The organism is Streptomyces silvisoli, from assembly GCF_029269905.1.
GTDB classification, from domain to species: domain Bacteria; phylum Actinomycetota; class Actinomycetes; order Streptomycetales; family Streptomycetaceae; genus Streptantibioticus_A; species Streptantibioticus_A silvisoli_A.
In genome coordinates this window covers 1-112,154 of the sequence record NZ_JARJBC010000022.1, presented here as the reverse complement: position 1 = coordinate 112,154, position 112,154 = coordinate 1, and the positions used below count along the sequence as shown (strand labels likewise).

Sequence of the window (112,154 nt, the reverse complement as noted above, 5' to 3'; positions counted from 1 at the left end):
CCGTCGCGGGCTTCGGCATCGCGGTGTTCGGCGAGCTGCACGCCGCGATCCACCGCGACATCCCCCGCGTCGTGAACGTCGGCTACCTCGTTGAGGAGCGCCTCTACCACCCCGGCGACGCCTACCACGTCCCGTCCGCTCCGATTGACACGCTGCTGCTGCCCACCAGCGGGCCGTGGACCAAGCTGGGCGAGGCGGCGGACTATGTGCGCGAAGTCGCGCCCAAACGGCTCATCCAGATCCACGAGATCATGCTCAGCCAAATCGGACAGCAGTCGATGGCACGATTCCTGAGTCCCGAAATGCTGACCGAGGTGCCGCTCACCATCGTTCCGGCGGGAGACATGATCACAGTGTGAGCCGGTCTACCAGGCCTGTGGGTGCCCCGGTCGCGGCAGGCACATTGCGCCGCAATCCGCCGGGCGGTCATCCAAGTTGAGGCCTTTCACTGATGCGCTGACTGCACCGCGAGCATCCGAGTGGTGGTCCCGTTCGACTATGGGCGGGACGGATCTTTGTTGCGCAGGCTCGACGCCCGGCTGTAGCACAACGCCTCCGATGGCGTGACGGTCGCGTGGCCGGCGGAAGCCAAACGCCCAGCCGGCGGACTGCTCCTCGCGTATTCGCGCCCAGCCCTCAGCCGAACCTCGCCGCGGATCACCGTGATCCACGGCGAGCGGCAGGTGTCCAGTCCAGCGCGTCCGCAGTTCCACGCGACGGCCCGGAGGCCGCGCCGGAGGTGAACGAGCGCTTCAAGTCGGCTGCTGGGTGCAATGCCTGGCCAGTTAGATAGGGAATAATTCGGTTGCCGATGGGTCGTTGGCGGGCGCAACATGGCGACTCGTGCCCGATGGTGATCAATCGCGCTCGCGTGCGTTCCTCCCCGACCTCGCGCCTTGGCGTTCCTCGCGTGACTTCCGGCTGCTGTGGTGCTCGGGTGTCGTCACGCTTTTCGGCAGCTTCCTGACGTTTGTCGCCCTGCCCGTCCAGGTCAAGGAGTTGACGGGAACGGCTTTGGCGGTCGGGGCGGTCGGAGCGGTGGAGCTCGTGCCGCTGATCATCTTCGGGCTCTACGGCGGCGCGCTCGCCGATGCCGCGGACCGGCGGAAGCTGATCGTCTACTGCGAGGGCGCGCTCGGACTGCTCTCCGCCGCGCTACTCGTCAACGCACTGCTCCCACACCCCGCCGTGTGGCCGCTGTACGTCGTAGCGGCGCTGTCAAGTGCGTTGACCGGGCTGCAGCGACCGGCCATCGACGCGATCGTGCCGCGCATCGTCCCGCACGAGCAACTCACCGCGGCCGCCGCGCTCAACTCCCTGCGCTGGCAGCTAGGGGCGATCGCTGGGCCGTCGCTCGCGGGGGTGCTCATCGCGTGCTCGGGGACTGCGTGGGCGTACGGGATCGATGTCGCGTCGTTCGTCGTCTCGGTCGCTCTGAGTCTGGGGCTGCGGCCCTCGCCCGCTGCGCATGACGCCGAGCGGCCGTCCTGGCGCGGCCTCGCGGAGGGCGCGCACTACGCTTGGCGCCGCAAGGAACTGCTCGGTACGTACGTCGTCGATAGCGTGGCGATGTTCTTCGCGTTCCCGACGGCCGTCTTCCCCTTCCTGGCCGATGAGTTGAGGGCGCCGTGGTCGCTGGGGCTGATGTATGCGGCGCTGCCCGCGGGAGCTCTGGCGGTGAGCGTGACCAGCGGCTGGTCGTCGCGGGTGCATCGGCACGGGCGGATGGTGGTCGGGGCGGCGGCCGCGTGGGGTGTGGCGATGGCGGCGGCTGGAGGGATACACAATGTCTGGCTCGTGTTGCTGTCACTGGCGTTCGCGGGCGGTTGCGACCAGGTGAGCGGAATCTTCCGTTCGGCGATGTGGAATCAGACGATCCCGGATGAGCTGCGCGGCCGTCTCGCCGGGATCGAGCTGCTGTCGTATTCCGTTGGTCCGCAGTTGGGCCAGGTCCGCGCGGGCTCCATGGCGGCGTGGACGTCCGTACGGACGTCGGTGTGGTCCGGGGGCGTGGCCTGCGTGGCCGCCGTCGGGCTGCTGGCCGCGGTGTTACCCAAGCTGATGTCGTACGACGCACGGACCGACGGGCACGTGGTGCTGATGCGGCAGGCGGCGGCGGACTCCCACTGATCAAGGCCGCGAGTGATGAGGCGCTGGACGCCGGGCGACCGGGGTGTGACTGAGCACTTCGGTCGGCGGCGTTCGCCAAATGGAATGCACTCGCCTGAACCCGTCCAGAGTGGCTCCGGCCGCCGAGACGGCTTCTGGGGGCTGGTATGTCTCACGGGCGGTCAAAGGCGAGGAGTCCGGCGGCCGGAGTGCCTTGGAGGCTCCTTCTCGGACGACCGGCCCTTTGTGGTCGAAGCCGAAGTGGGTTGTGCCGCCCTCAGTGGCGTTGCAACCATCCCACCTGGCGCAGGGAAGCCGGTAGGCCGGGACCCACCCACTTCTTGTCCGGCTCGGTGCCTCACGCCGCAGGTGAGGATGCGGGCGCGATGTCGGCGACCACGGGTGCCCGGGTCGGGCAGCGGCTTCTGCCGGGAGCCCTTGCATCGCCCTTGGCCGTAGTGGTCGGCGGCGTAGGGGGAGTGGCGGGCGGCCGTGGTGCCCTCCTCGGCCAGCTCTGTGGGGCTGGTGACAGTACGGGTAGCGCAAGCGCAGGATGAGCAAAAGCTGTTGGAAGTAGGGCCGCTGACCATCGGCTTGCCGGGAGCGTCGGGGAAGCGGCCCGGCCTGGCGAGATATGCGTAGGCGACCGGTCTGCGTCACTCGACGGGCACAAGACGGCCCCCGGAATTTCCCATCAACACCTGAGTCTCAGTGGGGAGTGAGATGCGAACCGGTCTTCTTTTGGTCCAGCCAGCTCCTGGACCACTGCATCGCAACTACTTGTGATGACTTGCGTGCACCGCCGTGAACGCTGCGTAGTCCGACCAGACAGCGTGGACCAGCAGACGTCTGGCCACCAACGCTTGTCCTGCAAGGTCCTGCCGCCGCACGGCCGCGCGCGGCGGCACGCGAGGGTGGATGCAGCCCATCGGCGTCTGTGGTGTGGTGGTGCGGCCATCCTTGAGGAAGGTGCGGGTCCCGGAGCGATACGCCGCGACCGGCAGTACGCGCAGCGCGCCGCCGCTTACATGGCCGGGCAACTGGCGAGCCGCAGTTCGCGGCCTCACGAGGTGCTCATGTCTTGGTGGCCGAAGCATGGTCGGTGGCACTCGATGACCTGGTGACGTGCGTCGCCGAGGATCTGCGAGGCGGACCGCTGGACCCTGTGAACGGCCGTGCGTTAAAGCGCTTGCTGCGTGATCCGGTTGAGGAACTCGGTGTTTCCCGCAGTGCGCCGCAGGTGGTCCAGGAGCAGTTCGGTGGACTGATGGGGGCCCCGGGCCGTCAGTACTCGACGCAGCCTGCGCCGTGCGGCCAGTTCGTCGGCCGGGACGAGCAACTCCTCGCGGCGGGTGCCCGAAGGGGCTACGTCGACGGCGGGGAACATCCGACTGTCGGCGAGGTCGCGGCTGAGCCGCAACTCCATGTTGCCCGTACTCTTGAGCTCTTCGAAGTAGTAGTCGTCGGCACGTGATCCGGTTTCGACCAGGGCTGTGGCCAGGATCGTCAACGACCCACCCGCCTCGATGTTGCGAGCGGCTCCGAAGAGCCGCTTGGGGCCGAGAAGGGCCGCCGCGTCAACGCCACCGCTCAGTGTCCGGCCTTTGCCCCCGGCCCTGTTGTTGAACGCACGGCACAGGCGGGTGATCGAGTCCAGCAGGATCAGCACGTCTCGGCCCTGCTCCACCAGTCGCTTGCCGCGCTCGACGGCCAACTCGGCGGTGGCGGTGTGGTCTGCGGCCGGTCGGTCGAAGGTTGAGGAGATCACCTCGCCGCGTACGGAACGCCGCATGTCGGTGACCTCTTCTGGCCGTTCGTCGAGGAGGACGACCATGAGGTGGCATTCCGGATGGTTTTCGGCCACGGCCTCGGCGAGTGTCTTGAGGAGTACTGTCTTCCCGGCTTTCGGCGGCGCCACGATCAACCCCCGGGTGCCCTTACCTACCGGCGCGATCAGGTCCACGACACGGCTGGCCAGAACGTTCGGGGTGGTCTCCAGGCGCAGCCGCTCGGTCGGGAAGACGGGCATCAGATCGGCGAAGTGCGGCCGACGTGAAGCCTCTTGCGCGCTGAGGCCGTTGACGCGGTCCACCTGGACGAGCCCGCGCGTTCCGAGGCGTTGCCCGTTGCCGGTGGCGTGACTTTGGGTGTCGCGGGTCCCTTCTACGAAGTCACCTTTGCGTAGGCCCAGTTGGCCCTCAAGGGACGCGGTCACGGGCACGTCATGTGGTCCGGCCAGGTAGCCGTCCACTCGGAGAAAGCCATGTTTGCCGGACCGGTCGAAGACCCCGGCGACCGGGACGAGCGTGCTGTCATGCCTGTGTTCGGCATGTGATGCGGTGGTGGTCATGAACGCCCTTTGCTGGCAGGGGTAGTGGGGTAGTGGAGGAGTGAGGTGTTGACAGGGGAGCGGCGGCGCCCCGTGCGAAGGCAGCGGTGTGAGGCGAACGCTGTTGGTTGTGGGCTGCCGAAACTGCCTGGCGCGGAGGCGGGTGCGCCCACCGACGGCCGTTGAGGAAGATCTGCGGCATTCCCGCGAGCCGGTCGAGAAGGACGGGCGGCAGAATGCGCTGATGGGTGAAGCGAAAGGGCACTGGCGCCACTGTCGGCGAACTCACGTGCTGAAGACAGGTTAGCACCATGGTTCGGAAGGCACACCAGTCCAGTGCAGGACACCGCTTGCGGCGGGATTGGAAGGCACGGCGGCGCAGGCGGTGTGGATGAGGGACGTATCCCCGCCTCACCTGGGAGAACTGTCCTGGGGATCCAGGCGAGTTTCCCTTCCACTTCGCGTTGCCCGGCGCGGATGCCGAGGAGGTCATCGGCTGCTGGAACGCTCTCGGCGCGGGCGCGACCGTCGAGGAACTCCTCGACCCCCGCCCTGTTCTCCCCTCTGCGGCACGCTGACCGACCGTTTCCGCGTCACCTGGATGATCGACGTCATCCGGCAGTAGATGGCTGAAGCCGACGCTGACGGGGGTTCAGCCCACCGGCTCGTGCTCGGGTGAGGATGACGGCGCGCCGGTCCATCGGTGCAGGGCGGCTTCGAGGCCGGTGACGGCGGTGATGTCCGTGGTGTCGGAGGCCCAGGCGACCACCCCGTCCGGGCGTACCAACACCCCGGTCGGCGTCGCGTGGCCGTCGACCACGCTGCTCACTCGCCCGGCCCAGGCCGCGGTGAGGCGGGCGAACGCGCCGTCCGGAGTGCGGTCGAGCAGTAGGAACCCTCCGCCGTGACCGTGGTCGACCAGACGGGAGCCGTCCCTCAGCCACAGGTCGGGGACGAACCGGCCGACCAGCGGATGGTCGCCGGGCAGGTCGATGTGCTGCGTGACGCCGGAGATCTTCTTGACCGCGTAGGTCGTGCCCGCCCGAGTGCTCAGCAAATCGGCGACGACCTCCCGGAGCGCGGCCGACTTGGCGTCCCCACGCATCACCGCGATCTGGGCCCGTGTCCAGTCCAGCACCCAGGCGCCAAGGGGACGACGCTCGGTGTCGTAGGTGTCGAGCAGCCCTTCGGGCGCCCAACCGGCTACCACAGCACCGAGTTTCCAACCGAGGTTCATCGCGTCGCCGACTCCGAGATTGAGTCCCTGCCCGCCGAACGGCGAGTGCACGTGCGCGGCGTCGCCAGCCAGTAGCACCCGCCCCGACCAGTAGGTCGCGGCCTGACGGGCGTTGTCGGTCCAGCGGGTCGCGGCGCCGCGCAACGCGGTCAGCGTGACGTCGGTGCCCGAGACCCGGCGCAGACTGGTCTGCAACTCCTCAAGGGTGACCGGCGCCGAGCGGTCGACAGGAGCGCCGTCGAACTCCACGGTGACCACCCGCCCGGGCTGCGGCCCATAGCGGTACGCCCCGCGGGTCGACCACGCCCATCCGTTCGCGAGCTTCTCCGGGTCGGCGATGTCGACGACCGCCAGGTGTCCGGTGAGCTCGGGGCCGGTGCCGGGGAAGTCTATGCCCGCGAGGCGGCGCACGGTGCTGCGTCCGCCGTCGCACCCGACGAGCCACCCGGTGCGCACCGTGTCGGCAGTGGTGCCGACGAGCACGCCGTCGCCGGTGTCTTCGAGCGCGGTGACCTCCACTCCGCGACGTACCGGTACGCCGAGTCGCGCGACGTGGTCGGTCAGCAGTTCCTCCAGCTCACGTTGCGGCACCAATCTTGCTCCGGCGACCGCGGCGTGCGCGGCAAGGTCGGCATCGGACCAGTCCACGAGGTCGGGGTCGAGGACCATTCCGGCGAAATGCCCGGTGAACCGCGACTCGCGCACTGCCTGGCCGCCACCGGGCGGTTGGTCGTCGACCATGCGCGCGAACGACCCCACCCGCTCGAGCATCTCTCGCTGCACCTGTTCAGCGGCAGGCAGCAGGCCGCGGCGGTCGAGTGCCTCGGCCGTCGGCACGTTGATCGCCCCCGCCTTCATCGCCTTGTCCGGTGCGGCCCGTCGCTCGAGTACCTGCACCGTCGCTCCGGAGAGCGCCAGCTCTGCGGCGAGCACGAGTCCCACCGGCCCGGCTCCAACCACGGTCACGTCCACAGTCTGGTTCACATCCATTGTCACGAACGCTGTTCTATGTGCGAACGGCGTTCGTGTCAAGTTTGTGGTTGGTGGGTGAACCCGAGAGAGCGAGCGCGGTGCGCCACCAGCCACCGGACCCCGAGGTCGAAGCCGCATGCCTCGCAACAGCGGGGGCAGGCACCTCCTTGCAGGAGGCCGTAGTCCGCGGTCGCCGGATTTCCGTCGCACCCCGAGCCCTGGTCGAACAGCCCACCACAGGGCCCGGCGGCCGTCAGAAGACGGCGAGTGGGTTGACGGGCACCCCGGTCAGTCCGTGGATACGTCCGTCGCGCGGGATGTGCCCCAGCGCGTCCAGATGTGTTGAGCGCGGGTGGTGATTGGTGACCACCATTACGTCCGCTGTCGCCATGGCTGGAGAACCGGTGTACACCATCACCTGCTGCACCGGCGAAGCGTCCTCGGTGGAGGGCGCGAACGGGCCGCTGATCAGCGGTGTCGGCTGGATCGGCAGCGCCAGCGACACCGCCCGTCCCGTACGGACCTCAGCGGCAGCCCTGGCCCGGGTCTCCTGAGTGATCAGGTTGAGTGTGCCTCGCTGGTCGTCCTGGCCCCACCGGCCCCAGTTGCTCGGCAGGTTCTCCGCGCCGTCTGTGGCGGTGTCTACGTGTCGTGCTTCCATACCAGTGACCGTACAGAGTTGGGCAGTTGGGCGTACACGAGTCAAGCTTCGTCGCTCCCGCCCTGAACCAGCCTCACCCCGAACTGGGAGACCTATCGGCTCGTCAGCCATCGTGCATCGTGGTGGGTGGCTGAGGCGGGGGCCGGGAGCCTGTGGCGTGCAGTCCCTCGCGCGTGCCCTGGACGAATGAGGACGTGGCCTTGGGGCCGGATTTGCCTTGGAGTGGACTCCAGCCTTCACACTGATCACGACAGGATCCGTGCTGCGCGCGGACAGAAAGGGAGCAGTTGATGGAGACGACGAGCCGGGCGGGGCACCCTTTGCCGTACGACACCTACCGGCAGGCGGTCGAGCAGGAGACCCTGCGCTTCGCCGAGGTGGTCCAAGGGGCGGATCCCGCGACCGCCGTGCCCTCCTGCCCTGGGTGGACGCTGGCCGAGCTCACCCGGCACGTGGGATCGCTGCAGCGTTGGTTTTGCACGCTGCTGAGCGGGCTGGTGCAGGAGCGGCCGCGCAGCCGTGATGTCGAGTTGGGGCTGCCGGAACGCGTGCAGGAGTATGCCGACTGGGTGGCCACCGGCGTCCCAGCGGTGGCCGCCGTGTTGCGGGCCACGGATCCGCATGCGGCGATGTGGGCCTGGGGTGAGGACCAGCATGCAAGGTTCTGGGCCCGTCGGATGCTGTTCGAGACGTTGGTGCACCGGGTGGACGCGGAGCGTGCCGTCGGCCGTGAGTCGGAGATCGACCCCGTGCTGGCGGCGGACGGAGTGGACGAATTCCTCGTCAACTTGCCCTACGCGGGTGTCTTCGCCCCCGCCGTGGCCGAGCTGCGCGGCACTGGCGAGACCATCGCCTTCCAGTGCGCGGACGCCGCCGAAGGCATCGGCGAGGCGTGGCTGGTGCGGCTGGAGACGGACGGTCTTCGTCTGGTGCCGCGGGCGGGAGCCGACGGCACACCACCCGAGGCACAGGCGGTGGTGCGAGGGCGGGCGGCGGATCTCCTGCTGCTGCTCTACGGGCGACGGTCGTACAAGGAGAGCGCCTTCGACGTCTCCGGCGAGCCGCCGCTACTCGACACTTGGTTCACCCACACGGCCTTTTGACCCATGCCGGAGAGAGCGCATGGGAACCTGTTGGCCCTGCGTTGAAGTGTTCGCTTCGCCAATCCGTTCCTCACAGTCAATGTGCAACCGGCGCGATCCCAAGGTTCCTTGACGCCCTCGGCATGGTTCGCAGGGACTCGCGGAGTGCGGCCCGGGCTTGGCGTGCCGGGGCAGGCTGCTGCTGGGGACCTGGCTGCCACACGGACTGATCGACCCGCACCGTCGACGAAGTCACCAGGCCCGACGGCGGTGCCATCTTGCGTATTGGCTGCGTGGGCAGCAGCAGGTGGGTCTATGAAGGCGCTTCGACGTTCGACCAGGCCCGGGCCCGGCAGCGCACCCGCACTCGGGCATCGGCAACCAAAAGGAGCTGTAGCGAAGTTCACCGAGGCCGCTTAGCCTGCGCCCTGTAACACACCATCGAAAAGGGAGCATTCATGACCGAGGATCGCTTCGCTGGCAGGGTCGTCATCATCACCGGTGCCGGATCGGGCATCGGTGCCGCCGCGGCGCACCGTTTCGCACGTGAGGGCGCCACCGTGATCGCGGTCGGGCGTACCGAGGAGAAGTTGCAGAGGACGGTTAGCGCGGCGCCTGCCGGTTCGACGATCGTCGCGCGCGTCGCGGACGTCTCCGACGAGTCAGCGATCACCTCCCTCATCGATGGAGTGGCCAGGGACTACGGCCGTTTGGATGTGCTGGTCAACAATGCGGCTGTCGCTGCGGTAGGCGCCGTCACGGACACGGACACGGCCAGCTGGCGCCAGGTCATGGCTGTTATTGCCGATGGCACCTTCTACGCGTCGAGAGCCGCAGTGCCGCACTTGCGTGCCGTCGGCGGCAACATCGTGAACGTCGGTTCGGTCTCCGGTCTCGGCGGGGACTGGGGCCTGGCCGCCTACAACGCGGCCAAGGGGGCAGTGGTCAACCTGACCAATGCCATGGCGCTCGACCACGCCAATGAGGGGGTGCGGGTCAACGCGGTGCATCCGAGTCTCACCGCCACTGAGATGGCCGCACCTATGCTGGAGAACGAAAAGGCTCTTGCCGCGTTCCGTCAGCGCATCCCCATGCAGCGCCCGGCCGAGCCCCAGGAAGTCGCCGACGTCATCGCGTTCCTTGCCAGTTACGACGCCCGATTCGTCAACGGGGCCCACATCCCGGTTGACGGTGGTCTCCGTGCGTCATCCGGCCAGCCCCGAATGTTTTGAGAGCGAGCTTTGGGCCGAGTTCGCTGCGTGTCACAGGCCAGCAGCGCAGTCTTCGCGCCTCCCGCTGGCAGGCCCCGTGAGCGGCTGAGAGTGCGATAAGCCTGAACGCTGCGTGGGCTGTTCGGCGTTCCCTCACCACTTGAGCGGACGGCGGCAATTTCTCGTGAGGTTTGCGCTCTCTGCGCTGTGCGGAGGATGTGGGCATGGGTGATGACGCGACCATGCATGCGGCGGATGCGGCCCGCGACTACTACAACTGCGCCGATGTCGACGGCTTCTACACGAGTGTGTGGGGCGGCGAGGACATCCACACCGGCGTCTACGAACACCCCGACGAGCCGGTCGCCCGAGCCACCCGGCGGGCCGATGCCGAGGTGGCATCCCGGGTGGCCGACCTGCTCGGGCCGGGCCGCACCGTACTGGACCTCGGTTCGGGCTACGGTGGCGCGGCGCGCTACCTCGCGCAGAGCTTCGGTTGCCGCGTCGTCGCGCTCAACATCAGCGACGTGCAGAACCGGCGGCACCGCGCGCTCAACGCCCGCCACGGGCTCGACGCGCTCATCGACGTGGTCACCGGATCCTTCGACGACATCCCTGCGCCGAACGGGAGGTTCGACGTCGTCTGGACCCAGGAAGCCCTTGTCCACAGCGGCGACCGTGCGCACATGCTCTCGGAGGCGGTGCGCGTCCTGTCCCCCGGCGGCGCCCTGGTCCTCACCGACGTCATGGCGGCCGACGACGCCCACCAGGAGGCGCTGCGCCCGGTGTGCGAGCGGCTCAACGTCACCGACCTCCCTACGCCGGACTTCGTCCGTGTCCAGCTCGCCCGCCTCGGACTGGGGCAGGTGCGCTTCGACGACCTGAGCGAGAACCTGCTCCCGCACTATGCCCGCCTCACCGAGCAGGTGCGGCGCAACGGCGAGGAACTCACCGGCGCCGTCGGCGAGGAGTACCTGGACCGGCTGCGAGCGAATCTGCCCCTGTGGGTCCACGCCTGCGAGGACGGCCTTCTGTCCTGGGGGATCTTTCACGGCCGCCGGTGATGGCGGACCGGGCAGCGGAACAGCCGCGCGCCGGCCCGTACACGCGGCGCGCACAAGGCGTGTGAGCACGTTTCGCCTCCGCTCAAAACGTCGCCTGCACCAGGAAGGCACCCGAACTGCGGTACTCGCAGCGGCGGTTCACGGCTGGAGGGGTCGGGTCCGTCCAGCACAGCAAGGGGGACGGCCACGGCGCCGTCATCAAGGGGCGGTAACCCATGGAAGCCCGCCAGGCGTTGGAGCGCGCCAGCCATGAGGCATTCACCCGTGAGCCGTCCAAGGGCCTGCAGGCTCGCATCAACTTCCCGCCCAGGCGGCTGAAGACCACCAAGGCCGTCGCCCAGGAACTCAGCGTCACCCAGCGGTCGGTGGAGCGCTACCACAAGCGTGAGCGCGAACAGCCGCCGACCAGGGATCGCGGGTACGGTCCACTGGCGGCCGAGTTCCGCAAGCGGCTCCAGAAGCTGGCCGCCACCGCCACGGCAGTCACCGTCAGTTGGTCCGTGAAGGGTCCGGATCTTGGTCCGAGGCGGCGCGTTCGCGGCGTGGGATATGGCGGGTTCGTCAGCCGTACAGGGTCGGCGCGATCTCCAGTGCCAGGCGTAGTTCCAGCAAGTTGTCGGCGTTGATCGGCGTGGGCAGCAGTTCCTGTGCGCGTTTGACTCGGTAGGTGACGGTGTTGCGCGCCACATGCAGGCGCTCGGCCGTCGTCCGCAGACCGTGTTCCTCAGCGAGGTAGATGCGCAAGGTTTCGCGCAGCTCCTGCATCCGGGCGCCCTCGGAGGCCAGCGGACCGAGGACGTCCTGCACGAACCAGCGCGCGTGTTCTGGCTCGGCGGTGGCCAGGGCCACCAGACGGACGTCCTGGTAGTCGCACAGCCAGTCGCTTCTGCCCTGGAGGGCGATCCGTTCGGCCTGCAGGGCAGCCAGATGACTGCGGCGCATGCCCTGCGGGCCGTGCGCGGCCGGACCGAGGGCCGCCCGTACCCCCGCCGGGGGGTCGAGGGTGCCCCGCAGGTGCTCGGCCTGGCCGGCGGTCTCTTCGCTGGACAGCGCGAGCCACACCCAGGCTGACGTGTCTGTGGCGGGGATGAGCAGCATTCCTGCTGCTCGCACGGCGCGGGCCATGGTGGTCGCGGTCCGCTGCAGCCGTTCCGGGGCGGGCAGGCCGATCTCGGTGTGGTCGCACCGCAGCACGGCGGCGACGTGGGTGCGGCTGATGTCGTAGCGCAGGCGCCGGATGGCGGCCTGCACGTCGACCGGGCGTCCGGCGAGCAGGTCGTCGATGATGGCGCGACGGGCGGCCTCGTTGCTTCCGCGCCAGCGGTCCCGCTCGGCGATGTACTCCTCGGCCATCTGGCTGGCGTGGGCGTCGGCGTAGGCGAACAGCAACTCGTCGACCTCGCGCAGTTCGGCCAAGCGCTGATCGAACGGGACGTGTTCCTCGATCGCGGCCGCCAGGTCACGTGCCAGCCGGGCATGTCCGAGTCGCACGCCTCGCAGGACCCGGTCGAGGGGGACGCCGCGGCGGGCGAACTCGCGGCATCCTTCAAGCGTTTCCTCGGTCGAGACGGCGTCGGGCCGTGGGTGCTCTGCCAGCAGCAGCTGCAAGGCCGCGAGGACGGCGGATTCAGTGGAGCGCCGCAGGGTGGTCATGGGGGCTTGACCGCCGCCGTGCTCGGGAACCTCGTCGAGGATCTCCGCCGCCAAGGCGGCAGCCGTTTGCACCGCCCACCGGACCGGTTCCGCCCCGAGGGTCTCTGCCGCGGCGGCCTCGGCCGCCCGCGGCATGACGGGGTCGACCGCCCGGTCGGGGGCCGGGCGAAGCGCAAGGAGCCACTCTCGCGTCACAACCCGCCTCGATATCTTGTACGGCGCGTGACCGCGCGGAGCGCGCCCGTCACCCGGCAGGGCCATCCAGGTCCGGTGATCGCGTCCCCGGCGGTCAGGTACAGCGACCGCGGGAGCGCCACCTTCGATACCAAAAATACGACCGAAGAGCACCGCACGAGCCGGGCATCTGCTCGTGCGGTGCCCGAGGTGACGGCAAGTCCCGCGGATGACGGGCGGAGAGAGGACGCGGCGGGCCCGTGCCACGTCTGTTCTGCTCGGCTCATCGGGCAGAGGCCAGCACGCTGCCCGCGGCGAGTTCGTCGCGCAGCGTGGCTACCAGGCCGGGCACGGCATCCATGCGCGCAGCGCCGCCGAAGACATAGAAGTCCGGGCGCACAAGCAGGGCCTGCTGTCCGGTGGCGGCCACGTGAGCGCGGTGCGTGCCGTCGAGGTCGACGACGTCGGCCGGGCCCTCTGCGGTGTGGTCGTCGGTGATCCGCAGCAGCCGGATCCGGAGCCGCTCGCACCAGCCGAGGGCGTCGTCGTCCAGCACCTCTCGCGGGTCCTGGTCGGCCAGCAGGGTGAATCCGATGCCGACGGCCTGGTCGAACAGGCCGGTCCTGCCATGGAAACGCACCTGGCCCTGGCGGCCGAGCTGTCCGGCCGGCTCGACGGGGACGCCGCTGGCGTCGCAGGCCAGCAGGCCACCGGTGAGGGTGCCCGGCAGCATCCTTGCCAGCTGGGCGCTGCCGGCCCGCTGGTCGGCGACCATCCGCTTGTCGCGTTCGGCGGCCGCGGCCGGGTCGTTCTCGCAGATGACCCGCCCCAGGTACACCGACGTGTCGATGGCGTGCCGCAGGTGCTGGGAGCGTTCGGCGGTGTAGGTGTCCAGCAGCGACACGTCGGCGTGGCCTGCGAGAACGAGGTCCAGTTTCCACGTCAGGTTGGTGGCGTCGCGGATGCCGGAACACATGCCCTGACCGGCGAAGGGGGGCATCTGATGGGCTGCGTCCCCAGCCAGCAGCAGGCGGCCCTGGCGCCAGGAGTCCGCCCAGCGGGCCTGGAAGGTGTAGACGGTGTGGCGCTCCAGGGTGGCGTTGTCGGGACGGATGTCCCAGGGGGCGAGCAGCTTCCATGCCGTCTCGGGAGTGTTGAGCTCGGCGATCGTCTCGCCGGGCAGCCGCATGAACTCCCAGCGGCGGCGGCCGGGGCCGCCCGAGACGGCCGTGGTCGGCCGGGCCGGGTCGCACAGCTGGAGGTTGCGCGGGGACCACACGCGATCCTGGTCATGGGGGATGACGTCGACGACCAGCCAGTCGAAATGGAAGCCCAGGTCGGTCATCGAGGTGTCCATACGGGAGCGGACGAAGCTGTTCGCGCCGTCGCAGCCGACGACGTAGGCGGCGCGCAGTGTGCGGTGTTCCCGCACGCCGTCGTCACCCGTCGGCCGGCCCCCGGCGTTCTCGGCGATGGTCAGGCGCACGGAGGTCGGCTCTTCGGCGAGGTCCACGGCCTCCCAGCCGCGAAGGATCTCCACGACGGGCAGGGCACGGGCACGCTCCTCCAAAGCCGCTTCGAGACGAGGCTGGGTGAAGATGTTCACGAACGGCCAGCCGGAGTAGCTGGTGTCCTCAAACGCCAGGCGCAACAGCGTCTGTCCCTTTCCGTTGCGCCACTCGTAGTCCTCGGCTGGCTCGCTGAAGGTGCGCAGGGCGTCGCCCAGGCCCAGGGATGCCACGATGCGGGCGATCTCGTGGTCGAGGACCACCGCGCGGGGCAGCGGGTACCGCTGCGGCCAGCGCTCGACGAGACCGACCTGCCAGCCACGCATACCCAGTTGGATGGCCGCGGTGAGCCCCACGGGCCCGGCGCCGACGACCAGTACGTCGTACTCGTCCTGCCTGTCGGCGCCCTGCTCGTTGATCGTGTGCATGGCTTTCTCCTCTCTGGCCAGCTCGTGCGGTGAGCCGGTCAGCTCGTGCTGTGAGCGCCGGTCATCAGCGCGGCGAGATCGTCGGGTCGGATGAACGACGGCGGCACCGGCGGCCCCCAGCTGTAGAGGGCACTCGCGCCCTCCCACACGCCCGGCGTCCACACCTGGTCGTCGACGATGCAGTCCATGTCGGAGAAGTACTCGGAGAAGTTGCCGGCCGGGTCCTTGAGGTACCAGAAGAAGTTCGAGCCCAGGTGGTGGCGCCCCAGGCCCCACACATGCCGCTCGGGATGTCCCTCCAGCATGCGGGTGGCGCCCCGGCCCACCTCGTCCACGTCGTCCACCTGCCACGAGGAGTGGTGCAGGAAGGGCACGGGTGCCCGCTGGACGAGGACGTTGTGGTGGTCGGTGGTGCAGCGCAGGAACGCCGCGCCCGGGACGAGGTCGCTGACCTTGAAGCCGAAGCCCTCGGTGAAGAAGCGCTGGGACGCCTCCTGGTTCGTCGAACCGAGGACGACGTGCCCCAGGCGCCGGGGCCGCACCGGCTTCTCGCGCAGCACGCCGGGGGCACGGACGTTGGCGCGCTCGATTCGCCCCGGCACGTTGTACGGCGCGGCCGCGGGAGCCTCCTGGACGATGCGCGGCTGGATCTCCACGCTGACGGTGACCTCGGTGCCGGGATCCACCGCACGCAGCGACTGTGCGTCGCGGACGAAGGGCACCTCCAGCCGCTTCAAGGCGGCGGCGATCCGGCCCAGGTCATCGGAGTCGTCGGCGCCGAGGACCATCTCGTCCAGTCGGCGACGCGGCGCGTGGACGATCTTCAATTGCTCGCCGCCGTCGGTGGTGGCGAAACGTCCGCGGCCGAGGTGGGTCAGCCCGAAGTCGGCGTAGTAGGCCGCGGTCGCCTCGACGTCGGGCACGCCCATGGTGATATGGGCGAGACGGTGCAGGGACATGACTGGCTCCTCAATGCTCCAGTGGAAGGTCGGGGGAGTGCGGATGGGGCGAAGACGCTGTGCGGCCGGTGACCGCGGGGTCGCGTTCGGGGTGTGCGGCCCTCAGACCGCTTTGGGGCCTTGGGGATAGCTGAGGCCTGCGATCAACGGGTTGCGGAGTTCGCCGATGCCCTCGATCCAACTGTGCAGCTCGTCCCCGGGGCGGAGGAAGCGCATCGGATTCCGGGCGCCACCGACGCCTGCGGGAGTGCCGGTGAACACCAGGTCGCCGGGGAGCAGCGGGCAGATCCCGGAGATCCAGGCGATCTGCTCGGACACCGAGAAGATCATGTGGCTGGTCCGGGAATCCTGCATCGTCTCGCCGCTGACCGCGCAGCCCAGTGGGAGATCGTCGGGGTCCTCCAACTCGTCGGAGGTCACCAGCACCGGGCCGATCGGGCTGAATCCCGGGAAGGACTTGCCGAGCGAGAACTGTGCCGGCGAACCCTGCAACTGGACGCGGCGCTCGGACAGGTCCTGGCCGACGGTGAGGCCGGCCACGTGCCCCCAGGCGTCCGCGGCCGCGACTTGGTGCGCGCGTGTTCCGATGACCGCCACCAGCTCGATCTCCCAGTCCACGGTCTCACTGGGCAGTGCGATCGTGTCGTAGGGGCCGGTCACGGAGGTGGGGTACTTGGTGAAAATCGTCGGCTGGGCAGGCTTGGCGGAGGCCGACTCCGCCACATGGTCGGCGTAGTTCAGGGCAACGGCGAAGACCTGCCGAGGGCGTGGCGCGGGCGGCCCGAACTGCCGCTCGTCGAACGCGGCACGCTCGTAGCCGGCCGGGGCCTCGGACCGTGCCCAGTCATGGAACTGCCGCCAGCGGTCGAAAACGGCCTGCGGGTCGGACGGGAACAGCCCGTCACTGGCTTTCTCCACGTCCACGACACCGTCGTCGTAGACGATAACCAGACGGTCATTGAGATTGGCTGTGCGCATGGCGCGCCTCCTCCATAAGGAATTCAGAGTTCGTTGATCGGTTCGGTCGGCTCCGCCGTAATATCCGTGAGCCGAAACCTTCGGCCGACGGTGGCAGGGCGCCGAGCGGAGGTGTCAGGTCACACGCCGACGCCAGCGCAGTATCGACTTGGAACCGCCCGGTGAAGTGGCCGTCAGCTCCAGACCTTCCGGGAGAAGACGCACACGGCGTTCCAGGGTCGTCCCCAGCCATGGCGCGTAGTGGCTGTACATGACGTGATGGAGCACCGCCCCGTCCGCCGCGCGCTCCCAGCGACCGGCGTACGCCACGGTCCCGTCGGCAGCTTCCGGCGCTTCGGAAGCACTCACATTCCGGGTGGGATCGGTGGTCAGCAGGGCGCTCATCCAACCGCTTGCGGTGTACGAAAGCATCCCGCCAGGCCGTTCCCCGAACGGGTGGGAGGTCACTCCTCCGCGTTCAACCGTGAAATCCTCCAGGACCCACGTTCCAACCATGTCGTCCACAATCGCCTCGCATGTCGCTCACGGAGGCCATGGGCAATGCGGCAGGCAATCGCTCGGCGGCCCCATCCACGTGACCGACCTCCGTCGGCCACGGATTCGAGTGAACCTCGCCCCTTGCCGCACCTCTCGGTCCGAGAGGCCAAAGAACCGCCTCGTCTTTGAGCCGTGGGCCCGCATGCCGTGAAGAGGACGGCCGATGCCGAGCGGCTGGATTGCACGGCACCGGTGCCGGAGTCGAGGAAGCGATGCCGTTCGGCCCACCGTTGCCCCGCGCCATCACCACTGCCCTGCCGGGTTCACCTCGCTGTGGGTAGACCCGCACCGGATCGATACCGCCAAGCAGGCGCGCGTCCACGCCATGGAGCACGTCCAGGTTCGCCGACTCCAGGCGGCAGCACGTGGAGAGTTGGATCCGCCCAGACTGCGCGGGGCGGTGCGCGAAACGCTCGGGGACGCGCCGCCACTCGACCCGCGACTGCGACAAGTGCTGGACCTCCTGGACGCCGATGCCGACATCGACGACTTGGCGGGTGCGGTCGGCATATCAGCACGACGACTGCGCCAGCTGTCCGTTCAGCAGCTCGCAGGCTCGCTGACCATGCTGCGCCGTTGGCACCGGCTCCGTGAGGCCGTGCTGCAGATCCCGTTCCACCCGGCCGCCGACATCGCCGCACGAACCGGGTTCGCCGACCAAGCGCACCTGGTGCGTACAGCAGTGGCTCTGGGCGGCCGCACGCCCGGCTCACTGCGCACCCTGCGATCTTGACCCCGGACTGGCGTAGTCGCCCCGGAAGCTGGTCGAAGGGGCGGCAGAGCACGGAAACCAGGGAGTAGCAGGCAGAAGCAAACGGTCCGTCACCCTCAACTGGCACGATGAAGCACTGACCGCCGCCCCATGGACCGGCACACTGCCGAGAGCGGGGCTTGCCCCCCGGCGCTCAGCACGTCGAGCGGCCCCACCGCGGCTCGTCACCACGACGCCCGGGCCGACGGTGTCGGTCCGGGCGTCGTGGGATGGGGTGGGGCGAGGGTGGTGGTGGGTCAGGCGTTGACCGCGGTGGGGAGTTGAGCGTTGGGGGCTGTAGCCAGGGCGGTGTGTTCGGCGGCGGCCTTGCGGGCGCGGATCCGGGTCACGTAGCGGTGGGTGAAGTACATCGGGATGGCAAGGCCGAGGACCTGACGGGCGATGTCGACCATGGTGCCGGTGTTGAGGATGTCGGCGGCGATGCCCACCATGGCGCTGGCCGCGAAGGCGGTGGTCCAGATGCTGGTGATGACCATGTTGGTGTGCACGAACCGCGGGTCGGCCGCGAGTTCGACGCTGACCTTGCGACGGGCGATGCCCTGGGTGAAGGGTCGGCGGACGAGCAGGCTGATGACGGCGATCAGGGCCAGCCACGCGGAGGCCAGCGGGCCGTCGAAGTGCTGGATGGGCGAACTGGTGTCGGCGAAGGAGAAGGCGGTCAGGCCGGCGAAGTAGGCGAGCGAGCCGAAGTCGAGGATCTGCGCGTCGAGGGCGACGCCCTTGCGGCGGTCGGCGATCAGGGAGACGACGGCGACAACGAGGGCGGCGAGGGCGCCCCACTGCCAGCCGATGGCGGAGAGGAGGGCGTAGACGATCCAGGGGGCGAAGCCGCGCACGTAGCTCATCGGAATTCGGTCCTTCCACTCGACGTTGGTGCGAATCCGGATTACTCGGTGCTGCGGATTCGATGTCTTTCGTGTTGTGGATAAAGCTATTGGCGGTGAGCAGCGGCGTCGTGCGGCGAGGACAGTATCTGGGGGTGGAGATTCTCTCCACCTCCAGGCGCGGCCGGGCGTACAACCCAGTGGCCACTCCGGCGCTTCTCGCACTCCCGGCCGTGGCCGCGCAGGCGGCCGACGTGCGCGGGCGGGTTCGTCGACTGTCGGCCGGACTGGGCGCGGTGCTCATCGGCCAAGGCTGGCCGATGAGACGCGCTCACAGCGCTGCTGGACGTCGGAAAGAGCGGCGCCGAACTCGTCTACGCCCTCAGCGACTTCAAGCGGGTGGACACACCACCGGCCGCGCGCTGCCGTTCACCGACCAGGCGTTCAACACCGTTGCCCGCGGCTGGCGGCTACAGGTAGCCATCAGGCTGGGCTTGCGTGCGCAGGTCGGTCTCCCTTTCACTCAGTGCGGACCAGCAGACGGTGGTGAGAGGCAACGCGTCGAAAGTCGAAAACGGCAACTGTGGTGCTACGCAGCGGAGTCCGGGCCTGCATTGACGCGGCCGCCTTTCACCTTGCCACCTGGCTGAGCGTCAACCCACCACCTACGCCACGATCGGCGAGGGTCGGCACGCGCACATCAGCATCGCCCACCGCATCAAGCACCCGCACGGCGAACGACGGGACGCCGACCCCGTCACCGACGGCGTAGGGTCCGGCGACATCGCCCGCGCCCGCACCTGGGCCGAGCGCCGCGCCGTCAACGCTCGGCTCTGCGGAGTGCTCGACGATTGCCGGGAACTCGTCCTGCTTGGCGGTCTGGAAGGACTCTTCGATCGCCCACCGGCTGCTGGCGATGCGGATCAGCTCATCGAGAGGCCTTCTTGCGGCACCCCATGGCGTCGTATGACACCAGATGGAGCCAGGTGGTGCCACCGGTGACCATGTGACGCCATTCCGGCTCCCGAAAGGCAAAAAGGCGCACATGGCGCCACGGGGGCGCGGCTGGCCCTCTTCCCCTTTCCCCAGGTGGGGCCACCGTCTTCAAGCTCCCCCCGCCAGGCGCCACTCGTGCTTGCGCGTGGCGCCATTGTGATGCCATGATGACGTCATGGACCTCACGCCATACGTCGACACCCTCCGCCGCGTGTTGGCGGCGGCCGCCGAAGCTGGCGGGGAAGATGCCCGCGAGCTGTCCGAGCGGCTCACCGCTCCTCTGGAGTCGGCGACCCGTCTGACCATGCTCAATGTGCTCTCCGCCGCGATGGACGAGATCACCCGCGAGCTCGCCCCAGGCTCGGTCGACCTACGGCTGCGCGGGCTGGACCCCGACTTCGTGGTGACGCTGCCGCCCACCGGCGGCGGCGCCCCCGCGGAGGCGGCCGCGCCCGTCGAACCGTTCAAGGCCACGGCCCTGGCCGACGGCGACGAGGGCGGCACCGCCCGCGTCAACCTGCGTCTGCCGGCACACCTCAAGGCCCGCGCCGAAGAGGCCGCGAGCTGTGAGGGCCTGTCGGTCAACGCGTGGTTGGTGCGCGCCGTGTCGGCCGCGGTCGACGGCGGCACCCGGCCGCGTACGACGGAGAAGACACAGGCCATCGGACAGAGCTTCACGGGTTGGGTGCGCTAGCCGCGTCCGCGCCCACACCCCTTCACCCACCCACGTCCCCGCCAGCGGGGACGACCACGAGACCCATGAGGACGGGACAGCCATGCCTTCTTTCGACACTCCCGAACCGATCTCGGCCACGGCGCACGTGGAGGCCGGTTCCATCCAGTTCACCGCAGGCGACCGCCTCGACACCGTCGTCGAGGTGCGGCCCCGCGACCCGAAGAAGGACCAGGACGTGCGGACGGCCGACCAGACCGAGGTCACGTACGCGAGCGGGGTCCTGACTGTCAGGACGCCCAAGCCCAATCTGTTCGGCCTCGGCCGCACTGGCACCGTCGATGTGACGGTCGAACTGCCCACGCGTTCGCGCATCGACATGACCGGCGCCTGGGTCCAGGTGCTCGGCGAGGGCCGGCTCGGCGAGGTCCGCGTGAAGACCTCGTCCGGCGACGTCCGCCTCGACACCACCGAGCCGCTGCAGCTGACCGCCTCCCACGGCTCGATCACCGTCGACCGGATCGAGGGCATGGCCGAGATCACCACCAGCTCCGGCAGCCTGCGCGTCGGCACTGCCGACGGTCCCGCCGTCCTGAAGAACTCGCACGGCACCACGACCGTCGGCGCCGCGACCGGCGAACTGCGGGTGAGCGGGGCCAACGGCGACATCGAGATCCGGCGCGCCGAAGGCTCTGTCGCCGCCACCACCGCCCACGGCACCCTGCGCGTGGGCGAAGTGGCCCGTGGCACCGTCCAGTTGGAGACCTCCTACGGCGCCATCGAGGTCGGCGTCCGCGAAGGCACGGCTGCCTGGCTCGACGTCAGCTCGGGTTCCGGCCAGGTGCGCAACATGCTCACCGCCTCCGAGACCCCGGAGCAGGCCGAGGAGACCGTCAAGATCCACGCCCGCACCCGGCACGGAAACATCGACGTGCGCCGTGCCAAGGCCTGAGCGCCACATCCTCAACCCGGCCGCGCCTCCCACTACTTCAGCCTTCGAACGGAGGGCCCCATGCCTTCTCCTGCCATGCCCATGCCTAGGCAGGGCGACGGTCACCCGTCGCCGACCGCCGTCTCCACTGTCGGTCTGCGCAAGTCGTACGGCGACAAGACCGTCCTCGACGGCATCGATCTGCAGATCCCGTCCGGGTCCGTGTTCGCGCTGCTCGGGCCCAACGGCGCCGGCAAGACCACCGCCGTGAAGATCCTGTCCACGCTCATCACCGCCGACGGCGGCCAGGCCCAGGTGGCGGGCCACGACGTGGCCACGTCGCCGGACGGGGTGCGTGCCGCGATCGGCGTCACCGGGCAGTTCTCAGCTGTCGACGGGCTGATCACCGGCGAGGAGAACATGCTCCTCATGGCGGACCTGCACCACCTGTCCAAGCGCGAGGGTCGCCGCACCGCAGTCGAACTGCTGGAGCGCTTCGACCTGGTGGAGGCGGCGAAGAAGCCCGCCCAGAGTTACTCCGGAGGAATGAAGCGCCGCCTCGACATCGCCATGACGCTGGTCGGCAATCCGCGGATCATCTTCCTCGACGAGCCCACCACCGGGCTTGACCCGCGCAGCCGCCACAACATGTGGCAGATCATCCGCGAGCTGGTCTCCAACGGCGTCACCGTCTTCCTCACCACGCAGTACCTGGAAGAGGCGGACCAGCTCGCCGACCGTATCGCCGTGCTCAACGATGGCAAGATCGCAGCCGAGGGCACCGCCGAGGAGCTGAAGCGGCTGATCCCCGGCGGGCACGTCCGGCTCCGCTTCTCCGACCCGTCCGCCTATCAGAGCGCCGCTGTCGCGCTGCGCGAGGGCACCCGGGACGACGAGGCGCTGGCGCTGCAGATCCCCAGTGACGGCAGCCAGCGCGAGCTGCGCTCCATCCTCGCCTGGCTGGACTCCGCCGGCATCGAGGCGGACGAGCTGACCGTGCACACCCCCGACCTCGACGACGTGTTCTTCGCCCTGACCGGCGGCACCGACCAGCCCAAGGAGGCTGTCCGATGAGCTCCCTCTCTCTCTCGCCGTGCGCGACTCGTCCACGATGCTGCGCCGCAACCTCCTGCACGCGCGGCGCTACCCGTCCCTCACCCTGAACCTGCTGCTGACGCCGATCGTCCTGCTGTTGCTCTTCGTCTACATCTTCGGTGACGTGATGAGCGCGGGCATGGGCGGTGGCACCGACCGTTCCGCGTACATCGCCTACGTCGTGCCGGGCATCCTGATGATGACCATCGGAGGCACCGTGGTCGGGACCGCGGTGTCCGTCTCCAACGACATGACCGAGGGCATCATCGCCCGCTTCCGCACGATGGCGATTCACCGCGGCTCGGTGCTCATCGGGCATGTCGTCGGCAGCGTGATGCAGTCGGTCGCCAGCGTGGTCCTCGTGGGCGCCGTCGCCGTGGCCATCGGCTTCCGGCCCACGCATGCCACGGCCCTGGACTGGCTGGCGGCGTTCGGGCTGCTCGCACTGGTCGCCCTGGCGCTCACCTGGATCGCGGTCGGAATGGGCATGGTCAGCCCGAACGCCGAGGCGGCCAGCAACAACGCGATGCCGCTGATCGTCCTACCGCTCATCTCAAGCGCCTTCGTCCCGATCCACGCGATGCCGGGCTGGTTCCAACCGATCGCCCAGTACCAGCCGTTCACGCCTGCCATCGAGACTCTGCGCGGCCTGCTGCTGGGTAGCGAGATCGGCAACAACGGGTGGCTCGCGGTCGCCTGGTGCCTGGCTCTCTCCGTGCTCGGCTACTTCTGGTCGAAGGCGGTTTTCAACCGCGATCCGAAGTAGCCGAGACGGCCGCGCGGGCTACCTCCCGCAACTCGGCCCGCCCAAGGGCGGCGTACTCCGACACGGCGTTGGGGTCCGCCGCCCGTGCGCGCGTCCGCCGACCCCGTCCCAAGCTGCGCAAGATCGGTGCGAATCTGGAGCGCGCGACTTCGTCGGGCCCGAGCCCCGGCGTGCGAACGCGGGGCAGTAGGGCCGGCGGCCGACCCGGCGGCGTCGTTGTCCGGCCGAGGCTGCCGCCGGGCATACCTTGCAAAGTCGGCCGGCGTCCGCTGGCACGATCGGCCCCTCGGAAGGCGTGCGGCAGGATCCTGGATTGGCGGGCTGGCTGGCTGACTGACGGGCGAGCGCGGGGGTGGCCGTAGGAGCGGTCACGCTAGGTCCGGTTGTTATGCCCAAACCGGGTGGATCCGTGGCTGTTGGATGAGCACAGCCCTGTGGGTTTGGAGGCCTGGCAGGAGTTTCCCTGGAAGGTGTTGTTGCTCTTAGCGGCTTCCTGGTTTACCAGATCCGCTGGGTTGTTGTTCGCCAGTTGGTTGCCGCTGATCCTGTTCCGCTCGTTCTTGGCGCCCACGTAGCTCTTGAACAGGACGATGCCGCCTGATAGCGGGGACTTTCCGGAGTTGCCGGTAATCAGGTTCTCCGTCACCACGGTGTTCTCGGCGCCGGTTAGGACGATGCCGGAACCTTGCAGGAAGGGCAGCCGGGCGATCTTTGCGCAGTACTTGTTGTTTTGTCTGACGATGTTCTTGCTGATGGCTAGGGAGCCAGCCTTGGGCTTGTTTTCGTCACTGACGACGAACATTCCCGCGCAGTTGCCGGTGAGGTAGTTGCGCGTGATGGTGAGGTTGCGTAGGCGCAGGATAGTGAGGCCTGATCGGTTTCCCATCAGGTGGTTTCGTTCGATCACTGTGCCGTGGGTGTCCGTGGCGCCCGCTTTGGACTTCGTTGTGTTGGCGAGGTACAAGCCGGCATCGCGGTTGTCGCGGGCGGTGTTGTCCCGGAATACGCCGCGCGTGGAATGTTCTTGGGAGATGCCTCGCCGCCCGTTGTCAGTGGCGGTCACCCGCTGCACGATGAGGTGATCGGTCGCCATGGACCACAGGCCGTCCTGGGAGAACCCGGTCACGGTCAGGTCGGAGATGGTGATGTTCGGGACGGGAGAGTTCCTCTGCCCGATCACGCAGATGCCTTCGCCGCTCTCAAGGCAGCCCTTCCTCCGGTGCGGTGCGGCTTTCTTCGTACTCGGCTTGATCACCGTACGGCGGCCAACGCCGCGCAGAGTGAGGCCGGGCGTCTTCACCGTGATGCTTTCGTGGAAAGTGCCGGCGAGCACGAGCACCGTGTCGCCGGGGCGGGCGGCGTTGACCGCCTTTTGGATCGACCCACCCGGATGCACCACGACGGTGTGGTGAGCGGCGGCGGCCGGGGTGGCGCTGAGCCCCGTACCCAGGAGAGCCGCCATGCACGCGAGGTATGCACTATGGCATTTCATCATATTCGGCACGCTACGACGTTGCCGTGAAGTGCGCGCGTGACACGCCGCCGAATGGAGTACCGGGCGAGCGTGACCCCAACTTCGTTCTCGCAGGTGGGGTGGCCTTGATGAAGGGTGAGTTGATGCTCCGTTCGAGTTTGCAGGTGTCGATCAACTTCATGGTGACTGGCAGTTGGCACGTCAGCTCACCGGCTGGACCGGGGCGGAGGGTCTGGACCTGACCGCAAGGGTCGGCGGTGTGGTCGTGCATGCGGCCGGGACGGATCGCACCCCGGTCTGCAGCAGTCGGCCTTTGCTGTCGCTGGTCACGGTGGGCTTCTTGGGTCGGTGTCCACCTCAGGCGCTCGGGGCACATGGACGATGACGATTGGGCGCGGATAGACAGTCCATCGGATACCGAAGATCAGTTCGGCGCCGCTGTTCCTCGACGAGTCGCTGAACCTGACGCTGGCCGACATCCGCGCCAAGTTCCCTGGCACAGTTGAACCGTGGGCCGGAGCAGCGAGCGGGCAAGCGGCCCATGGTGTCGGACCTGTGTGAGGCGGGATCCATTGAGCAGGATGCCGACATGGTCATTCTGCTGCACCGCGAGAGCGCCTACGAGAAGGGGTCCCCGCGGGCGGGCGAGGCGGACTTGATCGTCGGTAGGAACCGGCGGCGCCACCGGCACGATCACTGTGGCCTTCCAGGGCCATTATTCGAGCTACGGGGGCAGGGCGCCGGAGTGAACCGAACCAACTGATCGGAGAGACCGGATGAAGCTGATCGAGGTGGAGCGCAAGCGGCAGCTTCCCGACGGCGGGGAGCGTTTGGCGGGGCTGTTGGCCGATCTGGGCTGGGAGGCCGGGCCGCCGGTGGCGGAGGTCGACACGTATTACTCGCGCTCCGATGTGAACTACCTGGAGACGATCGAGTGTCTCAGGGTGCGGCGCCGCGGCGAGTCCGCAGAGCTGACGTACAAGCCGCCGTCAGACGAGGAGACTCACGGCGCGACGCACGTGATCTCGAAGCCGGAGACGAACGTAGTCCTCGGCCCGGGGCAGGCCGCAGCGGCGGAGCAGTTGCTGGAGTGCGTCGGGATGCGGCAACTCGTGCGGGTGGAGAAGTGCCGCACGGTCTACCGGCATGCGGCGTACCGCGAAGTCGTGGTCGCGGTCGACACCGTGGCCGGGGTCGGGTCGTTCGTGGAGGTCGAGGTCCTGAGCACCGACGCCGCCGCAGCGACTGAGCTGGTGGGGCAGGTCGAGACACAGCTCGACCTGCTGGACAGCCCTGCGGTGGACTTGCCGTACCGGGACTTGGCGCTCGGCGAGGCGAGGACTGCGTGATTCGGCAGGATGCGGACGGCCGAGAGCGCACGGAGTTACTGAAGTTTGGCAGCGATCTGGCCCGTCCGTGACCCGCCGGACAGTCCTTAGGTTAGCCCTGGTCAGCCTGGTGCTGGACGACGGGTAGCTCGGCGTAGCGGCCCGTCCGCCTGGTGTGGTCGCGTCAGACCTTCGGGTCCTCGACGGGGGTCAGTGTCACACGTAGTCCCCCGCATTCGTGCGTCCATTCGCGGCCCTGGGTGAGTGCACGGACTCCGTCGGTGCACATGTAGGCGCTCATTGGAGCCAGGCACGCCTGTGCTACTCGTGTCTGTCGCTCGGTGCCGAAGTGGGCTGCCGCTCGGTCCAGGTGGCGGGCGAGAGTGGTTACGGCGTCGTCGACGGTCGCGAATTCGGCTCCCGCGATGCCATCTGCTTCCCATGACCAGTCCATGCGCAGGTTCACACCATGAGGGTATGTCCGTAATGCTTTGTTGAAGAGCACTACCCGCCGTGACACGGATGGGAGCGCCGGATCGGCGGATCGTGTGGGGTGCGGTAGGGCGACGGTGGCACATCGGCCCGCTGTGCGGGCCGGTGCGTGTCGGGTCAGGGGCGATGCCCTGCCCGCCGGGTGATTGCTACTCCTGCGGCTATTCCGATCATTCCGATCATCCACATCTGGCAGCCGGTTTTGGGGTTCCGGCCGCGGACGTTGGCGCCTCGAACGAATGTACCGTCTTTGCGTCGGTAGCTGCGGCGGTGGTGTCGCGCCATCTTGCTCCTTCGTGTCGTTGGCATGTACGTGATCAGGATCGGGGCTTGTCGCCGGGCCGGGATAGCTGCTTTCCGGTCGCGGGGTGGCATCGGGGTGGCGAGGTGCGTCGGGTGGGTCGGTGCGCCCCTCAGTGGAGGACGCTTACTGTCGCGGCGGTCCGCTCGAAGCCGCGTTCGCTGTTTAGCTCCAACGAGGCGTTTCGCCAAACGCTCTTGTGCGTTCGGCCCCCGTCTGCCGGGACGTGAACGCACAATCGCCAGGGACTCGTATCTCGACCAGAAAGGACTTGCAGTCATGAAGGTAGCCATTCGCGCGGGACTCGCCGCTGTGGTCGCAGCGGCAGCCCTCGCTGTAGCCGTCTCGCCCGCGGGCGCCACCACTGCCAAGAGCGGCCAGGCGGCGAGGGTATTTTGCAGGCTGAACGCGCGTTCTGCCGCGTCGGACACCGTCGGCGACCACGCGACGGGCGCCCGTCTGGCGGCGAACCCGAACACGATCAGTGCGGCCGCGTACAACCAGGCCCGAAGCATCCTGGCAAGGGCTGGCAGTGAGACCGCAGCCAAGTCGCACCCCATCCACGGCACGCGCGACGTGCCGGTCAGGTACGGCACCACCCTGCTGGCCTGCTCGCGGGACGAGTTCCGGGCCAAGGACCGAAACGTTCCGGTGAAGAGGTCGGGCATGTCGACCTACCACTACGTGGCGATCCACGACGCGGCGCGGACCATGGGCATCGACCGCTGGTGACGTTGCCGACGGCTCGGCCAGACCGCCGGCCAGCCCAGCCGTGGGGAGCGATGGCCGGCCCGGTTGCGGCGGACGGCGAGTGGTGACGCTGCCGGACATGGGGGTGTGGGAGCCGAGCCGGACGGCGTGACGGGCGCGTTCTCGGGCGTGGGAGCTGTCAGCCGCGGGGCCAGAACTGGAAAGCGTGTCCCTCGACTTCGTAGGCGGCGACGTGGAGCCGGGCGTTCCAGTGGTACGGGGTTCCCCTTCGCGGGCGAAGAAGTACTGGGGCGGCAGGGGGTTTTCGAACATGCGGGAGGTGGAGGTGCCGCTGGTGTAGGCGGCGGGGTGGACGTTGGCGGTGAAGGCGAATTCTTCGGTGTGGGTCCATTCGCCGGGCAGGGGCTCAGGTTCTTCGCCGTAGACAGCGAATGTGATCTTCAAGGCGTCCCACTCGGTGGCGGCTACGATCGTTACGCTGCCGCCGGGTGTGACGGTGACCCAGCCGGGCCCTTCTGGGATGGCGACGCCGTTGTGCTCGCCGATTGGCAGGATGTAGAAGGCCTCTTGGAGGTTCGCCATGCCGGTGTACTCGTCCACGGGCGGCGGAGCCGTTGTGTGTCCCTTGATCTACACGGGGCCGGCCCCTGCCGGATGCGGACAGGCGGCCGGGTGGGCGCGTGGCTTCTTGAGGGCCCTACGTTGATGTAGAGGTTGCGATGTAGGCAAGCCCCAGGGCCTCTCTCATGTATCGATAGTCGTGCTCGATGCGCCAGCGGAGCTTCGCGAGCCGGACGAGCGTGGTCATCGGGGCGCGCAGAGGCAGACTGAAGAGCCAGAACTGGACCGGCTCGGCCATTCGGCGAGCAGCAAGGCACAGTTGAGCCAGCCCGAGCAGGGTGTCGTGGCCGCCACCAAGGTAGTGCTGCGGCAGGCCCACGCCGGGGGGAGGCTCCCACGAACTGGCGTTCAAAATTGGGGCTATCCGGCCGCTCGCAAGCCTTTGGAGCACATGGCGGTGCCGTGCGTCTGAAGTTCGCCCCGGCACAGCGTCTCCCACCGTGGTTTATTCCCGTACGGGGTGTTGGCTTCGCCGATGCGGGGCGGTCGCAGGGAATTCACGCCCCGGAGTCTGCCCGCGTAGCCCCTTCGAGTGTGTCATGTGCACAACTTCCGGCGCCGAGGTCGGAACCTTCGTGGAAGAGATCCCCCCACATGACACGAATACATCAACTCGCCCTGTTCGCCTGCGCCTTGACGCTGGTATCCGCGGGTGTCGGTTACGGTGCCCGCCCCGCGCAGGCCTCCACTGCGTCCTGCTCACAGTCCTACCTGCCGCTGCCTGATCCGTCCTGTACGCCGGGCGCATACAATCCCGACGTCACGCAGGACACCATCGACTCCACCATATGCGTGTCGGGCTGGACGTCCACAGTTCGGCCGCCCGCCTCGTACACCAACAGGCTCAAGGTGCAGCAGATCGCGGCTTACGGGTACAGCGACACCTCCACCGCCGACTACGAGGAGGACCACCTCGTCCCGCTGGAACTCGGCGGCGCGCCCAAGGACCCGAACAACTTGTGGCCCGAGCCTCGGTACGACGCAGGAGGGGGCACTTCGGCCGACAAGGACAAGGTGGAGAACGATTTGAAGAGGGCGGTCTGCAACGACACAGTCACGTTGGACGAAGCCCGGCAGGCGATCGCCAACGACTGGACGACCGCCGAGTCCAGCCTGGGGCTGAACTGATCGACCTCGGGTGACCGGTGCGGTGTCTGTCACGGCCCCGCATTTCCGTTCACCCTGTGAGCCGTGCGAAGTCCTTGTCGTGGTGAGTTCGTCGGCCGCAGAACTCACCACGGCACCCGAGCAGTTGTCGATGCGTCGGAGCGGTACGGAACCGGCTGCTGTCCTGGTAGCCGCGTTAGCCGATGGCGACGACTGCGAAACGCACCCCGGCCGTTGTCGTGAAGGAGAAGTCGACCGGCTGGTCGCCCGAAGGCTGGGTGACTTCATCGACCGAGATCTGCCCGGTGACGCATTGGACGTTCCAGGGCGGGCTGCCGGTGGCGGTTGCTGTCACGCTGCCGTTGCCAACGCAGGAGGTGCGCAGAGTGTAGTGGCCGGAGGGGAAGTGGACCTTGGTGATGGACCAGTGGGTGTCGCCGGAGCGGGTGGCGTGGGCGAACGTGGCGTGATGGGCGCTCAAGCGTGCTGCGGTTAACAGGTCTGCTTCGCTTGCGGACTTCGATGCTCCGGGGGCGGTGGTGGGGGATGTCGGTGTCGGCTGGGTGGGGTGGGGGCTGGATGCCCAGGCGGACAGGCAGGCGGCAAGTGTGACGGTGGCAGCGGCGGCGGAGAGGGGGTGGGTGGTGCGGCACATGGTGGCGGCTCCCTGGGGTTGGTAGGGACGATGCGCTGGCAACGCCCCGCCGCCTTTGTGCTCGTGTGAGCGCGGGACGGTGGGGCGAGGACGTTGACAAGCTAGGCACAGCATGCGCGCGCTGACCTCCAGATGCCGCCTCATCCGGACCTACGAAAGCGAAGGATTCGATCCCATGGCCCTCTTCCGCACCGTCGCCGCGGTGACGGCGATGACCGCCGTCGTTCTTTCCCTCGCCGCGGCCAGCCCCTTATCCGCGCCCGTCGCAACCTTGCCTTCGGCGTCGCCGACCGACCTCGACTACCCCTATCTCTGGCCTGAAGAAGGCACCGTCCAGCCACGCGAAACACGCCCCGGCGACACGCTGTTGGTATCCACCAACGACGGCGTCGTACACCAGGACGACACTGTCCGCTCCCCGGCCTTCACCGAACCGGTGACCCTCCACAACGCCAAGACCAGCTATGCCGCAGCAGCCACGGTGCGCTGCGACATCCAGCCGGGGACCTACCCCGTCTATCTGCTCGGGGAGCATCGCGACTCAGCCGTGTGGGCCAAGGTGCGGATACAGCCGGGCGATCGCAACGCGGCCTGCGAGCACCCTTCCCCCTACACCGCCGAAGGCCTCTGGCCGCTGCTGCGTCCCATGGAGCCGGTACGACCAGGCGGTCGCGCCCATATCGCGCTGGGCGTCAACGCCACCGCGGCGGTCGGAGATGTGATCACTTCCCCCGCGTTCAGTGCGCGGACCGCCTTGACCGAGGCAACTCCGCACACCCGGCGAGAGGCCGAACACCCCTCCCTGGAGCAGCTGACACACTCCTTCACCGCGGACGTGACCGTACTGTGCGGCACGAAACCAGGCCTGTACCCCGTGCACTTCGGCTTTGGCACCGACCAAGGCACGAGTGGGGGCTACCGCTTCGAAGCGCAGCTGAGGGTACTGCCGGACGACGACCAGTCGCGGTCAAACTGTGTGCGATGAGATCTCTGTGGGGGTGGCGGTGGCAGTCCGCGCCAACTCCGGTGCAAATGCGGGGCGTTCATCTTGACCCAACCGCAGCGGACTGCCACCCAGTAACTCGGCTACGACGTCACCACCGCCCCACATCCCGCAGCCTGACGATCACCGGCGGGAGCTTTCACCTCAGCGCCGGAAATCCGGTAGGGCTCCGCGTGCCTGATCCCGCTACCGGGCGTCGGCCGGGCCACCGCCCTTGTCGCCGCGGTTGTCGGTCGACCCCAGCGGCCCGGCCTGCGCGGCCTGGGCCTGCGCGCGGTCCACCTCGGCGCTGTACTGCGCCTGCACCACGGCGGTCTGCCGGGCGTACTCCGCCTGGTTGCGCGCCACCTCCTGCTGCGCCTCGACCGACTGCTGCGTGGCCTGTGCCTGGGCGATCTGGGCCTGCCGCTGAATGTCCGCCTTGTGCGGAGCGGACATCGCCTCGATGTAGCCGGTGTCGCCGTCGTCAATCGACTGGATCTGCAACGAGTCGACGATCAGACCGATCTTCGCCATCTCCGCCATTGAGGTCTCCAGCACCTCGATGGCGAGCTTCTGCCGCTCGGTGACGATCTCCTCGACCGTCATTGAGCCGATGATGGAGCGTAGGTGACCCGCGAAGATCCGGCCGGTCAGCACCGACATCTGGTCCTGGTCGGAGAGGAACCGCTGGCCCACGTTGACGATGCTCTCGGTGTCGTTGCCGACCTTGAAGGCGATCACGGCGCGCACGGTCAGCGCGATGCCCTGCCGGGTCACGCAGGTCTCGGCGACCTCCGCCTCGCGCAACGCCAGCGTCAGGAAGCGGGTCTTACGGAAGATCGGGAGCACGAACTTGCCGTGCCCGGCGTCGGCATCGCCGACGAACGCGTCCAACGGATCGGCCCACTCGATGACGTCGACCTGGCGCGTGCCACGGGACTCGACTACGAGCACGGTCGCCCCCTTCGGCAGGGGCTCGGCGGACCAGGCGAGGAAGGTCTCGGTGCCGCCTCTGACCCGCGCCAGCACCTCTCCAGGGCCGGCCCCCGCCGGTCCGCGGGTACCGATAAGCAGCACACCTGTACAGCCGACTACGGCCTCGTCCGACGCCATTGACGGCCGCCTACCCTAGGTCGGCTGCCCAGCGCCCTGGTGCGTGTCGACGGCCTGGGGTTCCAGGTTCCCCACGCCGCTCACAGCACGCCGATCACGGCGTTCTCCCCAACCATCGCCGTCCTCGAAACGGCTCCCGATGCAGCGGAGTTGACGACCCGTCCGCCTGCTTGGCTACGACCCTGCGGTCACCCGCCAACTCATGCGCCAAGTCGCGAACGACAGCGGGCAGGACGACCGAGCCGCCACCGCGCGGGCCCGCCTGGCACCACTGACCGAACGCGAGCGGGAAGTGGCCCGGGCGATCGGACAAGGGCACTCCAACGCACAGATCTCCCAGAAGCTGCACATGGCACTTCCCACAGTGAAGGCACACGTGTCCCGGATTCTCGCCCAGCTCGGTCTCAACAACCGCGTCCAGATCGCGTTGCTCGTCCACGACGCCAATGACCCGGAAGACACCTGAGCGGCTGTCCCGTGACCTGCTGCCGCCTGTTCCCGCCCCTTGAACTCGCCCCAGGCGGGCTGGAATCCGCGCACGGATCCGTTCCCTTCCGCATCGCGGCGGTGCCAGACCTTCGCTTTCCTGCCGTCTGACACCGCCTGGCGGCCACCGGGCATCACCGGTGGCGGGCTGGCGGAGAGAGGGACGCCGTATCGCGGTCCAAGGGGCCGCGGCGGCGATCTCCCGCTGTGCGTCAGACTTCCAACTCGCCCTCGTAGCCCTTCAGTTGGTGTCGGGCCATCGCCAGGTTGGCACGTGCCTTGTCCAGGGCCAGGTACAGGAACATGCCCTGGCCCTGCCGCTTGTTCAGCAGCCGGATGAGGTGGTACTGGGTGCCCAGGGTGATGAGGATGTCCTCGATCTCGTCCTTGAGGCCGAGCATCTCCATCGTGCGGACCTTGGCTCGGACCACGTCCGTGTTGCCGGCGGCGGCGACGGTCAGGTCCAGGTCCTTGCCGCCGCCGATGGTGCCCAGCGCCATACCGCTTGTGTAGTCCACGAGCGCCACGCCGATTGCGCCCTCGATGGAGGTCATCGCGTCCTTCAGAATGGGTTCGATGTTACTGGCCATGTTGCGGGATCTTCCTTTCGTTGGCAGATGCCCCTGATACTTCCGAGGCAGCCGCGTTGACTGCCGCGAGCCCCCGGTGGGTTGACGGCGCATCAGGGCTTGTCTGACTGGGCGAGTGCGGCGTCGACCAGTTCCGCCACGCGGACGGTGGAGCGGCGCGCCTCCAGATGGAGTCGGCCGACGTTGACGCTTGCTTGCGCCAGTACCGTCACCACGGCCGAGGCTCCGGCCGCGTAGGTGGCGACGTAGCCCTGCTCACCTCGCACCAGCAGTTCACGGAAGCCGCCTTGCCCTGTCACCTCGGCGAGTCGTATCCCCACCCCGAGGGCGACAGCGGTCAGCGCGGCGATGCCCTCCGCCTCGGAGGTGGCCGCGTCACGGGCCAGTACGAACCCGTCGACGCTCGCTACCAGCGCCCCGGTGAGGTGCGGTACCCGCGCTCTCAGGCTGCGCAGCTCGTCGCTCACTGCTGCTGGCACCGTCAAGTGCTGCTTCCCTTCGGCGCTTTGACGCGACAGGCGCCTCATGACGCCGCGGACATCGAACGGACGCAACCACGTTTCACAGTCTTGCCTCCAAGGCGTCGCGGACCCGGCGCAGCAACTCCACATCGGGATCGACCGGGGTATCGGCGGTCCAGGGCCCCACAGGGGCGACGGGACGCGGCGGTGTGGCGGACGGCGTGTCGACCAGCCCCATGGCGGCCAGCCGCCGTACGTCGACCAGGACGTGGAACGCGGGGCGGCCCAGTAGTTGAGCGATGCGGCTGGCGGTGAGCTCGCCGTTCGCGAGGTCGAGCACTTGACGTGAACGGTGGCTGAGCGCGGGAGACTCGGCGACCCGGCGTGGCATCACGGGTTCGGTGTCCACCTGCGGAAAGGGCCACAGGTTCTCCAGCAGTTGTCTGCAGCGCCGGCTCTCCCGTTCGACCAGGCTCGCGCGCACGGGACGTAGTGGACCGAACCAGTGCTCGGCGCCGTGGCGGAAGCGTGTGGCGCCCTTATCGCTCAGAACGAAGTAGCTGGCGTCGAAGAGTGCGGATAAGTGGCATATCTCCAGCTCGCCGACGGCCAGTAGACCGCTGTCCGCCAGGAAGCGGCCGACGCTGCGACGTGCCCCGGCCTGATCGACCGCGGCTTGCCAGCTGTCATAGGCGAGCCGCCCGCCGGTGGTCAGCAGGACGTCGACTCCGGTGGCGGCCGGGCTCTCGGCGTGCACCACCGCGCCGTCCACGAGAAACAGCGTTCCAGCCCTACCCATCAGGGCGCCGGTGGCGCGTTCTGCCGCGAGCCGTAACAGGCTCGCAGTCGTACTGGACGTCATACCAGCACCAACTCCGTCGCCAGGCTCCGAAGGCGTAAGCGGGCCAGGGCCAGGTTGCCCTCGTGGCGGTCAAGCCACAGGTGCAGGAAGACACTGCCGTCAAAGCTGGTCTCGATGAACCGCAGTACGTGGAAGTCCGTACGTGTTGTGACGATGACGTCCTCCACGAAGGGGCTGGCGCAGCGCACCTCCGCTGCGGCGTCCACCGGTGGTCGAAAGGCCGTCTGCTCGGTGGCCAACCGGGCAAGTTCCGCCGCTTCCACGGCGGTTACCTCGTGTTCGCCACCTGGCGCGTCCCCGGCGGTGCCGAGGGCGAGTCCGCTGCTCCAGTCGACGATGGCGGCGCCGCGCGCGCCCGGCAGCGTCATCGCGTCGGACAGGCACTCTTCGATTCCGGGCACGAGTCTTCCCTGTGTCTATCGCGGATTGGTGGTCGAAGCATCCGATGCCGCGCGGGCCGTCAGGGCGCGCTAGCGCAGTCGGGTGAGCAGGGCGTGTTCCATGAGGGCGATGAGTGTGTTCTTGGCTTCCTGGCGCTGGCGTGCGTCGGTGCTCATGACGGGTGCCTCGTGGCTGATCTGCAGCGCCTCTCGTACCTCGTCAGGGGCGTAGGGTTGGTGGCCGTCGAACCCGTTGAGCGCGATGACGAAGGGCAGTCCGGAGTTCTCGAAGTAGTCGATGGCCGGGAAGCAGTCGGCCAGCCGCCGGGTGTCCACCAGGACCACCGCGCCGATCGCGCCGCGCATCAGGTCGTCCCACATGAACCAGAAGCGGTCCTGGCCGGGCGTACCGAACAGGTACAGCACCAGGTCGTCGTCGAGGGTGAGGCGGCCGAAGTCCATCGCCACGGTCGTCGTGGTCTTCTCCGGCGCGTGGGTCAGGTCGTCGATCCCCGCCGAGGCGGAGGTCAGCACGGCCTCACTGCGCAGCGGGCTGATCTCCGAGACGGATCCGACGAACGTGGTCTTGCCCACCCCGAAGCCACCGGCCACCACGATCTTCGCCGAGGTGGTGGAGCGGGGCACCACAGCACTGGAGGGTGCGAAGTCCGCTGAGCGCCTTTCGAGCAGTGTCATGTCTGGTCAGCCGCCTCTGGTGAAGCCGAAGGACGGCATGCCTCGGTGTGGCGCCAGCGAATCGTCCCGCTGATCTCGCTCACCGCCCTTGATCGTTGGTATGCGAACGTAAGTGCGCAGCACGTGTGACCGATGTCGTGCGTCAGGGCAGTAGTCGTACCAACCCTCCGCCGGTCATCCACAGAGGATTCACAATGTGACGGGAAGTGTGAACTGGCGGCCGTCTCGGTGTCATTCCTTCTCTGATTGTTGATCGCCCTGCCATCGAATCTGCGCGGTTTTGTTCGCTGGCATGGGCTCGTGTCGCGGCGCTGCTGCCTTGGCGGACGTTTGGAACGCCGACCGCCAGGGTTCGCCTTTGGCGGCTTCACAGGGATAGGCCGCGATTCCGTGGGGAGGAGTGAGCCACAAGATCGGCTATGAACGCCGGCCCGGACGAAGGACGGAGGAAGCCGTGAAGAGGCCTGTTATCCGCCATCCTGTCACTGTGACGACCGCGGTTCTCGTGGTGGCCGTCGCCCTGTTTTTCGCATGGCTTGTTGCGGAGTTGGCTGTTCCCATGTTCGGACATACCCCCCACCGCTAGGGGTAGCGGCACGGCACTTGGCGGAGCAGGCCTGGTCGGGCGAACCCTGCCAGGCCCAGGGCCGTGCCTCCGCCACCGCCGTGGGCGGTCTCCCGCCGCCCGCGGCCGTCACCGCAGTCGAAGGGACTTCGGCTTGGCGGCCCTGCGCCACAGCTTGGGCAGCCGCGCCAACTGCTTTTCCGCCTCGCGCAGTTGATGGCAGTGGAGCACCCCGAACAGGAACGTGCCGCGACCCGCGCCGTGCTCCTGATCGGCGAGGCCGGGCAGCGCGGCCCGGGCGACGACGGCGTCCTGGTACGCGCCCAGCACGTTCTGAACCGCCTTGGCCCGCTTGGCGAGTCGCTTGGCGGACTTGCCGAACACCGGTCGGGCGGTCTCCGCGCTGTAGCGCAGCCGCCGCGCCGCCTTTCGAGCGCCGTGCAGGGCCTTCTCGCGTTCCGGCCCGTCCGGCATGGACAGTGCCTTGCGGGTACGCGAGACGAACCTGCGGTGGTCGCGGCGGACTGCCTTCTTCAGCTGTCCCCGAGCGCTCTTTCCGGCCCTCCGCGTGAAGGGGGGATCGGCCAGCCACTTCTCCAGTGCGTCGAGCAGCGCGAAGTAGCGCTCGCGGTCCAGCTTCTCGCAGGCCTGCCGCCAGGCGCGTCGGTACGCAGCGGCCTCGTATCCCGCGATCCGGCCCGCCAGCCCGTTCGCCGACGGCATCCGCGGATCACGCGCCACGTCCGCCGCGGCTCGTCGCAGAAGTCCGGCCAGCACCTCGTGATCCCTGGCTCGCCCCAACTGTGCGCCGAGCCAACGCAGTTCACGTTCAAGCGCTCGCGTGCTCCCCGGCTTGAACAGGCGCCGGTGTGACTTGAGAACGGCACGCAGCCTACGCACAGCCACTCGCATTCGGTGTACCGCGTCGGGCGCGTCGGCACGCACGGCCGGGTCCGTGGCGAGCAGCACCTCCACCTGCTGGCACAGCCGCGTCATGACCGCCTCCCCGGCCGAGCCAGGTGCCGTACGTGCTGCGCGTGTGCCGGGGGACAGGTCGGCCGCGGACAGGGCGCGGCGGAGCTCGCAGGGCTGGGCGGCGGTACGGAGCCCGGCCGATCGCAGCCGCTTGCGGATCTCGGGCGTCAGCGACGGGGCACCCTCGCGCAGTTCGACCGCGACCTCGGACCAACTCGTCAACTGCGCGACGGCTCCACGGCCCGCGGCGGCGGTGTCCGGTCGCATCAGCCCGGCGAGGGCTGCGCGGATCCGCTCACCGCCGAGCACCTGGGCGGCGATGTCATCCCTCGCCACCTCGGCCAGCACCCGGTCCTCCTCGTCCAGAAGCGACCACCGCGCACGGTGTGTGCGCAGATGGGCGACGGGTGTCAGCAGGCGCCCCCGAACCCGGGCCCGGAGGTGGCGCGCCAGCTCCTCCGGCGGCTCGTCCGACCCGTGGGAGTCAACGGGCGCCTTCAACTCGCTGTGGCCGCCACCCGGCGCGGGCGCCTTCAGCTGCCAACCGGCGTCGTCCCCGCCGCTCCTGCGCGACAGCGTGCAGTCCGCCGAGAGCAGGGCGAGGTCCGCTGTGTCGTAGTAGACCGCGTCGAACTCCTCCGCCGGTGCCGGTGCCACTCGCGCCACGCCTGGAAGCCGGGTGAGGCGGTCCGCCAGATCGGCCAGTCGGGAGGGTACGACCTCCTCGAACTTGGTTTCCCTTTCGATGCTTGTGTGTCCCATGTGGGGCGCCTGCCCGCAGCCTGGGGGACGACACCGGACACCGCTCCGCTCGGCAGCCCCATGGACGTGCGCACGTCATCAACGCCGTCGGGTGAAGGCGGTCATGTCCCGCCACGCGGCGGGTAAGCGTGCGACGCAAGAAGTCTTCCTTGACGCGTCGGGCGTTGAGTGGGACGTGTCCAGTAACGCGAAAGGCGGTTGCGGCCGTGGCCGAGTTCCTCACCGACATCGAGACCATCCGCGAGCGGGCTCGCAGGGAGATCGACAAGGGCCCCGTGACGGATGCCTACGGAGCCGACCTGGAGCGCGTTCTGCGTGTGCTGAACGAGGCGCTGGCCACGGAGATCGTTTGTACGCTGCGGTACAAGCGGCACTACTACACCGCCAGCGGCCTGCTGGCGGAGCCGGTGGCGGCGGAGTTCCTGGAGCACGCCAACGAGGAGCAGCAGCACGCGGACAAGCTGGCGCAGCGCATCGTGCAGCTCGGAGGCGAGCCCGACTTCAACCCGGACACGCTCACCAAGCGTTCTCACGCCGAGTACGACGCCAGCATGGATCTGGTCGACATGCTCAGGGAGGACCTGGTGGCGGAACGCGTGGCCGTGGCCTCGTACACCGAGATCATCCAGTGGCTTGGCACTGGCGACCCGACAACCCGACGGGTCTTCGAAGAACTGCTGGCTCAGGAGGAAGAACACGCCGATGACCTGCGCGGCTTGCTGGAGCGGGTTCCCCGGCAGGCGAAGGAGGCCTAGCCTTCGGCGCGGCCCGTCACAGACGACGGGAGCCGTCGCTACGCACCTGGTGGCCGCGAGCGCTTTGGGAGTTGGGCCGTTACGAAACGCCAGGCGCGCGGTCAGCCGCGTGGCCCGCCGAGAGACACCTCGGCGGGCCACCGCTTCCGTGGGTGCTCCGCAAGTAAGTTGACGGAGCGTCAGCAAATGCCGGTCATACGTGCGGACTCCTCCCAAAGCCGGTCGGCGTTCGCCGGGTCGAGGGCGTAGGCGGCCACACCGTTCATGAACTCGGCGGTGACCGGCGCCATGGATGGCCGCCGGGGGACCGGCAGGGCCTCGGCGCAGTCCGCGAAGTACCGTCCGCTCACGCCCTCCAGCAGGTGCGACACGGCCAGTAGGACGGAGGTGGCCGCGCCCTGCTCCACTGTCTTTCGCAGCCCGTCCTCCAGGGTGACGCCGGACGGCCTGCCCAGGTGCCGGACCAGGTTCGTCGGGACGGAACCGGGAGCGATGGCGTTGACTGCAATGCCGTCGTCGGCCCAGCGTGCGGCCGCGCCGACGGCGAAGAGGATGTTGGCGGTCTTGGACTGGCCGTACGCCAGCCACGGGTCGTACGGACGGAAGCCGAAGTGGATGTCGTCGAAGACGACCGGCGAGAACAGGTGGCCGGAGGAGCTGACCGAGACGACCCGGGCGCCCCCGGCCGCCGACAGCGCCCTGTGCAGGCCCACTGCGAGGGCGAAGTGCCCCAGGTGGTTGACGGCGAACTGGGTCTCCCAGCCTTCGGGCGTGAGCCGCAGCTCCGGTAGCGCCATCACGCCCGCGTTGTTGACCAGTACGTGCAGCGGCCCCTCCCAGGCGCTGGCGAAGGCGGCGACCGACGACTGGTCGGCCAGTTCCAGGTGCGCTACGCGAACCTCCTTGTTGCCCGTGGCCTCGGTGATATCGGCGGCCACCGCCGCACCGGCGACCAGATCGCGTACCGCGAGGGTGACCTCGGCCCCGGTCGCGGCCAGCGCGCGGGCGGTTTCCACGCCGATCCCGGAGGACGCGCCGGTGACGATCGCCCGTTTCCCGGACATGTCAGTACCGGCGGCGACCTCGGCAGCGGTTGATCGGGGTCCGAAAGGTGTCCTGATGAGTGTCATACGGCAACGGTGCGCCAGCGCCCGAGGGGTACCCAGAGCTCCGCTGGTCCTGGTAGTGACAGGACCAGGCTCACGACCGCCCGGCGGTCGTACGGTGGGCGCATGGTGAGTGACAACGGGACGGGCACCCCGCTCGGCGACTACCTGCGGGCCCGCCGTGAGCTGATCCGCCCGGAGGACGTGGGCCTGCCCGCGGCCGGGCGGCGCCGCGTCCCCGGCCTGCGGCGGGAGGAGCTGGCCCTGCTGGCCGGGATCAGCGCCGACTACTACCTGCGCTTGGAGCAGGGGCGCGATCGACGTCCCTCCGCCCAGGTCCTCGACGCCCTGGCCAGGGCCCTCCGCCTCGACGAGGACGCCACCGCCCACCTGCACCGCCTCGCCGTGCCGGACCGCCCCCGTCGCCGTTCGCGCCCCCGCCGTCCTGAACACGTCCCGGAGGGCGTACGGCAGCTCATCACGACCTGGCCGCACACGCCCGCGTTCGTCCAAGGGCGCCTCTTGGACGTCCTGGCCGCCAACCCGCTCGCCCAGGCCCTCTCCCCGCTTTTCACGCCCGGCACGAACATGATCCGCGCTCTCTTCCTCGACCCCGACTCCGGCGCCGCCCATGGGCGCTGGGAGGCCAGCACCGAGGGCTCGGTCGCCGCCCTGCGCGCCCTCGTCGGCCCTGATGTCGACGACCCCGCGCTGGTCGAACTCGTCGGGGAACTGTCCGTGCGCAGCGAACGCTTCCGACGGCTGTGGGCCCGGCACGACGTCCGCCCCAAACGCAGCGGCATCAGTACGATCACGAATCCGCAGGTCGGCCCCCTGGAGCTGCGCCACGAGAAGCTGCCGATCCCCGACGCCGACCGCCAGATCCTGGTCATCTACCACGCCGAGCCCGGCACCCCGAGCGCCGAACGCCTCGCCCTCCTGGCTTCCCTCGCCGTCGACCCCGCCGAGCCGGGCCAGAGTACGGCCCGCGGCAGCGTCCCAACAGGGCGTACACGGGGCTGACTTCAGCGGGAGCGGCGGGGTGCTCCGCCCGCGGGAAGTCGTAGGCCGGGGCGACGCGCACGTGTCGTCGCTGTCGGGGCCGCCTTCACACCAACCGCTGCTCGGCCCATAGGACCTTGCCCTGCGCGGTGTAACGGGTTCCCCAGCGGTTTGGCGACCCGGTCGGGCGGCAGGCGGCGCGTGCGGGCGACGAGCAGGGCGGTGTCGTCGCTCTGCTGGGAAAGCGACAGCGCCGAGAGCACCTTCTCGCAAGTCTCCTGCGGACCGCGCCCAGGGCGCGCGAGCAGGGTGCGCAGCGTGTCCAGGCCTTCGTCAACGATCTCCCTGTGGCCACGCGCGGTGGCGAGGCCGCGACGCCACGTCTCCACCAGGGTCAGGGCGCCGTTGCGGCGGCCAGCCGTGCACCAGCTCTGGCGGACTCGTGAGTCGTTGGTGGTCAGTGTTACGGTGCTGCCGTTCACGGGCTCCGCACCTGACGCCATAGCGGCCGCGTTCGCAACGCCTGGGGAAGTAAGGCCATTTCCACGGCCATCAGCGCCGCAGGGGTCGCGGCACGACGCTTGGCCGAATTCACGATCATCCTTTCAGTCTCGGATACGCTCACTCTAAGTTCGGGGGGGGCTGGTCGCCCTCCCCCGATCGGTTGATCGAGCGGGTGACAACCAACCCGCCAATCGGCCCCTTTGGACAACACCCCGCCGTCATGCGCAGTGGGGCACGTATGACGGCGGGTCCCGAGCCCGCTTCCCATGGCTGGCACCTTGGCCGCGTCGGGGCTGATGTTCCTGCCGGCGCGGCTGACCGGGAGTGCCCTGACCAGCCCCCGAGGAGGGCCAACGGGCCATCGGATACCGGAGGATCTGGCTCCGCCGGGGCTTCGGGTGCGAGAGCCCGGCCGTTCACTGGAAGGGGCCGTTGCTGGCGAACGCGTGGGCGGCGAAGCGTTCGCCGATTCGACGGTATGCGGCCGCGGTGGGGTGTAGGCCGTCGGCCAGGTCGTCCACCTCGTCAGGGCCGAGGAGCTCGCGTCCGTCCAGATAGTGCAGGTGGGGATCGGATGCCCGCCGGGCCGTCACGATCCGGGTGAGCTCCGCACGAACCACCGTCAGTGACAGTGCCCCGTGGGCCACATCGGCCGGGTCGCCGAGGGCTGTAACTTCACCGTTCGGGCCCGTCGTGGCCGGGCCGGGGGTGTCCTCGAAGGCTGGGCAGCTCAGGGGGGATATCACCAGCAGTGGGGTGTGCGGATGCCCGTCGCGGATGGTGTCGAGGAAGCCGTGGACCGCCGGGCCGAACGTCCGTCGCCGGAAGGCGGCCAGGCCGACGATGTTGATGCCGATCTTGAGGCTGATCAGGTCGGCCGGCATGTCGCGGATGGTTCGGGCGACGTAGGGGTCCAGCATCGCATTGCCTGCCTGGCTGAGGTTGATCACCTCAACACCGCCGAGCGACGCCGCCACCACCGGCCAGGTGCCGGTCGGGCCGTCGGCCCCGAGGCAGTGGCTGATGGAACTGCCGTGGTGCACCCACCGGCGTCGGCTGTCCGGCAGTGGCGCCAGCACCTCGCCGTCGGCGCGCAGCGCCACCAGTTCCGTGGGGGTCTGCTGCGGCAGCCACAACTCGACGTTCTTCATGCCCGTCGGCAGCCCCGTGAACCGCACCGTAGCGGGTTCGCCCGGGATCAGTAGCTGCTCGGCCCCGGGGCCTGCCATACGCAGGACGTTGCCCAACGGCGCCTGTTGGCGTCCGGCCGGTGCGCCGTCCACCAGCAGTTCCAGCGTCCCGGTCGGCTGTGGCTGCGGCTCGCTGTCCAACTGCCCTGTGGTGGTGAGGACATCGAACTCCACTTCCCGCGCATCGGTGCGGAACACAAGTCGCACGCCCGAGGGCATGACGGTCACCCCGTACTCCGTCGGGTCCTGATGCTGGTCCTTGGTCCATGCGGGCAGACGACGCGGCATCACCCCCCACGGCGTGGTCACCAGGTCCAGCGCACCCCGTATCTCCACCGGACCGCCCACCAGCGGAACCGACCGCATCGTCACTGCCACTGCTCCTGCCTTCCGACTGCCCCTGATGGGGCGTCAACTCCACCGATTCCCTCATGCGAATGGCATTTGAGTATCCTTGATCACTGCGTCCTGGAGCGGGGGATGGGACTCGGCCCCGCGATTCGAGCTGGGGAAATACCGCGTGGTGCTGGGAGCTTGAGGCGCTGACCTGGAGTTGAGCAGCGACGCGGGACCGCGAACTGCCCTCGCCCCGTGTGGACGCCAGCTGTTCTGGTTCGTGCGGCCAGATCCCGTGCTGGCTGTCCTAACCTGAGGCCAGTGCCAACCCAGCCACGCCTGACCGCCCAGCGGCCCTCCACCAGCGCCGCGCCGCCTATGGCATCTCGTACGCGTCGATCACCGGGCCGGGAACACAGCGTTGTTCCCGCTCCCCAGCGATCGAGCGGCGTCACGAGCGAGGCTTGTAAATCCAAGGCTAAGGACACCGCAAATCGAAGGGTAATTCCTGGTAGGTTGGGGGGCGGAGGTGGAGCATGGCGAGCCAGGAAGAGCTGTTCGCGGCCGTGGACGCCCTACTGGAGGGTGAGCCGCAACTCCCGCCACCCGAGGAGCGAAAGCGGCTGCGGGAGGCCGCTGGTGTCACGCAGGCGCGTCTGGCCCAGGTCCTGCAAACAACGACCCAGACCGTGAAGAACTGGGACACCGGCCGCAGTGAACCCAGACCACCACGGCGCCAGGCCTACCTGCGCCTGTTGGAGGGCTGGGCCGCGAAGTACCCCAACACCACCCCCGACGCGTCACCGGCGTCGCCGCCCGAGCCGGAGCCAGTGCCGCGGACCTCCACCACGAACACTCCACGACGTCCGGCTGACGTCCCTCAACAAACCACCCCGGCGCCCCCTGCGGTGAGCCCTCCTTCGGCAGGCGCAAGGCGCGTGGTGAGCGCCAAGCAGGCGTCCACGTCGCATCGCCCGGCTGCGAAGAAGGTCGCGCAGCCGGCCCTCGACCAGCGGTTCCCCCATGGCCCGCTCGGTGTGTTGGGCGGGGATGGCATGGTCTACTGCCCCGGTGGTGTGGTGCTGGACTGCCCGGCGACCACGATTGCGCAGTTGGTCGAGTGGACTTTGCAGGACTCCGGGATCGGCGCAGCGCGGCTGAACCGCAACGGCAAGGACGCCGATCCGCTGGTCGTGTTGACCGCGTCGGCGGCCGTGAAGCTCGGTCTGCCGGAGCGCCTGGAGGGCCCAGAGGCACGCCGTAGCCTGCGCCTGCCGGAGGACCACCCAGTGGTCAGACAAATCGCGCGTGCGAAGTGGAAGTTGACGCAGCGTGGGTTCGGGCCGTGGCCCAGGATCTATCGTCCCGCCAAGGGCAGCGAGCGGCAGTGCGTGCAGCTGGCGATCTTGTCGTGGGACGCGCTGGACGCCAGGGCCTGGGGTGAGGCGGCCGACCTGCACCCTGCTGAACTCGCCAGGGTACTGGGCGAGTTCGCCATTCGCGTGATCACCCCGCGCGGCTCGACCGCGGTGTGCGGTTTGGAGTTGATGACCGCGTTGCGGCCGCCGACGCGTGCCGCGAAGGACGCGTCCGGTGCGTGGGTCTCAGCGCCGAACCCGGGTGCGCTGACTGCCGTGGTGGACCCGGCGCCGCCGGAGGCCCCGGCCGAGCATCCGGTCGCCCAGGGCTGGACGGGTGGGTTCCTCGACGAGGAGGCCTACCAGTGGGTCCGCGACGTGGACCTCCTCAGTGACCAGGAGTGCCTGCTGCCCTTCGCGGTGGGTATCGACATCAACACCGCGTTCCTTGCTGCCGCGGCGCGGTTGACGGTCGGGCTCGGATCACCCGTCCACGTTGACCGCCCCTCTTTCGACAAGAAGGTCCCCGGTTCCTGGTACGTGGACCTCTCCCACGTCGAGCTGGATCCACGCCTGCCCAGCCCCTTCACCTCCACAGGCGAGCGCCCCTCGGGACCTGCCTGGTACCAGACCAACACTGTCGCCTACGCGCAGGAGTTGGGCTACGAGGTGACCCCCGTCGAGGCGTTCCTGCGGTACGAGACGGGTGCCTACCTGGATCCGTGGCACGACCGCCTCAGGGCCGCCTACGTGGCCACGATGGGCGACCTCGGTGTCCCTGTGGGAGGCGATGTCGGTGAACGCGCCTTCCTGGAGGCGATGGAGCAGCACAAGCAGACCGATCCGGGCCTGGTGTGCGTGTTGTCAGCGATCAAGTCGACGGTCAAGGGCGGTATCGGGAAACTCCGGGAGCGCCCTCAGGGCCGCCACTACCGTGACGGTGAGCGATGGCCGGCACTGGAGCGGCCGACGTGGCGGCCGGACATTCGGGCCGCGGTGATCGCCAAGGCACGGGTGAACATGCACCGCAAGATGCTCAACGTCGCGAAGGCGACCGGGCGTTACCCGCTGGCGGTGCTGTCGGACTGCGTCGTCTACCCAAGCCCGGGCCCGTCACCGCTGGACTTCCTGCCGCTCACCGAGGACGGTCGCATCCTGCCGGGTACGTTCCGTCTTGGCGCCAGCCCGGGCATGGCGAAGCTGGAGGGTGTTCAGGAAATGGCGTGGGCGGTGGACCTGATGGAGCAGGGCTACAACCCCGCCCGCCACATCAAGGGCGGCGACGCCGTCATGGACGCGGGGGAGTAGGACCGTGACCGAGATCCACAGAGCCCTGGAGCGCGCCGAGCGGGAGACGTTCACCCGCTCCATCCCGGCCACGACATACGGCCAGGTCAAGTACCTGCTGGAACAGGCAGAGGCAGCCGACCGCAAGGCGATCCGGGGCACCGACCTGAAGCCTGCCAGCAGGGCGGAACTCGCCCGTCGCGTCGCCGTACAGATCGGCGTCAGCCAGCGCACGGTAGAGCGCTACCGCGACAAGAAAATCAAACACGCCACCAAAGACCACGCCACCCGACTGCGGGCCCAGGTCCTCGCCATGTGGCAGCCCCGCGTCCGAGCGCAAGCCCGCAACAAGGCCGCCAGCACCGCCGGCATCACCATCGAGACCCGCGCCCGCTTCGGCTACACCGCACCCATCGGCACCACCGACGACGGCCGCATGCGCCGCCTCACCGTACATCTGCCCGCGCCGTACGCACGACGCCTCTTCGACGCCCGCGAACAAGGCGCCACCGACCAGCAGATGCGCGGCATCGTCGCCGAGGGGCTCCAAGAGATCTACTTCAAAGACGAAGGACGCCGCGCTGTGGACCTCGAAGTGGAGTTCACCGACATCGACTACATCGACGTCGCCTTCTGAAGAAAGAGGGAAGCGAATGGCGAGCATCAACGTGTGAATGAGCAAAGGCAGCTCGGCAGTGCGTAACTCATGGCTGGGAGCGTTGTGGGGCCTCGTGGGTTCCGGCCGCGCGCAGCCGCGCGCGGAGGTCCTGGAGGGGAGCACCGGGGGATCGGTCTGCGGGGCCTCTCAGGGCGGGGCGTGGCTTCCGGTACAGATCGGATGCACCCACTACGAGCCGCGCTACTTCGCGAACGCGCTGAGCAGGCGCTGAGCCGGTCGACATACCCGAAGACGCGCCGCCCGGGCGGCGGCGTCGCCAGGGCGACCACCCGCGTGACCGCCTGGTCCGTGGCGAGGCCTCTCGGTACCCGCCTGCCGCGCGCTGGGCGCTCGCGGCTTCATGCCGGCTGCATCACCGCCCGAGGTCGGTTACGTTGATAAAGCACCTGGTCAGAGGGGGGCAACAAGCCGCAACCTACCGGGGACGCTCCATGACCGGTCTGACCGTCATCCTGCTGCTCGTGGTCCTGGCCACAGCGGTGGCGACCGGTGCCCGGCGCTGGAGCCTGCCCGCCCCCTCGCTCCTGGTGATTGCCGGTCTGGTGGTTGGGCTGATGCCCTGGGTTCCCGAGGTTCGTCTGCCGCCTCACGTGATCAACGTGCTGGTGCTGCCGCCACTGCTGTTCGCTTCGGCCGGGGAGATCTCCGTCCGTGACCTGCGTACCGTGTGGAGGCCTGTGACCGGACTGGTCTTCGGGCTGGTCCTAGCCTCAGCCATCGCCGTCGGGTACGTCGCCCGAGCGCTCACCCCGCTCACCGCCGCGACCGCGTTCATCCTCGGCTCCGTCCTGGCCAGCACCGACCCCGTGGCCGTTACCGCGCTCGGTCGGCGCCTGGCTCTGCCACCGCGCGTTCAGGCCATGGTGCAGGCGGAAAGCCTGTTCAACGATGCCACGTCCCTGGTCCTGTACAAGGTCGCTGTGGCCACTGCGGTTTCCAGCAGCGCCATCACCGTGCGCGGGACCGTCGAGCAGTTCTTGATCCTCGCAGGCGGAGGAGCCCTCATCGGCGCGGCGGTCGCCGCAGTGGTGACCCTCATCCGCAGACGGACCGAGGACCCCATACTGGAGACCGTCATCGCCCTGGTCACCCCGTATGCCTCGTACGTCATCGCGGAGCAGTCGCACACCTCCGGCGTGACCGCCGTCATCGTCTCCGGGGTTGCCCTCAGCAGCACCGGCCACAAGCTGAGCAGCGCGCCCATCCGCCTCCAGATCCACGCCGTCTACGAGACTGTGACTTTCCTGCTGGAGAGCGTCGTCTTCGCCCTCATCGGCCTTGAGCTCCCCTCCGCTGTCCGTCAGCTCGCGCATGACGAGCACGGCTGGCCGCTGTGGGTACCGGTGATCGCACTCACCGTGCTGGCGATCCGCCTGCTGTGGGTCTTCCCGCTGTCCGCCCTTATCCACCACCGGCACAGGGAGGGCGACAGTCGCCTCTCCTGGCGCGTTCCGGCCGTCTTGTCCTGGGCAGGCACCCGAGGCGTCATGCCGCTGGCCGCCGCGCTCTCCATCCCCCTGACCACCCACACTGGGGCGCCGCTGCCGCACCGGGCGCTCATCCTCACGCTCACCACCGGGACCATCGCGCTCACTCTGGTCTTCCAGGGTTTCACCCTCGCCCCTGTCGTCCGCCGCTCCGGCATCGCCCTGGAACCAGAGCACACCGCCCGCGAAGAGGCACGCACCCGCCGGCGCATTGCCCACGCCGCTCTCGAAGAGCTCAAACAGCTTGGCGATCTGGATCAGCTCGCCGATCTGGGTGCCGCCGCCGAGGCCGCACTGAAACAGGTCCGTCGCCAACTGGAAGCGCGTATCCACCAGACCGAAGATGCCCACTACAGCGACCCGGACGCCCGCCCTGCCGACGCCTACCGCGAGATACGCCGGACACTCATCGCCATCGAGGCGGCCGAGCTTCAGCGCCTCTACGAAGCGAACAAGATCAGCTACGCGACCCGGCGGCGGATCCAGCGCGAACTCGATCTCGAAGAAGCCAGCCTCCGCGCCCGCGGCTGACGGCCAGTCCCGCTCACACAACGCGATGGCTTCGGCGAGCGGCCACTGGGGAGGGGCGGCTGTGGACACGGGCAGGCAAGCCAACTCTGGAACTCCACAACCCCGCAGGTGAGTTGCTCACTGGAGTTCTTCAGGACTTCTCGGGGGCCGGGGCGGGGGCCTCTCCGTTCATGCTTGGTGCTGGGGTCGAGTTCCGCAGCGCCTCCAGGATCGCCAAACCCTGTGCGACGATTCCCGATGCGACCTCGTTGACCCCCTCGGTGCCGTTGAGGACAGTCAGGCGTGCCCCGGCGATGCCCTGGGCGGCGGCCTCGGTGAGTGCCGGCAGATTTTCCACTACGCGGTTCGCGGCGATGAGTTCCTGGTTGCCGTCCCTGAGCGACGCCGCCCGGGCGCTGTTGGCGTCGGCTTGAGCCTGCGCGACGGTCCGCTCGGTATAGGCCCGACCATCCGCCTCGAACTTCGCCTGGTCACGTTGGGCCTCGGCCAGGGTGCGCTGCCGGTACGCTTCCGCGTCCGCGGGGCGGCGTACCTCTGCTTCCAACCGCTGTGCCGCCAGGGCAGCCTGACGCTGCGCCAAGGAGGTTTGTTCTTCGATGACTTCTTGGGAGGCCTTGGCTTCGGCCAAGGGACCGGCCTGCGCAGCACGGGCGTTGGACTGCTCGGTCTCGGCCAGGAATCCCGCCCGCTTGATCGCCGTGTCGCGTTCGTACTCGGCTTTGAGAGCGGCTGCCTGCTGTTCGCGCTCGGCAGCCTCCTGGTCGGCCTTCGCCTGCGCGATCCGGGCCTGGCTGGCGACGGCTGCCGCATGCGGGGCCGCCAGGTTGTTGATGTATCCCGTTGCGTCCGCGATCTCCTGGATCTGCAGGGCGTCGACGACGATGCCCAGCTTTTCCATCTCGGTGTGACTGGCCTCCTTGACCTCCTGCGCTACCCTGTCCCGCTCCCGGATGATCTGCTCGACCGTCAAACCGCCAACTATCGAGCGCAGATGACCTGCGAAGATACGACCGGAGAGTTCCTCCATACGGTCCTGTTCTGTGAGGAAGCGACGGGCTGCGTTGGCGATGGACGTCGAGTCGTCGCCCACCTTGAACACCGCGACGGCGCGCACATTCAGCCGGATACCCTGCTGTGTGACGCACTCCTCTACGATCTCCGCCTCCCGAAGCGCGAGAGACAACATGCGGGCCTTCTGCTTGATGGGAAGGACGAAGCTGCCGTGTCCGGTGACGATCCGGAACTGCGTCTCCTGCGCCTGGCGCTTGGACCCGGAGATGAGCATGGCCTCGTTGGGTGCGGGAACGTGCCAGAACAACATATGAGGCCTCCTGTCGTGTCGAGGGAGGTGAGTCGGTTGGCAGCTACGGGAAGGGCGCGACAATCACCGAGCGGGCCGACGTACGGTCCACGACGATCACGAGGGTGTGCTTGCCGATCGGCTTCTCGGACCAGGCCGCGAACGCCTCGCTCCCGCCGCGCACCGCGACCAGCACTTCGCCCGGCCCGTCCGGTGGGATGGAAACGGTCACCCGCCCGATGGCTCCGATCGGACTTTCGTCTGCCTCCTCCAGTGGCTCCATACATTCATCATCCCGCCTCTGACCCGACGGACCTTCGGCCTGCCCGGTCAGAACCACGACACTCCGCGCGCTCAGTCGCCGCCCCGGATACGTCTCGCAGGCGGCTGCCGCCTGGTCCCCGTTATGCGAGACGTCCTGGACAGTTCCACAGCTCCACCGCCACTCGTTGAATGCTCAATAACTTTGAGTGTCGCCGGACCGTCCGCCGAGCGCGCCGCGTCTGTGACCGGTCCCCGAGGGACGAACGGCGCAGCGCGTCAGAGCCCGGCAGGTAGGACAGTGGAGACAGGAGAGGAAGTGACGAGCATGAGCAGCATCGCGCGTCGCATCACCGCGTTGTTCCGGACCAAGGCCAACAAGCTCCTGGACCGGGCCGAAGATCCCAGAGAGATGCTGGACTACTCCTACGAGAAGCAGCTGGAGCTGCTGCAGAACGTGCGACGCGGGGTGGCGGACGTGGCGACCAGCCGCAAGCGCGTCGAACTGCAGATGACCCAGTTGCGGCAGTCCGACGAGAAGCTCTGGGGCCAGGCGCAGCAGGCGCTGGCCGTCGGCCGGGAGGATCTCGCTCGCGAGGCCCTCACGCGGCGTGCTGCCCTCGCCACGCAGGTCGAAGACCTGCAGGGGCAGGAGGCCTCACTCCAGGCGGAGGAGGAGAAGCTCACCCTGGCATCCCAGCGGTTGCAGACGAAGGTAGACGCTTTCCGTACCCGCAAGGAGACCATCAAAGCCAGCTATACCGCAGCCGAGGCCGAGACTCGCATCGGCGAGGCCGTTACCGGCATCTCAGAGGAGATGGGCGACATCGGCATAGCGATGCGTCGGGCCCAGGACAAGACCGAGCAGTTGCAAGCCCGCGCCGGAGCCCTCGACGAGCTGCTCGCCTCCGGCGCGTTGGAGGACGCCACTGTCCCGGCGGGCCGCGACGACATCCAGGCCGAACTCGAAGCGGCCACCGCGGGTCACGATGTCGACGCGGAACTCGCCCGGTTGAAGGCAGAGCTCCCAGCGGCCTCCGCCCCGCCTGCCCTGGGCAGTGTCGGCGAGAAGCCGTCGGGCCCTGAGGAATCGAGCCGGGAGGCGACATCGTGATCGTGCGGATCCTCGGCGAAGGTCAATGCGAGATCGCCGGAACACACCTGGAGAAGCCCGACGAACTGGAATCCGGCGTGCGGTCGGCCGCCGAGTCCGGCGACGAACTCGAGTTCGCCAACGCGTTGCGCGCGCTGCTGAACGCGGCACGCAACCTGGGCGTGTCGCTGCCGAATGACACGCGCACGCCGTCTGACCTGGCACTGCCCGACGAGGCCACCGGCCACTCGCGGGTGCTGGCCGGGCTGGCCGACAGGGGACTGAGTCCCAGATGAGCGCGATGCGCAGCCGCTTCCGCCCCGACCGGCAGCTGAGCGTACGCATGGTGATCACCATGTTCCTGCTCGGCCTGCTCTACGTTGCCTTCATCGCGGCGCTGGTCGCCTTGCTGAAGTCCTGGATCCTGGTGGTGGTCGTCGCAGCCGGACTGCTGGCCGCTCAGTACTGGTACTCGGACAAGATCGCCCTGTTCGCCATGCACGCCCACGAGGTCAGCGCACGGGAGCAGCCCCACCTGCACGGCGTCGTCGACCGCCTGTGCGCCACCGCCGACATGCCCAAACCACGGGTGGCCATTTCGCAGATGGGCATGCCCAACGCGTTCGCCACCGGCCGCAACCCCGACCACGCGGTGCTGTGCGTCACTACCGGCCTGCTGCGACGCCTGGAGACCGAGGAACTGGAAGGCGTGATCGCCCACGAGCTCTCCCACGTCGCCCACCGCGACGTGGCGGTGATCACGATTGCCTCGTTCCTCGGCGTCCTGGCCGGACTGCTGGTGCGGTTCGCCTTCTACTCGGAACTGTTCGGCGGGCGCCGCAACGACCAGAACACCGCGCTCCTGCTCGCCCTGATCATGGCCGTCTCCGCCGTCGTGTACACGATCAGTTTCCTGCTGATCAGAGCCCTGTCCCGGTACCGGGAGCTTGCCGCCGACCGCGCAGCGGCGATGCTCACCGCACGCCCCTCGGCACTTGCCTCTGCGCTGACCAAGGTCAGCGGCGACATCGCCCGCATCCCGTCGGAGGATCTGCGCACCGCGCAGCCGTTCAACGCGTTCTTCTTCACCCCTGCCCTCGGCGACGGAGCCACCTTGTTCAACCTCTTCTCCACCCACCCCAGCCTTGAGCGCCGCCTCGAACAGCTCGCGAAGATCTCCACCGAGCTGAACCAACCCCGCTGACCGCGCGGTGCCGTCGTCCTGTCCGATTGAGCAGACCATCTCGCACCGCAGCCGCTTCGGCCGCCTCGCGTATGGCGCATGCCGCGGTCTCCACTCCGCTGATGTCGAGGGCCCGCGCGCCTACGCGGAGAACGGGGGTCGCTCGCCCGACCACGGAGCGGCTTGTTCGAGCTGGGATGCCAACCGGATCAGCACGTCCTCCCGCCCGTAGGCCGCGACGAGTTGCACTCCGATCGGCAGTCCGTCGGCGTTGCGGTACAGGGGCAGGGAGACGGCGGGCTGACCGGTGACGTTGAACGGAAGGGTGAAGGCGATGCCTTTGGTGACCCCGGCCACCAGCTCCATCGGATCCTTCGCCGTCGGCGCGAGCTCCCCGAGCGGCAGCGGCGGCGTGGGCAGCGTTGGCGTGAGCAGCACGTCGACGTCGGTCTCCCACAGGCCTGCCACGCCGCGCGCCCACTGCTGCCACGCCTGTACACCGGAGAGCCACTGCGCGGCCGTGACCGAGCGGCCGGCCTCTGCGAGCAGCCCGTTCATCGGTTCCAGGTCGGCGGGTTCGAGCCGCTCACCGAGGCGTTCCGACCATTCTTCGAGCTCCCAGGCGAGAATCGCCGAGAACAACGTCGGCAGCGCCTCGAACAGGGCGGGAGAATCCAGGGCAGCCGCCGGTGTCGGCTCGACGCGGTGGCCAAGCGCGTCGAGCAGCCGCGCAGTGTGCTCTACGGCCGCCACGCAGTCCTCGTGGGCTGGGGTGGTCGCGCCCGGTGGCGTCGAACGGAACCCGATCCGCAGGGTGCCGGGATCGGCGCCGACCTCCTCGCGGTAGGGCCGCAACGGAAGCGGGGCGGTGTACGGGTCACCGACCGCCATGCCGGCCGTCACGTCCAGCACGGCGGCGGTGTCACGGACCGAGCGGGTCAGCACGTGTTCATGTGTCCCCGCTCCCCAGTACTCGCCGTACCGCGGCCCCAATGTGGTACGGGCCCGGGTGGGCTTGAGGCCGACGACTCCGCAGGCGCTCGCGGGCATCCGGATCGAGCCGGCCATGTCGTTGCCGTGCGCCACGGGGACCATGCCCGCAGCGACCGCCGCTGCCGAACCACCGCTCGAACCGCCCGGGGAACGGGTGAGGTCCCATGGATTTCGAGTCGCCCCGTGCGCGAGCGGTTCCGTGGTGACGCTGGTGGCCAGTTCAGGAAGGTTCGTCTTGCCGCAGAACACGAATCCGGCCGATCGGAACCGCGCCGCCAAAGTGGAGTCCTGCGGAGCCCGCCAGTCCCGGTCTCGCAACGCGCGCATCCCGCCGTAGGTCGGGTCGCCCGCGGAATGGCACAGTATGTCCTTCAGCAGCATGGGCACGCCGCGGAACGGGCCGTCGGGCAGCCTGGCTGCCCCGGCCTCGGCGAGCGCTTTCTCGAACAGGGGCGTGATCACCGCGTTGAGCTTGTCGTTGAGCAGTTCGATCCGCTCGATCGCCGCCTCGACGAGCTCCGTCGGCGACAGCACGCTACGGCGCACCAGGTCGGCCTGCGCCGTAGCGTCCAACCATGCGAGCTCCTCGCCGGGCCCCGAACTCGCTGTCATATCCGCCTCTTTCCTCGCAGTTGAGCTCTTGCCATCCGTCAGTCCGTCCGCTGCGCGCCGGGCCTGGCCCGTCTGCTGGGCACCGCGGGGAGTGTGCACCGATCGGACCGGGGCGTCACGGATAGAACCTCATCCGCGTCGGCCGCGGCCACAACTGCTCGCAGCTGTAAAGCTGTTGACACCGTAAACGTGCGAGGTCCACTCGGTGGTGTGGGGGCCTGGTTCTGCGCGCTCTATGCCATTGGCACCGTATGTGCGGCGGCGACTGTCACCGGACCCAGAAGCAACAGGCCACCTTGCCTCCCGAGGATTCCTGGCCGGGAGCCCTGCCCCTGCGCGTGTTGTGGGAGCAGGGCTCTCGGCGGTGGTGTTCGTTCCTAGGCGCGGCGGGCCTCGGTGATCTGGGCGGGGATCGTGTCGAGCCACCAGGTGGGGTTGGCGGTGCCGTCGGTGGTGCGGCCGTCGCGGTGGACGTAGTGGCGCACGTCGCGGCCGGGCTCGGCGAGTTCGCCGTTCAGGGCACGCTCGACCCACTCGGCGCCGAAGCGGAAGATCTCGGCCGCGACGCCGCCCAGGGGGTGGAACTCGTTCTCGTAGACGCGTATCTCCTTCGGGGCGCGCACCCGCTCGTAGTTGGCCAGGGCCTGTTCCAACTGGGTGAGTTCGTCGAACTCGCCGATGCCGTACAGGACCGGGCAGGTGATGTCGGCGACGAGATCACCCAGTGGCATGCGGGCGACCAGTTCTCGGTCGAAGGCCTCCTCGTCGCTGTAGCCGGACATGAACATGTAGTTGTTCTTGAAGGTCGGCTGGGCCCGCTCGAAGATGGTGGCGAAGTCGCCGGTAACGGCCTCGAAGGCAGCCAGGGCCGCGAGGCGGCGGTCGGTGGCGGCGGCGCGCGAGCCCCAGTAGCCGCTCATGCTTATGCCGAACATGCCGATCCGGTCCGGGTCGACCTCGGGCAGGGATGCCAGGTGGCCGATGTAGCGGCTGATGGCACGCTCGTAGTTGGTGAGGTCGACGGTCAGCCCGTTGGCCCGGGACTCGCCCTGCCCGGGGCCCTCGATCGACAGGGCGACCATGCCGCGCGAGGTGTAGTACCGCTCGGCGGCGTAGATGTAGTCCTCCTTGATCATGTCCATCCCCGGGCCGAGGATCACCGCGGGCGCGTTGCGGACCTCGCCGGCCGGCAGGTGAAGCAGGGCGTAGATGTGCTGGCCCTCGAAGTCCAGGACCACCCGGCGGACCCGGCCGCCGCGCAGCGCGCCCAGGCGCTCGACGCAGTGGTTGGCGTGCTCGCGGAAGGCGAGCTTGCGCGGGTCGGCGGCGTCGAAGATGGAGTACTGGGCGCGGCCCCACATCACCGCGGCCCGCGCGTACAGGTCGGCGGCGGTCTGCGTGAAGCCGCCCTGCTCGTGGTGGGCGGCCCGCTCCTCGGCCTGCCCGGCGACGGTGGCCCACGCCTTGGGCAGCATCGCCCCGCTGCGGACCAGCTCGAAGACCTTGTCGAAGTCGGTGTGGTCGTGTCCGAGCTGCTCCAGGGTGCCCTTGGCGCCGGGGTGCAGCGCGTCGAAGCCGCCCTGGGCGAGTGCGATGTCCAGAGCCCAGGTCTGGCCGGTGGAACGTGTGGTCATGACGGATGTCCTTTCGGGGGATTCAGCGGCGCACCGTCCGGCACGTCGCTAAGTACTTAACTATTAAGTACTTACGATAGTGTGGATGTCAACCGCACGACTTCGCCACGACCGCAGAACCGGAGACCCCTCCCATGACCGAACAAGCCCAGGTCACCCCGGCTGACAGCCCTCGAGACCACGCCCTGGACCGGCTCGCCCGCGCCGCCTACAGCCTCAGCGCCGCCGACGCCCGGCTACGCGGTCGCGCCACCCGCACCGCGGGCGCTCTCTCCCTCACCCACGCCCGCGCCATGCGCGCTCTGGCCGACCAGGGCCCCCTCACCGTCACCCAGCTCGCCACCGCCACCGAGACGACCAACGCCGCCGCCACGCAGCTCGTCAACGGCCTGGTCAACGCCGACTACGTCACCCGCGAACGCTCCGCCGGCGACAAGCGCACCGCCGTCGTCACCCTCACCCCCACCGGCACGCAGCGGCATCGCGAGCGCCAAGCGGTCCTCACTCAGGCCCTGCACGCCGCACTCAGCCACCACGACACCGCCGCCCTCGATGCCGCCACCGACGTCCTGCGACATCTGGCCGCCATCTACGACCAGCTCTGACATCCCGCCACAGCGAAGTCCGCGACGGTTGCTGCGGCGCCTCGCGCCGGAGCGCAACTGCGCGCCCAGGGCGCCGTTTCCAGTCGGGCCGACCGCTGAGCGCCACCCGGGGCCACGCTTGGAGGAGGGTCGCGGGCTTATCCCTGCGCGCGCCATCCGCGCGTGGCGCGCGTCCCGGTCCCCACGCCCGCCGTGCGACTGCACCGCGCGGCAGATCAGCTCATACGAGACAGCGAGTGAAGAGGACCAGATCAACTGCCAGCGCGCCGGACGACCACGTCGGGCGCGCATGTGGGCGGCATATCGGCGATGGCGGCTCACTTTGGATACTCCGTTGACTCCGGCTGAATGGCCGTGCGACGGTGAGGGCGCGCTCCTCTTGAGAACCGCTGGGAACTGGAGGCAGACCGCTGTGACCTTCGGAAACGATAACTCCCGCCAGGCCATGGATCGCAGTTTGACCCCGGATCAGATTGAGTTCTTCGAGAAGGAGTTCGCCGCCCGGCCGGTGAACCGGCTGATGCAGAACGCCGTCACCCAGACGCCGGTGGACGATGTCGCCCTGGATCGGCGGGTCCTCACCGGCATCGACCACTCGGTCTCCCACCACCTGGACGACTGGAAGGTCACCAACCAGAAGCAGAGCGGGCGCTGTTGGATGTTCGCCGGGCTCAACCTGCTCCGGGTCGGCGCTGCGCGGAAGCTGGGCGTGAATGACTTCGAGTTCTCCCAGAACTACCTGCTGTGGTGGGACAAGTTCGAGCGGGCGAACCACTTCCTTGAGGCGATCATCGAAACCTCGGACCGGGAGGTGGACGACCGAACGGTGGCGCATCTGCTGGCGGACCCGATCGGTGACGGTGGGCAGTGGAACATGTTTGTGGCGCTGGTCGCCAAGCACGGCCTGGTACCGAAGTCGGCCATGCCGGAGACCGACAGCTCCTCCGCGACCCGGGCGATGAACCGGGCCCTGAAGACCCTGCTCCGCCAGGGCGCCCGCGACCTGCGTGGGCAGGCCGACGAGGGAGTCGAAGCGCAGCGGGAGCGCAAGCGGGAGGTGCTGGCTGCCGTCCACCGGGTGCTCAGCATCCACCTCGGCACGCCACCGCAGCGGTTCCTGTGGCAGTGGGAGGACAAGGACAAGCAGTTCCACCGCGATGGCTGGCTCACACCAGCAGAGTTCGCCGCCTCGTATGTGGAGCTGCCGCTGGACGAGTACGTCTGCCTGGTGCACGACCCGCGGGAGTCGAGCCCGGTCGGCCGCACCTTCACCGTTGAGTACCTGGGCAACATCGTGGGCGCCCCGCCGGTGGTCTATCTCAACGCGCAGATGGAGCTGCTGAAGCGGCTGGCCGTGGAGGCGATCGTCGGTGGTGAGCCCGTGTGGTTCGGCTGCGACGTGGCCAAGATGATGCGTGCGGACGTCGGCGTCTGGGACGCCGGGCTCTTCGACTACGCGGCCGTCTACGACGCCCCTTTCACCATGGGCAAGGCCGCTCGGCTGCTGCACCACGACACGAAGATGACCCACGCGATGCTGTTCACCGGCGTCGACGTGGTGGAAGGGAGCCCGCGCCGCTGGCGAGTGGAGAACAGTTGGGGTGAGGAGAAGGCCGACAAGGGCTTTTGGACCATGAACGACTCATGGTTCGGTGAGCATGTCTTCGAAATCGCGGTCCGGCGCTCCGCGCTGCCGTCGCAGCTGGCTGCCGCCCTCGACCAACCGCCGATCGTCCTGCCTGCCTGGGACCCCATGGGCGCACTCGCTGACTGACGATGGGAAGGGCGCGGCCCGCACCACGCGAGTCCCACAAACTCGTTGATACTCCAGGGGCCTTCATCCCACACTCGCGGTCCGGGTGAGTTGCCGTGTCCGACGGACACCACATCGGCGTGACTCGATGACTCTGGCGTGGGCGTTGGCCGTCAGCGACGCTGCTTGGTGATTCAGGTGGCGCTGGCCCCCACCAGACCGCCGGTGGTGCGGGGTGGGGCGGCCGCCGTTTCGGTATGCGGCCGCCCCTTCGTGTTGCGAATCGCTGACTTCCCTCAAGACCGCCCCGCCAGCAACAGGTGGAGGAACAAAGGGGGGGAGCAGGCTGGGTGGTGGTCTCCGGCAAGCCGCACCTGCGCGGATGGCGCCACCTGAGATCTCGACGCGTACCAACGTGCCGCCTGAACAGGCCCGGATGGTTGATCGGCACCCGCAGTGTCTCCAGACGGTCAGCAGGAGTGCGGCCTGGACGACTACCGAGCCCCCCGTTAACCCGGCTGGCACCGTCGCATGACGCTGGCCAATGGCAGCCCACGCCTGCCTGACGTCCTGCGTGGCCGGGAACTCTGCGCGCCGGATCCCGGAAGCCGCTGGAAACCGTAGCCCGACCTTGCGGCCGACTGCGGTTCGTTAAGGCCTCGTTGGCCGTCCCCAGCGAAAGAATCCCATCCACGCAGGTGACTCCATCGTCTCCGGCGCAACGGCGTACCCACCCGGTCCGTCGGTGGTCTGCCGACGCCCTGCGGGCTCCGGCGCGCCGGGCCGACAACCCGCTCGACCCCACAGGGCGCATCATGCGCGGCGCAGCGGGTAGGCAGCCAGCTACCCTGCGCCGCGATCCCGCTGGCCAGGCAGCACCACCGGAAGAATCTTGGTGAAGGGTAAGACATGGTTCTGCGCTTGCTGACACGCCTGCCGACAGCGGGACTTGACCTTGCGCTGACCGCTCCTGTTCAGGTCGCATGCCGCGCTATCCCCATGGCCGGCGCTGCGGCCCGTTCGGCGATCGACATCGCGGAAGCGGGGGTGCGTGCCACGGCGGAGGTCTCCGTCACGGCGGTAAGGGCTGGCCGGGTCGTCCGTAATGCCGTGCTGCCCGGGGCAGTTGAATGGCGGGCGGGTTCCCGGATGCATGTGGCGCTGCGGCGAAGCCCGGACTTTACCGGGCGCGGCGGGCTGGAGGTGGCAGCCAAGCGCATGGCCGTCGCGCTGGCAGAGCACCCGGAGGTGGTGACCGCCTACTGGGACGGCGGGCTGGCACGGCTGGTGATACAGGTCAGCGAGGGCGCGCTCACCGATCGGGTTGTGCGTAAGGCGGAGAGGCTGGCGGCCCGGTACGGACTTGAGCGGCCGGAAGTACCGGTGCTGGAACGGGCACACCCGGGGAGCACCGGTGGGGTGCGGTCGGGTGCGTTGGCCCTGGCGTGTGATGCGGTGGGGATCACAACTGCGGTGACCGCGCGGACGATGCGGCTGAGGAGTTCTCCCCGGCTGGTCACCGCCGCGGTGACGCTGGTACGGGAAGACTCCCGGGTGCGGGCCGTGCTGCACCGTCGGCTGGGGACCTCGGGTGCCGAGGTGGTGCTGGCTGCGGCCAACGCGACGGCCCACGGCTTCGGGAAGTCGCCTGGCTCTTTGGTGCTGGATGCCGCTTTGCGGACCGGGCAGTTGGTGGAGGCTCTTGCCCGCGGTGCCGCGTTCGATGCCGCGCACGATTCGCTGTGTGCCCCGGACCGTCGAAGTGTGTCGGGGCAGCGGACCCCTCGCCCGGCGATCGGCCGGTCCGCAGGGCAGGAGTACGCGGATCAGGCCGTGACCGGGAGTCTGGTCGGCGCCGCCGCGACGCTGTTGTTCACCCGTGACGCGGGGCAGGCTGCTGAGGCGATACTGGCGGGCTCACCGAAGGCTGCCCGCTACGGGCCGGTGGCTTTCACGTCGGCACTGGCCGCCGTTCTGACTCGCCAGGACGTGTTGGTTCGCGACACCGACCGGCTACGGCAACTGGAGCGCGTGGATACCGTGGTGCTCCATCCGGAAGCGTTGCGCAGCACCCGGCGCACCGTACTCGAGGTGCATCCGAACGCCGCGCAGTGGGACCATGAGCGGCTCTGGCATGCCGCCACCGCGGCATTGCAGCAGCCCGAGGTTCCAAGCACACCTTGGGAGGACACGGCGGTCGCGCTGCGTCCGGTTCCCGACCAAGGGCCGTCCGAGACCGATGGCTTGATGATCGCCTCCGCGCACGGTGAGGACATCGGCACCGTGCTGGTCGGGTGCGAACTCGATCCGCTGGCCGAGCCGGTACTGGACGCGGCACGCCGCGCCGGGCTGTATGTGGTGGTACCGCAGGACGCCTCGCTCGGTGATTTTACAGCGCTGGCCGACGAAGTCGTCCCCGGTGAGCGGCCATTGGGGGACGTCGTACGGGGCTTGCGTGAGCAGGGACGGGTGGTCATGGCCATCGCCCGCGTACCCGAGGACAACCACGCGCAGCAGGAACTGGACGCAGACCGCCAGCAGATCGTGGCGGGGCTCTTGGCCAGCGACCTTGCCGTGGCGGTCACCGACGCCCGAAGCGCGGTGGTGTGGGGCGCGGACGCCCTCACGCTGGACGGGCTTCGGGGGGCTTGGCGGCTGCTGGCAGCCATCCCCGCCGCGCGCAGGACCGGTCGACACGCCAAGATCCTCGCCCAAGCGGGCGCCGCACTGTCCGGGCTCGTGGTCATGACCGGCACATCCCCAGCCCAACGGGCCCTGTTCGCTTGGGGCCCGCGCCTCAGCCCAGTCAACGCCGCCGCGGCCGCGGCCCTGGTCTCCGGATGGCGCGCCGCCACAGGCGTGGCCACCACAGCGGCACCCCGCCCCCGCCCAAGGGTGCGCTGGCACGCCCTGCAACCCGAAGAAGCCGTCTCCCGGCTGGCCGCCACGCCCCGCGCCAACCCCGGCGGCCTGTCCGTTCTGCGAGCCACCGTCCGTGAGAGGGCCGGTACCTTGCTCCGGCTGCCGGTCTTCACCCCCGCCCGCCTGACGGCGCGTCTGGTCACCGCAGTGCGCGCCGAGCTCGACGATCCGCTCACCCCGGTCCTTGCCGTCGGCGCGGCGGCATCCGCAGTGCTGGGAGCGCCCGTGGACGCGCTGCTGGTGACCAGTGCCATGGCAGTCAACGCCATCGTCGGCGGGGTGCAGCGGCTGCGCGCCGAACGAGCACTGGCCACGCTGGCGACCGGACAACGGCAACTGGCCCGCCGCGCCACCCGATCGGGCAGCGCGCCTGCGGACACGGTCGACGCCGTCAAGCTCAGGCCGGGTGAAGTGATCGAGCTGCGCACAGGCGATGTTGTGCCCGCGGACGCCCGGCTACTGGAGCTCACTGATCTGGAAGTCGATGAATCCTCACTGACCGGCGAGTCGCTTCCCACGCCCAAGCAGCTTGCCGCTACCCCGCAAGCCGCAGTCGCGGACCGCAGCTGCATGGTCTTCGAGGGAACCACCGTGGTTGCCGGACACGCGCGGGCGGTCGTGGTCGGCACCGGCGAGCAGACCGAAGCCGGCAGGGCAGCCCACCTGGCCTCACGCTCCACCTCCGCCAAGGGCGTCCAGGCCCGCCTGCACGAGCTGACCCGCAAAGTGCTGCCCCTCACCCTGGCCAGCGGGGCAGCGGTCACTGCCCTGTCGCTGCTGCGCGGACGACCGGCGCGGGAAGCCGTCAGCGGCGGTGTCGCCGTGGCGGTGGCCGCAGTCCCTGAAGGTCTGCCGCTGGTGGCCACGGTGGCGCAAATGGCCGCGGCGCGCCGCCTCAGCCGCCACGGCGTCCTGGTCCGCACCCCCCGCGCTTTGGAGGCGCTCGGCCGCATGGACACCATCTGCTTCGACAAGACCGGCACCCTCACCGAGAACCGACTGCGCCTGCTGCATGCCGTCACCGCAGACGGCACCACCCTCGCGGCGGATACCTCTCAGGCGGAGCCGGTGGTGCGGGCGGCTGCCCGGGCCTGCCCGCAGAGCAACGGTGAAGCCGGCCACGCCCATGCCACCGACGAAGCCATCCTGGCTGCGGCCCCGCCCGATCCGTACTGGGTCCAGGCCGAGGCCCAGCCGTTCGAGGCCAGCCGCGGCTACGCCTGCGCGATCGGCCACGATGCTGATGGCACACGCCTGCTGATCGTCAAGGGCGCCCCGGAATTGGTGCTGCCCTGCTGCGAAGACGTCGCCGAGACTGCCCCCACCGCCGCACGAACTCTCGCCGACCAAGGACTGCGGATCCTCGCCGTCGCGCAGCGCCGGCTCGAGCCCGGCGAGACGGCCGACATTCTCGACCAGCCACTGAAGGCCCTGGAACTGGTCGGGTTCGTGGCACTCGCCGACACCCCCCGAGCCAGCTCCGCTCCCTTGATCTCCGACCTGGCAAATGCCGGCGTACGGCCGGTGATGCTCACCGGAGACCATCCGCACACCGCCCGCGCCATCGCTCTCAGCCTGGGGTGGCCGAAGGACGTCACCGTGACCACTGGAGACGAATTGGCGGCCCTCGACCGCGCAGGCCGAGCCCGCCTGCTGGCCGACTGCCAAGTCATCGCCCGCGTCGCACCCGAACAGAAACTCCAGGTCGTCGAAGCGCTGCAGGAAGCCCGACGAGTGGTGGCGATGGTCGGCGACGGCGCCAACGACGCCGCGGCCATTCGCGCCGCCGACATTGGCATCGGCATCGCCGTACGCGGCTCCGCAGCTGCCCGCAACGCCGCCGACCTGATCGTCACCGGCAACGACTTGACGCCCCTGGTCGCCGCCGTCGACGAGGGCCGGGCCTTGTGGCGCAGTGTCGCCGACGCCATCAGTATCCTCATCGGCGGCAACGCCGGAGAAGTCGGCTTCACCGTGCTCGGCACCCTGGTCACCGGTGCCTCACCTCTGTCGACCCGTCAGCTCCTGCTGGTCAACCTGCTCACCGACATGTTCCCCGCCATGGCCGTCGCCGTCACTCCGCAAGACGAGCCGGATCCCGGGCCGAGCAGGCGAACCGAGCACGAGGAGCTGGCCCCCGTGGGCGTCGCCGCCCTCGGGAAGCCGTTGACCCGTCAGATCCGACAGCGCGGGATCGTCACCGGGCTCGGCGCGGGCACAGCCTGGCTGATCGGCACCCTCACCCCCGGTACAGCCCGGCGTACCAGCACCATGGCCCTGTGCGGACTGGTCGGCGCCCAACTCACCCAAACCCTCACCGGACGAGGCCGCAGCCCTTTGGTGCTGGCCACCGCACTCGGCTCCGCCGCAGCCCTGGCTACCCTCGTGCAGACACCCGGGCTCAGCCACTTCTTCGGCTGCACACCCCTGGGCCCCGTGGCCTGGACAGGGGTGGCCGCTGCTGTCGGCGTTGCCGCCATCGGCCCGAAAGCCATGCCATCAGTTGAACGACTCCTGTCCAAGGCCACCGCAAGAATGCCTTCCCTCGCGCGTGTGGCTCCCTGAGCAGCCTCACGCGAGTACCGGGCGACGTCCCCGTCGTCTTGAAAGGTTTGACCAAGTGATCGGGGGCAGTGGGTCGAGGGCTTGGTTTGAGATCGAGGGGACTGCGTGCCAGCGAAGTCCGAGTGGCGGGACGGCCTGGGCCCCGTGCGGCCCCAGGCCGTCCCGCAGACGCGGTGGACCAATGCCCGGTCGCGCGGTCAGGCAGCGGTGGTCGGGATCTCGCTGCCGTGCTCGGCGAGCAGCCGGTAGCGGCCGTTGTCCCGGCGGACGGTGCCGGCCGTGGGCTGCGGGAAGTGGGTGCCCAGGAGCAGCGCGTCGGTGTCCGCGAGGGCGTCGAGCAGCCGCCCGCGGGTGCGAACCGCCTGTGCGGGGTCGATGTCGACGCAGCTGTTCACGTGGGGGTGGGACAGCTGCACGGGGTGGTGGATGCTGTCGCCGGTGATCAGCGCTTGGCGGTCGCTGCCGCGTAGTTCCACGGCGACCTGCCCCGGGGTGTGGCCGGGAGCCGGGACCAGGAAGACGCCCGGCGCCACCTCGCGCCCCTGCTGGGGCACGTCCACGAGGTCGTACTGTCCGGCGTCGCGGACGGGGGTGACGGAGTCGCGGAACATCTGACGGCGGGCCTCGTCCAAGTCGGTGGCGGCCCAGTGGTCCCATTCGGTGCGGCTGGTGAGGTAGCGGGCGTTGGGGAAGGTGGGGACCCAGTCCTCGCCGACGAGGCGGGTGTTCCAGCCGACGTGGTCGGTGTGCAGGTGCGTGGTGATCACCAGGTCCACGGACTCGGGCGGGAAGCCAGCAGCCGCCAGGCGCTTAAGGAAGTCGGTGTCGAGACCGTTCCAGGCCGGGTTGGCGCGTGGCTTGGCGTTGCCGATGCCGGTGTCAATGACGATCCGCAGCCCGCCGGACTCCACGGCGAAGCTGTGGCTTGCCAGGCGGGGGACGTCGGCGTCGGCGAAGTCGGGCCGCAGCCAGGACGCTTCGTCCAGCACCTCCTTGGTGGCGTCCGGCAGCAACCAGGGTCCGGTCTGCGGCGGCAGTTCGATCTCGTCGACGCGGCGTACGGCGATGTCGCCCAGGCTCCACCCCGTGCTGGTGAAGGGGGTGGCCTGACGGGGCGTGGCAGTGCTCATCGGTGGGTCCTTTCGGTGGGCAGGGCAGGGCGGCGCGGAAGGGTAGGACTCGGTCAGGCGGTGCGCGGCCGCCGCACGGCGCGAGTGAGGCCGATCAGGGTCAGCAGGATGACCGTCACGGCGTAGAGCGAGACGGCGGTCTGCAGGCCGTACAGGTTGGTCAGCAGGCCGGCGAGGACGGCGGGGATGCTCATGGCCAGGTAGCTGAGGACGTAGTAGGCGGCGAGCGTGCCGGCGCGTTCGCCCGGGGCGGCCGGGGGCAGCAGCAGGCGCAGGGCGCCCTGGGTGACGGCGCCGAAGCCCGCGCCCGCCAGGGCGGTGCCCGTGAACAGGGCGAGCAGGCTGTGCAGTTGCGGGCCGCTCAGGGTCAGCAGGGCCCCCGGGATCAGGAACGCGGTGCCGACGAGGCTCACGATGCGGGCGGGCAGCGCTCGGGCGGCGTGGCCGGCGAGGCCGGCCGCGGCCGTCAGGGTGAAGAAGACCAGGCCGCCGGTTGCGCGGGCGGCGTGCGGGGCGATCAGCCGGGCGAGCGAGGGACCGAGGGAGGAGTAGAAGCCGCCCAGTGCCCAGGCAGCGACGATGCCGGGCCCGGCGAGCGCCATGGCCGGCCGGGAGGCGGCGGCGACGGTGATGGTGGGGCGCAGTGAGCGCCAGGCGCCGGGGTTGGGGCGGGCGGTCTCGGGGGTGAGCAGGACCGCGGCGGCCTGCGCGGTGAAGAGCAGGAGCAGCACCAGGTAGACGGTGCGGGTGGGGGCGGGGGCGTACTGCACGAGGGCGGTGGCGGCCAGCACGCCGACTGCCATGCCGGCCACGGGGGTGATGCTGTTGGCGACCGTTGCTCGGCCCGGGCGGTTGGGGGCCTCGAAGTCGAGCAGGGCGGCTCCGGCGGCGCTGGTGGCCACGCCGGTGGCCAGGCCCTGCAGGATCCGGGCGGCGATCAGCGCCGGCACGCCCTGGGCGGTGGCGAATATGGCCATCGCGACGGCTTGTGCCAGCAGTGCCCCGGCGAGGACCGGGCGCCGGCCCAAGTGGTCCGAGAGCGTGCCCGCGGTCAGCAGGGCCACCAGCAGGGCGAGCGCGTAGGCGCTGAACACGACGGTGAGCGTCATGGCCGAGAAGTGCCATGCGGCCTGGTAGAGAGCGTAGAGCGGGGTCGGTGCGCTGGAGGCAGCCAGCAGGCCGACCAGGACCGAGGCGTGGAGCCGGAAGGCGACACGGTGGCTCAGCACGGGCAGGCGGCGGCGGGAAGGCAGGGCTGTGATGCTGGTCATGGAAGCACCTCTGAGCCTTAAGGCGAATGCTTTGCATTAAGCACTCTAGGCTCACGTTGCCCTAAAACGCAAATATTTAGCTTTTATGCGACGAGAGGGGTGCAGCGCGGCCGAGGGCCGTCGCTACCAGGTGGTCGGCGTAGGCCGCGGACAGATCCGAGGGGCGGAACAGGATCCGGTACATCAGGGGGGCGACGACGACGTCCAGCAGTGTCTCCACGTCGGGCACGGCCTCCCCGCGCCCGGCCGCGCGCACGCCGATGGCCTTCAACTGCTCGGCGGCGTAGTCGGAGCAGCGGGCCGCGTTGCCCTGCTCGGGGTCGCCCACCAGGGCGTCGCGGATGTACGTGCGGCCCGCTGTCGAGGACATCTCCTCGGCGAACTGCACCGTCCACGCCTCCAGGTCCGCCCGCAGACTGCCGTGATCCGCCGGCGGGGTGTCGGGGCGCAACCGCTCGACGGCCACGTCGGACAGCAGTTCCCGCAGGTCGCCCCAGCGCCGGTAGACGGTGGACGGCGTGACTCCCGCGCGGGCGGCGATCAGGGGCACGGTGAGCGCATCCCGCCCCAGTTCCGCCTCGAGTTCTCGGACGGCCTGGTGCACGGACTGCTGGACGCGGGCGCTGCGCCCGCCGGGGCGAGTGGTCGCTCGGGTACTCATGCGCACAGCTTAACGCGAAGAAGTTGCGTCTGGTGGGCCGTCGGCTCAGTTCAACGGCCACGGGAGCCGATCCCGCCCGGTCGGCAGGCGGTGCCGACGTGCCGACCGGAGGGCCTCGCCGGCCCTCGATAGTGGTTCCGCACCGGGTTCAGATCCTGGACAGCGTTTCCCCGGTTGTTTCCGTGCGGATGGCCAGGCAACTTCGCGGCGCGGGCCCGGCGTTGGACGATGCCGCAGTGGAAGCGGTGTGGGCCCACCACGCCGCACCACACCTCGCTGCCATCCTCATCTGGCCCCGACGCTGCCAGCGATGAGCCGAGTCATCGGTCTCGGTCAGCCAGCCGGTAGCGCACACCGCACCGCTTGCCACCTCGACAGCAGAACGCCCACTGGTCGCCACTCGCGCCGTATCCGCGGGCGCCTGCCCATGACCGTCCGGCTCCTTGCCGAGGTGGATCCGTGTTCTTGTCGTTTCCGAACAGGCCGCCCCAGTCCAGCTACTCCCGGTGGGCGGTGGCGCGCCCCCGTCAGCGAGAGTCAGTGCGCGTTGTGCCAGCCACAGGTCGTGGCGGGCGTTGGGAGAACGGAGCAGGAAACGCTCCAGGAGCGTCTCGATGCGGGTGAGCCGCTTACGGGTGGCGGTGGCCGAGAGCGAGAGCGCAGTGGCGGTCGAGGCGAGCCGGCCGTCCTCGCCGAGCCAGGTGGTCAGCGTTCGGCAGAGGTCGTCCGCCGAGGTGTGTGCCCGGTGGATTTCCAGGTGTGCGGTTGCCTGCGAGGAGAAGGCCAGTCAGGCGGCCGCGGCGGGCCCGATGGCGAGCACGAGATCGGGCCGCTGGGCGAACTCGGCATACCGGCCGGGCCCGTTGCGGGCCACAGCGAGGGCGTGGAACGCCTGCGCGTAGCCGGTTGCCGTGTCACACAGCGGCACTGCTTCGCTTGCCCCTGCCAGACAGTCGTCGGTCATGCAGTCAGGGCCGCCTGCAGTGCCGGGTCGGCTGCGGAGGCGAGCACGAACATGTGGTCCGCGTACACGGGGCACGGGACGATCCAGGCCCCGTCGGCCACGTGGGCGCACCGGTCTGCGAGCTCGCCGCGCGTGAATGCCTGGATGGGGCGGGCGGTAGGCCGTGTTCGTGCAGGTGGTAATCGGGTGTCCTGGGACGGTGCGGTGCAGCGATCATGGACCGGACACGGACCCGCTACCGATGAGGAATACCTCCCCCCATGCCTGTGCCTGCCGACCCGACGATCCTCCATCCGATGCCCGAGCAGCCCCGGGTGGTGCTGCTCAAGCCGCTGGTGAAGTCCCCGCTGATCGAGGTCGGGGAGTACTCCTACTACGACGACCCGGACGCTGCGACCGCGTTCGAGACGCGCAACGTGCTCTACCACTACGGGCCGGAGAAGCTGATCATCGGCAAGTTCTGCGCGCTGGGCACGGGCGTGCGGTTCCTCATGAACGGCGCCAACCACCGGATGGACGGCCCCTCGACCTTCCCCTTCCCCACCATGGGCGGCTCCTGGTCCGAGCACTTCGACCTGCTCACCGGCCTGCCCAACCGAGGGGACACCGTCGTCGGCAACGACGCCTGGTTCGGCCACGGCACGACGGTCATGCCCGGTGTACGGATCGGACATGGCGCGATCATCGCCTCCGGCGCCGTGGTCACCAGCGACGTACCCCACTACGGCATCGTCGGCGGCAACCCGGCCCGACTCATCCGCACCCGCTACAACCACCAGGACATCGCCCGGCTGCTGGCGGTGGCCTGGTGGAACTGGCCCGCGAAGCACATCACCGAGCACGTGCGGACGATCATGTCGGGCAGCATCGCTGATCTGGAAGCCGCTGCCCCGGATACCCCGCGCGTGTGACGCGCGTGCGGGAGTTCCGTGCGGACGCATCGGCCCGGCGTGGGACTTCTCCAGACGGCGGTTGAGGTAATTCAGGTGCCCGGAAGCCGGGGGAGGGCCTAGAGTCGCGGACATGCACTTCACTCAGATCTACGGCTGACATGGCCGGGGCAGCGCCCCGGCTTCCTCTCGCATGTCCGTGTGCGCGCCTACGACCGAGTCTTCCTCGGAAAGGCCGACGCGTCGGCTTGCCGTGTCTCTTTCGCCGTAGATCTGAAACGAGTGATCCTCCGTGCCTTCCACGTCTTCCATGTCCCGTCGCCGCGCCCACATCGCGATGGTCGGCATCCCCATCGTCAGCCACGTCCTGCCGAGCCTTGCGGTCATCCGCGAGCTGGTGGCCCGCGGTCATCGCGTGACCTACGCCAACGACCCAGCGGTGGCCGACTTGATCGCGGCCACCGGCGCCGAACTCGTCCCCTGCACCTCCTCGCTTCCGGTCGCCGACAACAACTGGCCCGACGACCCCATCGCCGCGGGGGACCTCTTCCTCGACGACGCCATCCAGGCACTCCCGCAGTTGCGCGCCGCCTACGACCACGACCCGGCGGACCTGTACCTGTACGACATCGGCGGCTACGCCGCGCGCGCCCTCGCCGAATCGCAGAACCGGCCCCTCATGCAGTTGTCCCCGACGTTCGTGGCCTGGGACGGCTACGACCAGGACGTCGCGGCACACCTGCGGCAACTGCCGGGCGCCGACGCATACCGGGCGAAGTTCGCACATTGGCTCGCCGACTGCGGGGCGTCCACCACCGACGTGGATGCCTTCTCCGGTCGCCCCGCACAGGCCCTGGCGCTGATCACTCAGGCGATGCAGCCGCACGCCGACCAGGTCGACACCGACACGGTGACCTTCGTCGGACCCTGCGTCGACGCACGGGCGGACGCGGACGGCTGGACCCGCCCGGCGGACGCGAAGAACGTGCTGCTGATCTCCCTGGGCTCGGCGTTCACCCGTCAACCGCAGTTCTACCGCCAGTGCCTTGCGGCCTACGGCAACCTGCCCGGCTGGCACGTCGTCCTTCAGATCGGCAAGTACACCGACCCGCGGGAACTCGGCGACATCCCGCCCAACGTCGAGGTGCATTCCTGGGTCCCGCAGCGGGCGATACTGGAGCAGGCGGACGCCTTCGTCACCCACGCCGGCATGGGCGGCTGCGGCGAGGCGCTGCTGGCAGGCGTCCCGATGATCGCTGTACCGCAGGCCGCCGAACAGTTCATGAACGCCGACCGGCTCGTGGAACTGGGCGTGGCCCGCCGCGTCGACACCGCGGAAGCCACCGCCCAGACCCTACGGGTGGCCCTGAACGACCTGGTCACCGACGCGGAGGCCGCCCGCCGCTCGGCACGGCTGCGCGCCGGCGCACGGGCCGAGGGCGGCACCACGCGCGCCGCCGACCTCATTGAGAACATGCTGGCCTGAGCCCTGCCCGCCACAGCCGGAAGGGGAAGCAGCACTTCGATGCTCACACCGCCTCGGGGAACCGACGACTATCGGGTCCCCGAGGTGACGGAACCAAGGGTCGTCGCGAGGTGAGCGTCATTTCTCGGGCTGGTAGGGGTGGTGACGACCGGGCGGTACGTCGGTTCCGAGCCGTGGCTGGAGCGGGACCGGCTTCTGCTGGTGGACTTCGATCCCGAGGCGGTGCTCGGGCATCAGGTCTGCGACAGAGTTACTGACGGTGCCTCGGCTGACGCCTTGTTCATGTCTCGCGATCCCTTGCGTCGACCGAGACGATGCGAGGCGTCGATCGTGTTGGCCCGGCCGTGGCCTTGGCGTTCGAGGAATCGAGGGATTCCGCCAGAAGGGCTTCCGTTGTGGGACGAGGCGGGTTCCGCCGCTGACGGGGTCGAGGAGATCATTCTCGACGGCCTCGCCGACGCCCCGATCGGCCAGCTGCCGCTCCATGCCGCAGCGGGCGTCCGCGCGGGCCGCCGCCTCGTCCTCGAACTGTCGCTGGCCGACCTGTACGGCAGGACCGCGCAAGCGGGCCCACAGCGCGCGAGCGTCGAGCTGCGCCACCGGGTGACCGGGAGGGTGCGTCGGTACGAGGCGACGTGGCAGGGCGAACCGAGCGGGGACGGTGGCTGGCGCGCCAGGGTCACCGTCGGCCCGGCGGCGCTGAGTGAGGGTGACGCCATCACCACCTGGGACGCCTGGGTGACGCTGACCTTCCGGGACGGTGAGCCGGTCACCACGACACTGCGTGCCGGGTCCGGCCTGAGGCGGCGGGTAGTGGTCGGCCGCCGTGGGCGGGTGCTGCTGCTCCAGCCGTACGCCACCAGCAGCGGCTGGCCCGCCTTGCGCGTCGCCGACGGGCCCGCCGGGGCGCGCCGCGTCCTCGCCGAACGGTTCGCCCGCCGCATGCGGCGCTGAGCACCGACGAGGTCAGCTGCCCGCCGGGGCCGTGCTCGGTGCGTCGGCCTGCTCCCGGGCGGGCTCGCCGAGGAAGACACGACGCACCACGCGCTCAGCCGCTCGCCCGTCGTCGTAGGGGCACAAGCGCGCCCGGAACGCAGCGCGTCGCAGGGCCGCGGAAGCCCCCGCGTACTCGCCGCTCCGGAAGACCTCGACGAGTTCCTCATGCGTGGTGGCGACCGCACCGGGCGTCTCGGCGAGCGGGTCGAGGTAGGCCTCTCGTGTCCGCCGGGAGGTCTCCCAGTCGGGGGCGCACTGCGTCATGTACCGGAATCCTGACCCTTATGGCCGCTATGACGAGCCGATGCGTGAGGAAAACCCGTCATTGCCGGGCGAGTAGTCCGCTGCCTTGCGCCGAGGGCTCGCGCCCTGAAGGGGCGCGGGGAACTGCGCGACCAGCCATGACGAGCCGCAGTCGATCGACAGCACATCGCGGCACTTTCAGCGGAGCGTTCAGCGGCGTGGCTGGACGGGCTCCCCGGCCTCCCCAGACCAGGGCCGGGCTGCGGGCTCTGCGGCCGAGTCGACGGCTGACCGGCGCGGCGGCCGGTCAGCCATGTGCGTTGGCAGTCAGTGCTTGAAGGTGTCCTTGCCCTTCTCGCCCGCCTGCTTGGCGTCACCCTTGATCTGCTCTGCTTTTCCTTTCATCTTGAGGCTTTCGTTGCTCGTTGCCTTGCCTACGGCTTCCTTGGTCTTGCCTTCGGCTGTTTTGCTGATGTTCTTGGCCTTCTTGCCTATGCCCATATGTGTCACCTTCCGGGCTTGCGCGAGCACTGCGGCATCGTCCGCCGACCGCGGTCTCCGGCGCATTTGCGCTGCTGCGGTCGGCGCGATCAGTCACCGTCAGCTATGAGTCACGGCTCCTCAGTGAAACAACCTTACGTTCGGACTTTTCGCCCAAATGCCTCATACTTGACTTTAAACCTGTTCCACCCCGTGCTCCTACGCCCGACAGGGGGTCGTCCGTGGCGTTGGATCTGGCGACCGGAATGGCGGGGCGGACACGGCGCGCTCAGCCGAAGTTCACGCTGCGGCAGATCGCGGCATCCATTCGCGGTCTCTCCGGCGGTGCATCGGAACTGGTGTGGAAGGGGACCGAGTTGATGAAGAACGGACAGGTGGCGCTGGCGCTCGCGGGCGGTTACCTCTTGGGGCGATATCACAAGATGCGGTGGGCGCTGGCGCTCGCCGGGGCGGCGGCTGGCAAGCGGGCCGCCGGGGTGGCGACCGGGAAGCAACTCGGGCGGGCCTCGGGGCTGCTCCAGTCGCCGGAGGTGGGAAGGCTTGCCAAGGACATTCGCGGCGACCTGCTGGCGGCTGGCCGTAGTGCTGCCGTCGCGGCCGTCGGCACTCGGATCAACGACCTGAGCGACAGGATGGAGGAGCGTGCGGCATCGCTCCGGGAACCGTCGGGCGACGAGGCTGAGGGCGATGAGGGGGAAGAGGCGACGAGCCGCGGTGAGCGCAAGGCTCGGCGGAGCGGCAGCGCAAAGAGCCGCCGCGCCAGCACCACCAGGGCCAAGGCCGAGGTCGGCTCGTCGAAGGCGAGCGGATCCGCACGAGAATCCACGAAGCCAGGTAGCAGGACCAAGAAGCCGACGAGGGAAGGAACGTCCGGCGGCCGGTCCGGCAAGAGGGCCGCTTCTGCGGATAGGCCGACAGGGCGGAGCCGGGGGTGATGACATATGGCTGAGCGATCAGGCCGCCGGACGACGGGCGGAGTCGGTGCCTTGGTGGAAGAGCTGCCCACCGACCGCCTTCTTGAAGAAGCCCGGAATCTGGCCACTGCTCTGGGGGAGCGGGCACTGACCCGGGTCGCGGGCAAGGTCGGGGATGCGACCGAGAAGCTCACCGAATACGCCGAAAACGGTGGTGGTCCCGGGCTGACGGCCCTGCTCACTGGTGGACGAAGCCTGGCCGAAGGAAAGTCCATGGTGACCTCCTTGCTGGGTGCCGGGCTGACCCAGGCGAAGGAGAAGGTGAAGGAAGCTGTCGGCGGTGGGGGCGGCAGGGACGGCGGAGACAAGGGAAAGAAGATCAAGGTCACCAACATCGTCGAAAGCATCGATGTGGGTGTTCCGGTCTCGTTGGCCTACAACCAGTGGACGCAGTTCGAGGACTTCCCCAGCTTCATGAAGAAGGTGGAGAGCGTTGAGCAGGAGTCCGAAACCGAGCTCGACTGGAAGGCGCAGATCTTCCTCTCGCACCGCAAGTGGCGTTCCAAGGTCATCGAGCAGATGCCGGATGAGCGCATCATCTGGCAGTCGAAGGCGGAGAAGGGGCACGTAGACGGAGCGGTCACCTTCCATGAGGTGACGCCTGACCTGACCAAGATCATTTTGGTCCTTCAGTACCACCCCCAAGGCATGTTCGAGCGGACCGGAAACCTCTGGCGGGCCCAGGGGCGGCGGGCACGACTGGAACTCAAGCATTTCCAGCGCCACGTCATGACCGAGGCGACCTTGAATCCCGACGACATTCACGGATGGCGGGGCGAGGTACTCGACGGAGAGGTCGTCCGCACTGACGAGGAGGTTCGGGAGGAGGAAGAAGGCCAGGAGGGCGGCGGCGACAAGGGATCCGATGAAGGCCGCCACGGAGCCTCGGCCGAGGAGGAATCCGTGAAGGGGCGCGAGGAGGAGGACGAGGACGAGGAGGTTGAGGAAGAGGACGTCGAGGGCGACGAAGCGCCCGACGAGGACGAGGAGGGGGACGAGGAGGAGGACGAGGACGAGGACCAGGAGGAGGACAAGGACGAGCACGAGGACGAGCACGAGGACGAGCACGAGGACGAGCACGACGAGCGGGCACGACGTCCGCATCGGCGGTCCACAGAGAGGGCCCGGTGACCCCGATGACCGTAGCAAGCCGACAAGGGCAGTACCTGGACAGGCCGTCGGGGGGCGGTCTGGTCGAAGTGGTCGACTTGATCCTCGACAAAGGCTTGGTGATCGATGTCTACGTCCGCGTCTCCCTGGTGGGCATTGAACTCCTCACGATCGACGCACGCATCGTCGTAGCCAGCGTTGACACGTACCTGCGTTTTGCTGAGGCGGTCAACCGTCTCGACCTCGCTCGCAGCGGGACCGAGACGCGTGGCCTGCCGGGAATGATGGAGGAGATTCGCGAGGGAGGCGCCAAGCACAAGACGAAGGGCGCCCTGGAAGGCGTCAAGGACACTGTGGGCAACGTGCTCGGTCGCGGCGAGGACGAAGAGCAAGAGCAAGAGGAGGACGAGGAACAGGACGAGCGCGAATTGGAGCCCGAGGAGCGGCCCCGTGGCCGGGCCCGGCCCGCGAGTCGTAAGGACAGGGAGCGGTGATGACCGAGTCCGCGCAGGGCGCAGGGGATGCTATGGGGTGCTACGTCTACGGTGTGGTGCCGGAGTCCGATACGTTCACCGGGCTCGACGACCTTCGTGCGGTGGGCGATCCGGAGGTTTCTGTGACGCTCGTCCGACATCGCGACATCGCCGCTGTGGTGAGCGATGTGGCCACCGACCGGCCGCTTGGTTCGCCCGAGGACCTGCAAGCCCATGCGGGGGTGCTGAACGCGTTGGCCGCCAAGGGAGCGCCGGTGCTCCCGTTCCGTTTCGGCACGGTGCTGAAGGATGCGCAGTCGGTCGCCAGTGAAGTCCTCACCGGGGGCCATGACGCCTTCGTCGTAGCTCTGGAGCGGATGAAGGGGCATGCCCAGTTCACGCTGAAGGCACAGTACGACCAGGACGCGGTGCTGTGGGAGGTGCTGGACGAGAGACCGGAGATCAGAGAACTGCGGGAGCGGCTGAACAAGGTGTCCGACGAGGCGGCCTACTACGAGCGGATTGAGTTGGGCCAACTCGTAGCGGAAGCCATCGCCGCCAAACGCGACGCGGACTCGGCCGAGATACACCAGCGACTGGCTCCCTTGGCGGCCGCGACGGCCACCTCGGAGCCTTCCTCGGAGGCCGGACTAGTCGATGCCTCCTTCCTCGTCGAGGACAGGCGCCGGAACACTTTCGAGCGGGCGGCGGAGGACCTGGCCCGCCATTGGCACGGCCGGGTCCGGCTCCAACTGCTCGGGCCGCTGGCGCCGTACGACTTCGTGGCGGACGCGATGGGTGACCGCGAGGAGGAAGGCTAGTCATGGGGTTGTTCACCGGGTTGCTCACCCTGCCGCTCGCCCCGGTCCGCGGCGTGATCTGGGTCGCCGAGCAGGTGCGCGACGAAGCGCTTCGGCAGACCGAGGACCCGACCGTACTGCGTCGGCGTCTGGCCGAGGTCGAGCGGGCACGGGAGGCTGGGGAAATCGCCGAAGAGGAGGCCGCTGAAATACAGGAGGACCTCGTCCGCCGTCTACTGGCTTCTGGCCCTCCGCTCGGCGGCCTGGAGGTCTGAGCCGTGCCCAGGGCCGGCCGCGGAAGCGCTGGCGAATCTCCGCGGCGGCGCCGGAGCAGGGAGGCGGACGTGCCCCGTGCACCCGCACGCAAGCGTCAGCCGCAGCGTCGCCCGGAAGAGCCGGAAGAGCCGGAAGAGGCTGAGCGGAAGACACGACAAGGTAGGTCGGAGATCACCGGCCAGGACGAGAACGAACGTCAGGACCAGGACGAGAAGGCCGGCCGTCACCGACCGACGGTAACCGCCCGGAAGGCCGCACAGTACGCGGCTGGCCATGTGGCAAGCCTGACCGGGCGGCAGCCCGAGGCCGTGACATCACTGGAGCGTACAGACAACGGATGGCGCGTCGGCGTCGAGGTGGTGGAGACCCATCGGATACCGGACTCGACGGACATCCTCGCGGTGTACCGCGTCGAAGTGGACGACGACGGCGGGCTCGTCTCGTACCGCCGGGGCGAGCGCCACTACCGGGGCCGAGCAGAGGAGTAGTGACGCATGAGCCAGCAGCCGGTATGGAGCGGAGCCAGCCGAAACGTCGGTCCCTCGCGTGAGGTGGCTCGCCCCCAGCCGGCGAATCTGGCCGACATCCTTGAGCGTGTCCTCGACAAGGGCATCGTCATCGCCGGAGACATCCGCATCAACCTCCTCGATATCGAACTCCTGACGATCAAGATCCGGCTGATCGTGGCTTCCGTGGACCGGGCGCGCGAGATGGGCATCGACTGGTGGGAACACGATCCCTCGCTGTCTTCCGGCAAGCGCGATGTGCTGGAGGAGAACCGACGCCTGCGCCAGCGCATCGGTGAGCTCCAGGCCGGGCGGGACGCTCACACCGACGACGCGGTCGAGCCAGGTGATCCGGACGACCGGCAAGGCAGTGCAGGCCCGCCGCAGCGGCAGTCGCGCTCGCAGAACGAGGGAACGTCTGAGCAGAGGGGAGACGCGTCACCATGACCGACGACCGCGCTGTGTGGCTGTACGCCGTAGTCCCGGCGACGCACAGCCCCGAGACCGCCGCTTTGACCGGCGTCGCGGGCGAGTCGGTGCGCGTCATCAGGGGCGACGAGGACATCTCGGCCGTCGCAGGATCCGTCCCGTTGAGCGACTTCGCGGAGGAGCCCCTGCGCAACCACCTGGAGGATCTGACCTGGCTGGAGAACGCCGCCCGCGCACACCACGAGGTCATCGACGCGGTGGGCAGCACCGGGGACGTGGTTCCACTGCGGTTCGCCACGATCTACAACGATGAAGCCGCCGTCAGAGCCGTCCTGAAGGAACGCGACGCCGACTTCAGATCGGCACTTGAACGCGTTGCCGGGCGCACGGAATGGGGCGTCAAGGCGTATGTCGACCCGGAAGCACTTCCCGAAACCCCCGGCGAAGCCGGGGCCGCCCAGGACAACCCCGGAACCGCCTACCTCCTACGTCGCAAGGCGCAGCGCCAGGGGCGGCAGGACGCACAGCGCCACGCGCTGGAGCGAGCGGAGGAGATACGAGCGACTTTGAACGAGGTGGCCAGCCGCTGCGTGCGACACCCGCCGCAGGACGCCCGGCTCGCCGGCTACCAGGGGTGGATGATCCTCAACGACTCCTACTTGGTCGAAGACCCCCGCGCACAGGAGTTCGCAGACCTCGTGCACTCCTGCGAGGCCCGATTTCCCGAGGTACGACTAGAACTCAGCGGGCCCTGGCCGGCCTATTCCTTCACCGGCGACGAGGAGGGAGGGGAGCAGTGAGCACCCCCCGCGGCGAGCACCTGCCCTCTTCAACACCGCTGGGGCTGCAAGGCCGGCAAGTCGCACTGGTCGACCTCCTTGATCGAGTCCTGGCCGGGGGTGTCGTCGTCGCCGGAGAGATCACCCTGTGCATCGCCGACGTCGACCTCGTCCGTATCTCCCTGCGTGCCCTCGTGGCTTCCATACGCGCCGCATCCAATCCCGACACCGCCGGACAACACCCCGACGAAACCCCGGAAGGCAACTTCTGGTGACCGGCCCTTGCGAAGACGAGCCACCGCGAGCGCAGGCAGCCACCGGCGGTCAGGAAATCCGGGACATGCCATCGCTGCGTGAACGAACCGAGCTCAGCGGGCGCACCGACGACGACCGCGAGCCAGGAGTGCGTCGACGTGTCGTCATGGACCGCGAGTCGGCCGAGCGCAGCCTGGCGGGCCTGGTCCTGACAATCATCGAGCTACTACGTCAACTGATGGAGCGTCAGGCGCTACGCCGCATGGAACAGGGAGACCTCACCGACCAACAGATCGAAGAGCTCGGCCTGACCCTGATGGCACTGGAGGAACAGATGACCGAACTGCGCGAGCACTTCGGTCTGAAACCGGAGGACTTGAACATCGATCTCGGCCCCCTGGGCCCCCTTCTGCCCTGGGATCGCGATGCTGAATGACCTCGGCGCAGGGATGCGCCTGGCGAGGACACGTTTGTGGGTGGAGTCGACGTCGATGAACGCCCTCTGGCCGGAGCCGGGCAGTAGGGGGGTGTGCGCGGCTAGCGCGCACAGGAACCGCCGGTGCACGGCGTGGAGTTGGAGCGCGTGACCGTGAGTGAAGGCGCGCAGGAACGTGCCGAGCGTGGACGGAGCACGGACCCCGTCGAACAGGGTCGGCATCGCGCCATGCCGTAGCACGTCGAGGCCGTCGATGCTGTCCGCGCCTGCGGCCATGCCGCCCACGATGCTGGTGACCTTGGCGCCTGCCGCGGCACCCGCACCGTTCCTTGCCCCGGCCAGCTCACATTCTCCGCCACCAGCCGGGACAGACCGCACCGCTCGGCCCGCCGCATCACCGGAACCAGCCCGGCATGCGCGATCAGGTTCGTGTCATCAAACGCGGCGGACACCACCGAAGCGGCATGGGAGGATTGCATCTCGCGGGTGTTCTCTCGCTCTGTGGATGTGGAACCGTAGGAAGTCCCATCGTCCCAGCTCAGAGGGCACCCGCTTCTTCATGCCCAAGCCCTGGACCGGCTGTTGCCCGGTGGATTCAGGCTTAGGGGCACGACCCAGCCGTGCGGCGGACTTCAGCATCACCAACAGCGCAGAGACCCGGCACGGGTGGGCATACATGCGCTCACGTGCCCGTGCCATCTCCTCCGCCTACGGCGAGAACTCCCGCAACTCCCGTTCCGGGACAAGCCTGTTGAACCTCGGATCCGCCGTCCGCTCCAGCGACGTCATACCAACCGCCCCCACGCCCGCCCGAGGGAGTGACGAAGGTTCGGCGCAGATGCGCCGTCAGGTGTTCCGGTACGGCCGGGTGGAAGCGTCCGGAGAGGTAGCCGTCCGGGCGGATCAGGAGGGCCTCGCCGTCACGCGGCGCATAGGCGTCGCGGAACTCGCCCGCCGCGTCGCGCACCCGCGGCGGGCGCAGGCCGACCGGGCGGGCGTCCTCTGGCACCTCTGCGGCGGTGACCAGATAGGCGTCGAGCAGGCCATGGGCGGCGCGATGCGCCTCGGCGGCGCAGGCCTCAAGCCGGGCGGCGCCGTCGCCCGAGGCGTGCTCCGGGCCCGCGAACAGCAGCAGCACGTGCCGCGGGGTGCGCAGCAGGTCGAACAGCCGCCGCGGGTAGGCGGCGAGGTCGCTCACCAGGCCGCGGCAGTCCGGTGCCCGGTCGCCGGGGGCGGGACCGGCCGCGGGTGTGCCGTCCGCCGCCTGCGGCTGGATCAACGGGCTGTCCGGGTAGGCGACCAGCAGCTGGGCCTGGCGCCGCAGCATCATCTCGGCGTCGTCCCCGTTGTTGCCGAGGCCGGAGCGGGCATGGCGGGCGGTACGGGCATGGCGGACGGTATGAGCATGGCGGACGGTGCGGTTGACCACCTCCTGCGCGACCGGGTGGCGTTCGGCGTGATAGCTCTCCAGCACGTCGTCCGTGGCCAGACCGCGTACGGCCAGGGCCAGCTTCCAGGCGAGGTTGTAGGCGTCCTGCACGCCGGTGTTCAGACCCTGCCCGCCGATCGGCGGGTGGATGTGCGCGGCGTCCCCGGCGACGAAGAGGCGGCCGTTCCGGTAGCGGTCCACCAGGCGGTGGCTGATCCGGAAGGCGGACGACCAGCGCAGCGTGGAGGCGGTCGTCGGCTGCGGGGACAGCCGGTCGAGCACGGCCTGGATCTGGCCGAGGTCCGGTCCGTGGCCGTCCCCCATCCCGTCCGGCGCGCTCGAACCGTCTTCGCTCCCCGCTTGGGCGGAGGGGCGCAGCATCGACAGCCAGTACCGCCGAACGCCCGGCATCGGAATGCAGACGACCATGTCGTCCATCTCACCGTTCGCGTCCAGGTTCACGGCCCGCATGCTGTAGCCGGCGGGCAGTTCCCAGTCGACCTCGACGTCGCCGATCATGTACTGCTCGGGGAAGGCATCACCCTCGAAGGTCAGCCCGGCCGCCTTGCGTACCAGGCTGTGCGCGCCATCGCAGCCCACGACGTAGCGGGCGCGCAGACGCTCGATCCGGCCGTCGGCGTGCGCGAGGACGGCCTCGACCTCGTCCGGGTGCATCTCCACCGAGCGGAGCTCGGTCGGCCGCTCCACCTCCGTGCCGAAGCGCGCAAGATGCTCGGCCAGCAGCCGCTCGGTCGCGTACTGGGGCAGTGTGGCGAAGGGGTAGGGGATGTCGGGCGGCAGAGTCAGCTCGACCCGGGGGGCCGGCTTGCCGTCGATGAAGACCAGCTGGCCCAGGTGCGGCACCGCGACGTCCAGCGCCCCGTGGACCAGGCCCATGGCGTCCCACACCTCCAGCGTGCGGGGCAGGACGCCGATGGCCTTGGCATAAGGTTGCGGGACGGCCAGCCGGTCGACGATGCGGCAGTCCACGCCGTGCCGCCGCAGCTCGGCCGCCGCGGTCAGGCCCACCGGGCCCGCGCCCACCACGAGTACGTCGACATCGGCCATGACCAGGCTCCCTCGTCGTCCGTAATTGGTTCCCGAGCCAGTGTGCTTCACCAGGTTGCGCCAACCCCACAGGGTTGAGGTTCCCGCGCCGTGCGATTTCTGCTGATCAGCTGGTCAGGACAGGGTGACGGGGTTTCAGGTTCACTGATTCGGCCGTTGCCGGGTTGGCGTAGTGTTTCTCCTCGGCACTGGCAAGTTGTCTTGAGCGGTGGGCTATCCGGTATGGCTGAGAGACTTTTCGCTTCTGCAATATGAGATGCCGGTGTGCCGCCGGTTCGGCGCCACCGGTCCAAGTCATCGCGAACTGAACGCCGTTGTGGCGGCGGAGCCTGGCCACTGCAACGGCGGGCCGTCCCAAGACTGGGTCTGCTGGCGCTTTGTCGCCCGTCTGCCCCGCCGACTGCGGACCGGCGGACGTCCGCTGCCATGACCGTCGATCGGCTCGCCGCCCACCAGGGAACCTCACGCACTCCCGCGCGCCGAGTGCGGGCCGCCCGCGCCCCGCGGCGCTTGCGGTACGGCGACGCCAGAGGGTATGACGCACATCACTGGAACTCGCTCTCGGGTGCCGGACAGCCCACAGGAGTGACCACAGATATGCGAACCCGGGTACGGGCCGGGGACCCGAATGTCTTCGCGGAGCTATTCGATCTCTATGCCCGAACCGTCTACAACCACGCCTTCCGCCTGACTGCCGACTGGTCCGTCGCGGAGGACGTCATGGCGGCGACGTTCATGGAGGCATGGCGGCTGCGCGGCAAGGTGGACCCCGAAGGAGGGTCGCTACGGCCGTGGTTGCTGGGGATCGCCACCAACCTCGCTCGCAACCACTGCCGCAGCAACCGGCGTTACCGTGCCGCGGCCACAGCGCTCGCCGCGGCGGGGCCGTCGGCGGCGGAAGTGCCGGACCACGCCGAGGAAGTGGCCGGCCAGGTGGACGACCGGCGCCGGATCGCCGCCGCGCTCACCGCCATGGGCTCGCTGCGGCGTTCCGAGCGCGAGGTCCTGGTCCTGTGCCTGTGGGAGGGCTTCGAGTACGCCGACGCCGCCGAGGCCCTCGGCATCCCGCTCGGTACCGTCCGCTCCCGGCTTTCCCGCGCCCGTACGAAGCTGCGCAAGCTCGCCAGTGCGGAACTGATGGCGGACAGACGGGAACCCGCCCGCCGCTCTCGACAGATACATGGCGACCGCGCGACCGCGGTCCGGTCCGCACAGGAAGGAAACCGATGAACGCCAGCCCCTCCCAGCCGCACCCGGCTGAGTGGCAGGAGACCCAAGGGCTCCTGCCGACCGTGGAGCGGGATCTGCCGGCGGGCCGCCACCAGTTCCACAAGGAGCGCCTGATGGCCCAGATCCACGACGACCTCGACAACTCCAGCTCCCACCCCGCCCGAACCCGCGCCGCCAAGCCACGCAACCCGTTCCTGCGCCGCGCGATCGTCCTGCCTGTGGCGGCGTGCGCCCTGACGGGCGCGATCGTGACCGGGGTCCGCATGTTCGGCACCTCGGGCAGCGTCACCGGCCTGGCCACCGGCCCCGTGCTGACCACCCGGATCGGTACCGCCGACGTGCACGGAGTCAGCCAGCTTCTGGACCGGATCTCCCTCGCCGCCCAGGAGACCCCCAGCCCGGAGGCAAGTGCGGGCCAGTACATCTACATCGAGACGAAGACCGCCAGCACCCACGTGCGGACGGTCGACGACAAGAGCTCAGTGGTCAGCGACGCGCTGCACACCCGCCAGACCTGGCAGTCGCCCGACGGCCACAAGGGCTGGCTGATCGAGCCGGGCAACACCGACTCTGCGGGCACGTCCCTGGACTCGAAGGTCGAGCCGTACCTCAACGCACCGTCGTATGACTACCTGGCCACCCTGCCCGCCGACCCCGACGCTCTGCTGAAGAAGATCTACACGGAGACCAAGGGCCACGGGCCCAGCCCAGACGCGGAGGCGTTCACCACCATCGGTGACCTGCTCAGCCAGAGCTACCCGCCGGGGAAGCTCTCGGCCGCGCTCTACCGGGCCGCTGCGAAGATCCCCGGTGTGGTCAAGGTGGACGACGCGGTCGATGCCGCGGGCCGCCACGGGGTCGCGGTGGCCCGCCTCGACGAGGCCAGTGGCCAGCGCACCGAGTGGATCTTCGACAAGAAGACGTTCACCTTCCTCGGCGAGCGCACCGTCCAGGTCAAGGGCACATCCGGCGACCACGGTCTGATCAAGCCCGGCATGATCGTCGACACCGAAGCCATCACGGAACGCGCGATCGTCAACGGCATGAAGCAGACGCCTTCCCACACGGGCTGAACAAGCCCGGCAGCAAGACCTACCCGAGTCGTCCTGGGCGACGCCGCCCAGGACGACTTGGACAAGGCACAGACTCCGAGCCTGCGGGTGCCAATAGCTGACCCGCAAGGTCAAGCGGCACTACGACGCCACCCTCGCAGCGATCGCGGCCGGTCAAACTTCGCTGAGACTGGTCAAACTTCGCTGAAAAAGGTCAGCGCGGCCGCTGACCTTCCCGAGCGAATCGCCCAGCTGACGACCGGGACCACCTGGCCACGCCCTACACCCGAACCGAGATCACCACTGAGGGCGGGAGCCGCGGCTTGTTCGAAAGGGGGAGACGCAGCGTGCCGCAACCACCTGCCACCCAGCGTTTCCGCTTCCCCGCGGCCTACCACCCGTACGTCATGGCGGGGGCCGCCACCGACGGCGACTTCTGCTACCCGATCCCGGAGTCACCCACTGCTCCGCCCGTCAGTGAGCAAAAAGGCCTGGTGTGGAAGGCGGCTGACGGCCTGTATGCACACGTCACGACAGGGGTGCAGCACGGAGACGTGGACGTGACCTTCCACGTCCACCCCAGCGAGCCGGCTTTGGAGCTCGACGCCTGGAGTGACGTTCCGAGTTCAGCATGCTCTTCGACGAAAGCGGCCTCCTGCTCACCTTGCCCGCCGACAACGAAGAAGCCATCGACCTACCGGGGAACGAGGATGGCGCCCGCTGGCGGCGCCTGCGACTCCACGTCCGTGGCCGCGACGAGACACCTATCCAGGTCTACGCCGCCCACGGCGACGACGTCATCGAAGAACTCCTCATCCAACTCTGGCCCGCCACAAGGAACGTTGAGGTCCGCCACAAGCTCACCGACCAGCTGGGACTTCCCGCGCGCACCTCGCATCAGCCGGATCCCGAACTGGTCGGCTCATGGCCGATGCTGCTGAACAACCAGTGCCGCTCCTTCACCCTGCGCATCGGCGTGGAAGAGTACGAGGTCCTCGCCTGGCCAGCTCCGTATGCGCGGACCGTGGCCCACCGTTCCGGCGGCACCGAAGGCGGGCCGGGGCCCTGACGGTCGCGATCCGCCGCGGGCCCCTGCCGAGAGTTGCGCAGGGGCCCACGGTCTGGAGAACTGCGGAGGGCCGGGACCTGTCCTCGATGAGCGGCATGCCGACCGACGTCAGCTACCCCCTGCTGCCGGTCTGACGGCCCGGCCTCACTTTTAGATGTCGGGTGAAAAACTGGGCCGCGGCGTCTCCCGCGAACTGCGGGACGCCGGTGTGCCCGCCCATGTTGGCATGCAGGGACTTCTCCTTGGAGTTGAAGGCGTCGAACAGGTCCAGGGCCGCCTGCCGGTCGTTGCCTTCGTCGTCCCACTGCAGCAGGACGTGCAGTGGAATAGTGATCTGCCGGGCCTCCTCGAACATGGCGCGAGGCACGAAACTCCCGGCGAAGAAGCTGGCGGCCACGATGCGCGGCTCGACTACCGCAAGCCGGATGCCGATGGAGATCACTCCCCCCGAGTACCCGACCGGGCCGCCGACCTCGGGCAGCGAAAGGAGCGCGTCCAGGGCGGCCTGCCATTCCGGGACTGCCTTTTCGACCAGCGGGAGGATGAGGGCGTCGATGATCTCGTCGCTGACCGGCTCGCCGGCGTCCATTGCCCGGCGCAGGTCGGCGCGGGCCTGCTCGACGGCGGGCCAACGGGGCCGGGCGCCGCTTCCAGGGAGCTCGATGGTGGCCGTGGCGAAGCCCTCCGCTGCGGAGTGCCGGGCCCGGGCCACCAGTCGGGGGTACATCTTGCGCAGCCCGAGGGGAGGTTGGCCGAGCAGGATCAGCGGCACCGGTGCGGATGCGGATGCTGGTGTCCACAGGATGCCGGGGATCTCACCGAGGGCAAACTCGCGTTCGAGGACCCCGTCGTCGAGGTGCTGCTGGGAAGTGAAATGCATGGTCGTGCCTTTCAGGAGTGCACTGAAACGGCGCTCCCGGACGACCTATCGCCCGACCGCAACCCCGGAGGGGAGCACCCATGTCGATACAGCGTTCACGGGTACCACCTCCTCGATCTCTCGCACGGCCTCCCGAAAAGTAGCAGTGGTCGCCGTGCTCCGCCAACAAGTTTTCGCGGAGCCTCCGTGGCCGGATAGTGCGCAGACACTACGCAGAGCTACTTGGGGTGTCATCGCGACTTCCCGAGTGGCGGCTCTCCGACAGCGGTGTGCACTGGCGCTGTTGTTTCTTACGAACATCGAACACGACGCGCTGCCGACGCCTCCCAACTCGTATAGAGGTGCTGTCGTCGGCGATGCGCGACTTCGCCGCCATGACCGAGTGCGATCTGGCGGAATGGGCCCTGCAGTTCCGGATGCTGCCCGGTGAGACCCTTGCCGACATCCTCGACGAATACGCCGATGCCGCATGCCGCACCGACGAGTTGATTGCCACCCTCCCCGACTTGGCCGCCACGCGGCCACTCCCGAAGGCGCCGTGGTTCGAGGACGGGGCCGCCTGGTCGGCGCGTCGGGTGATCATGCACATCACAGCGGAGACCGCGCAGCACTGCGGCCACGCCGACATCATCCGCGAATGCCTCGACGGGGCCAAGAGCATGGGCTGACGCGGTCGCCGGAGGCAACAGCCCAGCCACTCCGTCCGGGTCTCTCCGGGCCATGCTGTGGAGGCGGCTGGCAACCTCGTGGCCGGGCGGGCGCCGAGCTTGCCAGCCGGTGGCAGCGCGGGACGGGATGGCGGCCACGCCGCGCGCTCTTGTTCAACGCTTCGGCGGTGGCGAGGTCACCCCGGCGGGGCCACCACCGACGGCACGGCCTGGCTAGTACAGGACTTCGCCCATCGGGGAACTGTCGCCGACGATGTAGGCGCGGATCGATGCCAGGTACGCGTCGCGGCCGACCCGGCCGTCGCCGTCGGTATCCAGCGCGTCGAACGCGGCGGCGGCGTTCTCCGGCGGGTTGTTCAGTGCGGTGCGCAGCGCGGTGAACTCGGCTTTGTCCAGGGCCCCGTCCCCGTCCGCGTCGGCGAGGTCGAAGAGCGCGCCGAGCGCGAACCGGCAGACGTTGTCGAACTTGTCGGCGCCCACCCACGCGTTGTACTCGTCGAAGGTCAGCTTGCCGTCGTTGTTGGCATCCATCGCGCCCCAGGCTTTGATGCCTTCCGTACGGGCGGCGACGACGAGCGGGTCGTCCTCTGTGCGCCCGGTGGCCAAGACGGTCCGGTCGATGCGGGAGAGATAGTCATGCCGCGTGATGACCTGGTCCCCGTCGGCGTCCATCATGGCGAACACGCGCACTCGCGCGGCGGTGGCGGCTGCGACGGTCATACGGCTCACTCGGGTCTCCTCCTGCTCGGTTCATGCTCCGATTCGACGAGGACTCGTCCGGCGCTTCCTACCCGGCGCGTGCCGGATTCCAAGCGTCCCGCCGGGAGGACAGGCGTGCGCGACGGCGCAGATGGGCGGGCGTACGCCGGTGGTGCACTTCGAGGCGCCGGATCTGCCGATCCGGCGCCGGGGTAGTCAAGTGCTCATAAAGATCAGACGACTTGCTGGAGGGGCATGTGGTGAGCAGGCGCGGTATGACGGTGATGCTGGGATCCCTGGCGCTGGTGGCCTCGTCGCTGGTGTGGGCGCCGGCCAGTCACGCCGGGACGGGCCGGTACGAGGGCGTCACCTGCACGGGCAACGCCCATAGCAGCTATGACCCGCCGCTCACCCTCCTGCCCCGCAAGACCCGCAACCACGCGGACGTGCGCTACATCTGCACCAGCGCCCGCGGCGACGCTGTCCCGGCGACAGGCTCCTTCAACGCCGTCGCGCCGTCGGCATCCTGCGTCTCGCTGTCCAACGCGAGCGGTCGGGAAATCGTCCGCTACGCGGACGGCGGCCGGTCGGTGATCGTCATCGACGGTGCCACCACCGCCCGCGTCGCAGGCGTCCCGGTCGTCCTGCAGTCGGGCCGGGTCATCGAGGGGCGCGGCGAAGGCCACTTCGTACGCCGGAGCGTGACCGCACTGCCGGACCAACTGCCCACGGACTGCCTCACCTCCGGCATCCAGGGCACCCAAAGCGCCGTTCAGCTGGAGATCCTGCCGTAGCACCAGCCCGCCACTGCACCGGCGCGTACAGGGCGGTAGCGTCGGCACCGCCACAGCACTCCTCGCTCGACCTGCTGGCCCGGATGCCCATGCTCGCCCTGCCCGGGCAGGCCCGGCTGCGGGGATCCGCCGCCTACGGCTCCGCCTGTTCACCGCTGCCGGACAACTCGTCACCGCCGGCCGACGCCGCATCCTCCGCCTCGCCAGCCACCGGCCCGGAACCCACGACAGCACGGCCGCCCTCGACCGGCTCGCCCAGCTACGCCGACGCGAGTGCCTTGGCACGATTTGGTCAGGACGTATGGGCACCACGTCTTCGGCAGCAGTCGACACCAGGGTTGGGGCACTCGTGACGAGGATGTACTCGACGCGGCTGCGTGACTTCCGGTGAGAACGGGAGCCACTGATCGGGTGACCTCCCCGGCCGGGAGTGGCGTGTGCGGTTCCGTGGTCGAGGGCCGCGACTTGGCGGCCTGTCAGGCGTGGTGGGCGATCGCCTTGCGTAGGCCGTAGGCGGCGGCTCCGGCAGCAATGACCGCGACTCCGGCAAGGACGGAGGCCAGGGGGAGGGCGAAGGCCAGCACCAGGCAGCCAGCCGTTCCCACGATCGGCACGGTCCTGGGTGGGCGGCCTTCGTCGGGGGCAAGGGTCCACGCGGAGGCGTTGGCGACGGCGTAGTAGGCCAGGACGCCGAAGGAGGAGAAGCCGATCGCGCCGCGCACGTCGGCGGTGGCCGAGAGGACCGCGACGACCGCGCCGATGGCGAGTTCGGCGCGGTGCGGGACCTGGAAGCGCGGGTGGACAGCGGCCAGAGTGTGCGGCAGGTGCCGGTCGCGGGCCATGGCCAGGGTGGTGCGCGAGACCCCGAGGATCAGCGCGAGCAGAGAGCCGAGCGCCGCGATGGCGGCACCGACCCGCACGACCGGGGCTAGGCCGGGGAGGCCGGCGGCGCGGACGGCATCCGCCAGCGGGGCGGTGGTGTGGGCGACCCGGTGGGGGCCGAGCACCAGCAGTACCGAGACTGCGACGGCCGCGTAGACGACCAGGGCGATGCCGAGCGCGAGCGGGATCGCGCGGGGGATCGTGCGCTCGGGATCGCGGACCTCCTCGCCAAGGGTGGCGATGCGTGCGTATCCGGCGAATGCGAAGAACAGCAGCCCGGCCGCCTGCAGCACCCCGCCGAACGAGGCATCCGCACCGACGTCCAGCCGCGCGGCGTCGGTGGCCCCCGAGGTGAGACAGGCGGTGACCACCGCTGCGAGCACCGCCAGGACGAGCGCGACGACCACCCGGGTCAGCCACGCCGCCTTCTGCACGCCGACGTAGTTCACCGCGGTCAACGCCACTACCGCGGCGATCGCCACCGCGTGTGCCTGGGACGGCCACACGTAGGAGCCGACGGTCAGGGCCATCGCAGCGCACGAGGCGGTCTTACCGACCACGAAGCCCCAGCCCGCCAGGTAGCCCCAGAAGTCGCCCAGTTGCTCGCGGCCGTAGACGTAGGTGCCACCGGACTGCGGGTAGCGGGCGGCCAGCCGGGCGGAGGAGGTCGCGTTGCAGTAGGCCACCACCGCCGCCAGCGCGAGGCCGAGCAGCAGTCCGGAGCCGGCCGCCGACGCGGCCGGGGCCAGCGATGCGAAGATCCCGGCTCCGACCATCGACCCGAGCCCGATCACCACCGCGTCGAACAATCCCAGGTGACGCCTCAACTCCCGCGACCCGGCTGGTACCGCCGCCCCACTCATCGCTCACTCCTCGCCCACGGCCGCCGTCAAAGCGAGACCGGACAACGCGCTCCGCTACCGGCGCACGCTATCGGAACGCGACCTCGGGTGATCACCCGCCACCGGGCGGTGCCTGGATGCCGCCGTCGCGGCTCCTGGAGGTCACCGCCCAGGACGGTCGCGGCGGGAGTCGGCTGGTGGGACCCGCCGGGCGTTGTGATGTGCGGCGCCGAGCAGATGTACGTGAGTTGACCGCGGCGGACTGGGACGCCGTCGAGGACAGTGTCCCGTCCCGCCGTGTGGCTGCTCAGCTTTACTGGTGGGTCGTGGCGGAACACTTCTTCGACCGCGTTCGGAATTGCGTCGGGATTCAGCCGCAGTCAGTCGGCCTGGTCGGTGTGCTGGGTGAGAAGCCACATGGGGCTGCTGAGCAATGCTGACGTAGTCTCCCGGCCAGCCATTACGAAGAATGCGGCCAGGCGGCTGACGGTTATGTCGACGGCGGCTCGGTCCGTTTCGTGAGCGTCGCACGTTTTCAGCCAGGTTGATACGCCTGCTGATAAGGAGTGCTCCAGCTGCCTCCGGGCGATGTCACAGCTGCTCAGTCTCGCGATGGTGGCATTTCCTCCAGAACATCCTTTCAGGCTCACGGGGCTTCCCGCCGCTTCAGCAGCCGGAACGGCCGCTCCGCTCACTTCGTCGCCTACGCAGAACGGCCCTCACGAACGGAGCTTCAGGCCGTCGAGGGTGAGGTCGAGCAGGCGTTCGGCCCGTTCCCGCTGTTCGGGTTTGGCCGAGGTGAGGGCGATCCCTTCGAGGGCGGCACCCATGTCGCTGGGGCTGATGTCGGTGCGGATCATCCCGGCGGCCGCACATGCGTCCATGAGGGCCGTGATGGCGGTCTGGATCATGTCCCGACTGGGGCCGTAGGGGTTGCTTCCCGTGGCGGCGATGGCACGCAAGGCGTCAGCCATGCCGGCTTTGGTGGTGACGTAGTCCAGGAAGAGGCGTGTCCAGTCATGAAGGGCTTCGTAGGGCGGCTTTTCCGCGAGCAGGCCGGGAGCGGCGTCGCACAGCTGGGCCACCTCGTTGCGGTAGACCGCCTCGATCAGGGCCTCCCGGGTGGGGAAGTTGCGGTACAGGGTTGCGCTGCCCACGCCCGCCTCTTTGGCGATGCGCTCCAGGTGCGCTTCCAGCCCCTCCTCGGCGAACACGCGCACCGCGGCCGCGAGGATCTTGTCTCTGTTACGCCGTGCGTCAGCTCGCAACGGGCGTTGTGCACTACTGGCCATCGGTGGTCGCCATTCCCCTCTCCGATCTCCTTCACCTTGCTAAGTGGAGGCGCGCCCGATTAGTCTTCGGTGTAACTGGTGGCGCCCCCAGTTCCACAGTAGGTCATGGCCTGACCTGCGTGCATCCACCCCTGAAGGGACATTGATCATGTCGGGTATCGAAGGCAAGGTTGTGGCGATCACCGGTGCCAGCAGCGGCATCGGCGCCGCAACGGCGACCTACCTCGCCGAGAAAGGGGCCCGGCTCGTGCTCGGGGCCCGACGGGAGGATCGGCTGAGCGCGGTAGTGGACCAGATAACAGCGCAAGGCGGCTCGGTCGTCGGGGCCATCATCGACGTGACACGCCGCGAGGATCTCAAGCGCCTGACGGACACCGCGGTCGACCGGTTCGGCCGGCTCGATGTTCTGGTCTCCAACGCCGGCACGATGGCGGTGTCACCGTTTGACGAACTGCGCCAGGACGACTGGGATGCGATGGTCGCAACCCATGTCACCGGTTTGCTGAACGGCATCGGCGCGGCACTTCCCATCTTTCGGCGGCAGCGCTGCGGCCAGTTCGTCAACGTCGCCTCCACCGCGGCCTACGTCGTGAAATCTCCCCAGGGCGTCTACGCGGCCACCAAGACGGCGGTGAAGGTGCTGACCGAGGGCCTGAGGCAGGAGTCGGGGCCCCACCTGCGGGTCACCCTCGTCTCGCCGGGGTACACCAACACTGAGGGCGTGGGCAAGGGGGGAAGTCCCGAAGCAGCAGCGGCGGCCGTCCGACAGCGCGACGAGATTGCCATCCCGCCCTCAGCCATCGCATCCGCGATCGGTTACGCGATCGAGCAGCCCGTCGGCATCGACATCAGCGAAATCGTCGTCCGGCCCACTGTGCAAGCCTGACACCCAGAAACGTCCGCCACGGAGCAGCTGACTGCACCACCGGGGCGGCTGCTGGCGCGTTGGAAGTTGTGGGTCGCTGCCGATCCGGTCGCGTCCCGTTGGACGCCATGGCGTGGGGCGCCTTGCCAGACGATGACGCGACCGGACCTGACGAGAAAACAGGAGCTGGCCCATGACGCCGTCCACCTGGCCGCCTCTGGTCGCGATCGCCATCTGCAGGGCGGCGCTGACCAGCGCGGCATCATGTCGCTCGCCCATCGCGTAGCCCAGGGCCCGGCGGGAGAAGGCGTCGTGGACGCTGGCGAGGTAGAGCTTGCCCTCGGCGGTGTCGATCTGCGTCATGTAGCCCCACCACAGGACGTCGGGCGCGATGGCGTCGAACTTGCGCCGCACCAGATCAGGGGCGGTCTTCCGCTTGCCGGGGCGGGTCAGCGAACGGCGTCGGCGAGGCGGTCTGCGGCCTTGGAGGCCCAGTTCGGCCATGATCTCGGCGACGGTGTTCTGCGATACCTGCCAGCCCTCCTCCCACAGGTCCAGCGTGATCCTCGGCGAGCCGTACGTCCGGCCCGAGCGGTCAAAGAAGTAGCGGATCCACTCGGCCAGCTCCGCCCGCCTGACCTCGCGTTTCGTCGGCTCCGACGGACGGTGGCGCCACTTGTAAAACCACACTTCCGATACGCCGAGCACCCGGCAGGAGGTGCGGTGCGGAACGTTGTGCTCGGTCTTCTGGTCGCCGATCACCCCGACGAGGGCCGCCGGGTCCGCGCACAGCTACTTCCCACAAGACCATGCAGCGTTTGAGCACGTCACGCTCCATGACCAGCTCTTTGTTGTCCTTCTTCAGCTGCGCGTTCTCCCGCCGCAGCCGCGCGAGCTCCTCGCTCTCACCAGCAGCCCCGGTCCCGCCGGCCCTGCGGGCCCGCGACACCCAACTGGCCAGCGTGGTCTCGTTGATCCCCAGGTCCTTCGCGACCGGCGCGATCGGCTTGCCGGTCTCGGTGACGATCCGCACAGCCCCCTCACGGAACTCCGCGTCGAACTTCTGCCTCTTTCCCGCCATGCCCCTCAACTTCCCCTGCAGCCACGGTCTCTACGCTACGAGGGGAAGTCAGGGCGGTGGTGGTGATATGCGCGTGCCGCAGGATCGTCTGCACCTCCGCCAGCGTCATCGCCGGATCTCGGGCCAGCCGAGTCGCCGCCGTGTGCTGGGCGTCGTGCAGCGTCCAGTTCATGCCCAGGTGCTCGGTCGCCCGCTGGAGGATGCGCCGGGCCGCCCAGTAGGTCAGGGGCTTCACCTCGCCGCGGCGGGTTCGCCAGACCGGCTCACCGGGGCCGGGCAGGCCGGCCTCTTCCAGGTAGGCCGCGAGGTGGGCCAGGGCCTCCGGGGAGACCGGGACGGGCTGACGCTCCCGGGTGCCCTTGGAGATCACCCACAACTGGCCCTTGTGCCAGTCGATATCGCTCAGCTGGACGCCCAGTAGTTCGCTGGCCCGTGCCCCGGAGGAGACGTAGCAGGCCAGCAGGGCGCGGTCCCGGGTGCAGCGCATCTGCGCGAACAGCTCATCCCACTGCGCGTCGGGGATCGCCCAGGGCTGGCGCACCGGCACCTTCGGCCGCAGCCGGCCCCGCCGGTGCCGGGCCTGGATGTCAATCGGGGACCGGTGGGCGAGCGCGGATCGGCGGGCCCGGTTCTCCGGCACCGGGTTGAGCACCGGCCCGCGTCCGAAGTGCAGGTGGAAGGCATAGAACCCGTGCACCATAGAACCCGTGCACCACCGAGAGGCCGTGCGCGATGGTCGCCGGCGCGTACCCGGTCGGCAGGACCCGCTTGCCAGTCGTCGGATTCACCGACCCCGGCGGGTGACCGCCCTCGCGGCGGCGCTGCCGCTGCGGGTCCGACTCGACCTCCCGGCCCGCCGCAACTTCGCCCTCGGTGGCTCGCTCCCAACCGACGTCCACTGTCCACAGCACCCGGAACCAGCGCAGCAGATCGAAGGCGTAGCTACGGCACGTCAGCGGACTCACGTCCCCCAGAAACCGGTCCCGCAGGTAGGCGCTGACCGACTCGACCTCCCGGCCCGCCGCGTCCACCACCACCCACGGCAACGACATCGTCGGACCGGAGACCACCGCCCCGGCACCCGCCAGCCGTACTCGACCATCCATCAAATCCCGATGAACACGGGAGACCTCATGCGACAACGACATGCCCAGATGCTCCAGAACCGCCGCCACCGAGTCGAGCCGGTCAGCGAGTTAGTGCAGTCAACTGACCACACTGCCCACCGTTGGCGGGCAGTGTGATCCGGTCTGGCACCCGGCGGTCGCAGTGGCGCTGGTCTCACTCTGCCGCGACACGCACAGCTTTCGCGGCGGCCGGTCTGAAACAGGCGGTTCAGTAGAACCGCGGACTCTCCACATCGCCGACGTAGCTGCCGTTCACCCAGGCTCCCGCGGAGATCGCATATGGGTCGTTCGTCGGCGGGGTAAAGGTTATGCCGCCATTGGGCGGCACGACCGGCCGGCCATCCGGCAGCGACGGCTGCCTAGTGGACCATGCTCCAGATCTGCCACTTGTTGGAGTGGTTGTTACAGGTCTTCTGGAACTGGCCGATGTCGAAGACCATGTTGTTCGCGTGGCCTGCCTGTCCCCGGTCCAGGCAGAAGTCGAACTCGCTGCGGCCCGACAGCGGGCCTGATGGCTGCCAGTTGAGGAACTGGAAGCTGTTGGAAGGGTTGCCCGGGGTGTTTCCGACCCAGGTCATGTTCCACTGGTCCCGGTAGTTGCTCGCGTCGCAGCTGTCGGTCTTGGCCTCGTAGCCGTTTCCGGCGAAGAACTGGACCCGCAGACAACGGCCGGTCTGGACGTTCTGGATCTGCACCCTGCTGTAGTAGTTGTTCACGTCCGGGGCGTAGGACATGACGTTCCAGCGCTGGAAGCTGCCGCCGTTGCAGGGCAGGATGTACAGCGACCCGTTGTAGTTGCTGTCCAGGCAGTCGATGCCCTGGTCCTGGAGGTCCTGCAGCTGGACGTTGCGCTGGTAGGTCTCGGCATGCGCCGTCCCCGACAGGGCGAGCGTGCCGGCCAGGGAGCCCACGGTCATGACACCCGCCGCCACCGCGGTCCTGAGCTTCTGCTTCATATGCCGCACACCTGCCAGTTGTGGCTGGCCTCGCTGCCGCCGGTGGCGAAGCTGTGGCCGTTGCCGTAGTAGTCGGTCGGGCGACAGGTCGGGGTCCTGCCGCCGCTGAAGGTGAGCCCGATGTGCAGCCTCGGCTGGCTGTAGCTGTAGCCGAAGCTGTCGATGGGCACCAGGTTCGAGGACCCGTACTCGCCGTACTGGCCCAGGCTCCCGATGTCCGCCTTCCCCGCCTGGTGGCCGTGGGCGTCCTGCAGCCAGATGTAGTTGTCGCCGATCATGGACAGGTCGGCGTTCTGGTCCCAGTGCACCTCCGCGTACTCCATCCGGCAGCTCGGGATGTACCCGATGTACAGCTTGCCGAGGTGCTTGTTGGAGATGACGCCGAGGTTGTACCCGTAGAGGTCGGTCGGGTTGCTCGCCAGGACGCGGTCCGAACCGCAGGATGCGGCGTGCGCCGCCGGCGCGTTCACGGCCACCAGGCCGGACGTGGAGATCAAGGCCAGCGCCCCCGCCAGGATGGAACTTCTGATTCTAAGTTTCACTGATGGTCTCGCTTTCGGTGTACTCGAAGTAGCCCGGCCTGCGCCTAGCGCAGTCCCCCTCGGGCTTGACCCCATCCTCACCGGGCGACCGGTTGCTCCCCGGTCGCTCCAGCAGTCGGCGTCGATCCCGTCATGCATCCACGGGTAGAGGTCTTGGGCGCCCTTGTGGTTGTTGTCGATGTTGAAGTACCACCCGTACACCGCCACGGCGTGACTGGTGCTCAGCCGGATTCCCACATCCGCGATCGTCGGCGTTACGGCGCTCCGCGGTGCCGCGTCCGCCGGTGCCGCGGCCAACATCCAGCCCGTGGCTATGGCGCCGATCGGCGCCGTGGTCGTGGCCAGCTTCTTGCCGAGACTTCCCCCTGAACGAGTAGTGACGTCGCGGGCGCGATGGCCGCGATCGCTGTGTGCGGTCTGACAAGGTGATGAGTTGAGGGTGGGGCCGACGCCCTTTCGGCGAGCCCGCTACGGTGACGCTATGGACAGGGGTCCGGCAGCCGTCCTAGGTTCGTCCTAGTGCGAGGTCAGCCGGGGGATCGGCGCTGATCGTCAAGTTCCGGGGGGAACATGAGATTTGGCGTGCTGGGACCGTTACACGCCCAGATCGCCGGGCGCGAGGTCCGGCTCGACGGACCGCGGCAGGCCAAGATGCTGGCCGCGCTTCTGGTCGACGCCAACAACCTTGTCGCCACGGAACGGCTCGTCGCCGTGATGTGGGACGAGAAGGCACCCACCACCGCGGTCCGTCAGGTCCAGGACGCTCTTTCCGGGCTGCGCCGCAACCTCGCCGCCTGCGGAGCACCCGTCTCCCTGATCAGCACGCGGCGCGGCGGCTACCAGATCCACCTGACCCCGGATCAGCTCGACCTACTGGAGTTCGACCACGAGCGGCACCTCGCCGAACGGCACAAGGCCCCGTCCGAGACAGCTGTCGCGCTGCGACGCGCGCTGACCTGCTGGCGCGGTAACGCCCTGGTCGACGTCTCCAGCCGGGTCCTGGAGCTCGATGCGGCACGACTGAACGAGAAGCGCGCGGCCACGCACAAACTGTGCCTGAGCATCGAACTCGACCTGGGGCGTCATCGTGAGGTCATCGAGGAGTTGACCGCCCTGCTACGCGAGCACCCCTACGACGAGCAAGTCGCAGAACACCTGATGGTCGCCCTCTACCGGTGCCGGCGACAAGGCGAGGCGCTGCAGGTGTACGAGCGGCTGCGCCGGACACTGGCAGGCGAACTCGGCGTCGACCCCACCCCGCCGATCCAGGCGCTGCATCTGCGCATCCTGGCCGCCGATCCCGCCCTGGCGGTCCCTGCCCCGGCGAGCGGCCCCTCGGAGACACGACCGGAAGGTCCTGGCAGGGCGGCCGCTGAACCGGTTATGGCGATGCCGGTGCGCCAACTGCCGCTCGACGTACCCGACTTCGTGGGTCGAGCCGACGCGCTGGCCGACGTCGCTCGATTACTCGACGGGTCGGCGCCGAACCGGGCCCCGGTGGCCGTCATCGTGGGCGGTCCCGGTGTCGGCAAGTCCTGTCTGGTGACGCACGCCGCGCGGCTGGCGAGCGCCACCTTCCCCGACGGCCAGCTCTACCTCAACCTCGCCGCGACATCGGATGAGCCGCGGGATCCGGCGATGATGCTGGCCGAGGCGCTGCGTGCGTTTTCGATCGCCGGCAGCGCGATCCCGAAAGGCCTGTCCGAACGGGCCGCGCTCTACCGTTCGTTGCTGGTGGACCGCCGGATGCTGGTGGTGCTGGACGATGCCGGTCACGCCGATCAAGTGCTGCCGTTGCTACCGGGGGCCGACGGCTGTGCCGTGTTGATCACCAGCCGCACTCTGCTGACGCAACTTCCCGGCGCCCGGCATATCGACCTGGACGTGCTGAGCCCGGCAGAGGCGCGGGAGTTGTTCACCGGCATCGTCGGGCGGCGGCGGGTCGAGCGGGAACCGGCGGAGGCCGACGCGATTCTCGACTGCTGCGGCAACCTGCCGCTGGCGATCCGGATCGCAGGCGCCAAGCTCACCGGCCGCCCGGCCTGGTCGCTGCGGGTGCTGCGGGAACGGATCGAGGATGAGTCGCGGCGGCTGGCCGAGCTGAGGATCGGGGATCTCAGCGTGCGAGCCAGCGTCGAACTGAGCTTGCGGCTGCTACCGGACGACGCGGTGCGCGCGCTGAGCCTGCTGGGTCTCCTTGGCGCCTACACTCTGCCCGGCTGGGTGCTCGGCCCGCTGCTGGACCGCTCGGACGCCGAGGAGGTGCTGGACACCCTCGTCGACGCCAGCCTGGTGCGGCTCACCGCCACCGACGCCATCGGCCAGCCGCGCTACCGGCTGCACGACCTGATCAGGACCTGTGCGGTGGAGATCGCCGCTCAGCTGCCGGCGGCGGACAAGCGGGACGCGATTGTCCGGGTGCTGTCCGCCTGGCTCGATCTGGCCGGGCGCGGCACCGATCGGCTGCCGGCCGGGCTGCTGGTCGGCGAGCCCGGTTCGGCGCCGCGCCTGTCGCTGCCCGACGCGGTCGTGGACCGGCTGATGGCCGACCCGGTCGGCTGGTTCGACGCGGAACGCGACACCCTGCTCGGCGCGGTGAAACTGGCCGTGGACTGGGGACTGGACGAGTTGGCCTGGGAGCTGGCGGCCAGCCCGGTGACCTACTACGACCACCGGTGCCTGTATCAGGACTGGGAGCACGGGCACCGGCTCGCGTTGGGCGCGGCCGAGGCCGCTGGCAACGTGCGCGGTGCATCGGTGCTGCTGCGCGGCCTTGGCCAACTGCACATCTACCGAGACGAGTTCGACGGGGCGACCCGTGCCCTGGAGTCCTCCGTCGCGCTGTGCCAGGACGGCGAGGACAAACGCGGCGAGGCGCTGTCGGTGGCGATGCTGGGCACGGTCAGCCGGGTGCAGGGCCGTGACGACGAAGCCCTCAAGCGTGTCGAGCAGGCGCTGGCCATCGCGGTCGGGGAGGGCGACCGGCACCTCGAAGCGTACCTGTCCTGTTCGATGGCCGTGATGCGGCTCATGCAGGGCGAACTCGACGAGGCGGAGTCCTGGTTCGACCAGGCCTTGCGCCAGGCCAGGGCGCTCGACGACGGGCATCGGGTAGCGGTCGTGCAGCGGCGGTTCAGCCGACTACACGATCGGCGCGGTGATCCGGACGAGGCGCTGCGCTGCCTGTGGCAGGCGTTGACCACCTTCGAGGAACTGGCCGACGAGCGGTGCGCCGCCTACACGCTACTGGAAGTCGGCCGCGTGTACGCCGGTCAGCACGACCGGGACCGGGCGAGTCCGGCGCTGGAGCGTGCGGCGGACCTGTTCCACCGGCACGGCGACCGTCAGGACGAGGCCGCGTGCTGGCAACTGATCGGCGACCTGGACGCCGCCGCCGGCGTCCACGACCTGGCGCGCCAGCACCGCGGGCGGGCACTGCGGCTGTGGCAGACGATCGACGACATGAATCAGACGATGGCTCCAGCGCGACCATCGTCGCCGTGACCCAGATGACGTTGGCTCGCCGAGGCGTTGGAGCGGGAGGACTTCGAGACAGTGGCCGATCGAGGCGAGTGCCTGGCACGGTTGCTCGATGGCCTGTGGCATGCGGCCCGGGTGGCGGATCGGGCACCGCTGTTGCCGGAGGGCGTCCGGCTGGCCGCAGTCGACCCTGAAGCGCCGGGTTCTGCGGTGGGCCGGGCCCTGCACGGATGAGATGTGGCTTCCTGCCGCGGGGGGATTGGCAGGAAGTCACGAAGGACCGCGCCCACGGAGGAGGGACGGTCCGGTCAGGCTGTGGCAGCCGGTGAGCAGTTGCACGCCATCCCCGAGCCAAAAAGTCAGCGGGCCAACCGCCAACGGCGCGGCAGCAGGGGCGGACGCTCCACCGGCTTCGACAAGGCGATCCACAAGCGCAGGAACGAAGTGGAGCGGACCATCAACGTGCTGAAGAACTTCCGGGCCGTGGCCATGAGGTTCGACGAGCGTGCCTAGTCTTCCATGGCACCGTCACCACCGCGGCGATCCGGTTTTGGCTCCGGGCGTGATCGTCCGGGTGGCGCCTCGGCAGGCTACCATCTTCTGAATGGCCTGACTCGTCAGCCGAGCTCCCGTGCGATGTCGGCCTGTGTCACGCCCTGGTCGATGAGGCTCTGCATCAAGTCGCGCCGTTCGGCCGCGAACTGCTGAGCCAGGTGGCGTAACGAGTCCGCGTACTACCGCTGCTACGACACGTTCAAGGGCCAGTCCGCTGGCCGAGTCTTCCGCGATGCGCCGGACGTGGTGAGCATGGTCGGCCTGAACTACATCGACGGCGGCATCCGCGCTCTGCGTGCACGCGGTGGGCACCAGGTGACCTCGCCGGTGTTGCTCACATAACGGGCCGCGACGCATGCGTCGCGTTCCCTCAGCAGGTACCAGATGTCATTGCTGTCGATGGGCCCGGATCTTGCAGCGATGACCGACCTCGGCACCATGCGGCAGTGAGCCGATGACCGAGGAGTCTGTGCTCGGAAACTGACGTTCATCGACACCGGCGGGACTGACGACAGTGCCGTAAGGCTTCTGGAGCGTAGTCGGCATCTCTTCCTCCGCAACAGTGAGGTAACGGAGGAGTGCACGGACTGGAACATTTCGCGTCTGCCCGGGCGCTCGGGGCGTACCCCGCAGAGCGCCCGGAGGCACGCAGCCGTGCCGTATCGCCGTCATGCCCGTGGCCCATTGGCGAAGCCGACCGCCCTGCGAACTCAAGGGGGCGAGATGTTCCGTGCGTGCCGGGAACAACCGGTCCCGCCAGCACTGTTGCATCGACCGAGGGACCGGCGCGGCACGCGCGGGGAACACGGAGACCACAAGGTCGTCGCCCCGACAGAATCCGGGCCCTCGGGATCGCGGTACGCCCGCCGCGCACTCGGACTGAGACGCATTTCTGCAGGAGGACTGTTTCATGACTGACCGGCCCTTGACGCTCATGGCAGTGCACGCCCACCCCGACGACGAGGCCACCGGAACCGGAGGGGTCCTCGCGCGGTACGCGGCGGAGGGCATCCGTACGGTCCTGGTGACGTGTACCGACGGCGGCTGCGGTGATGGACCGGGAGGTGTCAAGCCGGGTGATCCCGGGCACGATCCGGCGGCCGTTGCCTTGATGCGTCGTCAAGAACTCGAGGCGAGCTGTGAGGTCCTGAAGGTCAGCGATCTGGAGATGCTGGACTATGCCGACTCCGGGATGACGGGCTGGCCGAGCAACGACGCCCCGGGATCCTTCTGGCAGACCCCCGTGGAGGAAGGCGCCGCCCGACTCGCGGAACTCATGCGGCACTACCGACCCGATGTGGTCGTCACCTACGACGAGAACGGCTTCTACGGCCACCCCGACCACATCCAGGCCAACCGCATCACGATGGCGGCGCTGGAGATGACCGATCTGACACCGAAGGTGTACTGGACGACGGTGCCTCGCTCGATGATGCAGCGGTTCGGCGAGATCATGCGCGAGTTCCATGAGGACATGCCGGAGCCGGATCCTGCCGAGGCCGCCGCGATGGCCGAGATAGGCCTGCCCGACGATGAGGTCACCACGTGGGTGGACACCACCGCCTTCAGCGGCCAGAAGTTCGACGCGCTGGCCGCGCACGCCAGTCAGGGCGAGAACATCTTCTTCCTCAAAATAGGCAAGGAGAGGTTCGGCGAGTTGATGGGCATGGAGACCTTCGTACGTGTCCAGGACGCCACCGGCGCGGCCGTACCCGAGAACGATCTCTTCGCCGGACTACGCTGATCCGCCTGTCAGACCGGGGCCCGGGAAAGCTCATCGGCCGCACGGCGCGGTCGAGCGTGCTCGCATACCCAGAGGCTTGAACGCGGGGTTCCGTGCCCAATCCCGGGGTGCTCCGCCGGGCCCGGTTCTGCTGGCCGTAGGTCCAGTACAGGCGTCAGGCGGGGGCGCCCCGGCCACCAGCTCATCCGCGAGAGTCCGGTCCAACTCCACCATCAGGTCGCCCTGAACGCCACCGGCGCCCCCGCACCGGCGACGCGAGGGCAGCGACTCCGCCCGGGGGCTGGGCCCGCAGCGGCGGAGGTATCGGCGCGCGTGCCGGTTCCTCCCCGTGCGGGCCCGGGCCCCGGTCAGTGGTCGGCGGAGCCGATCTTCGGTCTCACCGTTGGCACCTACATCGCCTTCGTCACCTGACACTCTGTCGCCTCGGCCCACTACCTGGTGCGCCATCGCCGGCGGATCCGCCCTCGGGAGTTCACTGCACCACCTAGCGCCGTGCCCGCCGTCAGCAAACCGTGGTCCAGCTACGGTCCGACGGCCAGCACCTCGGAAGCGCAGAAACCGCTGCGGCCAGGCAGCGAGCGCTTCACCGGGATTCGTGAAACCGTCGTCTCATCGGCGGGCTACCGTACGGACACGCCGCGTTGCCCACGGTCATCCGAGGAGGAATACTGTGTCATCGCCCTGCGACCCCCAGTACGCTCCCGCCGGCGATGTGGGTGCAGCGCTCATGGTGATTGACTCTCGGCTCAAAGCCATCTACGACGGCAGGGCCGAGACCGACCCCGAACAGCAGCAATTGGTAGACCAGTTCACCGCGTCATTGGGCCCCAAGCAAGCCAATGACCTGTTGGACGGCGCGTGCACGCTCATCTACATGTTCATGCAGTGGCTGCGGATGGCCTACGAGGACCATGACAGGGACGTCATCGAGTACGTGGTGCCCAGCTTTGTGGCCTCGATGCGGATGATGCCCAAGAGCGTCCGTCCCGAGACCATCCCCACCATGGCCGGCCTGGTCGTCGCGGCCGGCACCGGACTAAGCCCAAACCTGTGGCGCAAGCAGTATGGAGACTGGACTGGGGACGAGATGAACTCCCTGGAAGCCACGGCCTTGCTACTCGCGGAACACATCAACCGGCTCACTGACGACCGCGACTTCGCCTCCCGCCTGGTCACCGAAGCTCTGTCCAGCTCGAACCAGGACTGACGCGCAGCACCAAAAGTCGCCTGATCAGGCAGGGATGGCTTCGCTGATTTGCAGGAGCAGCCCCGGTGCTGGCCCTTTCTGCGTTGTCACCGCCCTTTGCACCGGCGAGACATGGCCAACGAAAATCGCGTTCGGTATGGCTGCGGCAGCACCAGGACTGCGTGTGGCAGGTGGGGGGACCAGGTACGGGATTTCACCTCGTGCGGTGGCTGGCCTCTCGCCGGATCTGCCGACGGACGTCGTCAGCACCGCATCACATCACCATCACCTATCCAGTTGCTCCAGCACGGTGCGGACATGTTTGACGACGGTATTCCCGCCCGGTTCCCGGGCCTCAGTTGGTCCGGTCGGCCCAGCCTTCGGGGAGATCGCCGGGTGCGATGGCGACGGCGTCCTCGTTGTTCTCTCCGACGAACTCGTCAAGGGTGATCTTCGCGAACTCGGGGACGACGTAGATCGGGTACGTGGGCCCGGCGTCGCGGTAGGCGCGCATCTGGTCGAGGTGGTCGTTCTGGAAGAGCACGGTGCGCTGCGGGTGCTCCTCGACCCAGTGCGGGAAGAAGATCGTGCCGTGCAGCACGCGTTCGCCGGGGAGTACGTTCACCGCGACCGAGGTACCGGTGGGCTCAGTCCAGGAGACCTTGTAGACGCCCGGCGTGAGCATGACCAGGTCGACGTCCTGGTCCCTGACCCACCGGCCGCCGACCATGCCGGTGTGGATGCGGTAGTCGATGGTCGTCGCGTTCTTCACGTACATCTCGTACTGCCAGCCGTTGGCGTAGGTGTAGATGAAGCGGTGGCCCACCATGGCGGAGAGATCCTGCGGCGGGACTGGGCTGGCGACAGTGGTCTGGTATGCGGGGGTGTTCATGGAGATTGTCCTTGTCTTGCGGTGCGGCCGCCCTGTCTGGTGACCGACACTTTAACTTTGCCACAAAACTGTTTTGTATCAAAACAGCAGCTCCGGCAGAATGTCAGGCATGGACACCGCTTCCGAGCTCAGCCGACTACTCGGCCCCCTGCGCCGAGCCGTGGTCCGCGCGACACGCAGCGCTGAAGGGCTCCCTGACCTGCCCGAAGCCCAGATCGAGCTGTTGCGTGCGCTCGCTGCCGAGGGCCCCCTCAGCCCGCGCGCCACCGCTCAGCGACTGGGCATCGCGCCCTCCACTGTCAGCAACCTGGTCAAGACGATGTCCGCAGCAGGCCTGGTGACCCGCGAGCCCGCCCCTGGCGATCTGCGCGCAGTGGTTCTCGCGCCTTCCATAACCGCTCTCGACCTGCTCGACCGCTACGACCGCACCAGCTCGGCAGCACTCGCCCAGGCCATCGACCAACTGCCCACGGATGACCGCGAGACGCTGACGGCCTCACTTCCGGTACTGGCCCGCCTCATCACCGCCCTGGAGCCGAGCCGACAACAACCCTGACCCCGGTACGGGTGTGCGATCGGCTCCGCTCCCGTACGTGGCAGCCGGGCCCGGCGCTCGCCACCGTGCCCGCGCCCCAGGCTGCTCGGTTCAGCCCGGCGCGTCCATCAGGGCAGTGACATAGGCATCCAGCCGCTCCTCCACGACTCGCGTCGTCAGCTCTGTCCTGCCCGCCTCTCGCCATGACTGCGCCACCAACTGCACTTCTTCTGAGCACGCCAGCCCGTCCCGCACTCGCCAGTACAGCCGCTCGCTCGCGGCCGCGGCCAGCACTCCGCCGGCCTCCTCATACGCCTCAGGGAACCGCAGACCCGACGCCGGGCCGTGCAGCAGCGCGAGATTGGTGGAGCAGTGCGCCACGTCGAGATCCGCCGGGCCCCAGGATGTCGCTGCCCAGTCGACGACCCCCGTGATCCGGGCACCTGCCGGCCTTGAGGGCGGCACGTCGAACAGCACGTTGCCGGGTTGGAAGTCCCGGTGCAGGAATCGCCCTTCATAGGGCGGCGCAGGCTTGCGGATCACGTCGATCGCCGCGGCCCATGCCGCCGCGTCGGCGCCCTTCGGAGTGACGACAGTGTCGGCGGTCGTCAACGCCACATACTCCCGGGGCCGCTGGGCGGGTCGCAACGCGTGGATCGCCACGAGTTGACGGGCCAAATGCAGCCCCGTCTCCCGGGCGATGAATGCGTTGGAGCGTCTATGCGCGGCGTGCAGCACCGCCTGTACGCGCACCCGCAGCCAGTGCTCGGTCTTGTGGCCGTAGGCCATCTACTTCAACCGCACGCGTTCGGCGGCACTCGGGGCTATCGGACAGGGGGTGCGGACGGGCATGGCGGGCGAACCGATCGGCCGAAGGGGATCGCTGGTACCCCGCGGCCTGCCCCGCCCGTCACCGCCCCAGCCCCCGCAATGACCGTTGCAAGAGGCCACTTGGACAGGGAAAACGCAACTTCGACATGGCCCGCAAAGGCAGCTACCTTCACCTGGTCTTCGGCGATCGCCCACGGTCGCACAGGAGTTCCTTCAGCCTGAGCTACCCACGACGGGATGAGGTGGTCATGCGCCACGAATCCTCGCCCCCACGCGTGAGCCACCGAACCGGGTCCACACCAGGCACCCCCAACCAGGGAGAGACGCATGCCCCATCTTGCTCTGTACACGTTCGGCATTCTGAAGTCACCTCTCGCTGATCCCGCACCCCTCACGCGCGAATTCCACGACAGCGGCGAGGCCATCTACCGGAAGATCAGCCAGCACCCCGGATACCTCGCGCATGCTGAAGCGGCAGACGGCGACCGGGGCACCTACTTCGACTTGGACTGGGGTGCATGGGGAGAGTTCGCCGTACCGACCTGGTACGGCAAGGGTCGTACGGTGGATACCATCGCCTTGGCCGCGACCCTCTCCCTCTGGACCGACCTGCGCCCCGCCTTCGACGCCATCTACACCGGTCTGCACCGCGAGGCGCTGAATAGGCGTTACGACTGGTTCGAGAGGGCAGGACACCCGGGTTACGTGTTCTGGTGGGTCTCCGACGGCGTGATACCCACCTGGCAGGACGGGGTTTCCAGGCTGGAACACCTCCACGACCACGGCTCCACGCCGCACGCCTTCGCCTTCCATCACTCGTTCGCCCCGGACGGAACTCCGACCAGGATCAAAGACATCGGGCCGAAGAGCGACCAGGCTCGCTGAAAAGGAAGCCTGAACGACTGGGGCCGCTGTCAAACACCCGACTGAATGACGGCGGCATGAGCGTGCGCGACATCCGCTCCCACCTCGCCGCGATGTATGGCGTCGAGGTGTCGCCGGACCTGGTCAGCGAGGTCACCGACGCGGTCGCCGACGAGCTGGCCATCTGGCAGAACAGGCCGCTGGACGCCGTCTGGCCGATCATTTACATCGACGCGTTGTGGATCAAAATCCGCTCTGGTTCGGTGGTCTCCAAGCCGGTCTACGTCGCCGTCGGGGTCGACATGGACGGGTGCAAGGACGTGCTCGGGCTGTGGGTCGGCGACGAGGGCGAAGGTGCCACCACGTGGATGACGGTGCTGTCCGAACTGCGCAACCGCGGCGTGGAGGACGTGTGCATCGTCGCCTGTGACGGGCTCAAGGGGCTGCCCGAGGCGTGACGGCGACCTGGCCCAAAGCCACGGTTCAACGTGTGTAGTCCACCTGATTCGCGCGTCGCTGCGATTCGCCTTCCGAGCCGATCACACCCAGCTGGTCTCGGCGTTGAAGGAGATCTACACCGCGCCGACGGAGCAGGCGGCTGAACAGGCCCTGGAACCTTGCTCTCCGGCGGAGGGGTCGGGCGCTGAGGGCTGCTCCGTCCCCGGCTAAACGCAATGCATTTGCTTTAAGTGGCGATAGGGCCTAGGTTCGACTAAAGCAAACCGTTAGCTTTTGGTGAGGGATCGCTACATCGCCCCCGCCCCGACCAGGGAGAACGGCCTTGTCCGTCACTGAACTCACCCCGCCGGAGGCGGCCCTCTGGGCCCACCGCGCCGGCCTGGCGCTGCCGGCCGACCGGCACGCCGCGGTCGCGTCGGTCGCCAACCACATCCAGGGGGTCGTCGCGGTCCTGCGGGAACTGGACTTCGGGGAGATCCCGACCGCGACGGCGCCCGCCGCACCCGCCGATCGCGTGTGGAGGGGGATTACCGATGGAGCCCTTTGAGCTGACCCTGACCGCGGCCGCCGCCGCGATCCGGGCGCGGGAACTGTCCCCGGTCGAGCTGGTGGACTCCGTACTCGACCGCATCGAGCGGGTCGAGCCGGAGTTGGGGGCGTATGTCACCGTCTCCGCCGAGCGGGCGCGCAGGGCGGCGCGCGAGGCCGAGGCCGAGGCCCGGGCCGGCCGGACCCGCGGCCCGCTGCACGGCGTCCCGATGGGATTGAAGGACCTGATCGATGTGGCCGGCATGGCCACCTCGGCCAGCTCCCGGGTCCGGGACGGCCACCGCGCACCAGCCGACAGCGCGGTCGCCGCCAGGCTGGCGGGGGTCGGCGCGGTCCTGCTCGGCAAGACCCACACCCACGAGTTCGCCTACGGTTTGATCACCCCGCAGACCCGCAACGCGTGGGATCGCGGCCGGGTGGCCGGGGGCTCCAGCGGCGGGTCCGCTGTCGCCGTCGCGTCGGGCGCGGCGACGTTCGCCCTGGGCACCGATACCGGGGGATCGATCCGGGTACCGGCCGCGCTGAACGGGGTGGTCGGCCTGAAGCCGACCTACGACCTGGTTCCGCGTGACGGTGTCACGTCCCTGTCCTGGTCCCTGGACCACGTCGGCCCGATCACCCGCACCGTCGCGGACGCGGCGCCGGTGCTGGCCGCCCTGACCGCAGATGCCCCCGCGCCGGGCCACCAGGGCGGCGAAGGCGCGGACCTCGCGGGGCTGCGCGTCGGCGTGCCCCGCAACTACTACTTCGATCACGTCGACCCCGAGGTGGAGGCCGCGGTGCGGCGCGCCATCGGCCGGTTGGAGGAGCTCGGCGCACAGCTCGTCGGCGTCGACATCCCGATGACCCGTTACGTCCAGGCCACGCAGTGGGGGCTGATGGTTCCGGAGGCCACCGCCTACCACGAGGGCACCCTGCGCAGCGCGCCCGAGCTGTACCAGGAGGACGTCCGGATCCTGCTGGAGGCCGGCGAGTTGCTGCCCGCCGGGGACTATCTGCGCGCCCGGCGCGCACAGGCGCTGATGCGCGAGGAGTGGGGCCGCCTTCTGGAGCGGGTCGACGTGATCGCCGCCCCGACGGTGCCGATGACCGCGGTCGCGGTCGGCCAGGAGACGGTCACCTGGCCCGACGGAACTCTTGAGGCCGTTTCGGACGCCTATGTGCGCCTGTCCGCGCCGGCCAACATCACCGGGGTGCCCGCACTGACGCTCCCGGTCGGCCACGACGCGGCGTGCCTGCCCATCGGCATGCAGCTCCTGGGCCGCCCCTTGGGCGAGCACACCCTCCTCCGCGTCGGCCACGCCTATGAGCAGACCCGAACCGTCCGGGCTGCGCTCGCGCCGGCGGCCTGAGTGGGGAGGAGCCCCGGGGTCGCCCGCCGCGGCGGCCCTTAACGCAAGGATTGTGCTTTAAGGTGACGGCATGAGTCGTTGACCAGTGGTGCGCCCTGGCGGGCGCAGTGCGCGCGTGCAGGAGTCGGTGCATGTCGCCGTGCGCGAACTTGAGGCGGAGCTGGGCCGGGACGCCCTGACGGTGCCGCTGGATTGGCCCAGCGCGCGGGAGTGAACCCCTCGACGATCTACCGCCGCTGGGGCGACTTGCAGGAACTGCTCTCTGACGTGGCGGTGGCCCGCCTGCGGCCTGATGCGGCGCCCGCGGACCACGGTGACCTGCGCTCGGATCTGACGGCCTGGACCGAGCAGTTCCTTGAGGAGATGTCCTCCCCGGCGGGCGGCGCCTACATCCGCGACGCTCTGGTGGGCGATCCGGACAGGGGCAACGCCCCGGGCAGTGCTCGGCGTACGCGGCCGACCAGGTCGCGGTCGTCCTGGCCCGCGCGAGCGCCCGGGGGAGTGCGTTCCGGGCGTGGAGGCGGTCATGGACCGGGTCGTCACCCCGCTGATGTACCGCATCCTCTTCCGCCCCGCCGGGCTGGACGCCGCCTACGCCCGCTCGCCTCGTGACCGGGCTTCTGCGGTCGCCGGGGGGAGGAGTGAGCACACCTTCGCCGCGGGCCCGGACAGTGAAGTCACCGCCGCCATCGCATGTCAGGGCGGAACCCGTGGTGTTTCGCGAGGGCCCGTAGGCGGCGGTGCTGAGCTGGTCACTTCGGCGCGCTGAGGTTCGGTGGGTGGCTGGTAACCGACAACCGACACCGCTTGTCGTCGGGTTCGGGCAGCACTTAGTGATCACAGGTCCGGAAAATATCGATGCGAACCGACACCGGTGCGGGCGGCGTGGGCGCCGAAGGGGGCGGCGGTCAGCGCTGGTTCCAATGCTCCGGTGCGCAGGCGGGCGACGAGGAGGGACCGCGATGCGGCCCGGGATCGCGCTGGTCAGGTAGGCGACTGGCAGGGCGAGGAGGGGCGCCTTCCCCAGAGGCCGCGGACCGGTGCGTAAGATGCGCGGTTGACGGATCACTGGGAGGGGACCGCATGGGAACACGTATACGTGCCGTCGCAGTTGCAGCCGCCGCGGCACTGGGGTTGGTGCCAATCGGCGCAGGCACAGTGTCCGCGGCCCCGTCCGGCACGCACGTGTCCGCGCCTCAGCAGATCGGGACGTTGAAGCAGTGGGCGAGCGGCATCCCGAAGTCTCTGCACCGGGGCGCCACGATCCGCCTCACCATGTCCTACACGCAGAAGTCCCGGGACGTCCTGGCGCCGACCGGCTTTGCGCTGTCCTTGTGGAACTTCGCCGCTCCGGGCTTCAAGCAGATGCAGGGCATCTCCGCCAAGTGGTGGGATCCGGTTCACCACCGCTGGGAGAAGGCCAGCTACTACGAGTCGAACGGACTGATCGGTCTCAACCTTCCCGGCTACTCGCCCACGGTGAAGGTCGCCTCAGGCAAGGTCGGCCACGTCTACCTGCAAGTCACCTTCAGCAAGACCGCCTACACGGGCACGTGGCACTTCGAGCCGATGGTGAGCGGATACTGGTTGCTCACCTCGAAGGGCACCTACGACAACAACTACCTCGGCGACAGCAGGAGCCAGTACACCTCCACCTTGCGCCCATGAGCTGATGCGTTGGCTGCCTATCGGCAGTGTTCGTGGCGTCCGCCGCGGGGCTCGCCTGCGGCGGGAACGCCACGCTTGCGGCTGGCCGCGCCGAAGACCGGCGCGCTGTCGTTGCCTTACCCAGTCGGTGCCGTCAGGTGAGGCCAAGGTGACGCGCAGGGCGGGGGAGATGCGGTCCATGGTCTCCGGGGCGACGGTGCCGAGGAACTCGTCGGCCATCAGGCGCTTGTCGGTCAGAGCGGTGAGGTCGGTGGCGACGGCGGCGCCGCGCACGGGGTGGGCCATGGGGATGGTGACGACGGTATCCGGGGCCCCTTGAGTCTCGTCGATCATGCACACCGCGGTGCCGGGCAGGGCGTCCAGGGCAGCGTCCGACTCAACCATGACCGCGGCCCGGGTCTTGGTAGCCAGCTGGACGCGCCAGACCTGGCCTCGGGCGAGGGCGAGGGTCACGCGAGGTCCTCACCAAAGATGTCGGCGAGTTCCTCGGCGTCGGCGTCGTGCGCGGTCCACCCGGGCCAGGCCCGCACCGCAGGTGCCGCGTCGCGCAGCTGCTGGGCCCGCAGCGCGTGCTCGAACGCGCCTATCCCGGTCGGCGCTCCATCCTCAACGCTGACGGTGGCCTGGAGATCCACCCTGCCGGGCCGGGCCAGCGACTCCACTTGTGGACCAAGGGCCAGAGGGGAGGAAGTAGACCGACACACCGGCCGCCTCATGGCTTGATCACATGGGCTTCAGCGGGGTGATGCCGGTTCCCGCGTACAGCCCGGGTTCCAGCGACAACACTGTGACCGGCTCGCCCAGGGGGGCCAGCGCCCGAGGCAGCGATCACGCCAAGGGGTGGCAGCGGGACTGACGCGCCAACGGGTTGCATCGGGATTGACACGCCAACGAGTTGCACCGGTCGCGGCATCGGAGCACTCGGGCCCAGCAGTCACAATGCCGGGCGACGGGGGCTGTGTCCTTTTGGCTCTTGGTGCCTGGCTTCGTCGTCGGAGGCGAGATCGTGAACACCGCGGGAACCGTCGGCTGACGGTTGTGACGACGAGGTCGGGGCGTCGGGGGAACGGCGCCTCGTGACCCGTAGGCGACTTGACGGCCGGTGGCACCGCGGCCGCCGCCCTCGGCGCGTTCGGATGGGCCCGACGCGAGACGCCATGGCCCAGAAGGTGCGCGGCGCCGCCGAGGCGTACGGCCGGAAGTTCTACATCATGTACGACGTCAGCGGCTGGACCGCCATGCGGTCGGAGATCAAGACCGACTGGACGAACAAGATGTCCGCGCACACGCAGAGTTCGGCGTACGCCCACCAGAACGGCAAACCGGTCGTGTGCATCTGGGGCTTCGGATTCAACGACAGCAACCACCCGTTCAGCGCGAGCGCCTGCCTGGACGTCGTCAACTGGTTCAAGAGCCAGGGCTGTTACGTGATCGGCGGCGTGCCGACCTGGTGGCGCACCGGCAACAGCGACTCGCGCTCCGGCTTCGCCGACGTCTATCACGCCTTCAACATGCTCTCGCCGTGGATGGTGGGCCGGATCGGCACCGTCTCCGACGCGGACAACTTCTACAACCAGCCCACCCTTCCCGACCTCCAGGACTGCGCCGCCCACGGCATCGACTACCAGCCGTGCGTGCTGCCCGGCGATGTCTCCGCCCGCCAGCGCGCCCACGGCGACTTCATGTGGCGGCAGTTCTACAACATGGTCCGAGCCGGAATGCAGGGCATCTACATCTCCATGTACGACGAGTACAACGAGGGAAACCAGATCGCCAAGACCGCCGAGTCGAAGGACTGGGTACCCACGGACTCGGGACTGCTCGCCCTCGACGAGGACGGCACGGTCTGCTCCGCGGACTACTACCTGCGCCTGACCGGCGACGGCGGCCGCATGCTCAAGGGCGACCTCGCCGTGACCGCCACTCGTCCCACCCAGCCGACTGCCGCCGGCCTCCGCCGGCACCCCGGCCGCCGCCACGGTCACCCTCCGCGCGCGGGGCAACAGCAAGTGACACCGCACGCGACGGCCCCCGCCCGCTCGCTCGGAGCGGCGGACGGATCGCGGACGATCGCCGTTCCGGCAAAGTGGCCGAACAGGACCAAGTTCGCCCGTTGTTCGCGTGAACGGCACCCTTCTTTGTTGAACTATTGACCGACGGCTGACAACTCGCTACGTTCTCAGCCGCACACCACTCCACGTGGTGGCACACCATCAGCAACCATCAACATCGTCCGGCCATCCCCCCACCCCAAGGCACGGATTCCACAGTCATCCCCGCTCGCGCCACACCTCGCGCATGCAATGTCATGTGCACAACATATGTGTGTCCCGCGCTCTCGACGGATGACCGTGGGGGCCCGCCCGTCACCGACGGACGGACCCGATCGCCCCCTGTTGGCAACCCTCACAGAAGGACACCATGTTGCTGAGCACACCCCGCACCAGACACATGCTGTCGCGCCGCGCCGGCCTCGCCACCATCGCGGCCGCCTCGCTGGCGGCATCGGCCCTGCTCTTCGCCGCGCCCGCCGGCGCGTCCGCAAAGGCCGCTCATCCGATGGCCCCGCATTCCCGCGCCGCGGCCAAGGCCTCGGCGTCCGGGGGCAACCTCGCGTACGGTGGTGGGTCCGTCGTCACCAACCCCACGATCTACATCGTCTATTGGGGCAACCAGTGGGGCACCGGTTCCACGGTGACCAACGACCCATCAGGTGAAGCCAAGCTGCAGCTGTCGTTCTTCCAGCACACCTACGGCAGCGGTGACGCCTGGTCCAACAGCCAGACCCAGTACTGCGAGGGCGTCGCCGTCGGAACCACCCAGTGCAACGGTGCGGGCACCGCCGTCGGACATCCGGCGTCCAACCCCGTCGCGGGCACCTGGCTGGACAGCTCAATCCAGGCACCGTCCAAGCCCAGTTCGTCGCAGATCGCCGCCGAAGCGGTCAAGGCGGCCTCGCACTTCGGCGTATCGGGCGACAACGTCGAGATCATCGTGGACGCACCCCACGGCGTGGTCCCGCAGGGCTTCAAGACGAGTTACTGCGCCTGGCACGACCACACCACCGCGTCGAACGGCGCCGACCTGCCGTACACCAACATGCCGTACGTCCCCGACGCGGGCAGTGGGTGCGGTGCCAACTTCGTGTCCACCGGCAGCAGCGGGGTCAACGGCGCGACCGAGGGTGTGACCATCGTCGGCGGTCACGAGTACGCCGAGACCCTCACCGACCCGGCGCCCAGCAGCGGTTGGGTTGATTCGACCGGGTCCGAGACCGGCGACAAGTGCGCCTGGATCTCCAGTGGGCAGGGTGCGTCGTCCATCGTCGCGTTGAACGGCGCCAACTTCGCGGTCCAGTCGCTGTGGAGCAACAACTTCAGCGGCGGCGCGGGCGGGTGTGTGACCCACTACGTCAGCTCGGGCAACCAGGGCTGATCCCGTTCCGTACCGCAAGTGAATGGCCGTCGCTGTCCCTCGCGTTGAGCGGGGCAGCGACGGCCATACGGAATGTGTCCCGCGGCGACAGTCAAGGATGGTGATGGTGTGCGGCGAACGAAGTCGCATCGAAGGCAGCGCGGGAAGCTGCGTATGCCGTGCGCGATGGGTGGACTGGCGGCGCTGACCGCGTTGCTGTCCGGATGCGGTCATGAGGCCGTCGCCCAAAGTCCCGTGGCCTGTCGCACGCTGCCGCCCGCCCAACTGCCGCACTCCGCGGGCACGCTCACTGAGACCGACTCCGGGACGTACTGCCTTCGCGTCGGTGGGCAGCTCGATGTCTTCCTCACCGCCAAGGGCACCCAGATGTCGGCACGGTGGAGTCCCGTCACCAGCTCCGCCCCGCAACTCCTCGCCCCGGCCAACAGCGGCGTACTCACCCCGCCCGTCGGCGTGACACCCGGTGTATTCGTGGCCACCGCACCCGGAACGGTCCAGCTCAGCAGCCGCACGTCCGACGGCAAGCGCTGGCAGGCGACCGTACGGATCGGGTAGCTACGCGAGTTGGAGGGCGTAGGACACAAGGCCGCGAGACAGCACCACCGGGCCTGACAGCGCCCCATGCTGTCCCGCGCTCATACGGAGCGCGGGACAAGCCCCGGTCGCCGTGGACGGCGGAACGCAGTACGGCCGGAGCCGCACCCGCACGGCGACGTTCGCCTCCCGGTCCGGCAGGGCTTCGGGTGTCGCCTGGCATCCGCTCGACGTCCGGGACCCTGTGCGTGTCGCCAGGGTGTTTGCCGAGGTGGCACCGTCGGTCGTGGTCAACGCGTCGAGCGGTCAGCGCCCGCTGTCGCTGACGCCTTGTTGGCAGTGGCAGGTGTCGTGGGCGCGGTGATCGCCGGAAGGGGTGGCGGCCTGTGCAGGGCCGGCGAGCGTAATGCCGGATACCGCGACGACGGCGCCGACGACGGCGGTGGTAGCGATACGGCGAAAGTCCTTCAACGGGGCTCTCCCGGCGGGTAGTTGGGGGAGTGCCGCCCGGAAGCTACCCTGCTCGGGGCGAACCGCACGGGTATCCACTCCTGTGGGTGAGCGCGCACGGGGCCCGGCGGGGCGCATCCGCCGACCTTGACCTCAACTAGAGCGTGTTCGTAGTTCGGATCTTCAGGCGGGTTGAAGGCTGCGGATCCACAGGATCGCTCCGCGCAGGTGGAGTCCGGCGAGGTAGCTTTCGGGCGTCTTGTCGTAGCGGGTGGCCAGCCCGCG

99 protein-coding genes and 13 pseudogenes (1 of these 112 running past the window's edge) are annotated in these 112,154 nt (G+C 68.9%); 61 read left to right on the top strand and 51 right to left on the bottom strand.

Annotated features, from left to right (window positions below; translation table 11 throughout):
* On the top strand, positions 1–359 hold the 3' portion of the coding sequence (locus P3G67_RS28525; RefSeq protein WP_276096052.1) for an MBL fold metallo-hydrolase. 283 nt of this gene lie to the left of the window's left edge; the window shows 359 of its 642 coding nt (coding positions 284–642); its start codon lies beyond the left edge, outside the window; the stop codon is at positions 357–359.
* A 484-nt stretch (positions 360–843) separates the two neighbouring features.
* Entirely contained in the window at positions 844–2,130 is a 1,287-nt protein-coding gene (locus tag P3G67_RS28520) for an MFS transporter (protein WP_276096051.1), read from the top strand.
* Between the two features lie 1,159 nt (positions 2,131–3,289).
* Here P3G67_RS28520 and rho read toward each other — a convergent pair.
* The 3 genes from rho to P3G67_RS28505 form a co-directional block, all read right to left on the bottom strand.
* Complete coding sequence (rho, locus tag P3G67_RS28515; protein WP_276096050.1) at positions 3,290–4,459, bottom strand: transcription termination factor Rho; 1,170 nt, start codon at positions 4,457–4,459, stop codon at positions 3,290–3,292.
* 631 nt (positions 4,460–5,090) lie between these two features.
* The gene (locus tag P3G67_RS28510; protein WP_276096075.1) at positions 5,091–6,665 is read right to left on the bottom strand and encodes an FAD-dependent monooxygenase; all 1,575 of its coding nucleotides are present in this window, start codon (positions 6,663–6,665) and stop codon (positions 5,091–5,093) included.
* 235 nt (positions 6,666–6,900) lie between these two features.
* Complete coding sequence (locus P3G67_RS28505) at positions 6,901–7,308, bottom strand: hypothetical protein (RefSeq protein ID WP_276096049.1); 408 nt, start codon at positions 7,306–7,308, stop codon at positions 6,901–6,903.
* A gap of 290 nt (positions 7,309–7,598) precedes the next feature.
* Between P3G67_RS28505 and P3G67_RS28500 the strand changes: the two genes are divergently transcribed.
* From P3G67_RS28500 to P3G67_RS28490, 3 genes are all read left to right on the top strand, one after another.
* The gene (locus P3G67_RS28500) at positions 7,599–8,411 is read left to right on the top strand and encodes a maleylpyruvate isomerase family mycothiol-dependent enzyme (RefSeq protein WP_276096048.1); all 813 of its coding nucleotides are present in this window, start codon (positions 7,599–7,601) and stop codon (positions 8,409–8,411) included.
* 437 nt (positions 8,412–8,848) lie between these two features.
* The gene (locus P3G67_RS28495; protein ID WP_276096047.1) at positions 8,849–9,622 is read left to right on the top strand and encodes an SDR family NAD(P)-dependent oxidoreductase; all 774 of its coding nucleotides are present in this window, start codon (positions 8,849–8,851) and stop codon (positions 9,620–9,622) included.
* 203 nt (positions 9,623–9,825) lie between these two features.
* Positions 9,826–10,665 carry an SAM-dependent methyltransferase gene (locus P3G67_RS28490; RefSeq protein ID WP_276096046.1) on the top strand — a complete coding sequence of 280 codons (840 nt, stop codon included), beginning with the start codon at positions 9,826–9,828 and terminating at the stop codon, positions 10,663–10,665.
* Between the two features lie 561 nt (positions 10,666–11,226).
* Here P3G67_RS28490 and P3G67_RS28485 read toward each other — a convergent pair.
* The 5 genes from P3G67_RS28485 to P3G67_RS28465 all read right to left on the bottom strand — a co-directional run bounded on the left by P3G67_RS28485 (position 11,227) and on the right by P3G67_RS28465 (position 16,860).
* Positions 11,227–12,513: a PucR family transcriptional regulator gene (locus P3G67_RS28485; protein WP_276096045.1), complete on the bottom strand. Its 1,287-nt coding sequence runs from the start codon at positions 12,511–12,513 to the stop codon at positions 11,227–11,229.
* Between the two features lie 262 nt (positions 12,514–12,775).
* Positions 12,776–14,428 carry a bifunctional 3-(3-hydroxy-phenyl)propionate/3-hydroxycinnamic acid hydroxylase MhpA gene (gene mhpA, locus P3G67_RS28480; protein ID WP_276096044.1) on the bottom strand — a complete coding sequence of 551 codons (1,653 nt, stop codon included), beginning with the start codon at positions 14,426–14,428 and terminating at the stop codon, positions 12,776–12,778.
* 38 nt (positions 14,429–14,466) lie between these two features.
* Entirely contained in the window at positions 14,467–15,387 is a 921-nt protein-coding gene (locus P3G67_RS28475) for a VOC family protein (protein WP_276096043.1), read from the bottom strand.
* A gap of 102 nt (positions 15,388–15,489) precedes the next feature.
* Positions 15,490–16,365 (bottom strand): fumarylacetoacetate hydrolase family protein, encoded by an 876-nt coding sequence (locus P3G67_RS28470; protein ID WP_276096042.1) that lies wholly within the window; start codon positions 16,363–16,365, stop codon positions 15,490–15,492.
* Between the two features lie 114 nt (positions 16,366–16,479).
* Positions 16,480–16,860, bottom strand: coding sequence for a lipocalin-like domain-containing protein (locus P3G67_RS28465; RefSeq protein ID WP_276096074.1), 381 nt, complete (start codon positions 16,858–16,860; stop codon positions 16,480–16,482).
* 367 nt (positions 16,861–17,227) lie between these two features.
* Between P3G67_RS28465 and P3G67_RS28460 the strand changes: the two genes are divergently transcribed.
* On the top strand, positions 17,228–17,635 hold the full coding sequence (locus tag P3G67_RS28460; protein WP_276096041.1) for a helix-turn-helix domain-containing protein: 408 nt from the start codon (positions 17,228–17,230) through the stop codon (positions 17,633–17,635).
* A 275-nt stretch (positions 17,636–17,910) separates the two neighbouring features.
* Here P3G67_RS28460 and P3G67_RS28455 read toward each other — a convergent pair whose 3' ends face one another.
* Positions 17,911–18,519 (bottom strand): hypothetical protein, encoded by a 609-nt coding sequence (locus P3G67_RS28455; RefSeq protein ID WP_276096040.1) that lies wholly within the window; start codon positions 18,517–18,519, stop codon positions 17,911–17,913.
* A gap of 609 nt (positions 18,520–19,128) precedes the next feature.
* Positions 19,129–19,545: a hypothetical protein gene (locus P3G67_RS28450; RefSeq protein ID WP_276096039.1), complete on the bottom strand. Its 417-nt coding sequence runs from the start codon at positions 19,543–19,545 to the stop codon at positions 19,129–19,131.
* A gap of 124 nt (positions 19,546–19,669) precedes the next feature.
* Between P3G67_RS28450 and P3G67_RS28445 the strand changes: the two genes are divergently transcribed.
* The 4 genes from P3G67_RS28445 (at position 19,670) to P3G67_RS28430 (ending at position 22,959) form a co-directional block, all read left to right on the top strand.
* Positions 19,670–20,188, top strand: coding sequence for a hypothetical protein (locus tag P3G67_RS28445; protein ID WP_276096038.1), 519 nt, complete (start codon positions 19,670–19,672; stop codon positions 20,186–20,188).
* 82 nt (positions 20,189–20,270) lie between these two features.
* A complete protein-coding gene (locus P3G67_RS28440; RefSeq protein WP_276096037.1) occupies positions 20,271–21,119 on the top strand; it encodes a DUF4097 family beta strand repeat-containing protein in 849 nt (282 codons plus the stop codon).
* A gap of 75 nt (positions 21,120–21,194) precedes the next feature.
* A complete protein-coding gene (locus P3G67_RS28435) occupies positions 21,195–22,172 on the top strand; it encodes an ATP-binding cassette domain-containing protein (protein WP_276096036.1) in 978 nt (325 codons plus the stop codon).
* A gap of 37 nt (positions 22,173–22,209) precedes the next feature.
* Entirely contained in the window at positions 22,210–22,959 is a 750-nt protein-coding gene (locus P3G67_RS28430) for an ABC transporter permease (protein ID WP_276096073.1), read from the top strand.
* Between the two features lie 373 nt (positions 22,960–23,332).
* On the opposite strand, the gene P3G67_RS28425 is transcribed toward P3G67_RS28430, so the two are convergent.
* Positions 23,333–24,454, bottom strand: a complete 1,122-nt coding sequence (locus P3G67_RS28425) for a right-handed parallel beta-helix repeat-containing protein (RefSeq protein ID WP_276096072.1) — start codon at positions 24,452–24,454, stop codon at positions 23,333–23,335.
* A 323-nt stretch (positions 24,455–24,777) separates the two neighbouring features.
* Here P3G67_RS28425 and P3G67_RS28420 point away from each other — a divergent pair.
* Positions 24,778–25,182, top strand: a pseudogene (locus P3G67_RS28420) (DnaB-like helicase C-terminal domain-containing protein); the annotation flags it as partial.
* Positions 25,183–25,209: 27 nt separating this feature from the next.
* Positions 25,210–25,782, top strand: coding sequence for a class IV adenylate cyclase (locus tag P3G67_RS28415; RefSeq protein ID WP_276096035.1), 573 nt, complete (start codon positions 25,210–25,212; stop codon positions 25,780–25,782).
* A 163-nt stretch (positions 25,783–25,945) separates the two neighbouring features.
* On the opposite strand, the gene P3G67_RS28410 is transcribed toward P3G67_RS28415, so the two are convergent.
* Positions 25,946–26,227 (bottom strand): hypothetical protein, encoded by a 282-nt coding sequence (locus P3G67_RS28410; protein WP_276096034.1) that lies wholly within the window; start codon positions 26,225–26,227, stop codon positions 25,946–25,948.
* Between the two features lie 606 nt (positions 26,228–26,833).
* Here P3G67_RS28410 and P3G67_RS28405 point away from each other — a divergent pair.
* Positions 26,834–27,286, top strand: coding sequence for a hypothetical protein (locus P3G67_RS28405; RefSeq protein ID WP_276096033.1), 453 nt, complete (start codon positions 26,834–26,836; stop codon positions 27,284–27,286).
* 685 nt (positions 27,287–27,971) lie between these two features.
* On the opposite strand, the pseudogene P3G67_RS28400 reads toward P3G67_RS28405, so the two are convergent.
* A pseudogene (locus P3G67_RS28400) lies at positions 27,972–28,118 on the bottom strand (IS701 family transposase); the annotation flags it as partial.
* Between the two features lie 362 nt (positions 28,119–28,480).
* Between P3G67_RS28400 and P3G67_RS28395 the strand changes: the two are divergent.
* The gene (locus P3G67_RS28395; protein WP_276096032.1) at positions 28,481–29,014 is read left to right on the top strand and encodes a hypothetical protein; all 534 of its coding nucleotides are present in this window, start codon (positions 28,481–28,483) and stop codon (positions 29,012–29,014) included.
* A gap of 175 nt (positions 29,015–29,189) precedes the next feature.
* Here the strand turns inward: P3G67_RS28395 and P3G67_RS28390 are convergent, their stop codons facing one another.
* The gene (locus P3G67_RS28390) at positions 29,190–29,474 is read right to left on the bottom strand and encodes a hypothetical protein (RefSeq protein WP_276096031.1); all 285 of its coding nucleotides are present in this window, start codon (positions 29,472–29,474) and stop codon (positions 29,190–29,192) included.
* 286 nt (positions 29,475–29,760) lie between these two features.
* On the opposite strand from P3G67_RS28390, the gene P3G67_RS28385 reads away from it, so the two are divergent.
* Entirely contained in the window at positions 29,761–30,633 is an 873-nt protein-coding gene (locus P3G67_RS28385; protein ID WP_276096030.1) for a hypothetical protein, read from the top strand.
* Positions 30,634–30,891: 258 nt separating this feature from the next.
* On the opposite strand, the pseudogene P3G67_RS28380 reads toward P3G67_RS28385, so the two are convergent.
* Positions 30,892–31,482, bottom strand: a pseudogene (locus tag P3G67_RS28380) (flotillin family protein); the annotation flags it as partial.
* Between the two features lie 12 nt (positions 31,483–31,494).
* Positions 31,495–31,746: pseudogene (locus P3G67_RS28375) on the bottom strand (hypothetical protein); the annotation flags it as partial.
* Between the two features lie 181 nt (positions 31,747–31,927).
* On the opposite strand from P3G67_RS28375, the pseudogene P3G67_RS28370 reads away from it, so the two are divergent.
* Positions 31,928–32,212 (top strand): annotated as a pseudogene (locus P3G67_RS28370) (response regulator transcription factor); the annotation flags it as partial.
* A gap of 232 nt (positions 32,213–32,444) precedes the next feature.
* Here P3G67_RS28370 and P3G67_RS28365 read toward each other — a convergent pair.
* The 6 genes from P3G67_RS28365 to P3G67_RS28340 all read right to left on the bottom strand — a co-directional run bounded on the left by P3G67_RS28365 (position 32,445) and on the right by P3G67_RS28340 (position 37,523).
* Positions 32,445–32,822, bottom strand: a complete 378-nt coding sequence (locus tag P3G67_RS28365) for a hypothetical protein (RefSeq protein ID WP_269857636.1) — start codon at positions 32,820–32,822, stop codon at positions 32,445–32,447.
* Between the two features lie 92 nt (positions 32,823–32,914).
* Positions 32,915–33,349, bottom strand: a complete 435-nt coding sequence (locus tag P3G67_RS28360) for a roadblock/LC7 domain-containing protein (RefSeq protein ID WP_276096029.1) — start codon at positions 33,347–33,349, stop codon at positions 32,915–32,917.
* Between the two features lie 34 nt (positions 33,350–33,383).
* Positions 33,384–34,145, bottom strand: a complete 762-nt coding sequence (locus P3G67_RS28355) for a transcriptional regulator (RefSeq protein WP_276096028.1) — start codon at positions 34,143–34,145, stop codon at positions 33,384–33,386.
* Positions 34,142–34,546, bottom strand: a complete 405-nt coding sequence (locus P3G67_RS28350) for a hypothetical protein (protein ID WP_276096027.1) — start codon at positions 34,544–34,546, stop codon at positions 34,142–34,144. Before P3G67_RS28350 ends, P3G67_RS28355 begins: the two co-directional genes overlap by 4 nt.
* Before the next feature lie 69 nt (positions 34,547–34,615).
* Positions 34,616–35,221 (bottom strand): GTP-binding protein, encoded by a 606-nt coding sequence (locus P3G67_RS28345; RefSeq protein WP_391858372.1) that lies wholly within the window; start codon positions 35,219–35,221, stop codon positions 34,616–34,618.
* Between the two features lie 694 nt (positions 35,222–35,915).
* On the bottom strand, positions 35,916–37,523 hold the full coding sequence (locus P3G67_RS28340; RefSeq protein WP_276096025.1) for a CYTH and CHAD domain-containing protein: 1,608 nt from the start codon (positions 37,521–37,523) through the stop codon (positions 35,916–35,918).
* A 206-nt stretch (positions 37,524–37,729) separates the two neighbouring features.
* Here P3G67_RS28340 and P3G67_RS28335 point away from each other — a divergent pair, with 206 nt between their 5' ends.
* Positions 37,730–38,278 (top strand): ferritin-like domain-containing protein, encoded by a 549-nt coding sequence (locus P3G67_RS28335; protein ID WP_276096024.1) that lies wholly within the window; start codon positions 37,730–37,732, stop codon positions 38,276–38,278.
* Between the two features lie 179 nt (positions 38,279–38,457).
* Here the strand turns inward: P3G67_RS28335 and P3G67_RS28330 are convergent, their stop codons facing one another.
* Positions 38,458–39,408, bottom strand: a complete 951-nt coding sequence (locus P3G67_RS28330; protein ID WP_276096023.1) for an SDR family NAD(P)-dependent oxidoreductase — start codon at positions 39,406–39,408, stop codon at positions 38,458–38,460.
* A 102-nt stretch (positions 39,409–39,510) separates the two neighbouring features.
* On the opposite strand from P3G67_RS28330, the gene P3G67_RS28325 reads away from it, so the two are divergent.
* Positions 39,511–40,407 (top strand): helix-turn-helix transcriptional regulator, encoded by an 897-nt coding sequence (locus P3G67_RS28325; RefSeq protein WP_276096022.1) that lies wholly within the window; start codon positions 39,511–39,513, stop codon positions 40,405–40,407.
* A gap of 2 nt (positions 40,408–40,409) precedes the next feature.
* Here the strand turns inward: P3G67_RS28325 and P3G67_RS35905 are convergent, their stop codons facing one another.
* Both P3G67_RS35905 and P3G67_RS28315 read right to left on the bottom strand, forming a co-directional pair.
* Positions 40,410–40,868 (bottom strand): hypothetical protein, encoded by a 459-nt coding sequence (locus tag P3G67_RS35905; protein ID WP_313881468.1) that lies wholly within the window; start codon positions 40,866–40,868, stop codon positions 40,410–40,412.
* 438 nt (positions 40,869–41,306) lie between these two features.
* On the bottom strand, positions 41,307–42,446 hold the full coding sequence (locus P3G67_RS28315) for a GDSL-type esterase/lipase family protein (RefSeq protein ID WP_276096071.1): 1,140 nt from the start codon (positions 42,444–42,446) through the stop codon (positions 41,307–41,309).
* Between the two features lie 506 nt (positions 42,447–42,952).
* Here P3G67_RS28315 and tap point away from each other — a divergent pair.
* The 3 genes from tap (at position 42,953) to P3G67_RS28300 (ending at position 47,758) form a co-directional block, all read left to right on the top strand.
* Positions 42,953–45,082 carry a telomere-associated protein Tap gene (gene tap / locus P3G67_RS28310; protein WP_276096021.1) on the top strand — a complete coding sequence of 710 codons (2,130 nt, stop codon included), beginning with the start codon at positions 42,953–42,955 and terminating at the stop codon, positions 45,080–45,082.
* A gap of 4 nt (positions 45,083–45,086) precedes the next feature.
* The gene (gene tpg, locus P3G67_RS28305; protein ID WP_276096020.1) at positions 45,087–45,698 is read left to right on the top strand and encodes a telomere-protecting terminal protein Tpg; all 612 of its coding nucleotides are present in this window, start codon (positions 45,087–45,089) and stop codon (positions 45,696–45,698) included.
* A 473-nt stretch (positions 45,699–46,171) separates the two neighbouring features.
* A complete protein-coding gene (locus P3G67_RS28300; protein WP_276096019.1) occupies positions 46,172–47,758 on the top strand; it encodes a Na+/H+ antiporter in 1,587 nt (528 codons plus the stop codon).
* A 130-nt stretch (positions 47,759–47,888) separates the two neighbouring features.
* On the opposite strand, the gene P3G67_RS28295 is transcribed toward P3G67_RS28300, so the two are convergent.
* Both P3G67_RS28295 and P3G67_RS28290 read right to left on the bottom strand, forming a co-directional pair.
* Positions 47,889–49,079: an SPFH domain-containing protein gene (locus tag P3G67_RS28295; RefSeq protein WP_276096018.1), complete on the bottom strand. Its 1,191-nt coding sequence runs from the start codon at positions 49,077–49,079 to the stop codon at positions 47,889–47,891.
* Between the two features lie 43 nt (positions 49,080–49,122).
* A complete protein-coding gene (locus tag P3G67_RS28290; RefSeq protein ID WP_276096017.1) occupies positions 49,123–49,341 on the bottom strand; it encodes a hypothetical protein in 219 nt (72 codons plus the stop codon).
* A 306-nt stretch (positions 49,342–49,647) separates the two neighbouring features.
* On the opposite strand from P3G67_RS28290, the gene P3G67_RS28285 reads away from it, so the two are divergent.
* Genes P3G67_RS28285 through htpX form a run of 3 tightly spaced genes read left to right on the top strand, consistent with a single transcriptional unit; the run spans position 49,648 to position 51,616 of the window.
* Complete coding sequence (locus P3G67_RS28285) at positions 49,648–50,433, top strand: PspA/IM30 family protein (RefSeq protein WP_276096016.1); 786 nt, start codon at positions 49,648–49,650, stop codon at positions 50,431–50,433.
* Positions 50,430–50,708, top strand: a complete 279-nt coding sequence (pspAA, locus tag P3G67_RS28280; protein WP_276096015.1) for a PspA-associated protein PspAA — start codon at positions 50,430–50,432, stop codon at positions 50,706–50,708. Before P3G67_RS28285 ends, pspAA begins: the two co-directional genes overlap by 4 nt.
* Before the next feature lie 5 nt (positions 50,709–50,713).
* Positions 50,714–51,616, top strand: a complete 903-nt coding sequence (htpX, locus tag P3G67_RS28275) for a zinc metalloprotease HtpX (RefSeq protein ID WP_276096070.1) — start codon at positions 50,714–50,716, stop codon at positions 51,614–51,616.
* Between the two features lie 120 nt (positions 51,617–51,736).
* Here the strand turns inward: htpX and P3G67_RS28270 are convergent, their stop codons facing one another.
* Positions 51,737–53,161: an amidase gene (locus P3G67_RS28270; protein WP_276096014.1), complete on the bottom strand. Its 1,425-nt coding sequence runs from the start codon at positions 53,159–53,161 to the stop codon at positions 51,737–51,739.
* A 416-nt stretch (positions 53,162–53,577) separates the two neighbouring features.
* The gene (locus P3G67_RS28265) at positions 53,578–54,834 is read right to left on the bottom strand and encodes an alpha/beta hydrolase (RefSeq protein ID WP_276096013.1); all 1,257 of its coding nucleotides are present in this window, start codon (positions 54,832–54,834) and stop codon (positions 53,578–53,580) included.
* A gap of 134 nt (positions 54,835–54,968) precedes the next feature.
* Here P3G67_RS28265 and P3G67_RS28260 point away from each other — a divergent pair, with 134 nt between their 5' ends.
* The 3 genes from P3G67_RS28260 to P3G67_RS28250 all read left to right on the top strand — a co-directional run bounded on the left by P3G67_RS28260 (position 54,969) and on the right by P3G67_RS28250 (position 62,679).
* The gene (locus tag P3G67_RS28260; protein ID WP_276096012.1) at positions 54,969–55,439 is read left to right on the top strand and encodes a MarR family winged helix-turn-helix transcriptional regulator; all 471 of its coding nucleotides are present in this window, start codon (positions 54,969–54,971) and stop codon (positions 55,437–55,439) included.
* Positions 55,440–55,896: 457 nt separating this feature from the next.
* Positions 55,897–57,213, top strand: coding sequence for a C1 family peptidase (locus P3G67_RS28255; RefSeq protein WP_276096011.1), 1,317 nt, complete (start codon positions 55,897–55,899; stop codon positions 57,211–57,213).
* Between the two features lie 888 nt (positions 57,214–58,101).
* Entirely contained in the window at positions 58,102–62,679 is a 4,578-nt protein-coding gene (locus P3G67_RS28250; RefSeq protein ID WP_276096010.1) for a cation-translocating P-type ATPase, read from the top strand.
* A gap of 197 nt (positions 62,680–62,876) precedes the next feature.
* Here P3G67_RS28250 and P3G67_RS28245 read toward each other — a convergent pair whose 3' ends face one another.
* The 5 genes from P3G67_RS28245 to P3G67_RS28230 all read right to left on the bottom strand — a co-directional run bounded on the left by P3G67_RS28245 (position 62,877) and on the right by P3G67_RS28230 (position 66,705).
* Positions 62,877–63,809, bottom strand: a complete 933-nt coding sequence (locus P3G67_RS28245) for an MBL fold metallo-hydrolase (RefSeq protein WP_276096009.1) — start codon at positions 63,807–63,809, stop codon at positions 62,877–62,879.
* Between the two features lie 53 nt (positions 63,810–63,862).
* Positions 63,863–65,080, bottom strand: coding sequence for an MFS transporter (locus tag P3G67_RS28240; protein WP_276096008.1), 1,218 nt, complete (start codon positions 65,078–65,080; stop codon positions 63,863–63,865).
* Positions 65,081–65,156: 76 nt separating this feature from the next.
* On the bottom strand, positions 65,157–65,741 hold the full coding sequence (locus P3G67_RS28235; RefSeq protein ID WP_276096007.1) for a TetR/AcrR family transcriptional regulator: 585 nt from the start codon (positions 65,739–65,741) through the stop codon (positions 65,157–65,159).
* A gap of 148 nt (positions 65,742–65,889) precedes the next feature.
* A complete protein-coding gene (locus tag P3G67_RS36180) occupies positions 65,890–66,450 on the bottom strand; it encodes a helix-turn-helix domain-containing protein (RefSeq protein ID WP_391858373.1) in 561 nt (186 codons plus the stop codon).
* Between the two features lie 78 nt (positions 66,451–66,528).
* Positions 66,529–66,705, bottom strand: coding sequence for a hypothetical protein (locus P3G67_RS28230; RefSeq protein WP_276096006.1), 177 nt, complete (start codon positions 66,703–66,705; stop codon positions 66,529–66,531).
* A gap of 260 nt (positions 66,706–66,965) precedes the next feature.
* Between P3G67_RS28230 and P3G67_RS28225 the strand changes: the two genes are divergently transcribed.
* The 3 genes from P3G67_RS28225 to P3G67_RS28215 all read left to right on the top strand — a co-directional run bounded on the left by P3G67_RS28225 (position 66,966) and on the right by P3G67_RS28215 (position 70,035).
* The gene (locus P3G67_RS28225) at positions 66,966–67,616 is read left to right on the top strand and encodes a CatB-related O-acetyltransferase (RefSeq protein ID WP_276096005.1); all 651 of its coding nucleotides are present in this window, start codon (positions 66,966–66,968) and stop codon (positions 67,614–67,616) included.
* A gap of 289 nt (positions 67,617–67,905) precedes the next feature.
* Positions 67,906–69,081: a macrolide family glycosyltransferase gene (locus P3G67_RS28220; RefSeq protein WP_276096004.1), complete on the top strand. Its 1,176-nt coding sequence runs from the start codon at positions 67,906–67,908 to the stop codon at positions 69,079–69,081.
* A 393-nt stretch (positions 69,082–69,474) separates the two neighbouring features.
* The gene (locus P3G67_RS28215; protein WP_276096003.1) at positions 69,475–70,035 is read left to right on the top strand and encodes a hypothetical protein; all 561 of its coding nucleotides are present in this window, start codon (positions 69,475–69,477) and stop codon (positions 70,033–70,035) included.
* Positions 70,036–70,047: 12 nt separating this feature from the next.
* Here the strand turns inward: P3G67_RS28215 and P3G67_RS28210 are convergent, their stop codons facing one another.
* Positions 70,048–70,341, bottom strand: a complete 294-nt coding sequence (locus P3G67_RS28210) for a CDP-glycerol glycerophosphotransferase family protein (protein ID WP_391858371.1) — start codon at positions 70,339–70,341, stop codon at positions 70,048–70,050.
* Between the two features lie 306 nt (positions 70,342–70,647).
* Positions 70,648–70,821 carry a CsbD family protein gene (locus P3G67_RS28205; RefSeq protein ID WP_276096002.1) on the bottom strand — a complete coding sequence of 58 codons (174 nt, stop codon included), beginning with the start codon at positions 70,819–70,821 and terminating at the stop codon, positions 70,648–70,650.
* A gap of 221 nt (positions 70,822–71,042) precedes the next feature.
* Between P3G67_RS28205 and P3G67_RS28200 the strand changes: the two genes are divergently transcribed.
* The 10 genes from P3G67_RS28200 (at position 71,043) to P3G67_RS28155 (ending at position 76,859) form a co-directional block, all read left to right on the top strand.
* Positions 71,043–71,756, top strand: a complete 714-nt coding sequence (locus P3G67_RS28200) for a hypothetical protein (protein ID WP_276096001.1) — start codon at positions 71,043–71,045, stop codon at positions 71,754–71,756.
* 54 nt (positions 71,757–71,810) lie between these two features.
* On the top strand, positions 71,811–72,926 hold the full coding sequence (locus tag P3G67_RS28195; protein ID WP_276096069.1) for an SRPBCC family protein: 1,116 nt from the start codon (positions 71,811–71,813) through the stop codon (positions 72,924–72,926).
* Between the two features lie 5 nt (positions 72,927–72,931).
* Positions 72,932–73,399, top strand: coding sequence for a gas vesicle protein GvpJ (gene gvpJ / locus P3G67_RS28190; protein ID WP_276096000.1), 468 nt, complete (start codon positions 72,932–72,934; stop codon positions 73,397–73,399).
* Positions 73,399–74,199: a GvpL/GvpF family gas vesicle protein gene (locus P3G67_RS28185; protein ID WP_276095999.1), complete on the top strand. Its 801-nt coding sequence runs from the start codon at positions 73,399–73,401 to the stop codon at positions 74,197–74,199. The genes gvpJ and P3G67_RS28185 overlap by 1 nt, the downstream gene beginning before the upstream one ends.
* A gap of 2 nt (positions 74,200–74,201) precedes the next feature.
* Positions 74,202–74,453, top strand: a complete 252-nt coding sequence (gene ccmI / locus P3G67_RS28180; RefSeq protein ID WP_276095998.1) for a c-type cytochrome biogenesis protein CcmI — start codon at positions 74,202–74,204, stop codon at positions 74,451–74,453.
* Positions 74,454–74,522: 69 nt separating this feature from the next.
* Positions 74,523–74,942 (top strand): gas vesicle protein GvpO, encoded by a 420-nt coding sequence (locus tag P3G67_RS28175; RefSeq protein ID WP_276095997.1) that lies wholly within the window; start codon positions 74,523–74,525, stop codon positions 74,940–74,942.
* 6 nt (positions 74,943–74,948) lie between these two features.
* Positions 74,949–75,407, top strand: coding sequence for a gas vesicle protein (locus tag P3G67_RS28170; RefSeq protein WP_276095996.1), 459 nt, complete (start codon positions 74,949–74,951; stop codon positions 75,405–75,407).
* Positions 75,404–76,189 (top strand): GvpL/GvpF family gas vesicle protein, encoded by a 786-nt coding sequence (locus P3G67_RS28165; RefSeq protein WP_276095995.1) that lies wholly within the window; start codon positions 75,404–75,406, stop codon positions 76,187–76,189. Before P3G67_RS28170 ends, P3G67_RS28165 begins: the two co-directional genes overlap by 4 nt.
* Positions 76,186–76,443, top strand: a complete 258-nt coding sequence (locus P3G67_RS28160; protein ID WP_276095994.1) for a gas vesicle protein — start codon at positions 76,186–76,188, stop codon at positions 76,441–76,443. Before P3G67_RS28165 ends, P3G67_RS28160 begins: the two co-directional genes overlap by 4 nt.
* Before the next feature lie 65 nt (positions 76,444–76,508).
* A complete protein-coding gene (locus P3G67_RS28155) occupies positions 76,509–76,859 on the top strand; it encodes a gas vesicle protein K (RefSeq protein WP_276095993.1) in 351 nt (116 codons plus the stop codon).
* Positions 76,860–77,541: 682 nt separating this feature from the next.
* Here the strand turns inward: P3G67_RS28155 and P3G67_RS28150 are convergent.
* Positions 77,542–79,356, bottom strand: coding sequence for an FAD-dependent monooxygenase (locus P3G67_RS28150; protein WP_276095992.1), 1,815 nt, complete (start codon positions 79,354–79,356; stop codon positions 77,542–77,544).
* A 597-nt stretch (positions 79,357–79,953) separates the two neighbouring features.
* Here P3G67_RS28150 and P3G67_RS28145 point away from each other — a divergent pair.
* The 3 genes from P3G67_RS28145 (at position 79,954) to P3G67_RS28135 (ending at position 82,707) form a co-directional block, all read left to right on the top strand.
* Positions 79,954–80,586, top strand: a complete 633-nt coding sequence (locus P3G67_RS28145) for an RNA polymerase sigma factor (protein ID WP_391858370.1) — start codon at positions 79,954–79,956, stop codon at positions 80,584–80,586.
* Positions 80,583–81,659, top strand: coding sequence for a CU044_5270 family protein (locus tag P3G67_RS28140; RefSeq protein ID WP_276095991.1), 1,077 nt, complete (start codon positions 80,583–80,585; stop codon positions 81,657–81,659). The genes P3G67_RS28145 and P3G67_RS28140 overlap by 4 nt, the downstream gene beginning before the upstream one ends.
* Before the next feature lie 610 nt (positions 81,660–82,269).
* On the top strand, positions 82,270–82,707 hold the full coding sequence (locus tag P3G67_RS28135) for a hypothetical protein (protein ID WP_276095990.1): 438 nt from the start codon (positions 82,270–82,272) through the stop codon (positions 82,705–82,707).
* 112 nt (positions 82,708–82,819) lie between these two features.
* On the opposite strand, the gene P3G67_RS28130 is transcribed toward P3G67_RS28135, so the two are convergent.
* Positions 82,820–83,587 (bottom strand): alpha/beta hydrolase, encoded by a 768-nt coding sequence (locus tag P3G67_RS28130; RefSeq protein WP_276095989.1) that lies wholly within the window; start codon positions 83,585–83,587, stop codon positions 82,820–82,822.
* A 350-nt stretch (positions 83,588–83,937) separates the two neighbouring features.
* Between P3G67_RS28130 and P3G67_RS28125 the strand changes: the two are divergent.
* A pseudogene (locus tag P3G67_RS28125) lies at positions 83,938–84,255 on the top strand (mycothiol transferase); the annotation flags it as partial.
* A gap of 213 nt (positions 84,256–84,468) precedes the next feature.
* Here P3G67_RS28125 and P3G67_RS28120 read toward each other — a convergent pair.
* Positions 84,469–84,975 carry an EF-hand domain-containing protein gene (locus P3G67_RS28120; protein WP_276096068.1) on the bottom strand — a complete coding sequence of 169 codons (507 nt, stop codon included), beginning with the start codon at positions 84,973–84,975 and terminating at the stop codon, positions 84,469–84,471.
* Between the two features lie 239 nt (positions 84,976–85,214).
* Between P3G67_RS28120 and P3G67_RS28115 the strand changes: the two genes are divergently transcribed.
* Entirely contained in the window at positions 85,215–85,748 is a 534-nt protein-coding gene (locus tag P3G67_RS28115; protein WP_276095988.1) for a hypothetical protein, read from the top strand.
* A gap of 62 nt (positions 85,749–85,810) precedes the next feature.
* Positions 85,811–86,010, top strand: a pseudogene (locus tag P3G67_RS28110) (IS1380 family transposase); the annotation flags it as partial.
* 214 nt (positions 86,011–86,224) lie between these two features.
* On the opposite strand, the gene P3G67_RS28105 reads toward P3G67_RS28110, so the two are convergent.
* Positions 86,225–87,493, bottom strand: coding sequence for an APC family permease (locus P3G67_RS28105; protein ID WP_276095987.1), 1,269 nt, complete (start codon positions 87,491–87,493; stop codon positions 86,225–86,227).
* A gap of 698 nt (positions 87,494–88,191) precedes the next feature.
* Positions 88,192–88,764 carry a TetR/AcrR family transcriptional regulator gene (locus tag P3G67_RS28100; RefSeq protein WP_276095986.1) on the bottom strand — a complete coding sequence of 191 codons (573 nt, stop codon included), beginning with the start codon at positions 88,762–88,764 and terminating at the stop codon, positions 88,192–88,194.
* 148 nt (positions 88,765–88,912) lie between these two features.
* Between P3G67_RS28100 and P3G67_RS28095 the strand changes: the two genes are divergently transcribed.
* Entirely contained in the window at positions 88,913–89,650 is a 738-nt protein-coding gene (locus tag P3G67_RS28095) for an SDR family oxidoreductase (protein ID WP_276095985.1), read from the top strand.
* Here the strand turns inward: P3G67_RS28095 and P3G67_RS28090 are convergent.
* The 5 genes and pseudogenes from P3G67_RS28090 to P3G67_RS28070 form a co-directional block, all read right to left on the bottom strand.
* The gene (locus P3G67_RS28090) at positions 89,558–90,391 is read right to left on the bottom strand and encodes an IS3 family transposase (protein WP_276095984.1); all 834 of its coding nucleotides are present in this window, start codon (positions 90,389–90,391) and stop codon (positions 89,558–89,560) included. The genes P3G67_RS28095 and P3G67_RS28090 overlap by 93 nt on opposite strands.
* A gap of 148 nt (positions 90,392–90,539) precedes the next feature.
* A pseudogene (locus P3G67_RS28085) lies at positions 90,540–90,710 on the bottom strand (transposase); the annotation flags it as partial.
* Positions 90,670–91,410, bottom strand: coding sequence for a tyrosine-type recombinase/integrase (locus P3G67_RS28080; protein WP_276095983.1), 741 nt, complete (start codon positions 91,408–91,410; stop codon positions 90,670–90,672). The pseudogene P3G67_RS28085 and the gene P3G67_RS28080, both read right to left, overlap by 41 nt.
* A gap of 786 nt (positions 91,411–92,196) precedes the next feature.
* Positions 92,197–92,793: a hypothetical protein gene (locus tag P3G67_RS28075; protein WP_276095982.1), complete on the bottom strand. Its 597-nt coding sequence runs from the start codon at positions 92,791–92,793 to the stop codon at positions 92,197–92,199.
* Positions 92,790–93,290, bottom strand: a complete 501-nt coding sequence (locus P3G67_RS28070) for a hypothetical protein (RefSeq protein ID WP_269857067.1) — start codon at positions 93,288–93,290, stop codon at positions 92,790–92,792. Before P3G67_RS28070 ends, P3G67_RS28075 begins: the two co-directional genes overlap by 4 nt.
* A 627-nt stretch (positions 93,291–93,917) precedes the next feature.
* Here P3G67_RS28070 and P3G67_RS28065 point away from each other — a divergent pair.
* The 4 genes and pseudogenes from P3G67_RS28065 to P3G67_RS28050 all read left to right on the top strand — a co-directional run bounded on the left by P3G67_RS28065 (position 93,918) and on the right by P3G67_RS28050 (position 100,321).
* The gene (locus tag P3G67_RS28065; protein WP_276095981.1) at positions 93,918–96,839 is read left to right on the top strand and encodes an AfsR/SARP family transcriptional regulator; all 2,922 of its coding nucleotides are present in this window, start codon (positions 93,918–93,920) and stop codon (positions 96,837–96,839) included.
* Positions 96,840–97,151: 312 nt separating this feature from the next.
* Positions 97,152–97,381: pseudogene (locus tag P3G67_RS28060) on the top strand (IS5/IS1182 family transposase); the annotation flags it as partial.
* 899 nt (positions 97,382–98,280) lie between these two features.
* Positions 98,281–99,114, top strand: coding sequence for a PIG-L family deacetylase (locus P3G67_RS28055; protein WP_276095980.1), 834 nt, complete (start codon positions 98,281–98,283; stop codon positions 99,112–99,114).
* Positions 99,115–99,784: 670 nt separating this feature from the next.
* Positions 99,785–100,321 carry a hypothetical protein gene (locus tag P3G67_RS28050; protein WP_276095979.1) on the top strand — a complete coding sequence of 179 codons (537 nt, stop codon included), beginning with the start codon at positions 99,785–99,787 and terminating at the stop codon, positions 100,319–100,321.
* A gap of 334 nt (positions 100,322–100,655) precedes the next feature.
* On the opposite strand, the gene P3G67_RS28045 is transcribed toward P3G67_RS28050, so the two are convergent.
* Entirely contained in the window at positions 100,656–101,192 is a 537-nt protein-coding gene (locus P3G67_RS28045; protein WP_276095978.1) for a phenolic acid decarboxylase, read from the bottom strand.
* A gap of 109 nt (positions 101,193–101,301) precedes the next feature.
* Between P3G67_RS28045 and P3G67_RS28040 the strand changes: the two genes are divergently transcribed.
* On the top strand, positions 101,302–101,748 hold the full coding sequence (locus P3G67_RS28040; protein ID WP_276095977.1) for a MarR family winged helix-turn-helix transcriptional regulator: 447 nt from the start codon (positions 101,302–101,304) through the stop codon (positions 101,746–101,748).
* A 90-nt stretch (positions 101,749–101,838) separates the two neighbouring features.
* Here P3G67_RS28040 and P3G67_RS28035 read toward each other — a convergent pair whose 3' ends face one another.
* Positions 101,839–102,516, bottom strand: a complete 678-nt coding sequence (locus tag P3G67_RS28035; protein ID WP_276095976.1) for a phosphotransferase — start codon at positions 102,514–102,516, stop codon at positions 101,839–101,841.
* Positions 102,517–102,885: 369 nt separating this feature from the next.
* Between P3G67_RS28035 and P3G67_RS28030 the strand changes: the two genes are divergently transcribed.
* The 6 genes and pseudogenes from P3G67_RS28030 (at position 102,886) to P3G67_RS28000 (ending at position 107,450) form a co-directional block, all read left to right on the top strand.
* Positions 102,886–103,443 (top strand): DUF3291 domain-containing protein, encoded by a 558-nt coding sequence (locus P3G67_RS28030; RefSeq protein WP_276095975.1) that lies wholly within the window; start codon positions 102,886–102,888, stop codon positions 103,441–103,443.
* 53 nt (positions 103,444–103,496) lie between these two features.
* Positions 103,497–104,037: pseudogene (locus P3G67_RS28025) on the top strand (IS256 family transposase); the annotation flags it as partial.
* A gap of 166 nt (positions 104,038–104,203) precedes the next feature.
* Positions 104,204–104,428, top strand: coding sequence for a hypothetical protein (locus tag P3G67_RS28015; RefSeq protein WP_276095972.1), 225 nt, complete (start codon positions 104,204–104,206; stop codon positions 104,426–104,428).
* Positions 104,415–105,782 carry an amidase gene (locus tag P3G67_RS28010; RefSeq protein WP_276095971.1) on the top strand — a complete coding sequence of 456 codons (1,368 nt, stop codon included), beginning with the start codon at positions 104,415–104,417 and terminating at the stop codon, positions 105,780–105,782. The genes P3G67_RS28015 and P3G67_RS28010 overlap by 14 nt, the downstream gene beginning before the upstream one ends.
* Before the next feature lie 85 nt (positions 105,783–105,867).
* Positions 105,868–106,516 (top strand): annotated as a pseudogene (locus P3G67_RS28005) (TetR/AcrR family transcriptional regulator).
* 451 nt (positions 106,517–106,967) lie between these two features.
* Complete coding sequence (locus P3G67_RS28000; RefSeq protein ID WP_276095970.1) at positions 106,968–107,450, top strand: hypothetical protein; 483 nt, start codon at positions 106,968–106,970, stop codon at positions 107,448–107,450.
* Positions 107,451–107,899: 449 nt separating this feature from the next.
* On the opposite strand, the gene P3G67_RS27995 is transcribed toward P3G67_RS28000, so the two are convergent.
* A complete protein-coding gene (locus P3G67_RS27995; protein WP_276095969.1) occupies positions 107,900–108,112 on the bottom strand; it encodes a hypothetical protein in 213 nt (70 codons plus the stop codon).
* A 477-nt stretch (positions 108,113–108,589) separates the two neighbouring features.
* Here P3G67_RS27995 and P3G67_RS27990 point away from each other — a divergent pair.
* From P3G67_RS27990 to P3G67_RS27980, 3 genes and pseudogenes are all read left to right on the top strand, one after another.
* A pseudogene (locus P3G67_RS27990) lies at positions 108,590–109,513 on the top strand (glycoside hydrolase family 71/99-like protein); the annotation flags it as partial.
* Positions 109,514–109,871: 358 nt separating this feature from the next.
* Entirely contained in the window at positions 109,872–110,885 is a 1,014-nt protein-coding gene (locus tag P3G67_RS27985; protein WP_276095968.1) for a hypothetical protein, read from the top strand.
* Positions 110,886–111,050: 165 nt separating this feature from the next.
* Entirely contained in the window at positions 111,051–111,440 is a 390-nt protein-coding gene (locus P3G67_RS27980) for a hypothetical protein (RefSeq protein WP_276095967.1), read from the top strand.
* A gap of 285 nt (positions 111,441–111,725) precedes the next feature.
* Here P3G67_RS27980 and P3G67_RS27975 read toward each other — a convergent pair whose 3' ends face one another.
* Together P3G67_RS27975 and P3G67_RS27970 are read right to left on the bottom strand one after the other, a co-directional pair.
* A complete protein-coding gene (locus tag P3G67_RS27975; RefSeq protein ID WP_276095966.1) occupies positions 111,726–111,890 on the bottom strand; it encodes a hypothetical protein in 165 nt (54 codons plus the stop codon).
* 162 nt (positions 111,891–112,052) lie between these two features.
* Positions 112,053–112,154, bottom strand: a pseudogene (locus P3G67_RS27970) (IS5/IS1182 family transposase); the annotation flags it as partial.

Excerpts from the sequence above, each read along its gene's own strand:
- P3G67_RS28135 (WP_276095990.1), top strand. The coding sequence starts at position 82,270 with ATGCTCTTCGACGAAAGCGGCCTCCTGCTCACCTTGCCCGCCGACAAC.
- P3G67_RS28345 (WP_391858372.1), bottom strand. The coding sequence starts at position 35,221 with ATGACACTGCTCGAAAGGCGCTCAGCGGACTTCGCACCCTCCAGTGCT.
- P3G67_RS28030 (WP_276095975.1), top strand. The coding sequence starts at position 102,886 with ATGCCCCATCTTGCTCTGTACACGTTCGGCATTCTGAAGTCACCTCTC.
- mhpA (WP_276096044.1), bottom strand. The coding sequence starts at position 14,428 with ATGCACACGATCAACGAGCAGGGCGCCGACAGGCAGGACGAGTACGAC.
- P3G67_RS28295 (WP_276096018.1), bottom strand. The coding sequence starts at position 49,079 with ATGTTGTTCTGGCACGTTCCCGCACCCAACGAGGCCATGCTCATCTCC.
- P3G67_RS28465 (WP_276096074.1), bottom strand. The coding sequence starts at position 16,860 with ATGGTTGGAACGTGGGTCCTGGAGGATTTCACGGTTGAACGCGGAGGA.
- P3G67_RS28355 (WP_276096028.1), bottom strand. The coding sequence starts at position 34,145 with ATGACGTCCAGTACGACTGCGAGCCTGTTACGGCTCGCGGCAGAACGC.
- rho (WP_276096050.1), bottom strand. The coding sequence starts at position 4,459 with ATGACCACCACCGCATCACATGCCGAACACAGGCATGACAGCACGCTC.
- P3G67_RS28340 (WP_276096025.1), bottom strand. The coding sequence starts at position 37,523 with ATGGGACACACAAGCATCGAAAGGGAAACCAAGTTCGAGGAGGTCGTA.
- P3G67_RS28250 (WP_276096010.1), top strand. The coding sequence starts at position 58,102 with ATGGTTCTGCGCTTGCTGACACGCCTGCCGACAGCGGGACTTGACCTT.
- P3G67_RS28055 (WP_276095980.1), top strand. The coding sequence starts at position 98,281 with ATGACTGACCGGCCCTTGACGCTCATGGCAGTGCACGCCCACCCCGAC.
- P3G67_RS28510 (WP_276096075.1), bottom strand. The coding sequence starts at position 6,665 with ATGGATGTGAACCAGACTGTGGACGTGACCGTGGTTGGAGCCGGGCCG.
- P3G67_RS28500 (WP_276096048.1), top strand. The coding sequence starts at position 7,599 with ATGGAGACGACGAGCCGGGCGGGGCACCCTTTGCCGTACGACACCTAC.
- P3G67_RS28045 (WP_276095978.1), bottom strand. The coding sequence starts at position 101,192 with ATGAACACCCCCGCATACCAGACCACTGTCGCCAGCCCAGTCCCGCCG.
- P3G67_RS28385 (WP_276096030.1), top strand. The coding sequence starts at position 29,761 with ATGCGCGCGCTGACCTCCAGATGCCGCCTCATCCGGACCTACGAAAGC.
- P3G67_RS27985 (WP_276095968.1), top strand. The coding sequence starts at position 109,872 with ATGTTGCTGAGCACACCCCGCACCAGACACATGCTGTCGCGCCGCGCC.
- P3G67_RS28120 (WP_276096068.1), bottom strand. The coding sequence starts at position 84,975 with ATGACCGTCGCAGCCGCCACCGCCGCGCGAGTGCGCGTGTTCGCCATG.
- gvpJ (WP_276096000.1), top strand. The coding sequence starts at position 72,932 with ATGACCGTAGCAAGCCGACAAGGGCAGTACCTGGACAGGCCGTCGGGG.
- P3G67_RS28425 (WP_276096072.1), bottom strand. The coding sequence starts at position 24,454 with ATGATGAAATGCCATAGTGCATACCTCGCGTGCATGGCGGCTCTCCTG.
- P3G67_RS28290 (WP_276096017.1), bottom strand. The coding sequence starts at position 49,341 with ATGGAGCCACTGGAGGAGGCAGACGAAAGTCCGATCGGAGCCATCGGG.
- P3G67_RS28170 (WP_276095996.1), top strand. The coding sequence starts at position 74,949 with ATGAGCCAGCAGCCGGTATGGAGCGGAGCCAGCCGAAACGTCGGTCCC.
- ccmI (WP_276095998.1), top strand. The coding sequence starts at position 74,202 with ATGGGGTTGTTCACCGGGTTGCTCACCCTGCCGCTCGCCCCGGTCCGC.
- P3G67_RS28230 (WP_276096006.1), bottom strand. The coding sequence starts at position 66,705 with ATGACCGACGACTGTCTGGCAGGGGCAAGCGAAGCAGTGCCGCTGTGT.
- P3G67_RS28490 (WP_276096046.1), top strand. The coding sequence starts at position 9,826 with ATGGGTGATGACGCGACCATGCATGCGGCGGATGCGGCCCGCGACTAC.
- P3G67_RS28155 (WP_276095993.1), top strand. The coding sequence starts at position 76,509 with ATGCCATCGCTGCGTGAACGAACCGAGCTCAGCGGGCGCACCGACGAC.
- P3G67_RS28440 (WP_276096037.1), top strand. The coding sequence starts at position 20,271 with ATGCCTTCTTTCGACACTCCCGAACCGATCTCGGCCACGGCGCACGTG.
- P3G67_RS28405 (WP_276096033.1), top strand. The coding sequence starts at position 26,834 with ATGAAGGTAGCCATTCGCGCGGGACTCGCCGCTGTGGTCGCAGCGGCA.
- P3G67_RS28145 (WP_391858370.1), top strand. The coding sequence starts at position 79,954 with ATGCGAACCCGGGTACGGGCCGGGGACCCGAATGTCTTCGCGGAGCTA.
- P3G67_RS28445 (WP_276096038.1), top strand. The coding sequence starts at position 19,670 with ATGGACCTCACGCCATACGTCGACACCCTCCGCCGCGTGTTGGCGGCG.
- P3G67_RS28210 (WP_391858371.1), bottom strand. The coding sequence starts at position 70,341 with ATGACGCAGTGCGCCCCCGACTGGGAGACCTCCCGGCGGACACGAGAG.
- P3G67_RS28325 (WP_276096022.1), top strand. The coding sequence starts at position 39,511 with ATGGTGAGTGACAACGGGACGGGCACCCCGCTCGGCGACTACCTGCGG.
- P3G67_RS28360 (WP_276096029.1), bottom strand. The coding sequence starts at position 33,349 with ATGAGGCGCCTGTCGCGTCAAAGCGCCGAAGGGAAGCAGCACTTGACG.
- P3G67_RS28260 (WP_276096012.1), top strand. The coding sequence starts at position 54,969 with ATGACCGAACAAGCCCAGGTCACCCCGGCTGACAGCCCTCGAGACCAC.
- P3G67_RS28205 (WP_276096002.1), bottom strand. The coding sequence starts at position 70,821 with ATGGGCATAGGCAAGAAGGCCAAGAACATCAGCAAAACAGCCGAAGGC.
- P3G67_RS28035 (WP_276095976.1), bottom strand. The coding sequence starts at position 102,516 with ATGGCCTACGGCCACAAGACCGAGCACTGGCTGCGGGTGCGCGTACAG.
- P3G67_RS28245 (WP_276096009.1), bottom strand. The coding sequence starts at position 63,809 with ATGAGCACTGCCACGCCCCGTCAGGCCACCCCCTTCACCAGCACGGGG.
- P3G67_RS28300 (WP_276096019.1), top strand. The coding sequence starts at position 46,172 with ATGACCGGTCTGACCGTCATCCTGCTGCTCGTGGTCCTGGCCACAGCG.
- P3G67_RS28450 (WP_276096039.1), bottom strand. The coding sequence starts at position 19,545 with ATGTGCGCCTTTTTGCCTTTCGGGAGCCGGAATGGCGTCACATGGTCA.
- P3G67_RS28285 (WP_276096016.1), top strand. The coding sequence starts at position 49,648 with ATGAGCAGCATCGCGCGTCGCATCACCGCGTTGTTCCGGACCAAGGCC.
- P3G67_RS28455 (WP_276096040.1), bottom strand. The coding sequence starts at position 18,519 with ATGAGCTACGTGCGCGGCTTCGCCCCCTGGATCGTCTACGCCCTCCTC.
- tap (WP_276096021.1), top strand. The coding sequence starts at position 42,953 with ATGGCGAGCCAGGAAGAGCTGTTCGCGGCCGTGGACGCCCTACTGGAG.
- P3G67_RS28505 (WP_276096049.1), bottom strand. The coding sequence starts at position 7,308 with ATGGAAGCACGACACGTAGACACCGCCACAGACGGCGCGGAGAACCTG.
- P3G67_RS28235 (WP_276096007.1), bottom strand. The coding sequence starts at position 65,741 with ATGAGTACCCGAGCGACCACTCGCCCCGGCGGGCGCAGCGCCCGCGTC.
- P3G67_RS28315 (WP_276096071.1), bottom strand. The coding sequence starts at position 42,446 with ATGCGGTCGGTTCCGCTGGTGGGCGGTCCGGTGGAGATACGGGGTGCG.
- P3G67_RS28140 (WP_276095991.1), top strand. The coding sequence starts at position 80,583 with ATGAACGCCAGCCCCTCCCAGCCGCACCCGGCTGAGTGGCAGGAGACC.
- P3G67_RS28495 (WP_276096047.1), top strand. The coding sequence starts at position 8,849 with ATGACCGAGGATCGCTTCGCTGGCAGGGTCGTCATCATCACCGGTGCC.
- P3G67_RS28395 (WP_276096032.1), top strand. The coding sequence starts at position 28,481 with ATGACACGAATACATCAACTCGCCCTGTTCGCCTGCGCCTTGACGCTG.
- P3G67_RS28075 (WP_276095982.1), bottom strand. The coding sequence starts at position 92,793 with ATGAAGCAGAAGCTCAGGACCGCGGTGGCGGCGGGTGTCATGACCGTG.
- P3G67_RS28470 (WP_276096042.1), bottom strand. The coding sequence starts at position 16,365 with ATGCGCACAGCCAATCTCAATGACCGTCTGGTTATCGTCTACGACGAC.
- P3G67_RS28105 (WP_276095987.1), bottom strand. The coding sequence starts at position 87,493 with ATGAGTGGGGCGGCGGTACCAGCCGGGTCGCGGGAGTTGAGGCGTCAC.
- P3G67_RS28435 (WP_276096036.1), top strand. The coding sequence starts at position 21,195 with ATGCCCATGCCTAGGCAGGGCGACGGTCACCCGTCGCCGACCGCCGTC.
- P3G67_RS28240 (WP_276096008.1), bottom strand. The coding sequence starts at position 65,080 with ATGACCAGCATCACAGCCCTGCCTTCCCGCCGCCGCCTGCCCGTGCTG.
- P3G67_RS28095 (WP_276095985.1), top strand. The coding sequence starts at position 88,913 with ATGTCGGGTATCGAAGGCAAGGTTGTGGCGATCACCGGTGCCAGCAGC.
- P3G67_RS28040 (WP_276095977.1), top strand. The coding sequence starts at position 101,302 with ATGGACACCGCTTCCGAGCTCAGCCGACTACTCGGCCCCCTGCGCCGA.
- P3G67_RS27980 (WP_276095967.1), top strand. The coding sequence starts at position 111,051 with ATGGGTGGACTGGCGGCGCTGACCGCGTTGCTGTCCGGATGCGGTCAT.
- P3G67_RS28130 (WP_276095989.1), bottom strand. The coding sequence starts at position 83,587 with ATGCATTTCACTTCCCAGCAGCACCTCGACGACGGGGTCCTCGAACGC.
- P3G67_RS28365 (WP_269857636.1), bottom strand. The coding sequence starts at position 32,822 with ATGGCCAGTAACATCGAACCCATTCTGAAGGACGCGATGACCTCCATC.
- P3G67_RS28475 (WP_276096043.1), bottom strand. The coding sequence starts at position 15,387 with ATGTCCCTGCACCGTCTCGCCCATATCACCATGGGCGTGCCCGACGTC.
- P3G67_RS28330 (WP_276096023.1), bottom strand. The coding sequence starts at position 39,408 with ATGACACTCATCAGGACACCTTTCGGACCCCGATCAACCGCTGCCGAG.
- P3G67_RS28225 (WP_276096005.1), top strand. The coding sequence starts at position 66,966 with ATGCCTGTGCCTGCCGACCCGACGATCCTCCATCCGATGCCCGAGCAG.
- P3G67_RS28185 (WP_276095999.1), top strand. The coding sequence starts at position 73,399 with ATGACCGAGTCCGCGCAGGGCGCAGGGGATGCTATGGGGTGCTACGTC.
- P3G67_RS28010 (WP_276095971.1), top strand. The coding sequence starts at position 104,415 with ATGGAGCCCTTTGAGCTGACCCTGACCGCGGCCGCCGCCGCGATCCGG.
- P3G67_RS28460 (WP_276096041.1), top strand. The coding sequence starts at position 17,228 with ATGGAGCACGTCCAGGTTCGCCGACTCCAGGCGGCAGCACGTGGAGAG.
- P3G67_RS28220 (WP_276096004.1), top strand. The coding sequence starts at position 67,906 with ATGTCCCGTCGCCGCGCCCACATCGCGATGGTCGGCATCCCCATCGTC.
- htpX (WP_276096070.1), top strand. The coding sequence starts at position 50,714 with ATGCGCAGCCGCTTCCGCCCCGACCGGCAGCTGAGCGTACGCATGGTG.
- P3G67_RS28080 (WP_276095983.1), bottom strand. The coding sequence starts at position 91,410 with ATGGTGCACGGGTTCTATGCCTTCCACCTGCACTTCGGACGCGGGCCG.
- P3G67_RS28415 (WP_276096035.1), top strand. The coding sequence starts at position 25,210 with ATGAAGCTGATCGAGGTGGAGCGCAAGCGGCAGCTTCCCGACGGCGGG.
- P3G67_RS28100 (WP_276095986.1), bottom strand. The coding sequence starts at position 88,764 with ATGGCCAGTAGTGCACAACGCCCGTTGCGAGCTGACGCACGGCGTAAC.
- P3G67_RS28150 (WP_276095992.1), bottom strand. The coding sequence starts at position 79,356 with ATGGCCGATGTCGACGTACTCGTGGTGGGCGCGGGCCCGGTGGGCCTG.
- P3G67_RS28265 (WP_276096013.1), bottom strand. The coding sequence starts at position 54,834 with ATGACCACACGTTCCACCGGCCAGACCTGGGCTCTGGACATCGCACTC.
- P3G67_RS28165 (WP_276095995.1), top strand. The coding sequence starts at position 75,404 with ATGACCGACGACCGCGCTGTGTGGCTGTACGCCGTAGTCCCGGCGACG.
- P3G67_RS28430 (WP_276096073.1), top strand. The coding sequence starts at position 22,210 with ATGCTGCGCCGCAACCTCCTGCACGCGCGGCGCTACCCGTCCCTCACC.